General features: G+C 38.3%; 100 protein-coding genes, 10 tRNA genes, 4 rRNA genes, 2 pseudogenes and 2 other annotated features (1 of these 118 running past the window's edge). Of the genes and pseudogenes, 107 read left to right on the top strand and 9 right to left on the bottom strand.

The window, feature by feature from the left end:
• The first annotated feature begins 202 nt into the window (after positions 1-202).
• Positions 203-318: ribosomal RNA gene (gene rrf, locus CS937_RS02175) — 5S ribosomal RNA — on the top strand.
• Between the two features lie 201 nt (positions 319-519).
• Here the strand turns inward: rrf (CS937_RS02175) and CS937_RS02170 are convergent.
• A pseudogene (locus CS937_RS02170) lies at positions 520-1,068 on the bottom strand (NUDIX hydrolase).
• 50 nt (positions 1,069-1,118) lie between these two features.
• Positions 1,119-2,045, bottom strand: a complete 927-nt coding sequence (locus CS937_RS02165; RefSeq protein WP_099156825.1) for a hypothetical protein — start codon at positions 2,043-2,045, stop codon at positions 1,119-1,121.
• 189 nt (positions 2,046-2,234) lie between these two features.
• Between CS937_RS02165 and CS937_RS02160 the strand changes: the two genes are divergently transcribed.
• The 71 genes from CS937_RS02160 to CS937_RS01810 all read left to right on the top strand — a co-directional run bounded on the left by CS937_RS02160 (position 2,235) and on the right by CS937_RS01810 (position 59,655).
• Positions 2,235-2,933 carry an MgtC/SapB family protein gene (locus CS937_RS02160; RefSeq protein WP_099156824.1) on the top strand — a complete coding sequence of 233 codons (699 nt, stop codon included), beginning with the start codon at positions 2,235-2,237 and terminating at the stop codon, positions 2,931-2,933.
• A 253-nt stretch (positions 2,934-3,186) separates the two neighbouring features.
• The gene (locus tag CS937_RS02155; RefSeq protein ID WP_099156823.1) at positions 3,187-3,654 is read left to right on the top strand and encodes a CtsR family transcriptional regulator; all 468 of its coding nucleotides are present in this window, start codon (positions 3,187-3,189) and stop codon (positions 3,652-3,654) included.
• Positions 3,655-3,669: 15 nt separating this feature from the next.
• Positions 3,670-4,206, top strand: a complete 537-nt coding sequence (mcsA, locus tag CS937_RS02150; RefSeq protein ID WP_099156822.1) for a protein-arginine kinase activator protein McsA — start codon at positions 3,670-3,672, stop codon at positions 4,204-4,206.
• Positions 4,203-5,267, top strand: coding sequence for a protein-arginine kinase McsB (gene mcsB / locus CS937_RS02145; protein ID WP_099156821.1), 1,065 nt, complete (start codon positions 4,203-4,205; stop codon positions 5,265-5,267). Before mcsA ends, mcsB begins: the two co-directional genes overlap by 4 nt.
• Before the next feature lie 16 nt (positions 5,268-5,283).
• Positions 5,284-7,710: an ATP-dependent protease ATP-binding subunit ClpC gene (gene clpC, locus CS937_RS02140; RefSeq protein ID WP_099156820.1), complete on the top strand. Its 2,427-nt coding sequence runs from the start codon at positions 5,284-5,286 to the stop codon at positions 7,708-7,710.
• A 281-nt stretch (positions 7,711-7,991) separates the two neighbouring features.
• Entirely contained in the window at positions 7,992-9,365 is a 1,374-nt protein-coding gene (gene radA, locus CS937_RS02135; protein ID WP_099156819.1) for a DNA repair protein RadA, read from the top strand.
• A gap of 187 nt (positions 9,366-9,552) precedes the next feature.
• The gene (locus CS937_RS02130; RefSeq protein WP_099156852.1) at positions 9,553-10,650 is read left to right on the top strand and encodes a PIN/TRAM domain-containing protein; all 1,098 of its coding nucleotides are present in this window, start codon (positions 9,553-9,555) and stop codon (positions 10,648-10,650) included.
• Positions 10,651-10,770: 120 nt separating this feature from the next.
• Positions 10,771-12,240 carry a glutamate--tRNA ligase gene (gene gltX / locus CS937_RS02125; RefSeq protein WP_099156818.1) on the top strand — a complete coding sequence of 490 codons (1,470 nt, stop codon included), beginning with the start codon at positions 10,771-10,773 and terminating at the stop codon, positions 12,238-12,240.
• 43 nt (positions 12,241-12,283) lie between these two features.
• Positions 12,284-12,500 (top strand) — a binding site (T-box leader).
• A gap of 232 nt (positions 12,501-12,732) precedes the next feature.
• The gene (cysE, locus tag CS937_RS02120; RefSeq protein ID WP_099156817.1) at positions 12,733-13,401 is read left to right on the top strand and encodes a serine O-acetyltransferase; all 669 of its coding nucleotides are present in this window, start codon (positions 12,733-12,735) and stop codon (positions 13,399-13,401) included.
• Positions 13,382-14,782, top strand: a complete 1,401-nt coding sequence (gene cysS, locus CS937_RS02115) for a cysteine--tRNA ligase (RefSeq protein WP_099156816.1) — start codon at positions 13,382-13,384, stop codon at positions 14,780-14,782. Before cysE ends, cysS begins: the two co-directional genes overlap by 20 nt.
• 2 nt (positions 14,783-14,784) lie before the next feature.
• The gene (locus tag CS937_RS02110) at positions 14,785-15,183 is read left to right on the top strand and encodes a Mini-ribonuclease 3 (RefSeq protein ID WP_099156815.1); all 399 of its coding nucleotides are present in this window, start codon (positions 14,785-14,787) and stop codon (positions 15,181-15,183) included.
• A gap of 1 nt (position 15,184) precedes the next feature.
• On the top strand, positions 15,185-15,928 hold the full coding sequence (gene rlmB, locus CS937_RS02105) for a 23S rRNA (guanosine(2251)-2'-O)-methyltransferase RlmB (RefSeq protein ID WP_099156814.1): 744 nt from the start codon (positions 15,185-15,187) through the stop codon (positions 15,926-15,928).
• A gap of 3 nt (positions 15,929-15,931) precedes the next feature.
• Positions 15,932-16,441: an NYN domain-containing protein gene (locus tag CS937_RS02100; protein WP_099156813.1), complete on the top strand. Its 510-nt coding sequence runs from the start codon at positions 15,932-15,934 to the stop codon at positions 16,439-16,441.
• A 136-nt stretch (positions 16,442-16,577) separates the two neighbouring features.
• On the top strand, positions 16,578-17,228 hold the full coding sequence (sigH, locus tag CS937_RS02095; RefSeq protein ID WP_099156812.1) for an RNA polymerase sporulation sigma factor SigH: 651 nt from the start codon (positions 16,578-16,580) through the stop codon (positions 17,226-17,228).
• A gap of 148 nt (positions 17,229-17,376) precedes the next feature.
• Entirely contained in the window at positions 17,377-17,526 is a 150-nt protein-coding gene (rpmG, locus tag CS937_RS02090) for a 50S ribosomal protein L33 (protein ID WP_099156811.1), read from the top strand.
• A 33-nt stretch (positions 17,527-17,559) separates the two neighbouring features.
• Entirely contained in the window at positions 17,560-17,736 is a 177-nt protein-coding gene (secE, locus tag CS937_RS02085) for a preprotein translocase subunit SecE (protein WP_176555707.1), read from the top strand.
• Positions 17,737-17,957: 221 nt separating this feature from the next.
• Positions 17,958-18,491 carry a transcription termination/antitermination protein NusG gene (gene nusG / locus CS937_RS02080; RefSeq protein ID WP_099156810.1) on the top strand — a complete coding sequence of 178 codons (534 nt, stop codon included), beginning with the start codon at positions 17,958-17,960 and terminating at the stop codon, positions 18,489-18,491.
• Positions 18,492-18,803: 312 nt separating this feature from the next.
• Positions 18,804-19,229, top strand: a complete 426-nt coding sequence (rplK, locus tag CS937_RS02075) for a 50S ribosomal protein L11 (RefSeq protein WP_141554316.1) — start codon at positions 18,804-18,806, stop codon at positions 19,227-19,229.
• Positions 19,230-19,601: 372 nt separating this feature from the next.
• Positions 19,602-20,294, top strand: coding sequence for a 50S ribosomal protein L1 (gene rplA, locus CS937_RS02070; RefSeq protein ID WP_099156808.1), 693 nt, complete (start codon positions 19,602-19,604; stop codon positions 20,292-20,294).
• A 48-nt stretch (positions 20,295-20,342) separates the two neighbouring features.
• Positions 20,343-20,489, top strand: a sequence feature (ribosomal protein L10 leader region).
• Between the two features lie 129 nt (positions 20,490-20,618).
• Positions 20,619-21,119, top strand: coding sequence for a 50S ribosomal protein L10 (rplJ, locus tag CS937_RS02065; protein ID WP_099156807.1), 501 nt, complete (start codon positions 20,619-20,621; stop codon positions 21,117-21,119).
• A gap of 55 nt (positions 21,120-21,174) precedes the next feature.
• A complete protein-coding gene (rplL, locus tag CS937_RS02060) occupies positions 21,175-21,540 on the top strand; it encodes a 50S ribosomal protein L7/L12 (protein WP_099156806.1) in 366 nt (121 codons plus the stop codon).
• A 102-nt stretch (positions 21,541-21,642) separates the two neighbouring features.
• Complete coding sequence (locus CS937_RS02055) at positions 21,643-22,245, top strand: class I SAM-dependent methyltransferase (protein WP_099156805.1); 603 nt, start codon at positions 21,643-21,645, stop codon at positions 22,243-22,245.
• Between the two features lie 486 nt (positions 22,246-22,731).
• Positions 22,732-26,268: a DNA-directed RNA polymerase subunit beta gene (gene rpoB / locus CS937_RS02050; RefSeq protein WP_099156804.1), complete on the top strand. Its 3,537-nt coding sequence runs from the start codon at positions 22,732-22,734 to the stop codon at positions 26,266-26,268.
• A 121-nt stretch (positions 26,269-26,389) separates the two neighbouring features.
• Positions 26,390-29,992 carry a DNA-directed RNA polymerase subunit beta' gene (rpoC, locus tag CS937_RS02045; RefSeq protein WP_099156803.1) on the top strand — a complete coding sequence of 1,201 codons (3,603 nt, stop codon included), beginning with the start codon at positions 26,390-26,392 and terminating at the stop codon, positions 29,990-29,992.
• 179 nt (positions 29,993-30,171) lie between these two features.
• Positions 30,172-30,426, top strand: coding sequence for a 50S ribosomal protein L7ae-like protein (locus CS937_RS02040; RefSeq protein ID WP_099156802.1), 255 nt, complete (start codon positions 30,172-30,174; stop codon positions 30,424-30,426).
• 142 nt (positions 30,427-30,568) lie between these two features.
• On the top strand, positions 30,569-30,982 hold the full coding sequence (rpsL, locus tag CS937_RS02035; protein ID WP_099156801.1) for a 30S ribosomal protein S12: 414 nt from the start codon (positions 30,569-30,571) through the stop codon (positions 30,980-30,982).
• A gap of 47 nt (positions 30,983-31,029) precedes the next feature.
• Positions 31,030-31,500: a 30S ribosomal protein S7 gene (gene rpsG / locus CS937_RS02030; protein WP_099156800.1), complete on the top strand. Its 471-nt coding sequence runs from the start codon at positions 31,030-31,032 to the stop codon at positions 31,498-31,500.
• A 242-nt stretch (positions 31,501-31,742) separates the two neighbouring features.
• Positions 31,743-33,821 carry an elongation factor G gene (fusA, locus tag CS937_RS02025; protein ID WP_099156799.1) on the top strand — a complete coding sequence of 693 codons (2,079 nt, stop codon included), beginning with the start codon at positions 31,743-31,745 and terminating at the stop codon, positions 33,819-33,821.
• Positions 33,822-33,946: 125 nt separating this feature from the next.
• Positions 33,947-35,137, top strand: a complete 1,191-nt coding sequence (gene tuf, locus CS937_RS02020; protein WP_099156798.1) for an elongation factor Tu — start codon at positions 33,947-33,949, stop codon at positions 35,135-35,137.
• A gap of 678 nt (positions 35,138-35,815) precedes the next feature.
• Positions 35,816-36,124, top strand: coding sequence for a 30S ribosomal protein S10 (gene rpsJ / locus CS937_RS02015; protein ID WP_099156797.1), 309 nt, complete (start codon positions 35,816-35,818; stop codon positions 36,122-36,124).
• A 31-nt stretch (positions 36,125-36,155) separates the two neighbouring features.
• The gene (gene rplC, locus CS937_RS02010) at positions 36,156-36,785 is read left to right on the top strand and encodes a 50S ribosomal protein L3 (protein ID WP_099156796.1); all 630 of its coding nucleotides are present in this window, start codon (positions 36,156-36,158) and stop codon (positions 36,783-36,785) included.
• Between the two features lie 26 nt (positions 36,786-36,811).
• A complete protein-coding gene (gene rplD, locus CS937_RS02005) occupies positions 36,812-37,435 on the top strand; it encodes a 50S ribosomal protein L4 (RefSeq protein ID WP_099156795.1) in 624 nt (207 codons plus the stop codon).
• Positions 37,435-37,722 carry a 50S ribosomal protein L23 gene (gene rplW / locus CS937_RS02000; RefSeq protein WP_099156794.1) on the top strand — a complete coding sequence of 96 codons (288 nt, stop codon included), beginning with the start codon at positions 37,435-37,437 and terminating at the stop codon, positions 37,720-37,722. The genes rplD and rplW overlap by 1 nt, the downstream gene beginning before the upstream one ends.
• A gap of 31 nt (positions 37,723-37,753) precedes the next feature.
• Positions 37,754-38,584, top strand: a complete 831-nt coding sequence (gene rplB, locus CS937_RS01995) for a 50S ribosomal protein L2 (protein ID WP_099156793.1) — start codon at positions 37,754-37,756, stop codon at positions 38,582-38,584.
• A 55-nt stretch (positions 38,585-38,639) separates the two neighbouring features.
• A complete protein-coding gene (rpsS, locus tag CS937_RS01990) occupies positions 38,640-38,918 on the top strand; it encodes a 30S ribosomal protein S19 (protein ID WP_099156792.1) in 279 nt (92 codons plus the stop codon).
• A gap of 18 nt (positions 38,919-38,936) precedes the next feature.
• Positions 38,937-39,278, top strand: a complete 342-nt coding sequence (gene rplV, locus CS937_RS01985) for a 50S ribosomal protein L22 (protein ID WP_099156791.1) — start codon at positions 38,937-38,939, stop codon at positions 39,276-39,278.
• Positions 39,279-39,281: 3 nt separating this feature from the next.
• Positions 39,282-39,923 (top strand): 30S ribosomal protein S3, encoded by a 642-nt coding sequence (gene rpsC, locus CS937_RS01980; protein WP_099156790.1) that lies wholly within the window; start codon positions 39,282-39,284, stop codon positions 39,921-39,923.
• 18 nt (positions 39,924-39,941) lie between these two features.
• Positions 39,942-40,376, top strand: coding sequence for a 50S ribosomal protein L16 (rplP, locus tag CS937_RS01975; RefSeq protein WP_099156789.1), 435 nt, complete (start codon positions 39,942-39,944; stop codon positions 40,374-40,376).
• Entirely contained in the window at positions 40,366-40,566 is a 201-nt protein-coding gene (gene rpmC, locus CS937_RS01970; protein WP_099156788.1) for a 50S ribosomal protein L29, read from the top strand. Before rplP ends, rpmC begins: the two co-directional genes overlap by 11 nt.
• Positions 40,567-40,591: 25 nt before the next feature.
• Positions 40,592-40,855: a 30S ribosomal protein S17 gene (gene rpsQ / locus CS937_RS01965; protein ID WP_088051834.1), complete on the top strand. Its 264-nt coding sequence runs from the start codon at positions 40,592-40,594 to the stop codon at positions 40,853-40,855.
• A 44-nt stretch (positions 40,856-40,899) separates the two neighbouring features.
• Positions 40,900-41,268 (top strand): 50S ribosomal protein L14, encoded by a 369-nt coding sequence (gene rplN / locus CS937_RS01960; protein ID WP_099156787.1) that lies wholly within the window; start codon positions 40,900-40,902, stop codon positions 41,266-41,268.
• Between the two features lie 37 nt (positions 41,269-41,305).
• Positions 41,306-41,617, top strand: a complete 312-nt coding sequence (rplX, locus tag CS937_RS01955; protein ID WP_099156786.1) for a 50S ribosomal protein L24 — start codon at positions 41,306-41,308, stop codon at positions 41,615-41,617.
• Between the two features lie 26 nt (positions 41,618-41,643).
• The gene (gene rplE / locus CS937_RS01950; RefSeq protein ID WP_099156785.1) at positions 41,644-42,183 is read left to right on the top strand and encodes a 50S ribosomal protein L5; all 540 of its coding nucleotides are present in this window, start codon (positions 41,644-41,646) and stop codon (positions 42,181-42,183) included.
• A gap of 30 nt (positions 42,184-42,213) precedes the next feature.
• Positions 42,214-42,399 (top strand): 30S ribosomal protein S14, encoded by a 186-nt coding sequence (rpsN, locus tag CS937_RS01945; protein ID WP_099156784.1) that lies wholly within the window; start codon positions 42,214-42,216, stop codon positions 42,397-42,399.
• 29 nt (positions 42,400-42,428) lie between these two features.
• Positions 42,429-42,827 carry a 30S ribosomal protein S8 gene (rpsH, locus tag CS937_RS01940; RefSeq protein ID WP_099156783.1) on the top strand — a complete coding sequence of 133 codons (399 nt, stop codon included), beginning with the start codon at positions 42,429-42,431 and terminating at the stop codon, positions 42,825-42,827.
• 28 nt (positions 42,828-42,855) lie between these two features.
• Positions 42,856-43,392: a 50S ribosomal protein L6 gene (gene rplF / locus CS937_RS01935; protein ID WP_099156782.1), complete on the top strand. Its 537-nt coding sequence runs from the start codon at positions 42,856-42,858 to the stop codon at positions 43,390-43,392.
• A 32-nt stretch (positions 43,393-43,424) separates the two neighbouring features.
• Positions 43,425-43,787 carry a 50S ribosomal protein L18 gene (rplR, locus tag CS937_RS01930; RefSeq protein ID WP_099156781.1) on the top strand — a complete coding sequence of 121 codons (363 nt, stop codon included), beginning with the start codon at positions 43,425-43,427 and terminating at the stop codon, positions 43,785-43,787.
• Positions 43,788-43,807: 20 nt separating this feature from the next.
• Entirely contained in the window at positions 43,808-44,311 is a 504-nt protein-coding gene (rpsE, locus tag CS937_RS01925) for a 30S ribosomal protein S5 (protein WP_099156780.1), read from the top strand.
• Between the two features lie 13 nt (positions 44,312-44,324).
• Entirely contained in the window at positions 44,325-44,507 is a 183-nt protein-coding gene (gene rpmD, locus CS937_RS01920; protein ID WP_099156779.1) for a 50S ribosomal protein L30, read from the top strand.
• A 29-nt stretch (positions 44,508-44,536) separates the two neighbouring features.
• Entirely contained in the window at positions 44,537-44,977 is a 441-nt protein-coding gene (gene rplO, locus CS937_RS01915) for a 50S ribosomal protein L15 (protein WP_099156778.1), read from the top strand.
• Positions 44,977-46,272, top strand: coding sequence for a preprotein translocase subunit SecY (gene secY / locus CS937_RS01910; protein ID WP_099156777.1), 1,296 nt, complete (start codon positions 44,977-44,979; stop codon positions 46,270-46,272). Before rplO ends, secY begins: the two co-directional genes overlap by 1 nt.
• 32 nt (positions 46,273-46,304) lie before the next feature.
• On the top strand, positions 46,305-46,949 hold the full coding sequence (locus CS937_RS01905) for an adenylate kinase (protein WP_099156776.1): 645 nt from the start codon (positions 46,305-46,307) through the stop codon (positions 46,947-46,949).
• A 192-nt stretch (positions 46,950-47,141) separates the two neighbouring features.
• Complete coding sequence (locus CS937_RS01900; protein WP_099156775.1) at positions 47,142-47,477, top strand: KOW domain-containing RNA-binding protein; 336 nt, start codon at positions 47,142-47,144, stop codon at positions 47,475-47,477.
• Complete coding sequence (gene infA, locus CS937_RS01895) at positions 47,455-47,673, top strand: translation initiation factor IF-1 (protein WP_099156774.1); 219 nt, start codon at positions 47,455-47,457, stop codon at positions 47,671-47,673. Before CS937_RS01900 ends, infA begins: the two co-directional genes overlap by 23 nt.
• Positions 47,674-47,709: 36 nt before the next feature.
• Positions 47,710-47,823 (top strand): 50S ribosomal protein L36, encoded by a 114-nt coding sequence (gene rpmJ, locus CS937_RS01890; protein ID WP_010095733.1) that lies wholly within the window; start codon positions 47,710-47,712, stop codon positions 47,821-47,823.
• Between the two features lie 24 nt (positions 47,824-47,847).
• On the top strand, positions 47,848-48,213 hold the full coding sequence (gene rpsM / locus CS937_RS01885; RefSeq protein ID WP_099156850.1) for a 30S ribosomal protein S13: 366 nt from the start codon (positions 47,848-47,850) through the stop codon (positions 48,211-48,213).
• 22 nt (positions 48,214-48,235) lie between these two features.
• Positions 48,236-48,625, top strand: a complete 390-nt coding sequence (gene rpsK, locus CS937_RS01880) for a 30S ribosomal protein S11 (protein ID WP_099156773.1) — start codon at positions 48,236-48,238, stop codon at positions 48,623-48,625.
• Positions 48,626-48,856: 231 nt separating this feature from the next.
• Complete coding sequence (locus CS937_RS01875; protein WP_099156772.1) at positions 48,857-49,801, top strand: DNA-directed RNA polymerase subunit alpha; 945 nt, start codon at positions 48,857-48,859, stop codon at positions 49,799-49,801.
• A 49-nt stretch (positions 49,802-49,850) separates the two neighbouring features.
• Positions 49,851-50,204 carry a 50S ribosomal protein L17 gene (gene rplQ, locus CS937_RS01870; RefSeq protein ID WP_099156771.1) on the top strand — a complete coding sequence of 118 codons (354 nt, stop codon included), beginning with the start codon at positions 49,851-49,853 and terminating at the stop codon, positions 50,202-50,204.
• A gap of 245 nt (positions 50,205-50,449) precedes the next feature.
• Positions 50,450-50,644 (top strand): hypothetical protein, encoded by a 195-nt coding sequence (locus CS937_RS01865; RefSeq protein WP_099156770.1) that lies wholly within the window; start codon positions 50,450-50,452, stop codon positions 50,642-50,644.
• 127 nt (positions 50,645-50,771) lie between these two features.
• On the top strand, positions 50,772-51,611 hold the full coding sequence (locus CS937_RS01860) for an energy-coupling factor ABC transporter ATP-binding protein (protein WP_099156769.1): 840 nt from the start codon (positions 50,772-50,774) through the stop codon (positions 51,609-51,611).
• Positions 51,587-52,459 (top strand): energy-coupling factor ABC transporter ATP-binding protein, encoded by an 873-nt coding sequence (locus tag CS937_RS01855; RefSeq protein WP_099156768.1) that lies wholly within the window; start codon positions 51,587-51,589, stop codon positions 52,457-52,459. The genes CS937_RS01860 and CS937_RS01855 overlap by 25 nt, the downstream gene beginning before the upstream one ends.
• A complete protein-coding gene (locus tag CS937_RS01850; RefSeq protein ID WP_099156767.1) occupies positions 52,452-53,249 on the top strand; it encodes an energy-coupling factor transporter transmembrane component T family protein in 798 nt (265 codons plus the stop codon). The genes CS937_RS01855 and CS937_RS01850 overlap by 8 nt, the downstream gene beginning before the upstream one ends.
• Before the next feature lie 49 nt (positions 53,250-53,298).
• Positions 53,299-54,051, top strand: a complete 753-nt coding sequence (gene truA / locus CS937_RS01845) for a tRNA pseudouridine(38-40) synthase TruA (protein ID WP_218012831.1) — start codon at positions 53,299-53,301, stop codon at positions 54,049-54,051.
• Between the two features lie 85 nt (positions 54,052-54,136).
• A complete protein-coding gene (locus CS937_RS01840; RefSeq protein WP_099156766.1) occupies positions 54,137-54,478 on the top strand; it encodes a DUF4064 domain-containing protein in 342 nt (113 codons plus the stop codon).
• A 183-nt stretch (positions 54,479-54,661) separates the two neighbouring features.
• Entirely contained in the window at positions 54,662-55,099 is a 438-nt protein-coding gene (gene rplM, locus CS937_RS01835) for a 50S ribosomal protein L13 (RefSeq protein WP_099156765.1), read from the top strand.
• Between the two features lie 19 nt (positions 55,100-55,118).
• Entirely contained in the window at positions 55,119-55,511 is a 393-nt protein-coding gene (rpsI, locus tag CS937_RS01830) for a 30S ribosomal protein S9 (RefSeq protein WP_099156764.1), read from the top strand.
• A 206-nt stretch (positions 55,512-55,717) separates the two neighbouring features.
• On the top strand, positions 55,718-56,392 hold the full coding sequence (locus CS937_RS01825) for a hypothetical protein (protein WP_099156763.1): 675 nt from the start codon (positions 55,718-55,720) through the stop codon (positions 56,390-56,392).
• Complete coding sequence (locus tag CS937_RS01820) at positions 56,389-57,612, top strand: efflux RND transporter periplasmic adaptor subunit (protein WP_099156762.1); 1,224 nt, start codon at positions 56,389-56,391, stop codon at positions 57,610-57,612. Before CS937_RS01825 ends, CS937_RS01820 begins: the two co-directional genes overlap by 4 nt.
• Before the next feature lie 67 nt (positions 57,613-57,679).
• Positions 57,680-58,399, top strand: coding sequence for an N-acetylmuramoyl-L-alanine amidase CwlD (cwlD, locus tag CS937_RS01815; protein WP_099156761.1), 720 nt, complete (start codon positions 57,680-57,682; stop codon positions 58,397-58,399).
• 197 nt (positions 58,400-58,596) lie between these two features.
• Positions 58,597-59,655, top strand: a complete 1,059-nt coding sequence (locus CS937_RS01810; protein WP_099156760.1) for an Mrp/NBP35 family ATP-binding protein — start codon at positions 58,597-58,599, stop codon at positions 59,653-59,655.
• A 41-nt stretch (positions 59,656-59,696) separates the two neighbouring features.
• On the opposite strand, the gene gerD is transcribed toward CS937_RS01810, so the two are convergent.
• Positions 59,697-60,350: a spore germination lipoprotein GerD gene (gene gerD / locus CS937_RS01805; protein ID WP_099156759.1), complete on the bottom strand. Its 654-nt coding sequence runs from the start codon at positions 60,348-60,350 to the stop codon at positions 59,697-59,699.
• A 167-nt stretch (positions 60,351-60,517) separates the two neighbouring features.
• Between gerD and CS937_RS01800 the strand changes: the two genes are divergently transcribed.
• Positions 60,518-61,168: a KinB-signaling pathway activation protein gene (locus CS937_RS01800; protein WP_099156758.1), complete on the top strand. Its 651-nt coding sequence runs from the start codon at positions 60,518-60,520 to the stop codon at positions 61,166-61,168.
• A gap of 68 nt (positions 61,169-61,236) precedes the next feature.
• Here CS937_RS01800 and pdaB read toward each other — a convergent pair whose 3' ends face one another.
• Positions 61,237-61,998: a polysaccharide deacetylase family sporulation protein PdaB gene (gene pdaB / locus CS937_RS01795; RefSeq protein WP_099156757.1), complete on the bottom strand. Its 762-nt coding sequence runs from the start codon at positions 61,996-61,998 to the stop codon at positions 61,237-61,239.
• A gap of 352 nt (positions 61,999-62,350) precedes the next feature.
• On the opposite strand from pdaB, the gene CS937_RS01790 reads away from it, so the two are divergent.
• The 9 genes from CS937_RS01790 to CS937_RS01750 all read left to right on the top strand — a co-directional run bounded on the left by CS937_RS01790 (position 62,351) and on the right by CS937_RS01750 (position 69,098).
• Positions 62,351-62,572 carry a hypothetical protein gene (locus tag CS937_RS01790; RefSeq protein WP_099156756.1) on the top strand — a complete coding sequence of 74 codons (222 nt, stop codon included), beginning with the start codon at positions 62,351-62,353 and terminating at the stop codon, positions 62,570-62,572.
• Between the two features lie 481 nt (positions 62,573-63,053).
• Positions 63,054-64,617: ribosomal RNA gene (locus CS937_RS01785) — 16S ribosomal RNA — on the top strand.
• A gap of 117 nt (positions 64,618-64,734) precedes the next feature.
• Positions 64,735-64,811 (top strand) — tRNA-Ile (locus CS937_RS01780).
• Between the two features lie 13 nt (positions 64,812-64,824).
• Positions 64,825-64,897 (top strand) — tRNA-Ala (locus CS937_RS01775).
• A gap of 198 nt (positions 64,898-65,095) precedes the next feature.
• A 23S ribosomal RNA gene (locus tag CS937_RS01770) occupies positions 65,096-68,015 on the top strand.
• A gap of 73 nt (positions 68,016-68,088) precedes the next feature.
• Positions 68,089-68,204 (top strand): 5S ribosomal RNA (gene rrf / locus CS937_RS01765).
• Together the 16S, 23S and 5S rRNA genes with 4 tRNA genes alongside form the textbook arrangement of a ribosomal RNA operon.
• 127 nt (positions 68,205-68,331) lie before the next feature.
• Positions 68,332-68,406: transfer RNA gene (locus tag CS937_RS01760), tRNA-Asn, on the top strand.
• A gap of 7 nt (positions 68,407-68,413) precedes the next feature.
• Positions 68,414-68,486: transfer RNA gene (locus CS937_RS01755), tRNA-Thr, on the top strand.
• Between the two features lie 261 nt (positions 68,487-68,747).
• Positions 68,748-69,098, top strand: a complete 351-nt coding sequence (locus CS937_RS01750) for a hypothetical protein (RefSeq protein ID WP_099156755.1) — start codon at positions 68,748-68,750, stop codon at positions 69,096-69,098.
• A gap of 426 nt (positions 69,099-69,524) precedes the next feature.
• Here the strand turns inward: CS937_RS01750 and CS937_RS01745 are convergent, their stop codons facing one another.
• On the bottom strand, positions 69,525-70,535 hold the full coding sequence (locus CS937_RS01745) for a phosphotransferase family protein (RefSeq protein ID WP_099156754.1): 1,011 nt from the start codon (positions 70,533-70,535) through the stop codon (positions 69,525-69,527).
• Between the two features lie 101 nt (positions 70,536-70,636).
• Positions 70,637-70,870 carry a TMEM164 family acyltransferase gene (locus tag CS937_RS20035; RefSeq protein ID WP_483887741.1) on the bottom strand — a complete coding sequence of 78 codons (234 nt, stop codon included), beginning with the start codon at positions 70,868-70,870 and terminating at the stop codon, positions 70,637-70,639.
• 183 nt (positions 70,871-71,053) lie between these two features.
• Between CS937_RS20035 and nrdD the strand changes: the two genes are divergently transcribed.
• The 14 genes from nrdD to rocF all read left to right on the top strand — a co-directional run bounded on the left by nrdD (position 71,054) and on the right by rocF (position 81,017).
• Positions 71,054-72,997, top strand: a complete 1,944-nt coding sequence (gene nrdD, locus CS937_RS01740) for an anaerobic ribonucleoside-triphosphate reductase (RefSeq protein ID WP_099156753.1) — start codon at positions 71,054-71,056, stop codon at positions 72,995-72,997.
• A 19-nt stretch (positions 72,998-73,016) separates the two neighbouring features.
• On the top strand, positions 73,017-73,676 hold the full coding sequence (locus CS937_RS01735) for a 4Fe-4S cluster-binding domain-containing protein (RefSeq protein WP_099156752.1): 660 nt from the start codon (positions 73,017-73,019) through the stop codon (positions 73,674-73,676).
• Between the two features lie 664 nt (positions 73,677-74,340).
• A tRNA-Glu gene (locus CS937_RS01730) sits at positions 74,341-74,415 on the top strand.
• A 7-nt stretch (positions 74,416-74,422) separates the two neighbouring features.
• A tRNA-Val gene (locus tag CS937_RS01725) sits at positions 74,423-74,498 on the top strand.
• Position 74,499: 1 nt separating this feature from the next.
• Positions 74,500-74,575: transfer RNA gene (locus tag CS937_RS01720), tRNA-Thr, on the top strand.
• A gap of 44 nt (positions 74,576-74,619) precedes the next feature.
• Positions 74,620-74,704 (top strand) — tRNA-Tyr (locus CS937_RS01715).
• A 9-nt stretch (positions 74,705-74,713) separates the two neighbouring features.
• A tRNA-Gln gene (locus CS937_RS01710) sits at positions 74,714-74,785 on the top strand.
• Between the two features lie 89 nt (positions 74,786-74,874).
• Positions 74,875-74,950 (top strand) — tRNA-Lys (locus tag CS937_RS01705).
• A 198-nt stretch (positions 74,951-75,148) separates the two neighbouring features.
• Positions 75,149-76,432, top strand: coding sequence for a hydroxymethylglutaryl-CoA reductase, degradative (locus tag CS937_RS01700; RefSeq protein WP_099156751.1), 1,284 nt, complete (start codon positions 75,149-75,151; stop codon positions 76,430-76,432).
• Positions 76,429-77,391: a mevalonate kinase gene (gene mvk, locus CS937_RS01695; protein WP_099156750.1), complete on the top strand. Its 963-nt coding sequence runs from the start codon at positions 76,429-76,431 to the stop codon at positions 77,389-77,391. Before CS937_RS01700 ends, mvk begins: the two co-directional genes overlap by 4 nt.
• Positions 77,392-77,430: 39 nt before the next feature.
• Entirely contained in the window at positions 77,431-78,408 is a 978-nt protein-coding gene (gene mvaD, locus CS937_RS01690) for a diphosphomevalonate decarboxylase (RefSeq protein WP_099156749.1), read from the top strand.
• 12 nt (positions 78,409-78,420) lie between these two features.
• Complete coding sequence (locus tag CS937_RS01685) at positions 78,421-79,533, top strand: phosphomevalonate kinase (RefSeq protein WP_099156748.1); 1,113 nt, start codon at positions 78,421-78,423, stop codon at positions 79,531-79,533.
• A 69-nt stretch (positions 79,534-79,602) separates the two neighbouring features.
• Positions 79,603-80,028 carry a FosM family fosfomycin resistance protein gene (gene fosM, locus CS937_RS01680; RefSeq protein ID WP_425445445.1) on the top strand — a complete coding sequence of 142 codons (426 nt, stop codon included), beginning with the start codon at positions 79,603-79,605 and terminating at the stop codon, positions 80,026-80,028.
• Between the two features lie 86 nt (positions 80,029-80,114).
• Positions 80,115-81,017, top strand: coding sequence for an arginase (gene rocF / locus CS937_RS01675; RefSeq protein ID WP_099156746.1), 903 nt, complete (start codon positions 80,115-80,117; stop codon positions 81,015-81,017).
• Between the two features lie 176 nt (positions 81,018-81,193).
• On the opposite strand, the gene CS937_RS01670 is transcribed toward rocF, so the two are convergent.
• Positions 81,194-81,349, bottom strand: coding sequence for an aspartyl-phosphate phosphatase Spo0E family protein (locus CS937_RS01670; protein ID WP_099156745.1), 156 nt, complete (start codon positions 81,347-81,349; stop codon positions 81,194-81,196).
• Positions 81,350-81,497: 148 nt separating this feature from the next.
• Between CS937_RS01670 and sigW the strand changes: the two genes are divergently transcribed.
• The 5 genes from sigW to glmM all read left to right on the top strand — a co-directional run bounded on the left by sigW (position 81,498) and on the right by glmM (position 86,369).
• A complete protein-coding gene (sigW, locus tag CS937_RS01665) occupies positions 81,498-82,061 on the top strand; it encodes an RNA polymerase sigma factor SigW (RefSeq protein WP_099156744.1) in 564 nt (187 codons plus the stop codon).
• A 4-nt stretch (positions 82,062-82,065) separates the two neighbouring features.
• On the top strand, positions 82,066-82,716 hold the full coding sequence (locus CS937_RS01660; protein WP_425445442.1) for a zf-HC2 domain-containing protein: 651 nt from the start codon (positions 82,066-82,068) through the stop codon (positions 82,714-82,716).
• Between the two features lie 142 nt (positions 82,717-82,858).
• Entirely contained in the window at positions 82,859-83,680 is an 822-nt protein-coding gene (gene cdaA / locus CS937_RS01655; protein WP_099156742.1) for a diadenylate cyclase CdaA, read from the top strand.
• Positions 83,673-84,899 (top strand): CdaR family protein, encoded by a 1,227-nt coding sequence (locus CS937_RS01650; protein ID WP_099156741.1) that lies wholly within the window; start codon positions 83,673-83,675, stop codon positions 84,897-84,899. The genes cdaA and CS937_RS01650 overlap by 8 nt, the downstream gene beginning before the upstream one ends.
• Positions 84,900-85,025: 126 nt before the next feature.
• A complete protein-coding gene (gene glmM / locus CS937_RS01645; RefSeq protein WP_099156740.1) occupies positions 85,026-86,369 on the top strand; it encodes a phosphoglucosamine mutase in 1,344 nt (447 codons plus the stop codon).
• A gap of 238 nt (positions 86,370-86,607) precedes the next feature.
• On the opposite strand, the gene CS937_RS01640 is transcribed toward glmM, so the two are convergent.
• Positions 86,608-86,817 carry a hypothetical protein gene (locus tag CS937_RS01640; protein ID WP_099156739.1) on the bottom strand — a complete coding sequence of 70 codons (210 nt, stop codon included), beginning with the start codon at positions 86,815-86,817 and terminating at the stop codon, positions 86,608-86,610.
• Positions 86,818-87,030: 213 nt separating this feature from the next.
• Between CS937_RS01640 and CS937_RS01635 the strand changes: the two genes are divergently transcribed.
• From CS937_RS01635 to CS937_RS01625, 3 genes and pseudogenes are all read left to right on the top strand, one after another.
• Positions 87,031-88,836: a S9 family peptidase gene (locus tag CS937_RS01635; RefSeq protein WP_099156738.1), complete on the top strand. Its 1,806-nt coding sequence runs from the start codon at positions 87,031-87,033 to the stop codon at positions 88,834-88,836.
• A 723-nt stretch (positions 88,837-89,559) separates the two neighbouring features.
• Positions 89,560-91,362, top strand: coding sequence for a glutamine--fructose-6-phosphate transaminase (isomerizing) (gene glmS / locus CS937_RS01630; protein WP_099156737.1), 1,803 nt, complete (start codon positions 89,560-89,562; stop codon positions 91,360-91,362).
• Between the two features lie 441 nt (positions 91,363-91,803).
• Positions 91,804-92,791, top strand: a pseudogene (locus CS937_RS01625) (zinc-dependent alcohol dehydrogenase family protein).
• A 62-nt stretch (positions 92,792-92,853) separates the two neighbouring features.
• On the opposite strand, the gene CS937_RS01620 reads toward CS937_RS01625, so the two are convergent.
• Positions 92,854-93,117, bottom strand: a complete 264-nt coding sequence (locus CS937_RS01620; protein ID WP_099156736.1) for a hypothetical protein — start codon at positions 93,115-93,117, stop codon at positions 92,854-92,856.
• A gap of 313 nt (positions 93,118-93,430) precedes the next feature.
• Between CS937_RS01620 and CS937_RS01615 the strand changes: the two genes are divergently transcribed.
• The 3 genes from CS937_RS01615 to CS937_RS01605 all read left to right on the top strand — a co-directional run.
• Entirely contained in the window at positions 93,431-94,030 is a 600-nt protein-coding gene (locus CS937_RS01615) for a hypothetical protein (RefSeq protein WP_099156735.1), read from the top strand.
• Positions 94,031-94,146: 116 nt separating this feature from the next.
• Positions 94,147-94,542 (top strand): RDD family protein, encoded by a 396-nt coding sequence (locus CS937_RS01610; protein WP_099156848.1) that lies wholly within the window; start codon positions 94,147-94,149, stop codon positions 94,540-94,542.
• 148 nt (positions 94,543-94,690) lie between these two features.
• Positions 94,691-95,159, top strand: partial view of a hypothetical protein gene (locus CS937_RS01605; RefSeq protein WP_099156734.1) — the 5' portion only. The gene runs 116 nt beyond the window's last position; 469 of the gene's 585 nt are visible here — the first part of the coding sequence; it begins with the start codon at positions 94,691-94,693; its stop codon lies off the right edge, out of view.

The following is a 95,159-nucleotide window of genomic DNA, read 5'->3' as shown; positions in this document are numbered from 1 at the left end:
GATGAGGTTGATAGGTCCGAGGTGGAAGCGTGGTGACACGTGGAGCTGACGGATACTAATAGATCGAGGACTTAACTATATATTTTTGATTCGTTGATGGTTAAACTCTTATTTAGTTTTTAGGGTACAAAATTAAAAAACCACTTGCATTTTTGAGTGAAAGTGAATATAATATATCTTGTCCTTAATTTTTAAGTGAATGTCTGGTAGCAATAGCGGAGAGGACACACCTGTTCCCATGCCGAACACAGCAGTTAAGCTCTCCAGCGCCGATGGTAGTTGGGGCTTTGCCCCTGCAAGAGTAGGACGCCGCCAGGCAAAGATAAAAAAGCTAAGATACTTATAGTGTGTCTTAGCTTTTTTTTATAGTTTACAAAAACCAGGAACACCGCACCGAAACTATTTTCTACATACTCCCTTATTTTCATTTTGTCAGGCAAATTTCATAGCAATCCAAAATACTGTAACTCCTACTCCTCTATAGAATATTATTTATTCCATGTTTAATGATTAGTCTAGTTAATCAAAAACAGTATCTCTGTCAGTCTCTCTTAAAAACTCAAAAAGCATATGTATTTGAGAAGTTGTATTTCTTCCAGAAGATAAGGTAGGTAGATTCCCCTCTGGGAAAAAGTTAATTTTTTTGTTTCGATCCCGACACTTGCCGTACCACCAGTTATGTCACAAAGAATAAATAGTTTATAATAGTGATATGGCTGTGATGGATGTGGATGATGATTCATATCTAGTATCGCCAATAATTAACTACATTAAATCCAGACTCCTCTTTGATTTCTTTTATACTATTTTCAGATGGTGATAAACCAATATCGCAAAATCCCCCAGGTAACGACCATTTATTATCAACCCCATTAGAATTTTATTGTCTCGAAACACGGCCCCCCGAACATCAACCTTAGGGGTTTGATAGCCAGTCTCATTAGTAAAAAGATCTACTACGTTTTCCATTTTTAATTCAGTATGTTCAGCTATAATTTCTGCACTGATGTTTCGTAATTCTACATATCGTTCAATATTAAATTGATCTTTTGAAAAAGCCAGTCCCAATTGAGAAAGTTATTGTATTCTTTTTGCCCATTGTAGCCACTTATAACTCATTAAGGCGTAACCCCTTCAATTCTATCAAAACTCTTTAATAAAAGAAGGTTTTTTAAAGTTATGTATCCTTTCCAATCCAACTCAGCTAATTTCCATTCTTCATCATATTGACCAAACCATGACCAATTTGGTTTCCAGCTACCCTCTTCTGTAAAGTTATTAATGACAAAATCCAGGTTATCATCTATTCCATCTTCTACTAATTTATAAAATGGGGACTCTGGTTTAGAGCATACCTGTAATGGTGTAATACCATATTCACTCCATTTACTTTTGTCGAAATTGGTTAGTGCTACCGATTTTTCCAGACGTTTTAATATTTCATTTGCAATTGGAGTAGGTGCAGATTCTAATAATCGCTGATAACAGGCAAAGTCATGCATTTCGATTTGTTCTGGTAGTTTAGTTAATTCATCAAGTGCTAACGTATTTAAAGATCCTAAAAAATCTTTAGGGACTAAACTATTGTAGTAATTAAGATAACCTACAATTTCTGCACTAGGATTTGCCCACGTTTCCTCTACACCACATCGGTTATTCTCTAGCTCAAAGTGCCACCAAGGTGCATGGGCAAATTTATTAACTTCTTCCGGTACTACATGCCATTTCTGTTCCTTTTCATCATAATTAGTTAATAAGTAGTTTATTGCCTGTTTACTAATCACATGTTCTGCATGCAGATTAATTTCTTTTGCATATTGTAGTCCAACCGTGGTAGCTATTGGAGAGGATAAAGGTAACCTGAAATCTGGTTCTATAGCATTCCCAAACCCACCATCATCATTTTGAAAATTGATCAGTGCTTTTGCTACTTGCTCTTGATCACCGGATTCAAAGTAAAACTCAAATAATGTTTTATCAAGATCCCGGGCTTGTGTTTTTATAAAATTTTTTGCCAGGGTAAATTGTTCTGAGGTTAACTTCAATCTATCAGCTCCTAATAATAACTTTATTATGTATTAAGTTCTTCATTAATAGATAAAATCCTTTATCCAACTAATAAAATTTCTACGAAAATCATATATATGTAAGCTATGGGGCTAATTTTTTTGCTATTTATTTTTTCTTTTTTCATGTAAAATGGAGAATTACATAAGGACGAGAGGGTGCGGGAAATGGTGGAATATCTTGACCAACTATTGGGTAATCACTTTATGTTAATTATGGTGCGTGTGCTGATTGCATTAGTGCTATCGGGTGTTATCGGTTTCGAACGGGAGCTGAAAAATCATTCAGCTGGCTTTCGCACACATATATTAGTAGGGATAGGTTCTTGTTTAATGATGTTATTATCGCTGTATGGATTTGAAGCATATATTGATAAGTATGATAATGTCCGTTTTGATCCGACTCGAATTCCTTCATATGTTATTAGTGGAATAGGTTTTCTTGGTGCAGGGACAATTATGGTTTACGGTGGAACTATTCGCGGATTAACAACGGCGGCTTCGATCTGGGCAGTTGCTGGTCTTGGTCTAGTTATCGGTGCAGGTATGTATGCGACAGCAGTATTTACTACATTGGTCATATTATTAAGTCTCATTTTTTTAAATAACTTTGAAAAGCTGTTTACTAAAGGAAGTTCATCAACAATTATTGAAATCGTTGCATCACCGAATTTAAAAATTAATAATATTGTTACCGTATTGGAATCATATGACATAACCCTTAAAAAGGTTGAAATTGTTAAAGTAGAAAATGACTTGAGGAATATTTTTATAAAAATTGATAGGGATATAAAAGTCGACCGTATTATACTATTTGAAGAGATATCAAAGATTGAACACGTAAGAAATATTACGGAAAGAAGCTAACTATCATGATGACCCTTACAGATAATTGTCTGTAAGGGATTTTTTAACATTGTTATTTATATTTACTAGTTGAAGAAATTGGGTTTCAATTTCACCTGCTTTGTCAAAAATAAGTAGAGACAATCTATTTGCATCTTTTTCAATATGTCGTATAATAAAAATAAAGTCAAAGATAGTCAAAGTCAAAATAATACTTAACCAATTTAAAGGAAATTATAGCTGATTTATCGAATAAAAAGGAGGAGGGTGGAATATGAGCAACATTTCAGACATAATCGAACAGCATTTGAAGCAAATACTTCAAAAAGCCGCCCAAGATGCTATTGAGATTAAACGAAGTGAAATTGCTGATCAGTTTCAATGTGTACCATCGCAAATTAATTATGTGATTAATACGCGATTTACTGTGGAAAAGGGATATATAGTAGAGAGTAAACGGGGCGGTGGTGGATACATCCGAATTATTCGTATAAAACACCAGGATAAAGCCGAATTGATTGATGAAATTATTGAAATGATTAATCCTAAAATAACACAGCAAGCAGCTATAGATGTTTTAGAGCGTCTTTTAGAGGAGCAGTTAATCACTGAGCGTGAAGCAAAACTAATTGCAAGTACGATTGGACGTAATACGTTAGCCTTTCAGCTTCCAGTACGAGATGAAATTCGTGCACGTATTTTAACAGCAATGTTAAGTACATTAAAATATTTAAATAAGTAGGAGGGGGAAATAAATATGGAATGTCAAGAATGCCAAAAGCGACCAGCCACACTACATTTTACTCAGGTTATGAATGGTACTAAAAAAGAAGTTCATGTATGCGAGGTGTGTGCAAAGGAAAAGGGCTATATGACGTATCCAGAAGAAGGATATTCCCTTCATAATTTATTAACGGATCTATTTAACTTTGAATCCGCTCCGCTTGGGAATACAAGTGGTGACACATTTATGCCGCCGAAAGAATTGCAATGTCCCCAATGTGAAATGACCTTTACTGAATTTAAACGAGTGGGTAAATTTGGATGTGCAACATGCTATCATACATTTTCTAACAGACTTGATCCGATTTTTCGCCGTGTTCACAGTGGTAATACAAAACATCATGGGAAGCTTCCTAAACGTAAGGGCGGGGACTTACATGCAAAAAAACAAATGGAAAGCTTGAAAACAGAATTAAAACACTTAATTGAAAATGAAGCATTTGAAGAAGCTGCAACTGTTAGAGATAAAATTAAGGATCTAGAAAAACAGATGCGGGGTGAAAATGAATGACTTTACAACAATTTATGAATGAAGCGATTAGTCCATGGATGCGTGAGGATGGACCTGATAGTGATATAGTTTTAAGCAGCAGGATACGATTAGCGCGTAATTTCGCAGAAGCATCATTTCCGCTTATAGCTAACCAGGAAGATCTTGAAGAAATAAAGTCATTTTTTCAATCGGAGTATGAACACAAGTCTTTTCAGGATTACCAGGATTTTTCCTTCGTTCCTATAAGGGATTTATCACCGATTGAAAAGCGAGTTTTAGTTGAAAAACATTTGATTAGTCCACATTTAGCAAAGCATGCAGATTCTGCAGCAACGCTCATTTCGGAAAATGAACAGGTCTCTGTTATGGTAAACGAAGAGGATCATATACGAATTCAACTGTATTTTCCTGGATTGCAATTAGATAAAGCATTAAAAAAGGCTTTTGAGTTTGATGATTGGCTAGAAGAGAAGGTCAATTATGCATTTGATGAAACAAGAGGCTACTTAACTAGCTGCCCAACGAATGTGGGTACTGGGATGCGTGCATCGGTTATGATGCATTTACCAGCACTAGCGATTACTGGGCAACTTAATCGAATGATTCCAGCGATCAACCAATTAGGTCTTGTTGTTCGAGGGATTTATGGTGAGGGTAGTGAAGCGGTTGGTAATGTGTTCCAAATATCCAATCAAATTACCCTAGGAAAATCAGAGGAAGATATCGTAGAAGATTTACAAAGTGTTGTTCAACAATTAATTGAACATGAACGAAAAGCAAGAATTCGATTAGTGGAACAGTCGAGTACACGATTAGAAGATCGTATTTATCGTTCATATGGTGTTTTGGAATATAGTAGAATAATTGAATCAATCGAAGCAGCTAAATGTTTGTCGAATGTTCGTTTAGGAATTGATTTGGGTATTATTAAAAACGTATCCAGACATATACTTAATGAACTAATGATTCTTACACAACCAGGTTTCCTGCAGCAGTATGCAAAGAAAACCTTAACCGCAAATGAACGTGATGTGTTACGGGCTTCACTGATACGCGAACGATTACAATTAGAAAAATAGGTAGGAGGAACGCTATATGATGTTTGGACGTTTTACAGAAAGAGCACAAAAGGTTTTAGCTTTATCCCAAGAAGAAGCGGTCAGACTTGGCCATAACAATATAGGGACCGAGCATATTTTATTAGGTCTTGTTCGTGAAGGAGAAGGAATCGCTGCTAAAGCGTTACAATCGTTAGGGTTAGAAGTTGAAAAGATTCAAGAGGAAGTTGAACAGTTAATTGGTGTTGGAAAACAAGCAATGCAAACAATTCATTATACACCACGTGCAAAGAAAGTAGTGGAATTATCACAGGATGAGGCGAGGAAATTAGGGCACTCTTATGTTGGTACCGAACATATTTTATTAGGCTTAATCCGTGAAGGAGAAGGTGTCGCTGCACGTGTCTTAAGTAATTTAGGAGTGAGTTTAAATAAAGCTAGACAACAAGTTCTCCAGTTGCTAGGTAGTAATGAATCCCAATCTGGTCGTCAAGGTCGTAACCAGTCTACAAGCGCAAATACTCCAACGCTTGATTCGTTAGCAAGAGATTTAACAACAATAGCAAAAGAAGGAAATATTGATCCTGTTATTGGGCGAAGCAAAGAAATTGAACGTGTTATTCAAGTACTTAGTCGCCGAACAAAAAATAATCCTGTATTAATTGGGGAGCCTGGTGTTGGTAAAACGGCTGTTGCTGAAGGGCTTGCTCAACAAATTGTCAACAATGAAGTTCCGGAAACATTACGTGACAAACGAGTAATGACATTAGATATGGGCACGGTTGTTGCTGGAACAAAATACCGGGGTGAATTTGAAGACCGTCTTAAAAAGGTTATGGAGGAAATTCGTCAAGCAGGCAATATTATTCTATTCATTGATGAGCTTCATACATTAATTGGTGCTGGTGGAGCAGAAGGTGCAATTGATGCATCGAATATTTTAAAACCGTCACTTGCTCGCGGCGAACTACAGTGTATTGGTGCTACTACTTTAGATGAATATCGTAAATATATTGAAAAAGATGCGGCATTAGAACGAAGGTTCCAGCCGATTCAAGTAGATGAACCTACTCTTGAAGAAACAATTCAAATTTTAAAAGGACTTCGTGATCGATATGAAGCGCATCACCGTGTAACGATTACTGATGAAGCAGTTGATGCTGCAGCTAATTTGTCAGACCGTTATATAACAGATCGATTTTTACCAGATAAAGCAATTGATTTGATTGATGAAGCAGGATCAAAGGTACGATTACGTTCATATACGGTTCCACCTAATTTAAAAGAATTAGAACAAAAGTTAGAAGAGGTGCGGAAGGAAAAGGATGCAGCGGTACAAAGCCAGGAATTTGAAAAAGCTGCTTCATTACGTGATTCTGAACAACGGTTACGTGAAGAATTGGAAAAAACGAAAAACCAATGGAAAGAGAAGCAAGGACAAGAAAATTCCGAAGTTACCATTGAAGATATTGCTAATGTCGTTTCAACTTGGACCGGTGTACCGGTTTCCAAATTGACGAAGGATGAAACGGAACGCTTGTTAAATATGGAAGAAGTTTTACACAGTCGTGTGATTGGTCAAGGTGAAGCGGTGAAGGCAGTATCAAAAGCCATTCGTCGTGCTCGTGCAGGTCTAAAAGATCCAAAACGACCAATTGGTTCATTTATTTTCTTAGGACCTACAGGCGTTGGGAAAACAGAATTAGCAAGAGCACTAGCTGAGGCAATGTTTGAAGACGAGGATGCAATAATCCGTATTGATATGTCCGAATACATGGAGAAACATTCCACTTCTCGTTTAGTTGGTTCACCTCCTGGATATGTAGGCTATGAAGAGGGCGGACAGCTTACAGAAAAAGTACGTAGGAAGCCATATTCAGTCGTCTTACTTGATGAGGTCGAGAAGGCACATCCAGAAGTATTTAACATTCTTCTACAAGTATTAGAGGATGGACGATTAACAGATTCTAAAGGTAGGGTCGTTGATTTTCGTAATACAGTACTAATTATGACGTCTAATGTTGGTGCAAGCGAACTAAAACGTAACAAATACGTTGGTTTTAACCTTGGCGAAGAAGGTCAAGAATATAGCGACATGAAGTCCAAGGTTATGGAAGAATTGAAGAAAGCATTCCGTCCAGAGTTCTTAAACCGAATTGATGAAACAATTGTGTTCCATTCTCTAGAGAAAAAGCATATGAAGAGTATTGTTGCATTGATGGTACAACAGTTACAACGACGATTAAAAGAGCAGAATATTGAATTCTCATTAACGGATAAAGCTTTAGAAAAAATTGCGAAGGATGGCTTTGACCCAGAATATGGGGCACGACCATTACGTAGATCTATTCAAAAAAATGTAGAAGATTTACTATCTGAAGAATTGTTGAAAGAAACAATTGCAAAAGGCCAAAAAGTAAAAATTGGACTAAACAATAAAGGTGAATTTATTATTTTGGCCTAGATAATGGAGATTTTTTCGTTTTAAATAGTCGAAAAAGCCAGTAGGAAGTACCCTACTGGCTTTTTCTAAATTATAAAGAAGTGGGCGTTCATGATAAATTAGAGTACCGAGTCATCTAAGCGGTACTGTGCTTTTACTCATCTATCTCCACAACAAGGCTGTTCTGTATTTGAATTGTGGCATAGTTATGGAAAAATATTTATAAAATTGATAGATTGTTGTAACTTTGACGTTATGTATTTCGTATATAATATAGGATGTGCTGAAAGGATTGGATTGGATTGGCGAAACGTAAGACTAAGTACGTATGCCAAGAATGTGGCTATGAATCTGCAAAGTGGATGGGCAAATGCCCAGGCTGCAATAATTGGAATACATTAGTAGAAGAAATTGAAGCATCTAGTATGAAAAATAGACAAGGGCTAGGAAGAGATGGAAGAACGATAAGTAAGCCTGAAAAAATAACGGCAATTGAATCACAAAAAGAACCACGTATGACAACTTCTATGAAGGAGTTTAATCGAGTACTTGGTGGAGGAATTGTGCCAGGCTCGCTTGTGTTGATAGGTGGGGACCCAGGGATTGGGAAATCTACGCTGCTTTTGCAAATATCATCTCAACTAGCTAAAAAACAGTTGCCTGTCCTTTACATATCTGGAGAGGAATCAACGCGGCAAACGAAGTTACGTGCCGACCGACTTGATATAAAAACGGACTTGCTATATGTCCTATCAGAAACGAACATGTATGATATTGCGAATCAAATTGAAGATATTAAACCATCCTTAGTCATAATTGATTCGATTCAAACAATTTTTCGCGAGGAAGTAACCAGTGCACCTGGAAGTGTATCACAAGTACGCGAATGTACGAGTGAGTTGATGAAGATCGCAAAAACGAATGGAATTCCAATCTTTATTGTTGGGCATGTAACAAAAGAAGGTGCCATTGCCGGTCCTCGTATGCTTGAGCACATGGTAGATGCAGTGCTTTATTTTGAAGGTGAAAGACATCATACGTATCGTATATTACGCGGCGTTAAAAATCGATTTGGAAGTACAAATGAAATGGGAATCTTTGAAATGAAGGAATCGGGACTTAGGGAAGTATTGAATCCTTCCGAAATATTTCTTGAAGAACGGTCACAAGGTGCTGCAGGATCAACGGTTGTTGCCTCGATGGAAGGGACAAGACCTGTACTCGTAGAAATTCAGGCGTTGATTTCGCCATCAAGTTTTGGAAATCCCCGGAGAATGGCTACAGGTATTGATAATGGTCGTGTTCCATTATTAATGGCAGTTTTGGAAAAACGTGTTGGATTAATGTTACAGAATCAAGATGCATATATTAAAGTTGCAGGTGGAGTGAAACTGGATGAACCTGCTATTGATCTGGCAATCGCAATTAGTATTGCATCTAGTTTTCGGGATCAACCAACAATGCCGGATGATATTTTTGTAGGTGAAGTTGGATTGACAGGAGAAATAAGACGTGTTTCCCGAATTGAGCAGCGTGTTCAAGAAGCGGCAAAACTGGGATTCAAGCGTGTTATTTGTCCGAAGAAAAATTTAGATGGATGGACCATACCTAAATCGATTGAAGTCGTTGGGGTAAATACAGTTCAAGAGGCATTAGAGGTTGGATTATCGAGGTGAATTTTATCAATTCTAGTAATTTTTAAATTGACATGTATATTTTGTTATGATAAAATTTTACATTTATCTAATTGACTGTTATTTGCAGTTATGCTATTCTTTTCGTAATGTAGTAGGCATTTTATTTCGTTTTTACGATTATTTTTCATAAATATAGGAAATACTGAAAGCTAGGAGGTGAGCAGTGGTGCTGAAAAAAATTGTGCATTTATTTTTTGTCATTACAGGAGGTACCATTGGGTATTTGTATATACCGGATATAGTTAAATTGTTAGATTTTACCGATTCAAATTGGATTGCATCCCCATATTTAGGTCTAGTAGTAGGTGCAATTATATTATTTTTATTCTCTTATTTGGTTGCGGATTATATTGTTGGGTTTCTAAAATGGTGTGAAGATGCCCTTATCAAAGCCCCTGTAGGAGATTTGTTCTTTGGTAGTTTAGGATTAATCGTTGGTCTTGTTATCGCATTTTTAATCAATATCCCATTAACAGATATTAAAATTGATTTAGTTTCACAAGTCTTACCGCTATTTTTAACAATATTATTAGGGTATTTCGGTTTCCAGGTTGGTTTTAGACGTAGGGATGAATTAACAAACTTACTAAACTTTAACCGGAAAGAACGCGATAAAAAACGTGTTTTTGATGGGGAAGCAACAGATCAAATTCAGCCAAAAGCCAAGATACTAGATACAAGTGTTATTATTGATGGACGTATAGCTGACATTTGTCAAACAAGTTTTTTAGAAGGAACTATTGTTATTCCGCAATTTGTTCTAGGAGAATTACAGCATATTGCCGATTCGTCAGACGCTTTAAAACGAAACAGAGGGCGTCGAGGCTTAGATGTACTTAATCGTATTCAAAAGGAATTACCAGTAAAGGTTGAGATTTATGAAGGTGATTTTGAGGAAATACAAGAGGTAGATAGTAAGCTAATTAAACTAGCAAAAGTCATCAATGGTATTGTCGTAACAAATGACTTTAATTTGAATAAAGTTTGTGATCTCCAAGGTGTTCACGTGTTAAATATTAACGATTTGGCAAATGCAGTAAAACCGGTTGTTTTGCCAGGAGAAGAATTAATGGTGCAAGTAATTAAGGATGGTAAAGAACAAAATCAAGGTATCGCTTATTTAGATGACGGCACCATGATCGTTGTTGAGGAAGGCAGAGATTATATTGGCAAAACGATAGAAGTACTTATTACTAGTGTTTTACAAACCTCTGCTGGTAGAATGATTTTTGCAAAACCGAAATTACTTGAAAAAGCACTGTAAAAAAGGTATAACTTATAAGGGATATAGAAAAGTGATAACATGCTATGTTATCGCTTTTTCTTAATGATAATGATAAAGTTTTTCATATAGACTAAGCTAATAAAAGGAAGGGGTAATACCATGACAAATCAAGTCCGTGTTCGTTATGCGCCAAGCCCAACAGGTCATTTACATATTGGGAACGCAAGAACTGCATTATTTAATTATTTATATGCGAAACATTTTGATGGGAAATTTATTATTCGAATTGAAGATACCGATGACAAACGAAATGTTGAAGGCGGCGAAGAGAGCCAATTACGCTATTTAAAATGGCTAGGAATTGAATGGGACGAAGGGGCAGATATTGGTGGCGAATATGGGCCGTATCGCCAAATGGAGCGTCTAGATATTTATCAGAAATATGTGGATGAACTCCTTGAACGAGGTTTGGCGTATAAATGCTATATGACAGAAGAAGAGCTTGATGCTGAACGTGAAAAGCAAAAAGCAAAAGGACAAGCTCCAAAGTATTCGGGTGCACATCGCGATCTAACTACTGAGGAAATTGCTGCGTTTGAACAAGAAGGACGTAAACCAAGCATTCGTTTCCGTGTTCCTGAAAACAAAACATATACATTTCCAGATATTGTACGTGGGAACATTACCTTTGAATCTAGTGACTTTGGTGATTGGGTAATTGTGAAAAAGAACGGGATTCCAACTTATAATTTTGCGGTAGCAATTGATGATCATTTGATGAGCATTACGCATATCTTACGTGGTGAAGAGCATATTTCTAACACACCTAAACAAATGATGATCTATGATGCATTTGGCTGGGAACCGCCTAAATTTGGTCACATGACGTTGATTTTAAATGAAGAACGGAAAAAGTTAAGTAAACGTGATCAACACATTTTGCAATTTATCGAGCAATATCATAACTTAGGCTATTTACCAGAGGCGATGTTTAATTTCATTACGTTACTTGGATGGTCACCGGTTGGGGAAGAAGAAATTTTTGATAAACATACACTTATCGATATTTTTGACCCTAACCGTCTGTCCACATCTGCGGCAATTTTTGATCCACAAAAATTAAAATGGATGAACAATGAATATATTAAATCATTGGATTTTGCGACGGTTGTTGATTTAACAATGCCGCACTTGATTGATGCAGGTAAACTGCCTAGTGATATGGATGAGGAAACACGTACATGGGCAGAGAATGTTATCGCGCTTTATAAGGAACAATTACGCTACGGTGCGGAAATTGTGGAGTTGACTGAGTTATTCTTTAATGAACATATTGCGTATGATGAGGATGCTATGGATGTGCTTAACGGAGAACAAGTTCCGGAAGTTTTACAGGTCTTTACAGATAAATTAATTCATCTTGATGAATTTAATAAAGATACGATTAAATCGGAAATTAAAGCAACACAAAAGGAAACGGGCCATCGAGGTAAAAAACTCTTTATGCCAATTCGAGTTGCTACAACTGGACAAATGCATGGTCCAGAATTACCAATGGCTATCGAGCTTTTAGGTAAAGATGTTATTTTAGCTAGGTTGGATAAAGTTTTAAAACAATTAGAAGCTTAATTTGTTCACATTCTAGGCGAAATGTAATATAGTAATAATACAATATTGAACGTCGATAGGGAGAAGTAAAAAACGAATGTCTTAATCAGAGAGAATCACCACCGGCTGCAAGTGATTTTAAGCCATCGTTTTTGAAATGCACCCTTGAGTCCGTTATGGAAGTTAAGTATATAACGGCGGTAATCTACCGTTACTAGAGCATAAGTTGGGAGACAATCTATCTCCAAACAGAGTGGAACCGCGCGATAAGCGTCTCTGTGTAGTTATTACACAGAGACGTTTTTTAGGTTCTTTTCTTAAAATGTTTTTTTACTCTCGCAGTTGAACTAAAATGCGACGTAATTTAAAATCATGTTCGGTGCCATGCGACCGCTGCAGAAAAACACTACGCTTTCCACGGGCTCTGAGCTTTTATAAATGGATAAAGGGTTATCAACCGCATTCTTAGCAAGACCGCAAAAACCAATTACTAAGCAAAGGAGGCTTGTTCTAATGGGACTTTTTAAACGGATGAAGGAAGACATGGACGTTGTATTTGAACAAGATCCAGCAGCACGCACTTATTTTGAAGTATTTTTAACTTATTCTGGTTTACATGCAATATGGTCACATCGTCTCGCCCATGCATTTTATAAACGAAACTTCTTTTTTATCGCACGCGTAATTTCGCAAGTTAGTAGATTTTTTACGGGGATTGAAATACATCCAGGGGCTAAAATAGGTAGAAGGTTTTTTATTGACCATGGAATGGGAGTTGTAATTGGCGAGACATGCGAAATTGGGAATAATGTTACTGTGTTTCAAGGCGTTACCCTTGGTGGAACTGGTAAGGAAAAGGGGAAACGGCACCCTACTATTAAAGATAATGCACTTATTGCAACGGGTGCGAAGGTACTTGGATCCATAACAATTGGGGAGAGTTCAAAGGTCGGTGGTGGTTCTGTTGTCCTGCATGATGTGCCTGATCATTCGACGGTAGTTGGAATACCAGGAAGGGTCGTTGTACAAAATGGTGAAAAGGTACGACGAGATTTAGATCATCATAAAATGCCTGATCCTGTTGCTGATAAATGTGATCACTTACAAGCTGAAATTAACGCATTACGAGAAGAAATAGCAAAGTTGAAAGAAGGGAAGCAAAATGTCGATAAAACTTTATAATACGTTGACACATGAAAAAGAACCGTTTCAGCCAATTGAAGAAGGTAAGGTGAGTATGTATGTTTGTGGGCCCACAGTATACAACTATATTCATATAGGGAATGCTAGACCTGCAATTGTTTTTGATACAGTACGTAGGTATTTAGAATATAAGGGATACCATGTTGACTACGTACTAAATTTTACTGATGTAGATGATAAAATTATTAAGGCTGCTCAAGACTTGGGTGAAGAGATCCCAGAAGTAGCTAATCGGTTTATTGATGCTTATTTAGACGATGTTGATGCATTAGGTGTTAAAAAGGCAACACACAACCCACGCGTTACGGATACAATGGATGACATCATTAATTTTATTGAGACACTAATTGATAAAGGCTATGCTTATGCAGTTGATGGTGATGTTTATTTTAAACCACGCTCATTTGACGGATATGGTAAATTATCTCATCAATCAATCGATGAATTAAGATCTGGTGCACGAATTCAAATTGGTGAGAAAAAATCAGACCCGCTTGACTTTGCCCTTTGGAAAAGTGCTAAGCCCGGGGAAATTGCTTGGGAAACCCCATGGGGAAAAGGGCGTCCGGGATGGCATATCGAATGCTCGGCAATGGTTAAAAAATATCTCGGAGATACAATTGATATTCATGCTGGAGGGCAGGATCTAACGTTTCCACACCATGAAAATGAAATTGCTCAATCAGAAGCAATGACGGGAAAAACATTTGCAAAGTATTGGATGCATAATGGGTATATTAATATCGATAATGAAAAAATGTCCAAATCGCTTGGTAACTTTGTATTAACAAGGGAATTAATCAATCAGCATGACCCACAAGTTATCCGCTTTTTTATGCTAAGTGTGCATTATCGTAATCCAATTAATTTTAGTGAAGAACTTTTAGAAGCGGCAAAAAATAGCCTAGAACGAATTAAGACAGCATATTTCAACCTCGATCATCGGAAAGGAACAAGTGTGAATTTAGACAAAGAGGCTGATCAATGGTTGGAAAAGATAGCGGATTTTAAGAATCGGTTTGAGTTAGAAATGGATGATGACTTTAATACAGCAAACGCAATTTCCGTATTGTTTGATGTAACGAAAGAGGCAAATGTTTATTTGCAGTCAAAACAAACGTCTTCAAAAGTAATAGAAGCTTTTCAGGAGGCAATTACAGCGTTCCTTGAAGTACTGGGGATTAACATAAGGCAAAGCGAAGAATTACTTGATGAGGATATAGAGGTGTTAATTCACGAACGGATTGAGGCAAGAATGAACCGTAACTTTAAGCGAGCAGACGAAATACGTGATGAATTGAAGGAAAAAAATATAATTTTAGAGGATACACCTCAAGGAACACGATGGAAAAGGGGCTAAGCATGGACCTAGATGTAAAGCAACTGAAGAGCTTAGCCTTAGCATATATGGGTGATGTGGTTTACGAGCTGCGAGTAAGGGAGCATTTAATCCAATCTGGTCAAGTAAAGCCGAATCAATTGCACAAGAATGCAGTCGCATTTGTGGCTGCTAAGTCCCAGGCTACGGTAATTTTGCATTGGTTAGATACATCATTTTTAACCGAAGAAGAGGAACGTGTAGTATCTCGAGGGAGAAATGCAAAATCAGGTTCTATTCCAAAAAATACGGATGTACAGACATATCGATACAGCACAGCATTTGAGGCGTTGCTCGGCTATCATTATTTACTTAAAAATAACGAACGATTAGAAGAATTGCTAACAAGAGCAATAGAATTTGTGGAAGGGAGGAAAAGCTAACATGGATCAAGAAATGATTATCGGTAAAAATCCGGTTGTGGAAGCATTGAAGTCTGGTCGTTCCGTTAATAAAGTTCTACTATCCGAACAATTAAACGTTAACACGCAAGGAAAGATTCAGCAATTAGCTAAAGGTGCAGGTACAATTGTACAAAAAGTACCAAGGAATAAACTTGATCATTTAGCCGATGGAAACCATCAAGGTGTTATAGCATATGTAGCATCTTATCAATACGCAACCTTAGACGATTTATATGCTCAAGCTGAGAAGCGGGGTGAAGCTCCTTTTTTTATCATTTTGGACGAGCTAGAGGATCCGCATAATTTGGGATCAATTTTACGTACGGCAGATGCTACTGGTGCACATGGCGTCATTATCCCAAAAAGGCGATCTGTTGGTTTAACACAGGTTGTAGCGAAAACTGCTGCCGGAGCGTTGGAACATATTCCTGTTGCTCGCGTAACAAATATTGCAAATACAATTGATGAATTAAAAGGTAATAATATTTGGGTAGTAGGAACCGAGGCAAATGCAACTGAAGATTATCGATCGTTAGATGGGGCAATCTCGATAGCACTTGTCATTGGTAATGAGGGAAAAGGAATGAGTCGATTAGTAAAAGATAAATGTGACTGGACGGTTAGCCTTCCAATGAAAGGTAAGGTTTCCTCGTTAAATGCATCTGTTGCATGTTCGTTATTGTTGTACGAAGTATTCCGCAAAAGATATCCACTTGGGGAATAGCATATGGTTGTTTTGGTGGTGGATGGCTATAACATAATCGGCGCATGGGAAGAGTTGCAGAAACTAAAAGAAACAGATATGAGCCATGCTAGAGATCGGTTAATTGAATTAATGGCAGAGTATCAAGCGTTTTCTGGATATCGTATTATCGTTGTGTTTGATGCTTACTATGTAAAAGGTATAGCGAGTATACAAGAAGAATTCAAAGTAGAAGTTATATATACGAAAGAGAAGGAAACGGCAGATGAGTGTATCGAAAAGCTTGTGAAAGATATAAAAAATGTAGATACACAAGTATACGTTGCGACGTCTGATTTCGCTGAACAACGAACTATTTTCGGGAGTGGGGCATTACGAAAGTCAGCTAGAGAACTATATATCGAATTAAAGAATATAGAGATAGAAATCGAAGAAAGTATTGATCGTTATAAAAATGTGAAACCACAAGCAAGAATACCGTTACAAAAAAATATTTTAGAAACTTTCGAAAAATGGAGAAGAGGAGACAAATAGGCGTAAAAACGCCTATTTTGTGCGCCGTTTCCTCATTTTTATTCATTATTCGGTCTGTTATCCTATTGACGGTGTGGAAACGGTTACTGTATACTAACTCTATATATTGACTGTGAAAGTCGGGGGGTCATACTTGGTGAGTGTCAAGCAGATAGAGACAGATAATCAAAGCATAGAATTGCTTGATGATGATGCAATCATTGATTTGATCCAGCAAGGAAATAGTCATGCACTTGATTTTTTGATAAATAAATATCGAAATTTCGTTCGAGCAAAAGCGCGCACTTATTTTCTTATCGGTGCTGACAAAGAAGATATTGTGCAGGAAGGAATGATTGGTCTCTATAAAGCGATACGTGACTTTAATGGGGACAAGCTTTCATCATTTAAAGCGTTTGCTGAGCTCTGTATTACCCGACAAATAATTACTGCGATTAAGACAGCTACAAGACAAAAACATATTCCGCTAAATTCCTACGTTTCTTTGGACAAGCCAATTTATGATGAAGAATCAGATCGAACATTGTTAGATGTTATTGCTGGTTCGAAAGCGATTGATCCACAAGAGTTACTTGTAAATAGAGAAAAATTCGATGATATGGAATATAAATTATCCGAATTATTAAGCGAGTTAGAAAAGGAAGTCTTACTTTTATATCTGGATGGAAGGACGTATCAGGAAATCTCTGTTGAGTTAAAAAGGCACGTCAAGTCGATAGATAATGCATTGCAGCGTGTTAAACGGAAGCTGGAACAATTGATAGAAGAAAGCGAATTAAGTTTGTGATGTGGTATATGCTGGCGTTGACACAGGTACACAAGCGTGCTACATTAAAAAGAGGACTGAAGTAGAGACAAATTTACGGATTTGGCTTTAGGTTAAAGATATTATATATTAGTTTTTATAGTAAAGTACCCTATGATGGGGTGAAGTGATGAATAAAAAGATAACATTAGCGTGTGCAGTGTGTTCAAGCAGGAATTATACAACAAACAAAAATGTATCCACACAACCTATACGATTAGAAGTAAGAAAATATTGCAAGACATGTGGGAAACATACGTTGCACCGTGAGACGAAATAAAGCACTCTTCGGGTAGAGTTTGGGGGTACAAGCATGGGTCTGTTTAAATTTTTTAAAAACGTTTCAAGAGAGATGAAAAAGGTAAGTTGGCCAAAAGGCCGTGAATTAACAAGTTATACAGTAACCGTTATTACTACAGTTGTGTTTGTAGCATTATTTTTCACATTGATTGACCTTGGGATTACACAAATATTATATCTCTTTGAATAATAGTGTTATAATTATGCTATAATGAAAATAAACAATTTTTCTTACCAAAAACCCGGATTAGCGGGTTTTTTAATATTGTGTTTTTTTGTAAATGGTGGTTTGGAAAGTTGGTTAGGTGCCAAAGTACCCATTTACTAAAGTTATAGACCCAAAAGTTTTATACTTTTATTTAATTTATTTTTCAAAGGGAGGGAAGGGCAAGTTCGATTTGTCCTGTTCAGATGGAGAAAAACTGGTATGTTGTTCATACGTATTCAGGGTATGAAAACAAGGTGAAAACAAATTTAGAGAAGCGTGTAGAAACAATGGGCATGGAGGATAAGATTTTCCGTGTGATTGTTCCTGAAGATGAAGAAACAGAAATCAAAAATGGAAAAAAGAAAGTATTAAAGAAGAAATTTTTCCCAGGCTACGTACTCGCTGAAATGGTTATGACAGACGATTCTTGGTATGTTGTAAGGAACACGCCCGGGGTTACTGGGTTTGTCGGATCAAGCGGCCATGGATCAAAACCGACGCCATTACTTCCTGATGAAGTAGATACTGTCTTAAAACGTATGGGTATGACAGACAAAGTTACCCAAGTTGATTTCGAGATAAAAGAAAATGTCCGTGTAATAGATGGACCATTCTCAAACTTCACTGGAACAATCGAACATATCGATGTTGATAAACAAAAGATCAAAGTTCACGTGAACATGTTCGGTAGAGAGACTCCAGTAGAACTAGATTTTTCACAAATAGAGAAATTGTAGGAAAAGAGAGACGGCCGTTCATAGAATGGACGTATAAGCGTGGGGGCGTAGGGTGTGTTTGTTTGGTGTTGGAGTCCCCATTGACTATGGCTTTAGTCACTAGTCCGCGCGCAACTAGACAAGCTTGGTAATAGCTACTATTTATAAAGCGCAAAAAAACTAAAATCTAGAATAAAACCTTGCATAATTTAGTTATTCATGCTAAAATTCTTTTGTTAATTATGACCTCAGAAACTAGAGGTGAATGGCTAATATTGAGTGGGAGGGGAAAGCCCCTATTACCACATCACGGACTTTAAGGAGGTGTGTCTCGTGGCTAAAAAAGTAATTAAAATTGTAAAACTACAAATTCCAGCTGGAAAAGCAAATCCAGCACCGCCAGTAGGACCGGCATTAGGTCAAGCAGGAGTTAATATCATGGGATTTTGTAAAGAATTTAATGCTCGTACGCAAGATCAAGCAGGTATGATTATTCCGGTTGAAATCTCGGTATTTGAAGACCGTTCATTTACATTTATTACAAAAACTCCACCTGCTGCAGTATTGTTGAAAAAAGCAGCTGGTATAGAATCTGGTTCAGGTGAACCAAACCGTAATAAAGTCGCAACTGTTAAACGCGATAAGGTAAAAGAAATTGCGGAAACAAAAATGCCTGACCTAAACGCTGCTGATGTAGAAGCAGCGATGCGCATGGTTGAAGGAACTGCACGCAGCATGGGTATTACGATTGAAGACTAATACTCAGGAAGCGGGACGGGCTTGGTTACCTGTGAAAAGCATAAGCAAGGGACTGTAAAGCGTAATCAAGGAGGTTTGACTAAGACCGCGTCTTGTGGCAATGTCGAACTGACCTACATCCTGTAGTCCCCGGACTCGGAGTGTCGCTTGCTTATGTTTTGAGTGGCAAGCCCATGGAGCTTAACTGAGCTCTTAAATACGGTATGGGTTGCGAAAATGGGATTCCATCTCTCGCAACCTTTTTCGTGAACGGGGTTGGTGTTGTAGGGGTTCCCTTAAACACAAATCTCAAGCGCAAGCTTTATAAAAGCCGCGTCGGCTTTTATAAGTGGGAGGTATTACCGCTATAACCACAAATGAGGAGGAAACAAAATGGCTAAAAAAGGTAAAAAGCATCAAGAAGCATTAAAGCTTGTTGATCGTTCAAAATCATATGAATCAAAAGAAGCTATTGCATTATTAAAAGAAGCTTCAAGAGCAAATTTTGATGAAACAGTTGAAGTTGCATTTCGTTTAGGTGTAGATCCTAAAAAAGCAGATCAACAAATTCGTGGAGCAATGGTGTTGCCACATGGTACTGGTAAAACACAACGCGTTTTAGTATTTGCTAAAGGTGACAAAGCGAAAGAGGCAGAAGCTGCTGGAGCAGATTATGTTGGAGATCAAGACATGATCAACAAAATCAACCAAGGATGGTTTGAATTTGATGTGATCGTTGCTACTCCAGACATGATGGCTGAAGTTGGTAAACTTGGACGTGTTTTAGGACCAAAAGGATTAATGCCGAACCCTAAAACTGGAACTGTAACTTTTGAAGTTGAAAAAGCAGTTAAAGAAATCAAAGCTGGTAAAGTAGAATATCGTGTAGATAAACAATCTAATATCCATGTTCCGATTGGAAAAATCTCATTTGATAATGAAAAATTAGTTGAGAATTTTGAAGCTATTACTGAAACTATTGTTAAAGTAAAACCACAAGCTGCAAAAGGAGTTTACATGAAAAACGTATCTGTAACTTCTACAATGGGACCTGGAATCAAAATTGACGTTTCTGCTTACCGTTAATTCGTTATTGACTTTTTAATCGAGATTGGTTATACTAATTCTCGTTGAATAAATAAATATGTTGTACCGTAGACAGTAGGTGCGAGTCATTCGCTTAATACCCTGCCGAGGTGTTTAAGAACAAATAAAATCAAATTGATTCATATTTGTTATAAAAAGCCTCCATGTCTACATGGAGGCTTTTACTTTGTCTTGTTGTCTAGCTTCGGCGTCTTCTTTACCCTCTATGCGACCAGAGAACGTCTCGGCTTAACTTTGTCGAGGGTGACAGGGCGCTTGCGCTTTTCAGCCGGTATAATGAGAATGTTAACAGGAGGTGGAACAATGTCCAAAATTATCGAGAGTAAAAAACAACTAGTTCAAGAAATTGCTGATAAATTCCAATCTAGCCAATCTACTTTATTAGTTGATTATCGTGGCCTTGATGTGGCGGAGGTTACTGAATTACGTAAACAGCTTCGTGAAGCTGGTGTTGAATTCAAGGTATACAAAAACTCTATGGCACGTCGCGCTGCGGATTCACTAGAATTAAGCGAACTAAACGAAACATTAGTTGGTCCAACAGCAATCGCATTCAGTAATGAAGATGTGGTAGCTCCGGCTAAAATTTTGAACAAATTCGCAAAAGATCACGAAGCACTAGAAATCAAAGGCGGCGTGATTGAAGGAAAAATCGCAACGCTTGATCAAATTAAAGAACTTGGTAACCTACCGAACTACGAAGGTATGGTTTCTATGTTGCTTAGCGTGCTTCAAGCACCTGTACGTAACTTTGCATATGCTACAAAAGCTATTGCGGAGCAAAAAGAAGAACAAGGGGCATAAATTAGTGCCTGTCGATTTATAAAAAAATTAACTGAAAAATAGGAGGAACTAAATCATGACTAAAGAGCAAATTATTGACGCTATTAAAGAAATGTCTGTTTTAGATTTAAATGATCTTGTAAAAGCAATTGAAGAAGAATTTGGAGTAACAGCTGCAGCACCAGTTGCAGTAGCAGGTGGAGCTGGCGGCGGAGAAGCTGCTGAAGAAAAAACTGAATTTGATGTAGTACTTGAAAGTGCTGGAGCATCAAAAATCAAAGTTGTAAAAGCTGTACGTGAAATCACTGGCTTAGGTCTTAAAGATGCTAAAGACTTAGTAGATAACGCACCTAAAGCAATCAAAGAAGGCGTTTCTAAAGATGAAGCTGAAGAAGTTAAAGGTAAACTTGAAGAAGCTGGAGCAACTGTAGAAGTTAAGTAATTTTTAAATATGAGCTCGTCGTAATATGCGACGGGCTCTCAATATATTAATTCATCTTCTCTAGGTAAACAATACACAACAATACACAAAGTAGGTGCCCATATGACTGAGCATTACTTTTCACAAAAACCCCAATCTAAAAGTTCACCCAAGACATGGAAATATCAATTAAAAGGAAATTCATATACATTTACTAGTGATTATGGCGTTTTTTCTAAAAACGAAGTAGATTTTGGCTCAAGGTTATTAATTGAAACGTTTAAAGAACCTAATGTGAACGGCGATTTATTAGATCTTGGCTGTGGATACGGTCCTATCGGAATCACATTAGCGAAGAATTATGGAAATCGAAATGTTATTTTAGCAGATGTGAATGAGCGAGCGTTAGGGTTAGCTGAACACAATGCTAAACTTAATCATGTTAAAAATGTATCGTTTGTAAAGAGTGATCGGTTTTCGAATTTAATGAATCATAAGTTTGCTGCTATTTTAACAAATCCGCCTATAAGAGCCGGAAAAAAAGTTGTGCACGCAATGTTTGAGGAAAGTAAACAAGCCTTAGGTGAGCATGGTGAATTGTGGGTTGTCATTCAAAAAAAACAGGGTGCACCGTCAGCGAAAGAAAAATTGTACGATTTGTTTGGAAATGTAGAAGTAGTTGTTCGTGATAAAGGGTATTTTATTTTACGTGCGGTAAATGTTTGACCTAACAAAACTCTTGTGATATTATAATAAAATGCTAACATGGACTTTCTTTGTCAAGAGGAATTTTCATTAAATATAAACGTATAATTCATCGGTATTCGGAGACACTGTTAAAATCTGAACTTTTACCACATTTACCATTTTTATACATGAACGAGGTTTTTACTAAAAAACCTTTTTTGTTTTTTAAAATAGTGTTGTAAGAATATATTTTTGAACCGATGTAAGAAATATAATATCATTTTTGCAATAACTACTAGAATGATATTACCTTTCATTTAAAAATACTTGTAATAATTGTTATATTGCAAGTTTGTTCAGCATGTTTGACGCTGAAGGTATTTTAGCAAGATCTTACTTAAAAAACAAAAAACAACCTGAAATATAAATATATATTCTCAGCGTGTTTTTTATAATATAATAGTCATTTTTCTGGGATTATCAATCTTTATCTATGAAAAATGCTTGATTTGAGGGGTGAAGCTGTTGACAGGTCAACTAGTTCAGTATGGACGGCACCGCCAACGCAGGAGCTATGCGCGTATCAGCGAGGTATTAGAATTACCAAATCTTATCGAAATCCAAACTGCTTCTTACCAATGGTTTTTAGAAGAAGGATTGCGAGAGATGTTTCAGGACATTTCACCGATTGAAGATTTTACAGGGAACTTATCACTAGAGTTTGTTGATTATAGTTTAGGTGAACCTAAATATCCTGTAGATGAATCAAAAGAAAGAGATGTAACGTACAATGCTCCGCTTCGCGTGAAGGTTCGTTTAATCAATAATGAAACTGGAGAAGTAAAAGAGCAGGAAGTATTTATGGGAGATTTCCCATTAATGACTGACACAGGCACATTTGTTATTAATGGTGCAGAACGCGTTATTGTATCGCAGCTCGTTCGTTCACCTAGTGTCTATTATAATGAAAAAATTGATAAAAACGGAAAGCGAGGCATCGCAGCAACTGTAATTCCGAACCGTGGGGCATGGTTGGAGTTTGAAACAGATGCAAAGGATGTTGCTTATGTCCGAATCGATAGAACACGTAAGTTACCAATTACCGTGTTATTACGTGCGCTTGGATTTGGTACGGATCAGGAAATCATTGATCTGATAGGTGAAAATGAATACTTGAAAAATACCCTTGAAAAAGATAACACCGAAACAACTGAAAAAGCATTGTTAGAAATCTATGAACGATTACGTCCGGGGGAACCGCCAACGGTTGATAATGCAAAAAGTTTATTAGTTTCACGTTTCTTTGATCCAAAACGTTATGATCTAGCGCATGTTGGTCGTTATAAAATGAATAAAAAACTTCACATCAAAAATCGTTTGTTCAATCAAGTTTTAGCTGAAACAATAGTTGATCAGGAAACTGGTGAAGTTTTAGCTCAAAAAGGCGACAAACTAGAGCGTAAATTATTAAATAAGATAATTCCTTATCTTGATAAAGAGGAAGACAAACTTGGCGAAAGAATCATGGAGCCACATGATGGTGTGTTGGAAGACCCTATTCGTTTGCAATCAGTTAAAATTGTAGATCCAACTGACCCAAGTGGTGAAAGAGAATTAAACGTTATAGGAAATGCTGGTATTGATAAAGGCGTTAAAAATATAATGCCTGCAGATATATTATCTGCAATTAGCTATTTCTTTAATTTGTTGCACAGAGTTGGAGATACAGACGATATTGATCATTTAGGAAACCGTCGCCTGCGTTCAGTGGGTGAGTTGTTACAAAATCAATTCCGTATTGGATTATCCCGTATGGAGCGTGTTGTACGCGAGAGAATGTCTATTCAAGACACATCAAGTGTAACACCACAGCAATTGATCAATATTCGTCCTGTCATTGCATCGATTAAAGAATTCTTTGGAAGTTCACAGCTTTCTCAGTTTATGGATCAGACAAATCCATTAGCAGAGTTAACACATAAACGTCGGTTATCAGCACTAGGACCCGGTGGATTAACAAGAGAGCGTGCGGGCTTTGAAGTTCGTGATGTTCACTATTCCCACTATGGTCGTATGTGTCCGATCGAGACTCCAGAGGGTCCAAATATCGGTTTAATTAACTCATTATCAAGTTATGCAAAAGTAAACACATTTGGGTTTATTGAAACACCATATCGTCGGGTTGACCCAGATACAGGTAAAGTAACTGCTCAAATTGATTACTTAACTGCAGATGAAGAAGATAACTATGTTGTGGCACAAGCAAATGCTCATTTAGATGATGACGGTACTTTTGTGGATGATGAAGTTATTGCCCGTTTCCGCGGGGAAAACACTGCTGTTCCAAAAGATCGGATCGATTATATGGACGTGTCTCCTAAGCAGGTTGTTTCTGCTGCAACGGCGTGTATTCCGTTCTTGGAAAACGATGACTCAAACCGTGCATTAATGGGTGCAAACATGCAACGTCAAGCGGTACCATTGATGAAACCGGAAGCGCCAATTGTTGGAACAGGGATGGAGTATGTTGACGGTAAAGACTCTGGAGCTGCAATAATCTGCCGAAACGGTGGTATTGTAGAACGCGTAGAAGCTAAAGAAATACATGTTCGTCGTATAGAGGAAGTGGATGGCAAAGAAGTTAAAGGTGACGTAGATCGTTACAAACTTCAGAAATATATCCGTTCTAACCAGGGTACTTGCTATAACCAACGTCCGATTGTAAGCAACGGAGATCGTGTTACAAAGGGTGAAATACTAGCTGATGGTCCTTCAATGGAAGATGGAGAACTTGCTCTTGGTCGTAATGTATTAGTTGGCTTTATGACTTGGGAAGGTTACAACTATGAAGATGCGATTATCATGAGCGAACGTCTTGTGAAAGATGATGTTTATACATCCATTCACATCGAAGAGTATGAATCAGAGGCACGCGATACTAAGCTCGGACCAGAAGAAATCACAAGAGATATTCCAAACGTCGGTGAAGAGGCATTGAAAAACCTTAATGAACAAGGAATTATTCGTGTTGGAGCCGAGGTTTCAGATGGAGATATTTTAGTAGGTAAGGTAACGCCAAAAGGGGTTACGGAATTATCTGCAGAAGAACGATTACTTCATGCCATTTTTGGCGAAAAAGCTCGTGAAGTTCGCGACACATCTTTACGCGTACCGCATGGTGCTGGTGGAATTGTGCTAGATGTTAAGATTTTCAACCGTGAAGATGGTGATGAGTTACCACCAGGCGTTAACCAATTAGTCCGCGCTTATATCGTTCAGAAGCGTAAAATCCATGAAGGAGACAAAATGGCTGGACGTCACGGTAACAAAGGTGTTATTTCTAAAATATTGCCTGAAGAAGACATGCCATTTTTACCGGATGGAACGCCAGTTGATATCATGCTTAACCCATTAGGTGTTCCATCACGTATGAATATCGGACAGGTATTTGAATTACATCTCGGTATGGCAGCAAGAGCACTAGGAATTCATGTAGCAACTCCAGTGTTTGATGGTGCGACAGAGCAAGATGTATGGGATACATTGCAAGAAGCCGGAATGCCTAGGGATGCTAAAACCGTACTTTATGATGGAAGAACAGGTGATCCTTTTGATAACCGTGTCTCTGTCGGGGTTATGTATATGATTAAACTGGCACACATGGTTGATGATAAATTGCATGCTCGTTCAACTGGACCATACTCATTAGTAACGCAACAGCCACTAGGTGGTAAAGCGCAATTTGGTGGACAGCGATTTGGTGAGATGGAGGTATGGGCACTTGAGGCATATGGTGCTGCATATACACTTCAAGAAATATTAACTGTTAAGTCAGATGATGTTGTTGGTCGTGTGAAAACATATGAAGCTATCGTTAAAGGTGACAATGTTCCAGAGCCTGGTGTACCAGAATCGTTTAAGGTACTAATCAAAGAATTACAAAGTCTTGGATTGGATGTTAAAATGCTGTCTGGTGACGATCAAGAAATTGATATGCGTGAAATTGAAGAAGAAGAAACACAAGCAGCAAGCAAGCTGAATTTAGAAGTTGAAGAAAATTAAAAAGCAATGGAGCGGAGTGTTGACCTTTCTTTTCTGAAAGGTCAACTTCTCCAACTTTATCATAAAAATTCGATAACTTATGATTATGGTAAAATCGGACACTAAAAGGGAGGTAGGCCCCTTGCTAGATGTAAATAACTTTGAGTATATGAAAATTGGTTTAGCTTCACCGGAAAAAATTCGCTCTTGGTCATACGGCGAGGTAAAAAAACCAGAAACAATTAACTACCGTACATTAAAGCCTGAGAAAGATGGTCTATTTTGTGAGCGTATTTTCGGACCGCAAAAAGATTGGGAATGTCATTGTGGTAAGTATAAGCGTGTACGTTACAAAGGTGTTGTCTGTGATCGTTGCGGCGTAGAGGTTACAAAAGCGAAGGTTCGCCGTGAACGAATGGGTCATATTGAATTAGCTGCACCGGTCTCGCACATTTGGTACTTCAAAGGTATACCAAGCAGAATGGGACTTGTTTTAGATATGTCCCCACGAGCTTTGGAAGAGGTTATCTATTTTGCGGCATATATTGTAACTGATCCAGGTAACACTCCACTTGAGAAGAAACAATTACTATCTGAAAAAGAATACCGTGCTTATTACGATAAATATGGTAAAACCTTTAAAGCGCAAATGGGTGCTGAGGCAATCCGTAAGCTGCTCCAAGATATTGATCTTGAAAAAGAAGTCGATGCATTAAAAGAAGAACTTAAAACTGCGCAAGGTCAACGTAGAACACGAGCAATTAAACGTTTAGAAGTATTAGAGGCTTTCCGTCACTCTGGTAATGAACCATCATGGATGGTTTTGGATGTATTACCAGTAATACCACCTGAAATCAGACCAATGGTCCAACTTGATGGAGGACGTTTTGCTACTTCTGATTTGAATGATTTATATCGTCGTGTTATTAATCGTAATAATCGCTTAAAACGCTTATTGGATCTTGGTGCACCAAGTATTATTGTGCAAAATGAAAAAAGAATGCTCCAAGAAGCAGTTGATGCATTAATTGATAACGGTCGTCGTGGACGCCCAGTTACAGGCCCTGGTAATAGACCTTTAAAATCGTTATCTCATATGTTAAAAGGGAAACAAGGTCGTTTCCGTCAAAACTTATTGGGTAAACGTGTTGACTATTCTGGTCGTTCTGTAATCGTAGTTGGTCCGCACTTGAAAATGTACCAATGTGGATTACCAAAAGAGATGGCTTTAGAGTTATTTAAACCATTTATTATGAAAGAGTTAGTCGAAAGAGGATTGGCTCACAATATAAAATCAGCTAAACGTAAAATTGAACGAGTGCATCCTGAAGTGTGGGATGTTTTAGAAGAAGTAATCCGGGAGCACCCTGTATTACTTAACCGTGCGCCAACATTGCACCGTCTTGGAATTCAGGCATTTGAACCAACATTAGTTGAGGGTCGTGCCATTCGCCTACATCCACTAGTATGTACAGCTTACAACGCTGACTTTGACGGTGACCAAATGGCGGTACACGTTCCGTTGTCTGCAGAAGCTCAGGCAGAGGCACGCATTCTAATGCTTGCTGCACAGAATATTTTAAACCCTAAAGATGGTAAGCCAGTTGTTACGCCATCACAGGATATGGTATTAGGGAACTATTACTTAACACTTGAGCGTGAAGATGCAATTGGGGAAGGAAGTGTCTTCAAAGATGTCAATGAAGCTTTACTTTCTTATCAAAACGGATATGTACATTTGCATACACGCATTGCTGTTCAAGCATCAAGCGTTAATAATAAAACCTTTACAGAGGAACAACGTAATCAACTACTGATTACAACAGTTGGTAAATTGATTTTTAATGAAATCTTGCCAGAATCTTTCCCGTATATTAATGAACCAACTAAAACTAATTTGGAAGTTCGTACTCCAGAAAACTGTTTTGTTGAAAAGGGAACAAACATTAGAGAAGAGATCGAGTCGCGAGAAATCATTAAACCGTTTAAAAAAGGCTTCTTAGGCGATATTATCGCTGAAGTGTTTAAACGTTTTAAAATAAGTGAAACATCTAAAATGCTTGACCGAATGAAAGACCTTGGTTTTAGCTACTCAACAAAAGCGGGTATGACCGTTGGGGTTTCGGATATTGTTGTATTAGCAGAAAAGAAAACAATTCTCGAAGAAGCTCAAACCAAAGTTGATAAAGTCTCAAAACAATTCCGACGTGGTTTGATAACTGAAGAAGAACGTTATGATAGGGTTATTGCAATTTGGTCACAAGCTAAAGATACGATTCAGGATAAATTGATGCATTCACTAGATAACCGTAACCCAATATTCATGATGAGTGATTCTGGTGCAAGGGGTAATGCGTCTAACTTTACACAGTTAGCAGGTATGCGTGGTCTAATGGCTAACCCTGCTGGACGTATTATTGAGTTACCGATCAAATCAAGTTTCCGTGAAGGATTAACCGTACTGGAATACTTTATCTCAACGCATGGCGCACGTAAAGGTTTGGCTGATACAGCACTGAAAACAGCTGACTCAGGTTACTTGACGCGTCGTCTAGTAGACGTGGCACAGGATGTTATTGTCCGTGAAACAGACTGTGGAACAGACCGAGGATTAACTGTTTCATCATTAATGGATGGTACTGAAATGATTGAACCTTTATATGATCGTTTAGTTGGTCGTACATTGTTTGAGACAATTCGTCATCCTGAAACAAATGAGGTTATTATTGAGAGTGATGCAGTAATTTCTGAGGATCAAGCAAAACAAATTGTTGATGCTGGAATTGAAAATGTAACCATTCGATCTGTCTTCACATGTAATACAAAACATGGTGTATGCAAAAAATGTTACGGACGCAATCTTGCAACTGGTGATGAGGTAGAAGTTGGTGAAGCTGTTGGTATAATTGCTGCACAATCTATCGGTGAACCAGGTACACAGTTAACAATGCGTACATTCCATACAGGAGGAGTTGCTGGAGACGATATTACACAAGGTTTACCGCGTATCCAAGAATTATTTGAAGCGCGTAATCCAAAAGGGCAGGCCGTAATTTCTGAAATTCTTGGTACAGTTCATGAGATTAAAGAAGTTAAAGACAAACAAGAAATTGTTGTTCAAGGTGAAGTCGAACAACGCGCATATGCAGTTCCGTATAACGCTCGCCTTAAAGTATCACTGGGTGATTCTGTAATTGCAGGTCAAGAGCTTACAGAGGGTTCTGTTGATCCAAAAGATCTATTGCGTGTTCAAGGAGTCGACGGTGTACAATCATACATTCTTCGTGAAGTACAACGTGTATACCGTATGCAAGGGGTAGAAATTGGTGATAAGCACGTAGAAGTAATGGTACGCCAAATGCTTCGAAAAATTCGTGTCATGGATTCTGGGGATACAAATGTACTTCCAGGTTCATTACTTGAGATTCATCAGTTTAAAGATGCTAACCATACTGTCTTACACAATGGCGAGCAACCTGCTATCGGTAAGCCAGTTCTACTCGGGATTACAAAAGCATCGCTTGAAACAGATTCATTCTTATCGGCGGCATCTTTCCAAGAAACAACACGTGTTTTAACAGATGCTGCAATCAAAGGTAAACGCGATGAACTCTTAGGACTGAAAGAAAATGTTATTATCGGTAAACTTGTTCCTGCAGGGACAGGAATGCAACGATATCGTAAAATTGAAACAGACCTAGATGAACCACAAGAAGAAGTACAAGAAACAGAAACTGTACAATAAGTTATAAGCGCCTTGATCTTAAAGGATCAGGTGCTTGCACTAACTTTTTGAATTACTACTTAAAGAACAAGTGCTGAATTAATCAGGAAGCATTAAAAATTAGTTGACAATGAAATGTGATTTTGATACTATATTCAAGGTGCTTCCCGATTATACTTGTTGCTTTGGAGGATACATTGATGTCTTATGAAAAAGTAACTCAGGTTAAATCACGATTATTAATCGGAACAAAGCAAACACTTAAAGCTATGAAAAATGGTGAAATAAGTGAAGTTTTTATTGCAGATGATGCAAACCAACAGATGACACAAAAGGTAGTAAATCTAGCTAAACAGTTGGATATTCCTTGTGAGCGTGTAGATTCCATGAAGAAACTAGGCGCAGCTTGTGGTATAGATGTCGGGGCGTCTACTGTAGCAATAAAACGTTCATGAGTTTTGGCGGGACTTACTCGCGAAAGCTTTGTTTTTTGCAAAAAGATGAACCACCTGGATATGTGGTATTACAAATAAACAATAATAGGTGGTCGAAAATGTTTGTTTTTAACATTACCAACTAGAAGGGAGGAAAACAATAATGCCTACTATTAATCAGCTAGTGCGTAAAGGCCGTGTGAGCAAAACAAGAAAATCTGACTCACCAGCACTTAACAAAGGGTACAATAGCTTTAAAAAATCTTTGACAGATCAGTCTTCTCCACAAAAACGTGGTGTATGTACTCGTGTTGGTACGTTAACACCGAAGAAACCGAACTCGGCGCTTCGTAAATATGCACGTGTGCGTTTATCTAATAACATTGAGGTAACTGCATACATTCCAGGAATTGGACACAACCTACAAGAGCATAGTGTAGTACTAATTCGTGGAGGTCGTGTAAAAGACTTACCAGGGGTACGTTATCACATTGTACGTGGTGCATTAGATACTGCAGGTGTTGAAGGACGTGCACAAGGACGTTCTAAATACGGTACAAAACGACCAAAGAAATAATTTCTTGAATTTTATAGCATCATAGACTTAGGAAAGGAGGGGGACATATGCCACGTAAAGGACCAGTACCTAAACGCGATGTCTTACCAGATCCACTTTATAATTCAAAATTAGTGACTCGTTTAATCAACCAAATTATGATTGACGGTAAAAGAGGTAAAGCACAAAAAATTCTTTATAATGCATTCAATCTAGTTGCTGAACGTAGCGGTCAAAACGCTAAAGAAGTTTTCGAACAAGCAATGAAGAATGTAATGCCAGTACTAGAAGTTCGCGCACGCCGTGTTGGTGGATCAAACTACCAAGTGCCGATGGAAGTTCGCCCAGAACGCCGTCAAGCATTAGGCCTACGCTACATTGTTAACTATTCACGTTTACGCGGAGAGAAAACAATGGAAGAACGCTTAGCAAATGAAATTCTAGATGCTTCTAACAATACAGGGGCAGCTGTTAAAAAACGCGAGGAAATGCACAAAATGGCAGAAGCAAACAAAGCATTTGCTCACTACCGCTGGTAATATAAAAAGCGGAAGTGCCCGGTTAGCGACTTATGGGCTAGACTGAGCCGTAGGAGATAAAGGAAACACGGTGAGCGTAAGCGAACCGATGTTGACTTATCGTACGGAGGTGAGGGAAGCACATTAGGCGTTGGAGTTAGACATGACTGTTTAGGTTGCCCAGTTATTTATAGCATTCAAATTTGATAATTTATTGGTAATATAAAACCAACTAAAGCTTTTTACAGGAAGGAGAAGAATACATGGCGAGAGAGTTCTCCTTGGAAAAGACGCGCAATATTGGTATTATGGCTCACATCGATGCAGGTAAAACCACAACGACAGAGCGTATTCTTTTCTATACAGGACGTATTCATAAAATTGGTGAAACGCATGAAGGTGCTTCACAAATGGACTGGATGGAGCAGGAACAAGAACGCGGAATCACCATTACTTCTGCGGCAACAACTGCTCAGTGGAAAGGCTACCGTATCAACATTATCGATACACCCGGACACGTAGACTTCACAGTTGAGGTTGAACGTTCATTGCGTGTACTTGATGGTGCGGTTACAGTTCTTGATGCACAATCTGGTGTAGAACCACAAACAGAAACTGTATGGCGTCAAGCAACAACATATGGGGTTCCCCGTATCGTATTCATTAATAAAATGGATAAGATTGGTGCGGATTTCTTGTATTCTACAAAAACCTTGAGTGATCGTTTAGGTGCAAATGCGCATCCTGTTCAGCTTCCAATCGGTGCTGAAGATGACTTTGAAGGTATTATTGACCTTATTACAATGCAAGCATATTATTATGAGGATGATTTAGGAACACGTGCTGAAGCTCGTGAAATTCCGGCTGATTACAAAGATAAAGCAGAGGAATGGCGCGCTAACTTAGTTGAAGCTGTTTCTGAATTAGATGAAGAGCTTATGATGAAGTTCTTAGAAGGAGAAGAGATCTCCAATGATGAACTTAAAAAAGCTATTCGTACCGCAACATTAAATGTTGAATTTTATCCTGTATTTGTTGGGTCAGCATTTAAAAACAAAGGTGTTCAATTGATGCTTGATGGAGTAATTGACTATCTTCCTGCACCAACTGATGTACCTCCAATTGAAGGTATTGTACCTGGGACAGAAGAAGAAGTTACTCGTCCATCAGATGATAAAGCGCCTTTCTCAGCTCTAGCATTTAAGGTAATGACAGATCCATATGTTGGTAAGTTAACATTCTTCCGCGTATATTCTGGTACTTTAGATTCTGGATCATATGTTAAAAACTCTGTGAAAGATAAGCGTGAACGTGTAGGGCGTATCCTGCAAATGCATGCTAATTCACGTGAAGAGATTTCAACAGTATACTCTGGAGAGATTGCTGCAGCTGTAGGTTTGAAGGATACTTCAACAGGGGATACACTATGTGATGAAAAAGATCTTGTTGTCTTAGAGTCTATGGAATTCCCTGAGCCGGTTATCGGTGTTGCTATTGAACCTAAAACAAAAGCCGACCAAGATAAAATGGCGATTGCGCTAGGAAAATTAGCAGAGGAAGATCCTACATTCAAAACTGAAACAAACGTTGAAACTGGTCAAACGATCATTTCTGGTATGGGTGAACTTCACCTTGATATCATTGTTGACCGTTTGAAACGTGAATTTAAAGTAGAAGCAAATGTTGGTGCGCCTCAAGTTGCGTATCGTGAAACATTCCGAGGATCAGCTGAAGTCGAAGGTAAATTCGTACGTCAGTCTGGTGGTCGTGGACAGTACGGACACGTTTGGGTTAAATTTGAACCAAATGAAGAAGGTGCTGGCTTTGAATTTGAAAACAAAATTGTTGGTGGTGTTGTACCACGTGAATACATTCCATCTGTTGAACATGGTATTAAAGAAGCAACAGAAAGTGGTGTGTTAGCTGGTTACCCATTAATTGATATTAAAGCTACACTTTATGATGGTAGCTACCATGATGTTGACTCGAATGAGATGGCATTTAAAATCGCAGGTTCTATGGCATTAAAAGCTGCGAAGAACAAATGTCAACCAGTTCTTCTTGAACCAATTGAAAGAGTTGAAATTGTAATTCCAGAAGAATATATGGGAGACATCATGGGAGATGTAACATCCCGTCGCGGACGTGTTGAAGGAATGGAAGCACGCGGACCTGCACAGGTTATTAAAGCATTCGTTCCACTTTCTGAAATGTTCGGTTATGCAACAGCATTACGTTCTAACACACAAGGACGCGGACAATTCACAATGCATTTTGATCACTATGAAGAAGTACCAAAAAGTATTTCTGAAGAAATTATTAAAAAAAATGCTGGTGAATAATTGATTTTTTGTTTATTCTAAAGTATAACTTTTATTGTAGGCTAAGAAATAACAATATATTGTTATTTCTTGGCTCTAAAAATACTTAAAAAAATACTTTCATTTATTTAAAGGAGGAAATATAAATGGCTAAAGAAAAGTTTGATCGCTCAAAAAGTCACGTAAACATTGGAACAATTGGACACGTTGACCATGGTAAAACTACTTTAACTGCTGCAATTACAACTACATTGCACAAAAAATCTGGTAAAGGTACTGCAATGGCATATGACCAAATTGACGGTGCTCCAGAAGAAAAAGAACGTGGAATTACAATCGCAACATCTCACGTAGAGTATGAAACTGATACTCGTCACTATGCACACGTTGACTGCCCAGGTCACGCTGACTATGTTAAAAACATGATCACTGGTGCTGCACAAATGGACGGAGCTATCTTAGTAGTATCTGCTGCAGATGGTCCAATGCCACAAACTCGTGAACACATCTTACTATCTCGTAACGTTGGGGTACCTTCAATTGTAGTATTCCTTAACAAATGTGACATGGTAGACGATGAAGAATTATTAGAATTAGTAGAAATGGAAGTTCGTGATCTATTAACTGAATATGACTTCCCTGGTGATGATGTACCAGTAATCAAAGGTTCTGCACTTAAAGCTCTTGAGGGCGATGCAGATTATGAAGCTAAAATTTTCGAATTGATGGATGCAGTTGACGAATATGTTCCAACTCCAGAACGCGATACTGACAAACCATTCATGATGCCTGTTGAGGATGTTTTCTCAATCACTGGTCGTGGTACTGTTGCTACAGGTCGTGTTGAGCGCGGTGAAGTACGCGTTGGTGATGAAGTTGAAATCATTGGTCTTAACGAAGCTGCTTCTAAAACAACTGTAACTGGTGTTGAAATGTTCCGTAAGCTTCTTGACTATGCTGAAGCTGGTGATAACATTGGTGCACTTCTTCGTGGGGTTGCTCGTGAAGACATCAACCGTGGTCAAGTACTAGCGAAGCCTGGTTCAATTACACCACATACAAACTTCAAAGCTGAAGTTTATGTGTTATCAAAAGAAGAAGGTGGACGTCATACTCCATTCTTTGCAAATTATCGTCCGCAGTTCTACTTCCGTACAACTGACGTAACTGGCGTAATTTCATTGCCAGAAGGTGTAGAGATGGTTATGCCTGGCGATAACATTGAAATGAACATCGAATTGATTTCACCAATTGCTATTGAAGATGGTACACGTTTCTCAATCCGTGAAGGCGGACGTACTGTTGGATCTGGTGTTGTTACATCAATCGACAAATAATAAGACTTATATAAAAACAGGTAGCGTGACGACGCTGCCTGTTTTTTTGTATTGAGGTCTAAAAAGATTGTTGAATTGGCGTAGCTTAAAAACGAACGCTATTTCTAAAAGATTGTTTTTGTCACAAAAAGCATAAAATGCGACGTAAATTTTTGATTGGGCTACCGTTCCGGAAATACTGCGCTTTCCGCGGGCGACGCTTCAGTCTCCTCGGAAGGACCCCACTTCCTGCGGGAGATGAGGCATCGGTGAGACCCCGGAGCGAGTCAGCGTGAGGAGGCTCATCAGCTGACCTAAGGATCGCGGAGTGTATACAGGCTGTGGTATCCAGGAACAACAATATTTACGTTGCATTTTACTGAAAATACGAGGTTAAAAAGCACACGACTACGAAAAGGGCAAAACGAAAATTCAAGTAAAACTTTCCCAACAAAAATATCCTTGCATCCCTTGCATTCATTAGTAAAAGTAAGTATAATACATAAATGTGCAACAAGAGCATTACTTGTTAAAAAAGGTTGCAATGGCTGCATTTTTTCTATATAATAAGAATGTTGGTCGAAAAAGGCGATGAAGTGAAAGGTTGTTGATACACCCGGCCCCTTTGCCATGGCGGGTGATCAAGAAATTTTCATGGAGAATGTCTATTTATAAAATGGGCGAAAAGGAGGGAAAATGATGGCAAAAGAGAAGATTAGAATCCGTTTAAAAGCGTACGATCACCGCATTTTAGATCAATCCGCTGAAAAAATTGTAGATACTGCGAAACGTTCAGGTGCTAAAGTTTCTGGACCGATTCCATTACCTACTGAAAAATCTGTTTATACAGTATTACGTGCGGTGCATAAGTACAAAGACTCACGCGAGCAATTTGAGATGCGTACTCACAAACGGTTAATCGATATCGTTGATCCAACACCACAAACAGTTGATTCGTTAATGCGTCTTGACTTACCATCTGGTGTGGATATTGAAATCAAACTATAATAATTATGGAATACAATAGGAGGTGTAACGGATGACGAAAGGAATCTTAGGTCGCAAAATCGGCATGACTCAGCTTTTTTCTGAAACTGGAGAACTAATTCCTGTAACAGTTATTCAAGCCGAAGACAACGTAGTATTGCAGAAAAGAACATTAGAAAATGATGGCTATGAAGCAATTCAAATCGGTTTTGCTGATGAAAAAGGATCACGTACAAACAAAGCGAAAAAAGGTCATGCTGAAAAAGCAAACACAACCCCTAAGCGCTACGTTCGTGAAATCCGTAACGCGAATCTTGATGAATATGAAGTAGGTCAAGCAATTAGCGTTGATGTTTTTCAAACAGGGGATATAATCGATGTAACAGGTACATCTAAAGGGAAAGGTTTCCAAGGGGCTATTAAACGCCACAATTTCCAACGTGGACCAATGTCTCATGGTTCTCATTACCATAGATCGCCAGGTTCATTAGGTGCAGTTGACCCGATGCGCGTATTTAAAGGGAGAAAACTTCCAGGACAAATGGGTGGAAAACAAATTACTATTCAAAATTTAGAAGTAGTAAACGTAGATACAGAACGTAATCTTCTTCTAATAAAAGGTAATGTCCCTGGTGCGAAAAAATCATACGTGAAAATCACGAGTGCCATAAAGTCTAACTAATCACATACATGAAGGGAGGATATGTCATGACTAAAGTAGCACTTTTTAATCAAAGCGGTTCACAAGTCGGAGATGTTGAATTGAACGATTCCGTATTTGGTATTGAGCCGAACACACATGTATTACACGAAGCAGTAGTAATGCAACGCGCTTCATTGCGTCAAGGTACACATGATGTGAAAAATCGCTCTGAAGTTCGCGGTGGTGGTCGTAAACCATGGCGTCAAAAAGGTACAGGTCGCGCACGTCAAGGTTCAATCCGCTCTCCGCAATGGGTAGGTGGTGGAACTGTATTCGGTCCGACTCCACGTAGCTATAGCTACAAACTACCAAAGAAAGTACGTCGTTTAGCACTAAGATCTGCATTAGCATCTAAAGTGAAAGAAGACAATCTAGTGGTTCTAGAGAGCATTGCAATCGATGCTCCTAAAACAAAAGAAGTTGTTAAAATGCTAGATGCACTTAATGTGGATACAAAAGTATTAATCGTTACTGCTGAAAAGGACGAAACAGTAATCCGTTCAGCTAATAATCTTCAAACAGTAAAAGTACTTACTGTAGAAGAAGTAAATGTATTAGACTTGCTTACGCATGACAAGCTGATCCTAACGAAGGAAGCAGCTGAAAAAGCAGGGGAGGTGCTTGCATAATGAAAGATCCACGTGATATTATTAAGCGCCCTGTCATCACAGAACATTCTGCTGACTTAATGGCAGAGAAAAAATATACTTTTGAAGTAAATCCAAAAGCAAACAAAACAGAGATTAAAGATGCTGTTGAATTGGTTTTTGATGTCAAAGTGTTAAAAGTAAATACAATGAATCTTAAAGGTAAATTCAAGCGAATGGGACGTTATGGTGGATACCGCTCAGATCGCAAAAAAGCTATCGTACAGCTTTCAGAGGATAGTAAAGAACTAGATTTCTTTGAAGGTTAAGAACAAACCTAAGTGAAGGAGGGAAAACAAGATGGCGATTAAAAAGTATAAACCAACCAGTAATGGTAGACGCGGAATGACTTCTTCTGATTTTGCAGAAATCACTACTGATAAACCAGAAAAATCCCTACTTAGCCCGTTGTACAAACGTGGTGGACGTAATAACCAAGGGAAATTAACTGTTCGTCATCAAGGCGGCGGTCACAAGCGTCAATATCGTATTATCGACTTTAAACGCGATAAAGATGGAATACGCGGACGCGTTGCTACGATCGAATATGATCCAAATCGCTCTGCCAATATAGCATTAATTAACTATGTTGATGGAGAAAAAAGATATATTTTAGCTCCAAAAGGACTTAAAATAGGTCAGGAAATTGAATCTGGCGCAGAAGCAGATATTAAACTAGGAAACGCTCTTCCGCTTCAAAACATCCCTGTTGGTACAATTATTCACAACATCGAATTGAAGCCTGGACGCGGTGGTCAACTAGCAAGATCTGCTGGAGCAGAAGCACAGGTTCTAGGACGTGAAGATAAGTATACTCTAGTACGTTTAGCGTCTGGGGAAGTACGTTTAGTTCTTTCAACTTGCCGTGCTACAGTAGGTCAAGTAGGAAATATTGAACATGAGCTTATCAATGTAGGTAAAGCAGGACGTTCTCGTTGGATGGGTAAACGCCCAACTGTACGTGGTTCTGTTATGAACCCTAATGATCACCCACACGGTGGTGGTGAAGGACGCGCTCCAATCGGACGTAAATCACCAATGTCTCCATGGGGCAAACCGACACTTGGCTATAAAACTCGTAAACGTAACAAACCTACAGATAAATTTATCGTTCGTAAACGTAAAAAATAACGGATAATGGGCGGGTAAACCGACCCGTCTCTCAATTACGAAAGGAGGTTTATCCATGGGTCGTAGTTTAAAAAAAGGACCTTTTGCAGATGACCATCTATTGAAAAAGATCGAAGTATTAAATGAAGGTGACAAGAAACAAGTTGTAAAAACTTGGTCTCGTCGTTCAACAATATTCCCGACATTTATTGGTCATACAATTGCTGTGTATGATGGACGTAAACACGTGCCAGTTTATATCACAGAAGATATGGTCGGACATAAATTAGGTGAATTCGCGCCAAGCCGTACGTATAAAGGGCATGCAGGCGATGACAAGAAAACAAAACGCTAATGAGAGGAGGCACTTTACATGCAAGCTAAAGCCGTTGCGAAATCAGTTCGTATTGCTCCTCGTAAAGTCCGTTTAGTTGTAGATTTAATTCGAGGAAAAAATGTTGGCGAAGCAGTTGCAATTTTACGCCATACACAACGTGGTGCTTCTCCAGTCGTAGAAAAAGTTCTAAATTCTGCAATTGCAAATGCAGAGCATAACTACGAAATGGATGCAGATAACTTAGTTGTATCTGAAGCATTTGTAAACGAAGGTGCTACATTGAAACGTTTCCGTCCACGTGCACAAGGACGCGCAAGTAAAATTAATAAACGCACAAGCCACATTACTGTGGTTGTAACAGAAAAGAAGGAGGGATAGTCAGTGGGTCAAAAAGTGAATCCAACAGGTCTTCGCGTCGGCATCATTAAAGACTGGGAGTCTAAATGGTATGCTGGCAAAGACTATGCAGACTTACTACATGAAGATATTAAAATCAGAGAATATCTTGAGAACCGCCTGCGTATTGCTGCTGTTTCTTCTATCGAAATCGAACGTGCAGCAAACCGCGTAAACATTACAATTCATACTGGAAAACCAGGTATGGTAATTGGTAAAGGCGGATCTGAAGTAGAAGCTCTACGTAAATCATTAAATAGCTTAACTGGAAAACGAGTACACATTAACATTGTTGAAATTAAGAAAGTAGATCTTAATGCGACATTGGTTGCTGAAAATATTGCTCGTCAGTTAGAAAATCGTATCTCTTTCCGTCGTGCTCAAAAACAAGCAATTCAACGTGCAATGCGCGGTGGAGCAAAAGGAATTAAAACACAAGTATCTGGACGTCTTGGTGGCGCAGATATCGCTCGTGCGGAACATTACAGCGAAGGAACAGTACCACTACACACTTTGCGTGCTGATATTGATTATGGCACAGCAGAAGCAGACACTACCTATGGTAAATTAGGTGTTAAAGTGTGGATCTATCGTGGAGAAGTCCTTCCAACAAAAACTAACAAATAAGGAAGGGGGCAATGCATTATGTTAATGCCTAAACGTGTAAAATATCGTAGACAACATCGTGGTAAAATGAGAGGCCAAGCTAAAGGCGGCACTAAAGTATCTTTTGGTGAATATGGCTTACAAGCAGTTGAAGCATCTTGGATTACAAGCCGTCAAATTGAGGCTGCTCGTATTGCAATGACTCGTTACATGAAACGTGGCGGTAAAGTTTGGATCAAGATCTTTCCTGACAAACCATACACTGCAAAACCCCTAGAGGTTCGAATGGGTTCTGGTAAAGGGGCTCCTGAAGGCTGGGTTGCAGTAGTGAAACCAGGAAAAATAATGTTTGAAATCGCTGGTGTATCAGAAGAGGTAGCACGTGAAGCGTTGCGACTTGCTTCTCACAAATTGCCGATTAAAACAAAATTCGTAAAACGTGAAGAAATTGGTGGTGAAATCAATGAAGGCTAATGAAATCAGAGAACTAACCACTGCCGAAATTGAACAAAAAGTTAAATCTTTAAAAGAAGAATTATTTAATTTACGCTTTCAATTAGCGACCGGTCAATTAGAGAACACTGCACGCATTCGCGCGGTTCGTAAATCAATTGCTCGTTTAAAAACTGTAGCTCGTCAAAGAGAACTCAGCGTAAATAACTGAAACTAGAGGGGAGGTTAGCCTCAAAATGACTGAACGTAATAATCGTAAAGTATACACAGGCCGTGTTGTTTCTGACAAAATGGATAAAACAATTACTGTTTTAGTTGAAACTTATAAGTTCCATAAATTATACGGTAAGCGTGTTAAGTACTCTAAAAAATTCAAAACTCATGATGAAAATAACCAAGCAAAAACTGGTGATATCGTTCGCATCATGGAAACTCGTCCGCTTTCAGCTACAAAACGTTTTCGTCTAGTTGAAGTTGTTGAAGAAGCGGTAATTATATAATTTAAAGTTCGCTCGGAAGGTATCCGAAGGGAGGTCTCAAGCGTATGATTCAACAAGAAACACGTTTAAAAGTTGCAGATAACTCTGGTGCTCGTGAAGTATTGGCTATTAAAGTATTGGGTGGATCTGGACGTAAAACAGCAAATATTGGAGATGTAATTGTTTGTACTGTCAAACAAGCAACACCAGGTGGCGTTGTCAAAAAAGGCGAGGTCGTAAAAGCTGTTATCGTTCGTACTAAATCTGGTATGCGTCGTAAAGATGGGTCATATATTCGTTTTGATGAAAATGCTGCCGTAATCATTCGTGATGATAAAAGTCCAAGAGGTACACGTATCTTCGGACCAGTCGCTCGTGAATTGCGTGATGCAAAATTCATGAAAATCGTATCTCTAGCTCCAGAAGTTTTATAATGTGTAAGAAAAGCCTTGTCAAGGAGGTGCGTCAAGCATGCATGTAAAAAAAGGTGATAAAGTAAAAGTAATTTCCGGTAAAGACCGCGGTAAACAAGGCACTATTTTAGAAGCATATCCTAAAAAGGATCGTGTACTAGTAGAAGGAATTAACATGATCAAGAAACACGCTAAACCTTCTCAAGATAATCCACAAGGTGGAATTCTTAATCAAGAAGCGCCAATTCATGTTTCTAACGTAATGCCAATTGATCCTAAATCCGGAGAGCCAACTCGTGTTGGATATGAAGTACGTGACGGAAAGAAAGTCCGCATCGCTAAAAAATCCGGTGAAGCAATAGATAAATAATTTAGCGACGAAAGGAGGGCGACATGATGAATCAACTTAAACAAAAATATCAAGATGATGTTTTACCATCTTTAATGAATAAATTTAATTATGAATCTGTAATGCAAGTGCCAACAGTTGAAAAGATTGTTATCAACATGGGTGTTGGTGATGCAGTTCAAAATTCAAAAGCATTAGATAGTGCAGTTGAAGAATTAACACTAATTTCTGGGCAAAAGCCTATGGTGACACGCGCCAAAAAATCTATCGCTGGATTTCGTTTACGTGAGGGAATGCCAATCGGAGCTAAAGTTACACTTCGTGGTGAACGCATGTATGAATTCCTACAAAAGTTAATCGCGGTTTCACTTCCACGTGTTCGTGATTTTCGTGGGATTTCGAAAAAAGCATTTGATGGTCGTGGTAACTATACTTTAGGTGTTAAAGAACAATTAATTTTCCCAGAGATTAACTATGACAAAGTAAATAAAGTGCGTGGTATGGATATTGTTATCGTAACAACATCAAATACTGACGAAGAAGCGCGTGAATTGTTGGCTCAGCTAGGCATGCCTTTCCAAAAATAAGCTAATGAGCTAATACAAGGAGGGAAAATTGTGGCTAAAAAATCAATGATTGCAAAACAACAACGCCCACAAAAGTATAAAGTACAAGAATATACACGTTGTGAACGCTGTGGTCGTCCACATTCTGTAATTCGTAAATTTAAACTATGCCGTATTTGTTTCCGCGAACTTGCCTATAAAGGTCAAATTCCTGGTGTCAAAAAAGCAAGCTGGTAAACCCCGATTCGGGAAGGAGGTAATGAGTAATGGTTATGACAGATCCAATCGCAGATATGCTAACTCGTATTCGTAATGCTAACATGGTGCGCCATGAAAAGTTAGAACTTCCAGCATCTAAAATGAAAAAAGAAATCGCTGATATCTTAAAACGTGAAGGTTTCGTACGTGATTATGAATTCATTGAAGATAGCAAACAAGGGATCTTACGTATTTTCCTTAAGTACGGTGCAAATAACGAACGAGTAATTACAGGTATCAAACGTATAAGTAAACCAGGACTACGTGTTTATGCAAAAGCTGACGAGGTACCACGTGTACTTAATGGCTTAGGTATTGCTATCGTCTCAACATCAAAAGGTGTGTTCTCTGATAAAGAAGCGCGTTCTCAAGCTGTTGGTGGCGAAGTTCTAGCGTATGTTTGGTAATTAACATTTTGATGAGGAGGTGCATGGAATGTCTCGTATAGGACTTAAGCCAATTCAAATTCCAGACGGTGTTGAAGTTAAACTAAACAATAACACTGTTACTGTAAAAGGCCCAAAAGGCGAATTAACTAGAGATTTTCATCAAGATATGAAAATTGTTATAGAAGATAACGTGATTACAATTGAACGTCCGAGTGATCATAAAGAGCATCGCGCACTACATGGTACAACTCGCAGCCTTATTTCAAATATGGTTGAAGGTGTTCATAAAGGATTTGAAAAAAGCCTTGAAATTATTGGTGTCGGATATCGTGCACAAAAACAAGGTGATAAAGTTGTGATTAACGCTGGTTATTCACATCCAGTTGAAATCGATCCTATTGAAGGAATCGAGATTGATGTTCCTAAAAATACACAATTAATCGTAAAAGGTATCAATAAAGAAGCGGTTGGAGCAGTTGCTGCTAACATTAGAGCAATCCGTCCACCTGAGCCGTATAAAGGCAAAGGAATTCGCTATGAAGGTGAATATGTTCGCCGCAAAGAAGGTAAAACTGCTAAGTAAGGTTAGTTAGGGAGCAGAAAGGAGTGACCTAGATGATCACAAAGCCTGACAAAAACGTAGTACGCAAAAAAAGACACGTGCGAGTTCGTAAAAACCTTTTTGGTACAGAACAACGCCCACGTCTAAACGTCTACCGTTCAAATAAACACATTTATGTACAATTAATTGACGATATTAAAGGTGTTACATTAGCAAGTGCTTCTACGAAAGATAATGAATTAAAAGTTGAAGCTACTGGTAATGTAGACGCAGCAAAACAAGTCGGAGAATTGATCGCTAAACGTGCCCAAGATAAAGGTTACAAATCGATAGTGTTTGATCGCGGAGGCTACCTTTATCATGGACGTGTAAAAGCATTGGCAGATGCTGCTCGCGAAGCAGGTCTTGAATTTTAATCGATAAAGGAGGGACACACATGCAAAAAAGTATTGATCCGAACAAATTAGATCTTGAAGAACGTGTTGTTACGATCAACCGTGTTGCAAAAGTAGTTAAAGGTGGACGTCGTTTCCGCTTTGCAGCATTGGTAGTCGTTGGAGACAAAAATGGTCATGTAGGCTTTGGTACTGGTAAAGCACAAGAGGTACCAGATGCAATTAAAAAAGCTGTTGACGATGCAAAGAAAAACTTGATCGAAGTACCAATCGTAGGTACAACAATTCCACATGAAATTCATGGAAGATTTGGTTCTGGTAATGTATTAATGAAACCAGCTGCAGAAGGTACTGGAGTTATCTCTGGTGGACCGGTTCGTGCTATTCTAGAACTTGCAGGTGTTGGTGACATTTTGACTAAATCACTAGGTGCAAACACACCTATCAACATGATTCGTGCAACTTTAAATGGTTTAACAAACTTAAAACGCGCAGAAGACGTAGCTAAATTACGCGGAAAGTCTGTAGAAGAACTGTTAGGATAAGGAGGGAAATACTATGTCTAAAAAATTAGAAATCACCCTCAAGCGCAGTGTTATTGGCAGAGCAGAGGTTCAAAAACAAACTGTTCAAGCGTTAGGACTTAAAAAAATTCATCAATCCGTAGTTCGAGAAGATACACCATCCGTTCGTGGAATGGTTAATAGAGTATCCCATCTCGTAGCGGTTAAAGAAGTTTAATTACACATTAGCGTAAGGGAGGTGCTCGCATGAAACTTCATGAATTGAAGGCATCAGAAGGAACTCGCAAAAATAGAAACCGTGTAGGTCGTGGAATGTCATCTGGCAACGGAAAAACTTCCGGCAGAGGACATAAAGGTCAAAAAGCACGTTCAGGCGGCGGTACACGTCCAGGGTTTGAAGGTGGCCAAATGCCATTGTTCCAACGTCTACCTAAGCGTGGATTCACAAATATCCATCGTAAAGAATTTGCTATTGTAAACCTTGATGCATTAAATCGTTTTGAAGACGGCACAGAAATTACACCTGAGCTATTACTTGAAGAAGGTGTCGTAAGCAAACTTAAAGCTGGTATTAAAGTACTGGGTAAGGGTGCTATCGAAAAGAAACTTACAGTAAAAGCTCATAAATTCTCTGCTTCAGCTGTGGAAGCAATCGAAGCAGCGGGCGGTAAAACAGAGGTGATCTAATGTTCCGTACAATCTCCAATTTTATGCGCGTGGGTGATATCAGACGGAAAATCATCTTTACATTATTGATGTTGGTTGTATTCCGTCTTGGTACATTCATTCCAGTGCCATTTACTGAAAAAGAAGCAATTGAATCTATTATGAAACAAGGAAATGTATTTGGGTTTCTAAACACATTTGGTGGTGGGGCATTGAAAAACTTCTCCATTCTTGCAATGGGGATTATGCCTTATATCACCGCTTCAATTATAATGCAATTACTTCAAATGGATGTTGTACCAAAGTTCGCTGAATGGAAGAAGCAAGGTGAAATGGGTCGTAAAAAGTTAGCTCAGATCACTCGTTATGGCACAGTTGTTCTTGCATTTATTCAAGCGATAGCAATGTCAATAGGATTTAACGCGATGGCTGGAGGTTTATTAATAGCTGATCCAAGCATATTAAAATTTATCATCATTGCAATTGTCTTAACGAGTGGAACAACATTTTTGATGTGGCTAGGTGAACAAATTACAGCAAACGGAGTAGGAAATGGTATTTCTATTTTAATCTTTGCTGGTATCGTAGCCGCTGTCCCAAATGGTGTGAAACAATTATATATACAGTATTTTGATAATCCCGGTGATGAGTTATTTATTAACATTGTCATCGTTGCACTGATTGTATTGGTTGTTATTGCAGTAACTGTTGGTGTTATTTTCATCCAACAAGCATTGCGTAAAATTCCAATTCAATATGCAAAAAAACTTGTTAACCGTTCTCCGGTTGGTGGACACTCTACGCATTTACCACTTAAAGTAAATGCTGCAGGGGTAATTCCGGTAATTTTTGCGATTGCATTTATTATTGCACCGAGAACTGTTGCTGGTTTCTTTGAAGGTAATGATATAGCTGCAACAATCGTGAATATTTTTGATTACACACAACCAATTGGTATGGTAATCTATGTGGCATTAATCATTGCTTTCACTTATTTCTATACATTTGTTCAAGTTAACCCTGAACAAATGGCGGAAAACCTGCAAAAACAAGGTGGATATATCCCGGGCATTCGACCTGGAAAAAATACAGAAACATATCTTACACGCGTAATGTATCGTCTTACATTTGTAGGATCGATTTTCTTGGCGGCAGTTTCTGTTCTACCTATTATCTTAGGTAGTCTTGCAAATCTACCTACCGCAGTACAAATCGGCGGTACGAGTTTACTAATCGTTGTTGGTGTAGCACTACAAACGATGAAGCAGTTAGAAAGCCAGTTAGTTAAGCGACACTACAAAGGTTTTATTAAGTAAACGAGGTACCAACGAGAGCGAGGGGAAAATTGTTGAATTTGATTTTAATGGGTCTTCCTGGTGCTGGTAAGGGTACGCAGGCAGAAAAAATTGTTGAAAAATATAACATCCCTCATATCTCAACTGGAGATATGTTCCGTTTAGCTATAAAAGAAGGAACAGAGCTTGGCAAAAAGGCAAAAGAATTTATGGACCAGGGTGCACTTGTTCCTGATGAAGTGACAATTGGTATTGTTGACGAACGATTACGCAAAGATGATTGCCAAAATGGATTCCTACTAGATGGTTTCCCAAGAACAATCGCACAGGCGGAAGCGTTACAAACACTTTTGAAAAACATGGATGAAGACATTGACTATGTACTGCATGTAGATGTTCCAAAAGAAAACTTACTAGAACGTCTTACAGGACGTAGAATATGTCCGACATGTGGAGCTACCTATCATGTCATGTATAATCCCCCTAAGAAAGAGGGAATATGTGATAGAGATGGTTCAAGCTTAATTCAACGTGAGGATGATAAAGCAGAAACGGTTAAGACACGTTTAGACGTCAATGTTAAACAAACAAAACCGTTACTGGATTTTTATCAAGAAAAAGGGTATCTTGTAACAATTAATGGGGATCAAGATATTAATAAAGTGTTTCAGGATATTCAAGCTGAATTAGAAAAATAAGCATATAACTGTATGAATTATACAGGATGGATGCATTTCTATCTGTTAAAAGGTATAATATAGTCTCGAGAGAAAATACAATACTATCTGGAATATGATAGTAAAGTGGCACATGGTGTTAACTCATTATAATTTACAATCTTTGTTATTAATGAAGTAATTAAACTATAGCCTAAGTGAAGGTGATCTTTGTTGAGCGAAGATGATTCGATTCCGCTAATAGGTCAAGTTGTTCGTATTATGCAAGGACGTGAAGCGGGCCAATATGCGGTAGTCATAAAAATGATTGACGATCGGTATGTCCTGCTAGCAGATGGGGAAAAACGTAAATATGATCGACCAAAGAAAAAGAATCTACATCATATTGAAATTATGGATTATATTTCTCCGGAAGTCCAAAACAGCCTTCTAGAAACTGGTCGTGTCACAAATGGTAAATTACGATTTGCCATAGCTAAATTTGTCAATGAAGTTGTGACTGATTTGAAGAAGGGAGATCAACACGATGGCGAAAGACGATGTAATTGAAGTGGAAGGTACCGTTAATGAGACATTGCCAAATGCAATGTTTAAAGTAGAGCTTGAAAATGGGCACACGGTATTAGCTCATGTATCTGGAAAAATCCGTATGCATTTTATTCGTATTTTACCAGGTGATAAAGTGACGGTAGAACTTTCCCCGTATGATTTAACCAGAGGACGAATTACGTACCGTTATAAATAAACTGAGTGAGCTCCGATATAAAAGGAGGTAAAGATGATGAAAGTAAGAGCATCTGTAAAACCTATATGCGAAAAATGTAAAGTTATTAAGCGTAAAGGTAAAGTAATGGTGATTTGTGAAAATCCTAAACACAAGCAAAAACAAGGCTAATAAACAAGGAGGTGCATGGAGCAAATGGCACGTATTGCAGGTATAGATATTCCACGTGATAAACGTGTAGTAATCTCATTAACTTATATTTATGGTATTGGGAAAAACACTGCACAAGCTATCCTTAAAGAAGCAGGCGTTTCAGAAGACACTCGTGTACGCGATCTTACTGAAGATGAATTAGGTAAAATTCGTAAAGTAATGGACGAATATACAACAGAAGGTGATCTTCGCCGTGAAGTATCACTTAACATTAAACGTTTAATTGAAATTGGATCTTACAGAGGGATTCGTCACCGCCGTGGGTTACCAGTTCGTGGGCAAAAAACAAAAAACAATTCACGTACTCGTAAAGGTCCGCGTCGTACAATGGCAAACAAGAAAAAATAACGTGAAGGAGGTAAGTTAACAAATGGCTCGTAAAACAAATACGCGAAAGCGTCGTGTGAAAAAGAATATTGAATCGGGTATAGCTCATATCCGTTCTACGTTCAATAACACAATTGTAACGATTACAGATGTTCAAGGTAATGTTATTGGCTGGAGCTCAGCTGGTGCACTTGGATTTAAAGGTTCTCGTAAATCAACACCGTTCGCTGCACAATTAGCAGCTGAAACAGCAGCTAAATCAGCAACTGAAAATGGTATGAAAACACTAGAAGTAACTGTTAAAGGACCTGGTGCTGGACGTGAAGCAGCTATCCGTTCTCTTCAAGCAGCAGGCTTAGAAGTTACAGCTATTCGTGACGTAACACCAGTTCCTCACAATGGTTGTCGCCCACCAAAACGTCGTCGTGTATAATTGTACCGTATATAATTTGTCACCCTGTCAATAATGGGTTATGATAGCTAAAAGTGTAAGGAGATTAAAAAAGTGCATCTTTTTTAATCACTCTATAACATTCGGCATCTAGATAGACAAAGTACGAAAGAAATACAGGTAGTGCAGAAACGCCAACTGCCTATTTGGGGAATTTCGGTTAGACCGGTTTGTCTAACCGGGGTTTCGACGTTTTTAAGGAGGGTTTTATGAATGATTGAAATTGAAAAACCAAAAATAGAAACGGTAGAGATCAGCGATGATGCCAAATTTGGGAAATTCGTCGTCGAACCGCTTGAACGTGGATATGGTACTACTCTAGGAAACTCCTTGCGTCGTATCCTATTATCCTCACTTCCAGGTGCTGCTGTTACTTCTGTTCAAATTGATGGAGCGTTACATGAGTTTTCAACAATCGATGGAGTTGTTGAAGATGTAACAACTGTCGTTCTGAACTTGAAGAAACTAGCTCTAAAAATTTACTCCGATGAAGAGAAAACACTAGAGATTGATGTGCAAGGAGAAGGTAAAGTTACGGCTGCAGATTTAACATATGATAGTGATGTGGAAGTACTAAATCCTGATCTACCGATTGCTACTATTAGTGGTAAAGGAAGCTTGTACATGAAAATAACTGCAGAGCGTGGTCGAGGCTATCGTCCAGCAGAAGCAAACAAGCGTGAGGATCAGCCAATTGGTGTTATTCCAATTGATTCTATTTTTACACCAGTATCACGTGTAACGTATCAAGTCGAGAACACTCGTGTGGGGCAAGTTACCAACTACGATAAATTAACATTGGATGTATGGACAGATGGAAGCATTCGTCCTGAAGAAGCTGTTTCTTTAGGTGCCAAAATCTACACGGAGCATCTTAATATTTTTGTAGGTTTAACAGACGAAGCACAGAATGCAGAAATAATGGTAGAAAAAGAAGAAGATCAAAAAGAAAAAGTAATGGAAATGACAATTGAAGAGCTTGATTTATCTGTTAGATCTTACAATTGTTTGAAACGTGCTGGAATTAATACAGTTCAGGAGCTTTCAAATAAATCTGAAGAAGATATGATGAAAGTACGTAATCTAGGTCGTAAATCTCTTGAAGAAGTTAAAGTTAAACTTGAGGATCTTGGCTTAGGGTTGCGTAACGACGACTGATCGATAATACAGACACCTTTAGACTTTCAGGAAAAGGGAGGGATAGTCCATGGCTAGAAAATTAGGTCGTACAACAGACGCTCGTATGGCACTACTTCGCAACCTTGCATCTGATTTAATTATACATGAACGTGTTGAAACAACAGAAGCAAAAGCGAAAGAATTAAAATCTGTAGTAGAAAAAATGATTACGCTTGGAAAACGTGGTGATCTGCATGCACGTCGTCAAGCAGCAGCTTATCTTTACAACCAAGAAGCAAGTGAAGACGAAAGCGTTATTCAAAAACTTTTTAATGACGTTGCTGCACGCTACGAAGATCGTCAAGGCGGATATACTCGCGTTCTTAAGCTAGGAGCTCGTCGCGGTGATGGAGCAGAAATGGCAATTATCGAACTAGTTTAATGAAGCATATACGGGTTAAGGGCAGGACTGAATCTCTTCTGAGAGGTGAATCCAAGCCCTTTTTTTGTAGTAATAAAAAATGTAGCGGGCGTTAACAGCGAGGGGGCATAGTCAAGGGACCGCAGAGCACATGGTCCTGGCGCTCGGAGTGTCAATTGACTATGGCAGTACTCGCTGCTAGCCCAACGCACAACTGGCTTGGTTGAAAGGCGTAGACGACCGGGAAGAGTAGGACGCATAAGCAAGTGGCAGAATATCAGCTGGAGAGTGAAAACATCGGCAAGAGAGCAGAAATATCGGCAGGAGACGTAGAAATATCAGCCGGAGAAGCAGAAATATCGGCAGGAGAAGCAGAACATCGTCCGGAGAGCAGAAACATCGGCAGGAGAACCGGAACATCGTTTGTTGAGGAAAACATCAATATTGCCGATTGGATTTGATTTTATTAACTAGAATTTAGTTAAATGTTCCCAGTATTATCAACTGATTAAGCAATATATCGATCGCACTAGTATTATATCAACCCACACCCAGGCCATGGAGCCGAGTTAGAGGAGGTAGAGCATAATGAGAAGGAAATTTATTGAGTTTAGAAATGTATCATTTCGATATGGAGATGAGGAGCCTTGGGTGTTAAAGAATTGCTCGTTTGAAATCTATGAAAATGAGTGGATTGCTGTTATCGGTCATAATGGTTCAGGCAAGTCCACAATAGCAAAACTCATGAATGGATTGTTATTTCCACAAGAAGGCGAAATTATTATTAATGGACAAAAGGTGAATGAAGAAACTATTTGGGATATCCGAAAAGATGTTGGAATGGTTTTTCAAAATCCGGACAACCAGTTTGTTGGTACAACTGTACAAGATGATGTGGCATTTGGTATGGAAAACCGTGGATTTCCACGTGAAGAAATGGTCCAGCGTATTGAACAAAATTTAACTGCTGTTGGTATGCAGGATTATCGGCTGACGGAACCACATAGATTGTCTGGAGGACAAAAGCAACGAGTTGCAATTGCAAGTGTATTAGCTATTTCTCCACAGGTTCTTATACTGGATGAGGCTACTGCAATGCTTGATCCAAAAGGTCGTATGGAAATTATGCGGACGGTGTCTAAAGTACAAGAGGAGCATCAGATTTCTTTAATTACAATTACGCATGATCTTCAAGAGGTTGTCCAAGCTGAACGTGTACTTGTTATGAACAAGGGAGAAATCTGGGATGAAGCAACACCAAGAGAGATTTTTGCCAAAAAGGATGCATTACGCGAAATAGGTCTGGATGTACCATTTGTTGCTACATTAACTGATGAACTGAAACAGGCGGGTATTTCCATTACGAATGAACCCTTAAATCAAGAGGAATTGCTGGAGGACTTATGGACATTACATTCAAGAACGTAAGCTATATATATCAACGTAACACCCCGTTTGCGCACAAAGCAATTGAAGATTTATCGTTTCATATACCATCGGGTTCATTTGTAGCTATTATTGGTCATACTGGATCTGGGAAATCAACGCTCATCCAGCACTTGAATGGTTTGGTGTCTCCAAGCTCCGGTGAAGTGACGATTGGTGAATACCGGCTTACAGATGAAGAGAAACCTAAAAGGATGAAAGAACTAAGAAGTCGCGTTGGTGTGGTTTTTCAGTATCCAGAACACCAATTGTTTGAAGAAACAGTAGAAAAAGACATTGCATTTGGTCCGCAAAACTTCGATATACCGAAAGCAGACATCAATAAACGAATAAAAGAGGTAGTACCTAAAGTAGGTCTTCAAGAAGAACTCCTCAAAAGGTCCCCATTTGAATTAAGTGGCGGACAGATGCGACGTGTGGCGATTGCTGGGGTTTTAGCGATTAAGCCAGATGTTCTTGTCTTAGACGAGCCAACTGCAGGACTTGATCCACGTGGACAAAAAGAAATGATGGATATGTTTTATACGATGCATAAAGAAGAAGGCTTAACGACTGTTCTTGTGACACATAGTATGGAAGATGCCGTTAAATACGCTGACCACGTTATTATTTTAAATAATGGTACAAAATATATGGAGGGTAAGCCGGAAGATGTTTTAACGCAACAGGAGGCTTTAAATAAGGTACAGTTGGATGTCCCTGAGGCAGTGCAATTTTTACAATCGTTTGAAAAGCGGTTTGGTGTAACAATTCCGTTTACACGTCAATCAACTAAGGAAATTGCTCAATCGATTCAGCGATATATAAAGGAGGCTGGATCACGTGAGTAGCTCTCTTATTATTGGACAATACGTTCCAGGGAATTCAATTGTTCATCGATTAGATCCTAGAACGAAAATTACAGTGATATTTTTCTTTGTCTTTATTGTATTTTTTGCAAATTCTGTTCTAAGTTATACGACGTTAACGGTCTTTGCTTTGGTAACTGTAATCATTACTAAGATACCTATTCGCTTCATTATGAAAGGTTTAACACCTGTATGGTTTCTAATTATCTTTACGTTTATCTTGCACTTAATTGTGACAAAAGAAGGAACTGTTTTATTCGATATTTTTGGATTTAATATTTATACAGGTGCACTTATACAAGGTTTTGCTATTTCAATGCGGTTTTTCTTACTAATTCTTGTTACATCGTTATTAACGTTAACAACAACGCCGATCGAAATAACAGACGCGATAGAGGAAATGCTGCATCCTTTGAAAAAAATTAAGTTTCCTGTTCATGAACTCGCATTAATGATGTCGATATCGTTACGTTTTATTCCAACGCTTCTGCAAGAGACAGAAAAAATATCACGGGCACAGGCATCACGAGGGGTTGATTTCAAAACTGGCCCATTAAAAGAACGGATTAAAGCGGTTGTTCCTTTATTGGTACCACTTTTTGTAAGTGCGTTTAAACGTGCTGAAGAATTGGCCATGGCTATGGAAGCCCGTGGTTATCAAGGGGGAGAAGGACGGACAAAATTACGCGAATTAAAAATAGAAAAAATCGACATTGCCGTATATATACTATTTACGTTAGTCATTGCTATCGTATTATATACACGTAGTTAATAAGTGGGACAGGGGGTCAGTCCCATTGTCCCATAGAAAGGCTGGATGAATGATGGGTAAGATTAAATGTGTAATAAGTTATGATGGTACAAATTTTTCGGGGTTCCAAATCCAGCCTAAAAAACGTACCGTGCATGGCGAATTAGAAAAAGCATTACTGAAAATTCATAAAGGTTTACACGTTCGAATTCATCCTTCAGGGCGAACGGATTCGGGGGTACATGCTAAAGGACAGACAATTCATTTTGAAACACCTTTTCAAATACCGTTAGACAATTGGAAAAGAGCGCTTAACACACTTTTGCCTGATGACTTATATGTAAATGCTGTAGAAGAAGTATCAGAATCGTTTCACGCTCGTTATGATGTGATTGAAAAGGAATATCGCTATTATGTATGGAATGAAAAAGAAACAGACGTGTTCAAGCGAAATTATGCCTATCAATTTCGATACCCGCTAGATGTAACAGCGATGCAGCAGGCATGCAGTTATTTAGAAGGAACGCATGATTTTACCACATATTCTTCTGCAAAGGCGACTACGAAGGGAAGTAAGGTACGAACACTCTACCAGGCAACATGTGAGAAAAATGGCAGTGAAATTGAATTTATTTTTCGAGGAAGCGGCTTTTTATACAATATGGTTCGTATTATTGTAGGTGCGATGCTAGATGTTGGTCAAGGGCGACGTAGTCCAGTTGATATAGCAGTACTACTAGATAAAAAGGATCGTAGGCTTCTAGGAGAGACTGTACCACCTCAAGGGCTTTATTTATGGGGAGTTAAATATGAGTCGATGTAAGAAATTGACTAACTTTGGCTAATTGATTTTTTTCATCAAAATATATGTTACTATTTAAAAAATAGAACATAATGAGGTGTAAAAGGTGAAACGAGCTAATGAAGAAGTTAAATTGTTACCTCGAGATGCGGAATTCACACTTGGTCTCATTGGAGGTATTTTAGGACTTCTCTGTTCTCTTCTATACATTTATTTTACCTTTTCATTGGCTGACAAGTGGGTAGTTGATTTTTTCATACCGGGACTTACGCGAGTAATTGCTTCGCTTGTAGCAATATGGATGGCTTTTAAAGTTCAATATGAAGCAAAAAAAGCTGGAGCAATATTTATTGTTTGTGGAATATGGCTGCTGTTACTCGCAAATGTTACAAAGCCAGCAGGAATTATTTTAATAATTACTGGATTTATGTGTTTATATAGAAAGTAGAAATATTTCCTGTGAAATAATGCATTATTAATTTCTACTTGGACTTGACATTACACCCCTATTTGGTATATTATGATCTATGGCATTTTATTTCTAAAACCGCGATTAGCCCCGGAACTAATTGTGTTGAAGATATAGGAATAACGAATTAAAACGAATTATGAAATTTGGAGGGAAACCAACATGCGCACAACTTTCATGGCGAATGAAAACAATATTGAACGCAAATGGCTCGTTGTGGATGCTGAAGGAAAGCGACTAGGTCGTTTAGCAAGTGAAGTTGCTGCAATCCTTCGTGGTAAGCATAAACCGACTTATACGCCACACGCTGATACAGGTGATAATGTAATCATTATCAACGCTGAAAAAATAGAATTAACAGGTAACAAAATAAATGACAAAATATACTATCGTCATACAAACTACGCAGGTGGATTGAAAGAACGTAATGCAAACGAAATGCGTACAAAATACCCTGAGCAAATGCTCGAGATTGCTGTAAAAGGTATGCTTCCTAAAGGTTCTCTTGGCCGTAAAATGGGTAAAAAATTGCACGTTTACAGAGGTTCTGAACACAACCATCAAGCACAAAAACCAGAAGTTTACGAGCTTCGTGGATAATTAAAAGGAGGTAAATCAATTGGCACAAGTACAATACTACGGCACAGGTCGTCGTAAAAGTTCAACTGCACGTGTACGCTTAGTTCCTGGAACTGGCCGTGTGGTAATCAACGATCGTGAAGCTAAAGACTATTTTCCATATGAAACACAACTATTAATTTTGAATCAGCCTCTTGCGGCTACTGAAACAGAAGGCACATATGATGTGTTGGTAAACGTTCATGGTGGAGGATTTACTGGCCAAGCTGGTGCTATCCGCCACGGTATCGCTCGTGCACTTCTACAAGCGGATCCAGAATATCGCGGTTCTCTAAAACGCGAAGGATACCTAACTCGTGACGCTCGTATGAAAGAACGTAAAAAATACGGTCTTAAAGGCGCTCGTCGTGCACCACAGTTCTCAAAACGTTAGGATATTACGTTACAAAAGCTCTTTTTCCTTTATTGGAAAGAGGGCTTTTTTGTTTGGAGAATTTTAAACTAGTCTATCCAAAATAAGGTAAAATTACCTATTGTTTTACAAATATACAAAAATAATAGAATTTTATCGAATATTACGTTAAAATTAACTCATCATTACAAAATTAAGAAGAGTTTACATAGAAAAGGATGTAGCTAATGACCTATTACATTAACTTAATTAAAATGCTCTTCAACATGGACGATCATTTATATCGTATACAAAAGGCTGAAAAGCTAAATAACATTTGGAAGGTAAGTGCATTGCTGATATTATTTGGTGCGCTTATTTATGCTTGGACAGCATACTTAGGATTAGGAACAGACATTATTTCGGGAAATGCGACAACATTAAGTGAAACAGAATACGAACAGAGTAAATGGTGGTTTGTTGTTGGAAGAATGGTATTTGCAATTCTGCTCATTATATTATTGTTGTTTATCCCGTCACTTATCTATTACCTTATAACGGGCATACCTTATCGCAAATTAATGATTATGCAGCAGCTTGTTATTCTAGTAATGCTTGCTGATCGAGTAATATGGATCCCGCTTATGGTTTGGTGGGGCTTGGATTGGTATGTTTCACCGTTGTCATTAGGTGTAATTACATCTTATTTCACAGATATTTCTTGGGTTATTTACTTTTTCGGAGCAATTTCACTTTTTCAATTATGGATTATTTGGTTCCAGGTAAAATACTTAGGCCACCTATCTACCGTTAAAAAGAATTGGCTTTGGGTTAGTGTGATATTTTTACATATTGTTTATTGGATTCTAGTATCTGGATTAGCTTTTGTTGATGTTTATTTGATAAGTGGGTGGTTTGAATGAAGCGTAGAAGAGTCATCATGTCTTGTATCGTTCTATTCATAGCTGTAAACGTCGTATTGATAGCGTTTGACAAAGATGGGAAGGTTGATAGGAAATCATACGTAAAAGATTGGTCAGAGACGTTTAAGGCAGATATGTTTGTAAAAATGGACAAGGATGGAGTTCTTGCCTCAGTAAAAGAAAACAACGTCTATTTTGATAAGGAGCTTGGAACCTTTCAAGAATTTTTAGTTGAAGAAGGTACACAAGTAAACGTTGGAGACGAACTTTTTACATATCGAGCTAATAATTATTATGAAACAAGACAAAATTTAGAAAGTGAACAAGAACAAATCAATGGAGAATTGGATGCAATTGAAATGGCTATCTCAACCATGTCAACGTTTCAGGTGCCACAAATAAATTTACATATTAATGATGATGAAGGGAAACAAATTGGTGAAACAACGCTACCTTCAGTCGAATCTGAGTATATGAAAAAGCAATACCTTGCAGAAAAGGAGAAAGAATTAGCACAAAAAACTGCACAGCTTGAAAGTGTTCAATCACAGTTAACCGAGCTTGAAGCAAGCGGTGAAATCATAACAGTTAAAAGTGCTTATGCAGGTAAGGTATCCATGCTTTCACAAATGTTAAGTGATCCAATTATCACCATTCAGGATGCACAACTACATGCAATAGGTGAGTTGGCTGAAGAGGAGCGGCTAAAGATTGAGCAAGGGATGGCTGTTGAGATAACAGTAAAAGAAAATCAAACATTCTTTCAAGGATCCATTAATAAGGTTGATGAATTACCTAAAGAAGTAGAAATAAATGGTCCAAGTGTCTATCCATTCAATGTAACTTTTTCGCCGGATTCCGAAATTGAAAATTTGCTTCCTGGCTTTCATACAAACTTAGCAATCACCATAAAAAAATCACTTGATGCTACGGTGGCTATGGAGGAAGCTTTATTTGGTAATCACTTATGGACGATGACAGATGAAGGGAAGTTGCATAAACAAGAAGTGGAAACCGGTATTAAAATGAATAACAAGAGCGAAATAACAAAAGGAGTGAAACCGGGAGAGTTGGTGGCGGAAGCTTCAAATGATCAATTCCGTTCTGAGGCAACATTCATTACACCTTTAAAATTGGAACATATTCAGTGGAATAAAATTTTTGATTCTAAGGATAAAAATCGAATAGAAAATATCGTTACAGGAATTTTATCAAGATAAATAGCTTGTCATAAACCTACACCTCGTCCCATAAAATGAAAGCAGAACATAATAAGGGGCGAATGCAATGGGGCGTGTCAGAAAAAAAATATATTGGGTGATTGGGTTAATTGTTTTAGCAATACTTGTGCAATATCCTATTCAAAAAAGTGAAAGTACATGGAAAACGTGGTCGACGCCACTTTCGGGTAAAACTATTGTCATCGATCCTGGCCATGGTGGTCCTGATGGTGGAGCGGTTGGTAGTGATGAAACACTGGAAAAGGATATTGCATTAAAGGTAGCCAAAAAGCTTCGAAATTATTTGCAACAGGCGGGTGCATTAGTTTACTTGACGAGAGAAAAGGACACGGATTTAGCGGAAAAGGATACGAAGGGATTGGCGCGCAGAAAAGCAGAAGATATTCGTAAACGTCTTGCTTTTATTGATGAGAAACAGGCTGATTTTTTTGTGACGATTCACCTGAACGCTCTTCCATCGACCCGTTGGAGTGGTGCGCAAACTTTTTACTATCCGAAATTTGAAGAAAGTAAGCACTTGGCGAAAATGATTCAAGCGGAAGTTATCCGTAATTTAGAAAACACCACACGACAGGCGTTAGCAATTAATGGTATTTATCTCTTAAAGCATGCAGAAGTCCCAGGTGCACTTGTTGAAATCGGTTTTTTATCAAATAAACATGAACGTGAATTGCTGAAACAGGACGAATATCAGCACAAAATGGCAGGTAGTATTTACGAAGGCATATTACGTTATGCAACGGATGATAAGGAAGAAGAGAAATAAGTTCCTTTAGCCACGTCAGTATAGACTTTGGACACTTTAACATGGGTATTCATCACTTCTTTTATTTTTGAAGTTGCCTATGATTCAAATCACTTAGATTTTGTGTGATTTGTGTTATACTAGCGTTGGATATATTAAAGGTGGAATTAGCCTATGATGCCTGTTCCATTAATGCTAGGAAAGGGATGGTGAATTACGTGTTAACAAAAGAAGATGTCGTACAATTGCTTAACTCGGTTAAAGATCCGTTTTTACATAGAACGTTAGCAGAAACTAACGGTGTAAAAGAAGTTACAATAAAGGAAGAGAAGAAGCATGTTAGTGTGAAAGTAGGTATTGGTAAAACAAATACCGCTGAGCAAATGCAGTTACAACAAGAAATTGTTGGTATCTTAAAGAAAAATGGTGCAACCACTGTCGGCTTGCGCTTCGAACAATTATCTGATGAAATCATTCAAAAATTTCAACCTGCTGCCGAACAGGAACAAGAAGCATCTTTAATGGGTGGAAATTCCAAGACGAAATTTATCGCTGTTGCTAGTGGTAAAGGTGGTGTTGGGAAGTCTACTGTTACTGTTAACTTAGCTATGTCATTAATGCGGCTTGGTAAAAAAGTCGGGATCATCGATGCTGATATATACGGATTCAGTATCCCGGATATGATGGGAGTCGAAGAACGACCTATCGTCCGTGGAGAAAAAATTATTCCAGTTGAACGGTTTGGTGTAAAAGTAATTTCAATGGGCTTTTTTGTTGAAGATAATTCTCCAATTATTTGGCGTGGACCAATGCTTGGTAAAATGCTAACTAGCTTTTTTAAAGAAGTAGAGTGGGGTGAGTTAGACTATTTACTTCTTGACTTACCACCAGGTACTGGAGATATAGCAATGGATGTTCATGAAATGCTTCCATCCTGTAAGGAAGTTATCGTAACAACGCCACATCCAACGGCTGCATTCGTAGCTGCTCGTGCTGGTCAAATGGCATTGAAAACAAACCATAAGATATTGGGTGTTGTGGAAAACATGGCTTATTTTGAAAGTAAAAAAACTGGGGAAAAAGAACATGTATTTGGACAAGGTGGCGGCAAAAAGCTTGCTGAAGTATTAAAAACACAAGTTCTTGGGCAATTACCTTTACAACAACCATATGATGATGAAGATGTGTTTGCTCCTTCCGTGTATCAAGAGGATCATCCACTTGGGAAGGAATACCATAAGATAGCGGCTAAAATTGTAGCTAAAGTTGAGGAATAAAAGAGAGGTGGCTATTGTCACCTCTTTTACTTCTTAAGAGCTTAGCTACCACCAGCACCACCGGCACTACCACTTCCTCCTTGTCCTTGTCCACCTTGTCCTTGCTCGCCGCCACCTTGTTCTTCTGATTTTCCTCCTTCTTTTTGTTTACCTTGTTCTTCTGCTGCTTTTAACAATATATCGGTGATTTTAGCTTGAAATAATGGTGTTTCCAATGTTTGTTTTATTGTGTCCTCTAAATGGGAGCGGAACTTTTGGCCTTTTATAACTTCAAGTATTTGGTCGGAGATTTCGGGGTTTTGCAATAAGTCGAGCATTTGTTTTTGGAAATCTGAGTCATTCATTAATTCCTTCATCAGTTTTTTTTGCTCATCTGACATTGACTTCGCAAATGTCTTAACAAATTCTGGATCACTAAATAGCTTTTTCCACATTTCTTTCCCTTTATCAGAAGCTAGAACTTCATTTAAGGACTTCTTAACAACATCTGCTTGAATGACAAGCTGTTGTTTCATTTTCTCATCAGACAATATTTCTGTAAGTGCTTTTTTTCCATCTTCTGTTTGTAATATATCAACAACCATTTTTTTCGTTGTGTCATAATCTGCTTTTTCACCAGCTGCGCTTTGACCATTACACGCGCTAAGTGCCAGTAATGATAAACTAACCAATGAAATGAAAATTAAACGAAGCATCTGAAATCCTCCTTCCTTTACATGTTTAATATGAGAGAAAAAAGACAAAAATATGCACTTCATTAAGGAAAAAAGGACTTGTTCGTGGTAGAATACCATTGAATGTAATTTACGCTGAAGATACTTTTTATTGGAATACATAGCTTTAATGGCAGGAGGAATTTAGATTGAACAGTCGTAAGTGGGTAAGGTTGTTTTTAACAACTTTAGCAATTGGAGGTGTAGCTGGAATTATTACCAGTTTTTTTGTAAAAACTGCTTCCTATACAAAATGGTTAAATCCATTTGACTTTATGGAATTATTAGGCTTGCTTGTATTTTTTATGGGGTTAGGTTTTGTATTTAGTTTAGTAAGTCAAACAGGCTTTTTTGCTTATTTGTTTATTAATCAGTTTGGTTTAGGATTGTTTCGTACATTTTGGCCAACGGTACAAGTATTATTAATCGTCTTTGTTGTGTTTGATTTGGTATATTTTCCTTATAATGCAGCAGATGGAGAAGGACCACTTATTTTGTACATTGTCATGGCAGCTGCAATATTAATCTACGGTTGGATCATTGCAAAAATAAAAGCGAATCAAACGAACCAACGTGCATTCATACCAGCATTATTTTTAATGGTTGTTATGACGGCAGTAGAATGGGTTCCTGGTCTACGTACAAGTGGTACTGATTATGCATGGTTGATGATTGTTCCTTTGTTGGCTTGTAATACGTATCAATTGCTTGTTCTACATCGTATTACAAAGACAGATACCGAAAAAGCGCCTAAGGGAAATAAAAAAATAAACCCTACAAATGCGGGTCAAAGTAAATAATATACTGTTTTATACCCTGATGAAGGTAATTTTTAATGCCATCATGGGGGTATTTTTAATCCTGCCTATTATTCAATTAATTCTGAGTTGGCGTGTGCCTGATTAATTAATTCAGACATGGAAACAAAATGAAACCCTTTATTTTTTAATCCAGGTAAAATGGTTTTTAATGCGTTTGCTGTCTGTTTTACAGAATCAGATGCATGTAAAAGTATAATGTCTCCATTGGACGCTCTTTTCATTACGGTATCTATAATCTTATTTGTTCCCGGGTTCTTCCAATCGTTCGGGTTTACATTCCAATGAATAACTTTGAATCCCATTTCTTCAGCTAATTTAATTATTTCTTTGTTAAAATGTCCGCTTGGTGGACGTAAAAGATTGATATCTTTAAGACCAAGCTTCTCAAATGCCTCTCTTGCTTTTAGTAAATCTTTTTTTACTTGTTCGATATCTTGCTCGATATAGCTTTTATATCGATATCCCAGCATACCAAGTTCGTGTTCCGATTTGGTTATTTTTTCTATGATTTCGGGGTGTCTCTCTGCCCATTCACCACTAACGAAAAAGGTAGCTTGTACATGATCTTGTTCAAGTCGTTTTAAAATATCAAAGACCCTTTCCTCGCCCCAGCTGATATTAAATGTTAAAGCTATATTAGTCTCATTCGCATTTCCCTTTGATAATGCAACAGGTTCCTCCTCTGATGAAAAGACGGAAAATGCACCATCTTGCTCAAACCAAAAAAATGTGGCAGTAAATAAAGCGACTAGTACAATAACCAACCATCGCTTCCACTTATCAAATCGCCATACATAAAAATGTTCCATAGTCCACCTCCTGTTTGTCCTATATATATTTAGTTTATGAATGAATAGACGTAATATGAACAAGCTTGGGATAAAAACGATGGAAGTGGATAGGATAAAAATAGACTTTGAAAAAATTATCAAAAAGAGGATAAAAAGGAAGAAAAAAGAGAAAAAGTGTTCTTAGCTACAAGTTTCTTAAAGTTCGTGTATTATATATTTAGTTGCGAATTCGATGGCAACCGACAAAATTCGATAGTTGTTACGAATCAACTGTGATATAAGCGTATATAAAATGAATTCTATAATAGATAAAAATCTGGGAATAATGTGAGTCTAACTGATTAGCTGAAGAAGGTATGAGGTGAAAGTAATGTTAGGATTATTAATTAATGATATAGAACAAAAAGAAATGGAATATTTAGTGAGACGCGAATTAGAGGAATTATTAATGGATTTGGAAGATCACCGAATTGATCACATGGTAAAACGGGCAATGCGAGAAAGGTATCGAATCTTATTTCGATTATTCCGTCGTGTTGCAGATGAAAAAGAATGTTTAAAGTACATGCCGAAACAAACAAAAAATCAATAATATGGAATTTGGGAAATCTCGGTAATTATTATACAGGAGTCGTTGTTGAACTTCTATGGAATACCACAGCGAGCAATTTCTGTGGTATTTTAATGCGTAAAATTAAAGAAAATATTTCTTAGAATATTTTTTGCTGTATTTTGTTGAATTCATGTAAATTATATGCTATATTAATTTCTGTTGTCACAAACATTAATAAAGTTTTGGTTACATAAAAAGATTTTATTTCTTTTAAAAAACTGTTGACAATTATTTTTGACCATGATAGACTATATCTTGTCGCTAAAAACGACGAAAGAAAAAATTGATCTTTGAAAACTGAACAAAACAACCAGTATGTCAAGAAAAACATGAATTGTTTTTCGAATAAAACAGGTTAAAAGATAACGATAGATTTTATCTGTTTGTATCTTTTAAACTCTGATTTCAATTTTAGCTAAGACTAATAATAAGATTGACGTAAGTCATCTTATTTCAAACTTTTTTGGAGAGTTTGATCTTGGCTCAGGACGAACGCTGGCGGCGTGCCTAATACATGCAAGTCGAGCGCGGGAAGCAAACTCTGCCCTTCGGGGCGTGCGTTTGTGGAACGAGCGGCGGACGGGTGAGTAACACGTGGGCAACCTGCCTGTAAGACTGGGATAACCCCGGGAAACCGGGGCTAATACCGGATAACACTTTTCATCACATGGTGAGAAGTTGAAAGGCGGCACTAGCTGTCACTTACAGATGGGCCCGCGGCGCATTAGCTAGTTGGTGGGGTAATGGCCTACCAAGGCAACGATGCGTAGCCGACCTGAGAGGGTGATCGGCCACACTGGGACTGAGACACGGCCCAGACTCCTACGGGAGGCAGCAGTAGGGAATCTTCCGCAATGGACGAAAGTCTGACGGAGCAACGCCGCGTGAGTGATGAAGGTTTTCGGATCGTAAAACTCTGTTGTTAGGGAAGAACAAGTACCGTTCAAATAGGGCGGTACCTTGACGGTACCTAACCAGAAAGCCCCGGCTAACTACGTGCCAGCAGCCGCGGTAATACGTAGGGGGCAAGCGTTGTCCGGAATTATTGGGCGTAAAGCGCGCGCAGGCGGTCTTTTAAGTCTGATGTGAAAGCCCACGGCTTAACCGTGGAGGGTCATTGGAAACTGGAGGACTTGAGTACAGAAGAGGAGAGTGGAATTCCACGTGTAGCGGTGAAATGCGTAGAGATGTGGAGGAACACCAGTGGCGAAGGCGACTCTCTGGTCTGTAACTGACGCTGAGGCGCGAAAGCGTGGGGAGCGAACAGGATTAGATACCCTGGTAGTCCACGCCGTAAACGATGAGTGCTAGGTGTTAGGGGGTTTCCGCCCCTTAGTGCTGAAGTTAACGCATTAAGCACTCCGCCTGGGGAGTACGGCCGCAAGGCTGAAACTCAAAAGAATTGACGGGGGCCCGCACAAGCGGTGGAGCATGTGGTTTAATTCGAAGCAACGCGAAGAACCTTACCAGGTCTTGACATCCTCTGAACATGGTAGAGATATCGTTTTCCCTTCGGGGACAGAGTGACAGGTGGTGCATGGTTGTCGTCAGCTCGTGTCGTGAGATGTTGGGTTAAGTCCCGCAACGAGCGCAACCCTTGATCTTAGTTGCCAGCATTAAGTTGGGCACTCTAAGGTGACTGCCGGTGACAAACCGGAGGAAGGTGGGGATGACGTCAAATCATCATGCCCCTTATGACCTGGGCTACACACGTGCTACAATGGATGGAACAAAGGGCAGCGAAGCCGCGAGGTGAAGCAAATCCCATAAAACCATTCTCAGTTCGGATTGTAGGCTGCAACTCGCCTACATGAAGCCGGAATCGCTAGTAATCGCGGATCAGCATGCCGCGGTGAATACGTTCCCGGGCCTTGTACACACCGCCCGTCACACCACGAGAGTTGGCAACACCCGAAGTCGGTGAGGTAACCTTTTGGAGCCAGCCGCCGAAGGTGGGGCCAATGATTGGGGTGAAGTCGTAACAAGGTAGCCGTATCGGAAGGTGCGGCTGGATCACCTCCTTTCTAAGGAATATAACGGAACGCTGAAGGGTTTCACTTACGTGAACGCTTCGGTAAGGACATACATGGTTGTTTGGTTCAGTTTTGAGAGATTGATTTCTCATTCATATTAGCATAGATGGGCCTGTAGCTCAGCTGGTTAGAGCGCACGCCTGATAAGCGTGAGGTCGGTGGTTCGAGTCCACTCAGGCCCACCATCTATAATAACGTGGGGCCTTAGCTCAGCTGGGAGAGCGCCTGCCTTGCACGCAGGAGGTCAGCGGTTCGATCCCGCTAGGCTCCATTTTTGTACCTTGAAAACTAAATAAGAGTAAGACATTCAACGACATCAAAGTAAAAGGCGTAAGCGACTGTTTAGTGGCACACGCATAAGAAAGGGACCGTAAAGCACTGGTTTTGTGCTTGGAGTGTCCATTGCTTATGACGGGAGCCGCTAGGAGCTGAAGCTAGATTAAATGTAAGTTCTTAATTCTTAAACAATAGTTAAGTGAATAAGGGCGCACGGTGAATGCCTTGGCACTAGGAGCCGATGAAGGACGGGACTAACACCGATATGCCTCGGGGAGTCGTAAGTAGACTTCGATCCGAGGATTTCCGAATGGGGGAACCCACTGTTCGTAATGGAGCAGTATCTATATCTGAATACATAGGATATGGGAGGCAGACCCGGGGAACTGAAACATCTCAGTACCCGGAGGAAGAGAAAGCAAACGCGATTTCCCAAGTAGCGGCGAGCGAAACGGAATTAGCCCAAACCAGAAAGCTTGCTTTCTGGGGTTGTAGGACACTCCATTGGAGTTACAAAGGAATTCTTTAGATGAATCGATCTGGAACGATCAGCCGAAGCGGGTAAGAGCCCTGTAATCGAAAAGGAGTTCTCTCCGGAGTGTATCCTGAGTACGGCGGAACACGAGAAATTCCGTCGGAATCTGGGAGGACCATCTCCCAAGGCTAAATACTCCCTAGTGACCGATAGTGAACCAGTACCGTGAGGGAAAGGTGAAAAGCACCCCGGGAGGGGAGTGAAAGAGAACCTGAAACCGTGCGCTTACAAGTAGTCGAAGCCCGTTAATGGGTGACGGCGTACCTTTTGTAGAATGGACCGGCGAGTTACGATCGTATGCAAGGTTAAGTAGAAGATACGGAGCCGCAGCGAAAGCGAGTCTGAATAGGGCGAATGAGTATGCGGTCGTAGACCCGAAACCGTGTGATCTACCCATGTCCAGGGTGAAGGTCAGGTAACACTGACTGGAGGCCCGAACCCACGTATGTTGAAAAATGCGGGGATGAGGTGTGGGTAGGGGTGAAATGCCAATCGAACACGGAGATAGCTGGTTCTCTCCGAAATAGCTTTAGGGCTAGCCTCAAGAATAGAGTACTGGAGGTAGAGCACTGATTGGACTAGGGGCCCTCACCGGGTTACCGAATTCAGTCAAACTCCGAATGCCAGCTACTTAGACTTGGGAGTCAGACTATGGGTGATAAGGTTCATAGTCGAAAGGGAAACAGCCCAGACCGCCAGCTAAGGTCCCAAAGTATACGTTAAGTGGAAAAGGATGTGGAGTTGCCCAGACAACCAGGATGTTGGCTTAGAAGCAGCCATCATTTAAAGAGTGCGTAATAGCTCACTGGTCGAGTGACTCTGCGCCGAAAATATACCGGGGCTAAACGTATCACCGAAGCTGCGGATTGTTCTTACGAACAATGGTAGGAGAGCGTTCTAAGTGCAGCGAAGTCAGACCGTGAGGACTGGTGGAGCGCTTAGAAGTGAGAATGCCGGTATGAGTAGCGAAAAAAGAGTGAGAATCTCTTTCACCGAATGCCTAAGGTTTCCTGAGGAAGGCTCGTCCTCTCAGGGTTAGTCGGGACCTAAGCCGAGGCCGAAAGGCGTAGGCGATGGACAACAGGTAGATATTCCTGTACCACCTCATGAGCGTTTGAACGATGGGGGGACGCAGTAGGATAAGGAAAGCGCACTGATGGATAGGTGCGCCCAAGCAGTAAGGGAGTTGGATTGGCAAATCCGTCCAACAATTCTGAGCTGTTACGGGGAGGGAACTAGAGTACCGAAGTTCCTGATTCCACACTGCCAAGAAAAGCCTCTAGTGAGTTCATAGGTGCCCGTACCGCAAACCGACACAGGTAGGCGAGGAGAGAATCCTAAGGTGAGCGGGAGAACTCTCGTTAAGGAACTCGGCAAAATGACCCCGTAACTTCGGGAGAAGGGGTGCTTCTTTTATGGAGAAGCCGCAGTGAATAGGCCCAAGCGACTGTTTAGCAAAAACACAGGTCTCTGCGAAGCCGAAAGGCGAAGTATAGGGGCTGACACCTGCCCGGTGCTGGAAGGTTAAGGGGAAGCGTTAGCACTTCGTGCGAAGCGTAGAACCGAAGCCCCAGTAAACGGCGGCCGTAACTATAACGGTCCTAAGGTAGCGAAATTCCTTGTCGGGTAAGTTCCGACCCGCACGAAAGGTGCAACGACTTGGGCACTGTCTCAACGAGAGACCCGGTGAAATTATACTATGCGTGAAGATGCGCATTACCCGCGACAGGACGGAAAGACCCCGTGGAGCTTTACTGTAGCCTGATATTGAATGTTGGTACAGCTTGTACAGGATAGGTGGGAGCCATTGAACCCGGAGCGCTAGCTTCGGTGGAGGCATCCGTGGGATACCACCCTGGCTGTATTGACCTTCTAACCCAGGACCGTAATCCGGTTCGGAGACAGTGTCAGGCGGGCAGTTTGACTGGGGCGGTCGCCTCCCAAAAGGTAACGGAGGCGCCCAAAGGTTCCCTCAGAATGGTTGGAAATCATTCGCAGAGTGTAAAGGCACAAGGGAGCTTGACTGCGAGACCTACAAGTCGAGCAGGGACGAAAGTCGGGCTTAGTGATCCGGTGGTTCCGCATGGAAGGGCCATCGCTCAACGGATAAAAGCTACCCCGGGGATAACAGGCTTATCTCCCCCAAGAGTTCACATCGACGGGGAGGTTTGGCACCTCGATGTCGGCTCATCGCATCCTGGGGCTGTAGTCGGTCCCAAGGGTTGGGCTGTTCGCCCATTAAAGCGGTACGCGAGCTGGGTTCAGAACGTCGTGAGACAGTTCGGTCCCTATCCGTCGTGGGCGCCTGGAAGTCTGAGAGGAGCTGTCCTTAGTACGAGAGGACCGGGATGGACACACCGCTGGTGTACCAGTTGTTCCGCCAGGAGCATAGCTGGGTAGCTACGTGTGGTAAGGATAAGTGCTGAAAGCATCTAAGCATGAAGCCCCCCTCAAGATGAGACTTCCCATCACTTCGAGTGAGTAAGATCCCTCAGAGACGATGAGGTTGATAGGTCCGAGGTGGAAGCGTGGTGACACGTGGAGCTGACGGATACTAATAGATCGAGGACTTAACTATATATTTTTGATTCGTTGATGATGAAACTCTTATTTAGTTTTTAGGGTACAAAATGTATTACTATAAAGATATGTCTGGTAGCAATAGCGGAGAGGACACACCTGTTCCCATGCCGAACACAGTAGTTAAGCTCTCCAGCGCCGATGGTAGTTGGGGCTTTGCCCTTGCAAGAGTAGGACGCCGCCAGGCAATTTTTATATCTTTTTTGTTATATATTGATTTAATTTGTACATAATATATTTAGTACACAACTATACAATGTCATCATTTTTTCTTCAAAACAGTTTATGAAAATGATATAATAATTTTACATTGTTCCACAGTAGCTCAGTGGTAGAGCAATCGGCTGTTAACCGATCGGTCGTAGGTTCGAATCCTACCTGTGGAGCCATTTTAATGCTTCCATAGCTCAGCCGGTAGAGCACTTCCATGGTAAGGAAGGGGTCAGCGGTTCAAGTCCGCTTGGAAGCTTATACTATAAGCGTTGATATTAAAGGCTTTTACTCAATTTTGGGTAAAAGCCTTTAATCATTTATTGAAGGTTTTGCCGACAAATAAATGGCTTATCTGCAAATGTGATGAAATGAAACGTTTCTATAAAGAAAAGAACACAATATATCTATTTCTTTCCTAGTTAATGCAACTCATGCCGAGGATGCTGCAGGTACTGCTGAATCAGACGCGAAATCCTATGCAGATACACAAGGTGAAGGTGTTTATCAGGATTCTACATTGTACACAGACCAACAAAAGCAAAATTTAAAAGAAAACATTGAGAATGGGCAAGTTATTGTTCCAGCTTCTTCTTTGGAAGGTGCTATTCAACTGGCAACTAACTTATTAAAGAATGCGACCTCAACTATTTATACAGATAACAGCGGTAATTTCTATTTTGTAGACGGTGATTACGTTGTGCGGATAACGTTAGAAGGTATTGGTATCTCAACAAATGGCATAAATGGACCGTTTACCAACACCTTAACAGGTCAAGGTCTGAACGTGAACGCTTCGGCTATTTTTACCGGGGCTCTGAATGCTGACAAAGTAACAATAGCAAACGGAGTTGTAACCATAAATAAATAGCGAAGGTGTAAACGTTAAAGACGGTGCTTTTACGTTGGAGGATTCGATATCGGGAATAAAGTCAATTGTGCGTGAAAATAATAATCTTTTATTCGACCATTCCTTCGAGTTCTTGCAACCGACAGGCGCAAGCGATCCTATCGGTGATTATGCGGGGCTGTTTAGTGTAGATACTAGTTCTCTACATGACTATGTGTGTGCTTAGAACAATTCCAACCCTGCTGATAAACATTAGTAGAAAAGGAAATTGAATACCAAGTAAAAGAGGATGTCCATGCGCCAATGATCCTAACGCTAGAGGGCATGACAACAACTTGTGTTTCTGATTCAAAAAAAGTTAGCTGGGGATCAGAACCTTATGGATCAAGGGTATCCTCGCCATCACGGTACAGGCATTATGTTTCTTATTGAAATCAATTTCTAAGTTTACAAAAACCTCTTTTGTACAGAATCATACATCTCCCACTCTTCCATCATATTCAGAATCAGTTCTTTTATATCACGAATCCTTACCTCTCCACATTCTTTTTTATCCATCAAGCTGCACAAAGCTATAAGGTCTAGTAATTTAGCTTTTTGAAGCCATTTGTCTGGTAATGTGCCACCACTATTTTGATAGCTCGAGATAAACGAAGATAGAAAGTGAGTATGGTGTACATCTTCGTATCTCAACATATTACCTATATCCATTAAAGGAGAACCACTAAAAGCATACTCCCAATCCAGTAGCCCGGTAATATTTATGTTATTATGGCTGTTTTTAGCTAAAATATTTAATGGGTTAAAATCACCATGTACAAGTGAGTTTTGTTTACCAAGGTTGTCAATTAAATAGGCATGTTTTTTGGCAAAGTGAAAAATCCTATTGCTTAAATTTGAACCCAGTCGTGTTTTAGCACGTCCTTTTATACTACTTTCTTCTATGTACATTAAAAACTTATTCGCATCTAGTTTCACGAAATCTTGTATATTTAAGTGCTTATCAAAGAAACCTGAAGATGGAAATGTGATTCTATGTACTTTTGCCAATAAATCTCCTGCTTCTTTTGCTGCATTTGAAATTACGTCTTTATTTCTCTTATTAAGTATTTCAGAAAGCTGATTCCCATGAACCCAGCTTAATAAAATAAATGGGTAATCTATTATAGTACAAGAAGAATCAGAATAAAGCGGCTGAGGTACTGGAATTTTATCCTCTAGAATAGTTAATATGTCTCTTTCAATGTTCATGCTAATATTATTTTCCTTATTATATATTCGTAAGACAAATTTTTCATTAGTGTCTGTTGTAATTTTTAAGTTGGAATTATTTAGCCCTCCACTTAATGCTTGGATTCGATTGATTTGCTTTGCTTTTAAGAATGGGTTTAACATATTTTTAACTGTATCTTTGTCTGGGGTTATCAATTTGTATGTGCGCTCCCAACCAGCTTTCATCTGAATACCTCCTAAGCTATTTTATTCGAATTCTATATTTGATAAAAATAACGTTTGCCAATATTTTAACATGGAAAAATACTTTGTCCGAAAAACGATCCTTAATTTTGCTTAAACATTTTATATATACCTAACAAAATGATGAATACGATAAACGCTAACATACAGAGATTAGTATAATACCATATACCTGTTACAACCAGAAAAATACTAGACCATGAGATTACAATATGATGAATAAAAAATTTCCAATAACGAAAGTGTGGGTAATCATAAGGTAACTCTGGTGTTATTAATGCCATAAATGCAGGAATAATACCTATAAAAAATGTAATTTGAATTAATTGACTCTAAAAGAAATACGGATTTTGGCTCTAGGGTTACAGCATCAAACCTTTTCCTAAGATAAAATCAATATATAGTGATCTATATCACTTCTAATAACTATATGTTGTGTTATGATGATAAAGGAATGACATGAGATACATAACTAAAAAGTCTAAAGGAGAGGTTTGTAAATGTTCCAAAACACGATTGATATTATTAACCAATTCATTTCGCTTCAAGAAAACAAGCAAACAGATTATCTCAAGCATGAGAATAGTAATTATGTTTATTCCTTACCACTCTTAAGACATAATTTAACGAATCACGCAGAGGAAGAATTTCTTTTTAATCATATTCTTCCAACAAAAATAAAAGAGTTATATGATGAAGGAATTGTCTATGTGCACGATAAGCAGCTTGCGCCATATTGTGTATCTATTAGCTGTATGGACATTGCTACTAAAGGTATTCCATCACTGGCAAAAAATATGATTTCTTCCAAACCAACTAAGCGGATTTCAACTTTATTACGGCACTTTAGTAATGTTGTTACATTAGTATCACAACAGGTCTCAGGTGCAGTCATGCTAGCACAACTATCAACCATTGCAGCTTCATATTTGTATGATGAAGAAAGTCGTGGCATTACATACACTGATGAAGAACTCGTAGAACTGTTTCAAAGTCTTATCTGGGAACTCAATATGCCACTTAGATCTGGGGCACAAAGTAGCTTTTCTAATATTACATTAGAGTTCGGGAAACCATCTGAAGAAATAAAAGATCAATATATCATCATTGGCGGTGAAGGACGAAATATACAGTATAAGGATATACCAGCAACATACTTTGACCGTATAAACCAAGCTATTATTGATGTGATGAAAAGTGGGACTGGTAGTGATGGGATTCCTTTTACTTTCCCATTATTAACAGTGCAAATTGATGATTATTTTAATTATCAAAACCCATTATTTATCGAGCTATTGGATAAAATGTATCATTGGGGTGGCGTGTATTTTGAGAACTTTAAAACAAAGCCATTTGACAATCCATATTACAAAACATTAAATCCGCTAATTCAAGCAAAAGATCCTGAAGTAAGTAGAAGCCTCTGTTGCAGGTTACAAATCAACTTAGAGACACTATCCAAGGCTGGCGGTGGTGTTTTTGGATCATCAACAGGTTCCACAGGTGCTGTACAAGTGCTCAATTTAAACATGAATAGAGTGCTTATGGAATTTGGACATGACATTGATATTGTAAAAGTGAAGATACGTGAATATATGGAAATAATGCAGGAAGCTCACATGGAAAAGAGAAAGTGGATTGAACAAAACAAGGAATTATATCCGACTTTCTTCGCCTTTAATAAAGATCTTAAAAACTATTTTAATGTGTTTGCCCTTACTGGTATGAATGAAGGCCTCATAAATTTGGGGTATAGGGATGGAATTAAGAGTATAGATGGTAAAATGATTGCTCATGAGATTATGCAATACATGACAGAGATTGTAAATGAATTTATTGTGAGAGATAAAGTAGCATGTGGAATTGAGTATGCCCCAGCTGAAAATGCTGCTATCAAACTTGCACGCCATGACCTTAAATGGGCAAAGACAAATAACCGAGAAATTTTTTTACAAGGTGAAGGAGAAAATCCATACTTGACCAGTGGCTGTATGACACCATTTTCTGAAGAGGATTTCCTAGAACAATTGGAAAACAGTGCTGAATTCCAAGGCTACGCTACGTCAGGCAGTGTATTACATCATTTTCTTGAAGCTAAAGTAAAGCCAGAAGCCTTAGCAAAATACTTGGATAAAATATTTGATAAACCGATTAATTATATTACATTGACACCAACTATTACGTCTTGTATGAGTTGTGGTCAGAAAGTTATTGCTGAAGATGCAAAGAATATTCATCATTGCCCTGTCTGTAAATCAGAAGACATTGCAACGTTCAGCAGGGTTATTGGTTATTTAAAAATGATCTCTAGAAATAATATACATGTTGATGATAAAGGATATTATGAAGGGAAATATAACTTTTGGTCGAAGGCGAGAAGACGTGATTGGACGATTAGAAAACGATTAAAAGAAGATATGTTAGAGGAGGTTGTTCACCGCTAATTAGCGGTGCATACACCACATGAAATTATACAATAACTTTATTCGCACATTTACTGATCTGCCTAATCATACGACATTATTGATTCATTCATTGTCAGGCTGTCCCCTCCATTGTTTTGGCTGTCACAATTATGATGAGATTATTGCCAACACACCAAAATTATATAAGACCACAGATGATTTATATGATTATTTGAAGAAAAGTGGCTTTTTATTTGATGCCGTAATGTTCAGCGGTGGTGAATTTCTGATTAATCCATTAAATGAAGTGTGTGACCTATTGCAACAAGTGAGAGTACTTTTTGATGGGAAAATAATTGTAACAACTAGCGGAGTTTATTACCAAAAATTGCGAACATTATATGAGGAAGACCTCGTTGATGGAGTCCATATCGACATGAAGTTGCCATACCATGTGTTGGATGTAATAGAAGATGCACAGATATATAAAGATGTTATGGGAATTGCACCGAGTAAAAAACTTGTTGTTCAATTAATCACTAGTGTTGATGCAGTTATTGAACATAACTCAATCTTAGATCAAGTTAGAACTGTTCGATATCCATTGCTGGATGAGGCGTTTTTTACAGAGATAAGGCATTTTGTAGAGGAAAGAAAAGCCTATCATGGGAGCATTGTGCCTTATTTCCTGAATGAATTCATTTATCCTAGAAGTTGATAGTAAACACATCAGTCTCGTGAATCATCCATATACATACGATGATTGCGAGACTTTTAACATGGGTAACGTCAGAAAAACGATCGTAGGGTAGTAAATTCGCATTTTCTGAAAATAATTATTACAATAACGGAAATGAAATAATGACAACTAATATGCTCAATCTACCAGCCACAGATGAGAGATCGTTTTGTGCTTCTTACAAGACGAAAGGATCTAAACGATTTCGATAATCAAATAAAGTTGCAAGTATGGACTGATAGGTTCCCGTTATTTGGTCAAGCAAATCTATGGTCTTACTTTTCCACACTGACTAAGGCAATGGAGGAGGGTTCTTTTTAACGCTCTTTCCATACTATTTTCCCATTACCCAAATAACTAGCTAACATGATTATGTGACTTAATTGAAATGCCTGAAAGGATTCCTCACCAATTTTTCCTAACCAATTATCCATGTTACTCCGCCCCTCTATAAAACTGTATGATGATCTAAAACAAAAGCTTTTAGATCAGAGATAAATGTACATTTTCTAGAAGTAATGTTTTGAAAATAAAAATATTTATATAACCCTTTACAAAGGTGTTAAATCTGTATATAATAAAATTCGTTGGTTTTTGACAAGATGTTTTAAAATGTTTTAAATTCGACAACTAGCCATTTCATGGCCCGTTGGTCAAGCGGTTAAGACACCGCCCTTTCACGGCGGTAACACGGGTTCGAATCCCGTACGGGTCACCAACTTAATGGAGGATTAGCTCAGCTGGGAGAGCACCTGCCTTACAAGCAGGGGGTCGCAGGTTCGAGCCCTGCATCCTCCACCATGCCGGCCTAGCTCAATTGGTAGAGCAACTGACTTGTAATCAGTAGGTTGGGGGTTCAAGTCCTCTGGCCGGCACCATTTTTTCCATGTATAAAATAGAAAAAGTAAGATAAAATAAATGCGGAGGGGTAGCGAAGTGGCTAAACGCGGCGGACTGTAAATCCGCTCCCTCAGGGTTCGGCAGTTCGAATCTGCCCCCCTCCACCATATAATTGTTGGGCTATAGCCAAGCGGTAAGGCAGCGGGTTTTGATCCCGTCATTCCCAGGTTCGAATCCTGGTAGCCCAGCCTTTTTTTATTTTAAGAAGTAATTATATTTAATACCCACATATAAATAATCCAAGTTACATAATAACTTTGAATCAGTCATCAATTTTGAGCCATTAGCTCAGTCGGTAGAGCATCTGACTTTTAATCAGAGGGTCGAAGGTTCGAATCCTTCATGGCTCACCATTTATATTAAAAGAATTCTAGCATAGATACAAAATCCATAGTATAATTAGGAAAACAAGGTCGTTATGATAATCAACAACCTTGTTTATTTGCATTTTATGCTGATATTCTACATAATAGATACAGTAATTTTTTTATAAAAATGGTCCTTTTTTAAATAAAACTCAATCAATATTGAAACGCTAAAGGATGATAAGTATGAAAACTTCTAGAATCCCTGGTTTTTATAATATGACCGTCGATGAACGTAGAGATTTAATAGCAACAATTCATTCGATCGATGATAACATTAAGCATAATTTTAAAGAACCTTTACCACTGGCTACAGCTGACAATATGATTGAAAATGTTATTGGAACTTTTCCATTACCTTTTGGTTTAGGGTTGAACTTTTTAATTAATGGGAAAGAATATGTAGTACCGATGGCGATTGAAGAACCATCAGTTGTTGCGTCGGCAAGTTATATTGCAAAAATTGTTAGGGATGCTGGGGGCTTCACTACAGAATCAACAGGGAGAACAATGATAGGCCAAATACAGGTTGTAGGTTGTTCAAACATGGAAGCTGCTAAGAACGCTTTACTAAATGAAAAAGAAGCTTTATTAAATGATGCTAATGCATCCTATCCTAGCCTTGTTGCTAGGGGTGGTGGTGCCGAGGATCTAGAAGTTCGTATTATAAATGAAAATTCAGAGTCAAAATACAGTCAAATGCTTGTTGTTCACGTATATATAAATACATGTGATGCAATGGGTGCAAATATAATTAATACAATGGTAGAATCGTTAGCACCAACAGTAGAGCAATTGACCAATGGTAAGGTATATTTACGCATTCTTTCAAACTATGCTGATCGCTGTCTAGCTCGTGCTAAGTGTGTGATTCCTTCAAAATTGTTAGCGACTGGTGACTTTACAGGTGAAGAAGTACGTGATGGAGTTGTTCACGCTTATGAGTTTGCTGCTTCAGACCCATATCGTGCGGTTACGCATAACAAGGGGATTATGAATGGGATTGACCCGATTGTTATCGCAACTGGAAATGATTGGCGGGCAGTAGAAGCAGGTGCACATGCATATGCGGCACGTCATGGACAATACAGCTCTATGACAACGTGGACTGTTGATGCAGATGGAAATTTAGTGGGTGAACTTGAATTACCTATGTCTGTTGGAACTGTAGGTGGTTCCATTCGTGTTCATCCAATGGCGCAACTATCCCATAAATTATTAGATGTAGAGTCTGCGGAAGAATTGGCACAAATAATTGTTGCTGTTGGACTCGCGCAAAACTTAGGTGCGTTAAAAGCACTTGTGACCGATGGTATTCAAAAGGGGCATATGGCCTTACATTCTCGGTCTGTTGCAATGGCAGCAGGAGCTACTGGGGAGATGATTGATATTATTGCTGAACAATTAATAAAAGAAAAACAAATCCGTGTTGGAAAAGCTAAAGAATTGGTGGCAGAATATATAAAATGAGTGCAGAAAAGGCAACAACGTCAGAACAAACAGCTATAGGTATAGCTCATAGTAAATTGATTTTAATAGGGGAACATGCAGTTGTACACGGACAACCTGCAATCGCAATCCCTTTTCCATTAGTGGGAGTAGAATCGGTAATAGATAATGTTCCGGGTGCAGTAAAAATTGATAGTACTTTTTATCATGGACCACTTGAATTAGCTCCTGAATCGTTAGAGGGAATTGTAAACTGTATTAGGGCGGCTCTTAGAGAACTAAATTTACCGTGCAAGGATTTATTAATTCGTATTAAATCATCAATACCACCTGGCAAAGGTCTTGGATCTAGTGCTTCGGTGGCTATTGCTGTGATTAGATCATTGTATGCTTATGCCGACCAGCAATTGTCGGAAGAGGAATTATTAAAGCTTGCTAATGTCTCGGAAACGTATGCACACGGAGCCCCAAGTGGGATTGATACATTAACGATTACTTCTGGTTCTCCTGTATGGTATGAGAAGGAGCGCCCGTTTTATTTTATTCAGCCCAAGACTGATTTTCATTTTGTTGTAGCGGACTCTGGAAGGATGGGGGATACAAGGTTAGCGGTTGAATCTGTTGCAGAACTGTTTAAATCAGCTCCTAAAAAAATCCAAGCAAGTCTTAACAAGATTGGTGAAATTACACATCAAGCTAGAAGAGCGCTTGAAAAAGCTAGTAAACATCTTTTAGGAAAGACATTAAATGAAGCGCAAAAAGAATTAGAAGCGCTTGGAGTTAGTGATGCTGGACTAAACAGACTAATATACCTTGCTAGAAGAGAAGGTGCATTAGGTGCGAAGCTTACAGGTGGCGGAAACGGTGGCTGTATCATAGCTCTAGCAAGAAATGAAGAACATTCCCGCCAGCTTTCAGAAAAATTGAGAAAGTTTGGTGCACATGCAGTGTGGCCGTTCGTTTTAAGAAAGCAAAATTAAGTCACAAGCAATTATGCTGTTTTGAAAAGGGGATACGTAATGAAGGCAACTGCTAAGGCACATACAAATATTGCCTTAATCAAATATTGGGGAAAGCGTGACGAATCATTGATATTGCCAATGAATAATAGTCTTTCATTGACCTTAGACGGATTCTACACAACCACTACTGTTACATTTAAAGAAAAGCTTTCCGAGGATATTTTTTATTTAAATGATCACCTTATAACTGGTGAACAATATAATCGAGTTACTAAATTTCTTGATATAATCAGGAGCTACGCACAAAGGTCCAACCTTTATGCTGAAGTTTCTTCCATTAATCACGTTCCAACAGCAGCTGGATTTGCTTCTTCTGCTTCTGGGTTCGCTGCACTAGCAGCAGCTGCTACTCGTGCTCTTAATATGCAAATCAGTGAGCAAGAGCTTTCAAAAATCACAAGAAGAGGATCGGGATCTGCATGCCGTTCTATTTATGGTGGTTTTGTTGAATGGGAGCAAGGAATGAAAGACGATGGCTCTGACTCCTATGCAGTCCAGCTTGTAAGTAATGACCACTGGGATGTACGAGTTGCAGCAGTAGTGCTATCTGCAACCGAGAAAAAGGTTTCCAGTCGAGAAGGTATGAAACGTACGGTTGATACTTCACCTTTTTACACTAGTTGGGTTAACAGTATTCCGAATGATCTTACACAAATAAAACAAGCGATACAAGATCGTGATTTTGAAAAAGTGGGACAAATTGCTGAAGCGAATTGTCTTAAAATGCATGCCACCACATTAGGGGCAAATCCACCGTTTACTTATTGGCATGATACAACAATGTCTGTAATGCAAGAAGTACGAGCAATGAGGGACCGTGGAGTTCCTGCGTTTTTCACGATTGATGCCGGTCCTAATGTGAAAGTACTTTATTTACCAGAACATGAAACTACTGTACAAAAAACTCTCCGTGAAATCCATGGTGTGAATGATGTAATTGTTAGTCGTTCGGGTCAAGGAATAACCTATCTATAGGGGTTGAAGTAATTGCAAAATTCATCACTGACTATTCAAGTACCTGGTAAATTAATGATTGCAGGGGAATTTGCCGTTCTTGAACCTCTTCATCAATTAGTTGTTATGGCGGTTGATCGTTTTGTATATGCAACACTATCACAAAATGCTGATAATCGTCTTTCTTTGTTGGACTTTCAGTTAACTGATCTTGAATGGAATTATAACGATAATAGAATCACTATTGTAACCGAAGATAAACGGGTTCGTTTTGTTGAAGATGCTATGACAATCGCACTTAACTATTTAAAAGAGAGCGGAATTACACCTAGCAAATTTAATCTTTCCATTAAAAGTGAGCTTGATGATGAATCCGGGATTAAATACGGGTTAGGGTCAAGTGCAGCAGTTGTGACATCGGTTATTACTGCTATCTTGAAAAAATTTCTACAGAAAGAACCATCTGTTGAGTTAATTTTTAAGCTTTCTTCTATTTCTCATGTTAAAACACAAGGAAATGGCTCAGGAGCTGATATTGCTGCGTCATCTTACGGTGGGTGGTTACGTTATACGTCATTTCAAGCTGAATGGCTAGCGGAACATTATCAGCAAGCAGAATCACTTACTGATTTGCTACAAAAAGACTGGCCATATTTTTCTGTGAAGCCTATTAAGTTTCCGAAAGATGTCTATATGTGTATAGGGTGGACTGGTAGCCCTGCTTCAACAGCGAATCTAGTAACTGAAATTCGTCAACTTCATAAAACTAATGCTTCTTTATATGATCAATTCTTACAGGATAGTGCAGAAGCGGTCCGTACATTTTTACAAGGCTTTGAGACAGAAGATACCGATCTTCTATTAAAAGGAACGAAGCTTAACAGAAACGCGCTTGCAACACTAGGTAAAAATGCTGGCGTTGACGTAGAGACTCCATTATTAAAAAGGTTATGTGACCTAGCTGAACGACAGGGTGGTGCTGGAAAGCCATCAGGAGCTGGTGGCGGTGATTGTGGAATCGCATTCGTTCCAACTAAAGAAAAGGCCGAACAATTAATGGAAGCATGGCAGGAAGCGGGTATAAAGCCGCTAACAATTAGGCCAAACCTGCATGGTGCTAAGAGAGTTGATAAAAATACAAAATAACAGGTATTATCTTATTAAAGATGATATCTGTTTTTTTATAACGCAATATAAGAAGGTGATAAAATGAGCATTGTTAAAGGAATCAACCATTTGTTATTTTCGGTATCGAACTTGGAAGAATCTATTGAATTTTATCAAAACGTGTTTGAAGCAAAATTACTAGTAAAAGGACGAACAACCGCGTATTTTGATGTTAATGGAATTTGGCTCGCGTTAAACGAAGAAAAGGATATTCCGAGAAGTGAGATTAAGGAATCCTATACACATCTGGCTTTTTCAATCGAAGAAACGGATTTTGATACCGTTTATGAAAAGTTGCAAAATCTAAACGTGCATATTCTATCTGGTCGTGAACGTGATAAACGGGATAAAAAATCTATTTATTTTATAGATCCTGATGGACATAAATTTGAGTTTCACACAGGAACATTGCAGGATAGATTAGATTATTATTGGGAGGAAAAGACACATATGCAATTTTTTGACGAAACATAACTTTTTGTATATATATACATAGAAATGTCGAGTTGAGTCATCCGCTATTTTTTGGCTAAAATAACAATAGAGGAGGGCTATATACTATGAATAAGAATATGTCTATTATTGGTGTACCAATGGACTTAGGCCAAAGCAGGCGTGGGGTTGATATGGGTCCAAGTGCAATACGCTATGCTGGTGTCGTAGAAAAATTAGAGCGCTTACAATACGATATTAATGATTTAGGTGATATTCCTATCAATCGTCCTGATAGTAAGAATGATAAGCGAGAAGGTAATTTACGTAACTTACCACAAGTAACAGAGGGAAATCAGAAGCTTGCAGAAATGGTTGATCAGGAAATTGAGAAGAATCGTTTTCCATTAGTATTAGGCGGAGACCACAGTATTGCTATCGGAAGCTTGGCGGGAATATCTAAGCATTATGAAAATCTGGGTGTAATTTGGTATGATGCGCACGGTGATCTTAATTCCAGTGAAACTTCTCCGTCAGGAAATATTCATGGTATGCCGCTTGCAGTTAGTTTAGGTATCGGGCATGAAAAATTAACGAATATGTTAGGTTATCAACCAAAAATAAAACCCGAGAATATTGTGATTGTCGGAGCTCGTTCGCTTGATCCGGGGGAAAGAGAATTGATTGAAGCAAGAGGAATAAAAGTATATACGATGCATGAAGTTGATCGTATGGGAATGACAAAGGTTATGTCTGAAACGATTGATTACTTAAAGGAACGTACAGATGGCGTTCATCTTAGTCTTGATCTTGATGGGTTAGATCCTTCTGAAGCGCCTGGTGTAGGAACTCCAGTACTTGGTGGAATGACGTATCGTGAAAGCCATCTTGCAATGGAAATGCTTGCAGAATCAGATATTCTCACATCTGCAGAGTTTGTTGAAGTAAATCCAATCTTAGATGACAAAAATAAAACTGCAACAGTAGCAGTAGGTTTAATGGGTTCATTATTTGGTGAGAAACTGAAATAAAAAGAATAGAACAAGGACATTGAATTTCATTAATGAAATTCAATGTCCTTTTCTTTATAGCTTGCTTAGATTATATTTAGTGACTTTGGCGCGAGAGCAGAAACATTATCCGCAGATGAAAAATATCGACCTCAGATAAATGTGGTAAATTCCATATTCTATTAGGTTACATTATGCTAAGCACTTACTTCTCCGTAATATTCATTCAAAAGCTCATCCAACTGTTTACTAGATTGCACGACCACTTCTGCAGTTAAGTCCTGAGAACAACTTAAAGTGATCATTTCCTCACGACATTGCTCTATTTTTTCTAATAATGTAGAATTATTCACAAAAATGTTCTCCTTTCTAGTATACTTATCTTATAAAATACCCATATATTAGAAATACAAAACAAATTATTTTTTAAAAAATAAGTGAAACTTTTTTGCAGCACTATTCGTAACATAAATACCGCAATTGTTAGCGGAGGTACTTAGCATGGAATTTATGATTAAAGAGAAAATTAAACAGGTAAAAAAAGGGGATCAAGCAGCATTTGAAGATGTGGTTGCCTTTTATCAGAATAAAATTTACCAGCATTGTTTCCGAATGCTTGGTAATGCACACGAGGCGGAGGATATAGCACAAGAAGCTTTCATTCGGGCGTATGTTAATATCCATTCGTATGATGATCAGAGAAAATTCTCTACATGGCTATATCGGATCGCCACTAATTTGACAATCGATCGGATACGAAAACGAAAACCAGATTATTATCTCGATGCTGAGATAAAAGGTGCAGATGGTCTGGATATGTACTCACAACTTGAGACGGATAACCCATTGCCGGAAGAGGAAGTAGAAAGTTTAGAATTAAAGAGCTATATTCATCATGAAATTTCCGAGTTACCACCTAAATATCGGACAATAATCATTTTAAGATATTTAGAAGATTTCTCACTAAAAGAAATTAGTGACATATTGGATATTCCACTTGGAACAGTAAAAACTCGGATTCATCGAGGACGAGAAGCATTACGGAAAAAGCTTCGTCACGTGTAAAGGAGTGAATGTCTTGAACTGTAAAAAAGAAGCGGTCGAGCTTATGCATAAATATTTAGATGGAGACTTAACTAAAGTGGAAGAATCAAGTCTCGTTCAACATCTGGAAACCTGTGAGGATTGTCAAAAGCACTTTCATGAATTAAAACGGACCATTACATGGATTCAAAGTACGGAGCAAATAGTAGCTCCGCCTAATTTCACACAAAGCGTTATGGATAAATTACCTAAAGAAAAGAAACGCATTAGTTATATGCGCTGGTTTAAAGCCCATCCTGTAATTACCGCAGCTGCAATATTTTTTATATTTATGTTTAGTGGAGTATTTTCAGCTTATACCCATGACAGCCAGTTAATTGTGTCAAAACAAGAAGACTTAATTATTAAAGGGGATACCGTTATTGTCCCTGAAGGTGTAACCGTTGAAGGTGATTTAGTAGTTAAGAACGGTAATTTAAGAATAGATGGAACGGTAGATGGTAATGTTACATTAATTCATGGAAAACTTCTTGATAACTCAATTGAGGGAGAAGGTCTCATGGCTTCGGTTGGTGAAGTAAACGGAAAGATTGAACAAGTTGATCAGGTGTTTGAGTGGATGTGGTATCATTTACGGAACATGTTTGAAAGCATTTTTTCTTTAGGTACAGTGTAAAAACAACATACAGATTTTTTGACCTAGGTGTACCTAGGTTTTTTCTTTTAATCCCCCATAAAGTTTGAGAAAATATGGTATAATATATACTGTTATTATACGTAGATTGGAAGAAACTTTATGGACAGAAGGAAGTGTGAACATGCTTGATGGGGGATTTGACTTTTTAGACCTACTTAGAATTGGCGTTGATATTGCTCTCGTCTGGTATGTTTTATATAAATTAATCATGCTAATTAGAGGTACGAAAGCAATACAGCTTCTAAAAGGGATTATTGTTGTATTGGCGGTATGGCTATTAAGTATTGTATTTAACCTACAAACTATTCAGTGGATTACAAGTAGAGCGATAACGTGGGGAATACTTATAACTGTAATATTATTTCAGCCTGAACTTAGAAGGGCCTTGGAAACGCTTGGACGAGGAAATATTTTTTCTAGAAATACGAAGTCAGAAGAGGAAATTTTAGAACAAAGGGTAGAAGCTATCGTACATGCAGCGAACTATATGGCAAAGCGTCGTATTGGAGCACTAATTACTATTGAACGTGAAACTGGTTTAGGTGACTATGCTGAAACTGGTATTCAAATAAATGGTAGTTTAACACATCAATTACTTACGAATATATTTACTCCAAATACGCCTTTACATGATGGCGCTGTTATTATGCGTGGTGATGAAATTATTGCGGCAGCTTGTTACTTACCGTTATCAGAAAGCCCATTTATCTCAAAAGAATTAGGAACAAGACACAGAGCAGCAATGGGGATAAGTGAGGTAACAGACGCAATTACGATTGTGGTATCGGAGGAAACAGGGAATATATCCTGTACGAAAAATGGTGAGTTACATAGAGATTTGGAGACAGAAAACTTAAGAGATTTCTTACGAGTGAATTTGTCTTTATCATTAAAGGCCCCTGAAGGAAAGTCATGGATGAGAAGGGGGAGAAAAAATGGATAATTGGTTTAAAAGTAAATGGTTTGTCAGAGCTGTTTCTTTAGCCTTTGCGATTGTACTTTTCATTTTTGTAAATGGAACAATAGATGATCCGGATAATGATAAACGCTTCGAATTTCCAGGTAACTCAAATGATCTGCAGACTGTCAAAGATGTTCCAGTAGATATTCGTATTGATAAGAATTTTGTTGTAAGTGGTGTTCCTGAATTTGTAGATGTTTCATTTGAAGGTTCTGAGAGTACTTTAGCAACAACAGTAAAACAAAGAAATTTTGATATATATGTCGATTTACAAGGTCTTGGTGACGGAGAGCATTCCGTTGAAATTCAATATGATGGCGTGCCAGAGGAGTTACAGGTTTATATTGAACCAAAGACAATTGACGTTGTGATTGAGGAACGCGCTTCAAAAGAGTTTACAGTTAATGTTGATTATATAAATATGGATAAGCTGCCTGCAGGCTATGAGATTGGAGAAGCGGAAGTGAATCCATCAACGGTTACAATAACTAGTTCGAAAAGTGTTGTCGAACAGATAGCCATTGTGAAAGTGTTTGTCGATGTGGCAAATCTAACTGAATCAATTGATAATAGAGAGGTTCCTGTGAACGTCTATGATAGTCAGGGAAATGAATTAAATGTAAATGTAGAACCTCAAAATGTCGAAGTATCTGCAGAGGTGGACAACCCAAGTAAGACGGTGCCAGTTCATGTTTCTACGACGGGAGAACTACCTGAAGGTTATTCGCTAACAACAATTTCCCCTGAAATAAAGGAAGTTGAAGTTTTTGCGACAAGTGAAACTTTAGCGGGAATAAAAGATATTCCTACAGAGGATATTGATTTGTCGAAAATTACTGAGTCAGGAACATTGGATGTGGGTTTAGCATTACCAGATGGTGTAACAGTTCCTGATATGGAAACAATTAAAGTTTCTGTTGAACTTGAGCAAACAAAGACAATAGAAGATATCCCGTTAGAAGTGCAAAATTCTAATGATGGACAAGAAGTATCGTTTGTTCAACCTGAAAGTCCAAGCATGAACATAACTGCTGTTGGGAATCAACAGGATGTAAGCAAGTTATCAACTGATGATTTTGCTTTATCAGTAAATGTTGAAGGTTTGGAAAGCGGTGAACATACCATTCCAGTCACAATAAAAGGACCAGAAAACATTACGTATGAAGGTGAATTTAAAGAGGTCACGGTTAGGATTGTATAATTGAATAATGGGGTAGGGAAGTTAACTTACAAATCATATGGTCAGGGAAGACTTTTTGATTGTTCATACAACATTGCTCTCACTTTGTAAGAGTTTGGTTAAATGGGAAAAAAGGAGAGGTACAACATGGGTAAATATTTTGGAACAGACGGTGTTAGAGGAGTTGCAAATAAGGAACTAACACCTGAATTAGCATTTAAGTTAGGTCGCTTTGGTGGCTATGTTTTAACAAAGGAAACTGAAAAACCAAAAGTATTAATTGGTCGAGATACACGTATTTCTGGTCATATGTTAGAAGGGGCACTTCTTGCAGGACTATTATCAATTGGTGCTGAGGTTATGCGCTTGGGTGTTATCTCTACTCCAGGAGTTGCTTACTTAACAAAAGCGACAAAAGCTGAAGCAGGGGTTATGATTTCTGCTTCACATAATCCTGTGGAAGATAACGGGATTAAATTCTTTGGACCAGATGGTTTTAAACTTACGGATGCACAAGAAGAAGAAATTGAGCAGTTGATGGATGGAGTGGACAATCTGCCACGTCCAGCTGGTGCAGAACTTGGACAAGTTAATGATTACTTCGAAGGTGGACAAAAATACATATCCTTCTTAAAAGATTCTGTTGATAATGATTTTGATGGCTTAAAAATTGCCCTGGACTGTGCACATGGGGCAACATCAAGCTTAGCTCAACATTTATTTGCTGATTTAGAAGCGGATATTTATACAATTGGTTCATCTCCAGATGGCTTAAATATCAATGATGGTGTAGGATCAACACATCCAGAAACATTACAAGCCTTTGTTGTGGAAAAGGATGCTGATATTGGACTTGCATTTGATGGTGACGGAGACCGTTTAATTGCTGTTGATGAAAAAGGAAATATTGTTGACGGTGATCAAATCATGTATATTTGTGCAAAGTATATGAATGAAAAAGGTTTCTTGCGTCACAATACCGTAGTATCAACCGTTATGAGTAATATCGGCTTCTATAAAGCTTTAGAAGCAAATGGGATGCGTAGTGATAAAACTGCTGTAGGAGACCGTTATGTGATGGAAGAAATGCGTAATGGCGGATATAACCTTGGCGGAGAACAATCTGGTCATATTATTTTCCTTGATTATAATACGACTGGAGACGGCATGTTATCAGCACTACAATTAGTAAATGTAATGAAAGAAACAGGAAAACCATTATCTGAGCTTGCGGGGGAAATGGAGATTTATCCGCAAGTATTGAAAAACGTACGGGTTACGGATAAACAAAAAGCATTATCTAGCCCAGAAATTCAAGCAGCAATTGCTGAAGTTGAAAAAGAAATGGCTGGACAAGGTCGAGTTCTTGTTCGACCATCTGGAACAGAGCCGTTAGTACGTGTAATGGTTGAAGCAGAAACGAAAGAGGACTGTGAACGCTACGTGGACCAGGTTGTCAAGGTAATTGACGATTTATTAGGGATGAAGTAACTAAATAATAAAAACTGCTCTTATCATGCGTAAGGGCAGTTTTTTTGTTCGTAGCGTTATAGTACTCCTGTCATATTTATTTCCGAGGAAATATTTTATCAAATGATGGGGAATAATGGCGATTCAGGAAATATGGTTAGCGTTGCTTGATTTGCGAGGGGAAATTAGTAAGCTAAATTAAAATGTGCCATGAAGTGTAACATACAAACTTCTGGCACATTTTTTTGGAATTGTTAGTCTAAGAATTATTGAATACTTGTGAGATTTCTTTTTCAGCTATAACTTCATTAGCAGATTCTAATTTTTTGTGTTCATCAACAGAATCGCCTGCGAAATTATCCTCAGACTGAAAAGGGTGATTGGTATTTACGCCATTATGAACATTTATTTCTCCATCTATATTCGATTGTGTTGGGATTGGAAATTTCTTTTTAGGTTGGTATTTCATTATTATCACCTCATAACTAGTCTGTGTTCAGGAACTTTTTTTATCCTATCTAACACCACACGGAATGAATTTCTATTTTATGTGATGTATTACCTGTTTTTGTAAATCAATCTATCATATAGTCGTAAAATAGGTTATAATTAATTTGTCTTATAATATTAATAATTCTAACATCTTGGAACCCACTTACAAAATTATTCTAGGGGGAATACGATGATACAATTTCCAAAACCAACTGTAGAGCAATTTTTTAGAACGTATGCTATTACGAATTTTGCAGTAAGTAAGGATGAGAAACGATTAGTATTTAGTTCTAACTTGAACGGAAAAATGAACCTTTGGGCAATGGATCTACCTGACAGATATCCATATTTGTTTGCTCATCATGATCAGTCATGTAGTTTTATAAAATTTGATACAGAAAATCGTTTTGTTTTAGCGGGATTTGACAATGATGGAGATGAAAATCATCATATTTATGCAATCCCTTCTGATGGGGGACTTCCGCAGGCGTTAATCACTGGGGAAGTAAATGAGAAATATTTCTTTTCCCATTTAAGTGATGATGGTGAGCGGATTTATTACATGACGTCTGAGGAAAATCCATCCTTTTTAAATGCGCGGGTACGTAATTTGAAGGATGGTTCTGACAAACTTTTGAATACGGGAAAAGTATCCCCAACGGAATTAGCTGCGGTATCAGATAATGAAGATGTGTTTGTGTATTTGCGTGCGTCTGCTAATACATACGTAACGGGAGTTGTAAAAAAGAATGGTGAAGAGCATAGTCTGACGCCTGATCCGAAAAAGGTTCATGTAACATTTGATCCTGTTTTTGTAGATGATACAACTATTTATTTTGTAACCGATTATGAAAGTGAATATAGTTATGTAGCAAAATTTGATCTAAATACAAAACAATTTTCATCAGAACTAATGATTGATCAAGAAAGCGTACAGTCTTTAAAATATAATAAAAAACAAAATGTGCTTTACCTTGTTACAGAAGATGGTGTGAGTGATAGACTTTATCGTTATGATCTGTCAAATGGTGAATTAGAGAGTTTAACTCTACCAGTTGATGTAGTTAGTCAGATTCAAGTAACTCAGTCAGGCTCATTGTATGTTTTAGGTATCAGCACAACTGTTCCTCATAACATTTACCATTCAGAAGGCGGCGAAAAGTGGGAGAGTTTAACAAACAATACGGTGTTAGGTGTATCCAGTGAGGACATGGTTGAACCAGATGTTGTTTCTTATAAATCGTTTGATGGAATGGAAATTGAAGCATTATTATTTAAAGCTAAACCTGAAAATGATAATGGACATACAATCTTTTGGCCACATGGTGGACCACAAGCCGCAGAAAGAAAAATTTTCCGTTCGATGTTTCAATGTTTTATTAATCGGGGTTACAGCGTCTTTGCGCCGAACTTCCGTGGAAGCACAGGATATGGATCATCATTTGTAAAATTAGTTGAACAAGATTGGGGAGAAGGACCTCGACTGGATTGTGTTGCTGGAATCGAATGGCTATTTGCTAATAATCTCGTTGAACGTGACAAATTATTCTTAGTTGGTGGTAGCTATGGTGGTTACATGACATTGCTATTACATGGACGACACTCCGAATATTTCAAGGCGTGTGTGGATATTTTTGGACCATCTGATTTATTTACATTTGTTAACTCAGTCCCACCGCATTGGAAGCCAATAATGGATCGTTGGCTGGGTGACCCAGAACGAGATAAAGAACGGTTTATTAAGGATTCACCAGTAACATATCTGGAAGGTATGTCTAAACCAATGCTTGTTATCCAGGGGGCAAAGGACCCAAGAGTTGTAAAAAAAGAATCAGATCAAATCGTTGCTAAATTACAGGAAAATGGTCGTGAAGTGGAATATCTCGTATTAGAAGATGAGGGACATGGATTTTCAAAGAAAGAGAATGAAATTAATGTCTATGCCAGGATGCTGGACTTTTTAGCGAAGTACCAGGATAAAGAACAGTATGTATAATTATCAGAGCAGTAGGTGAGACCCGTATTTTATGGGTTTCTCCTATTTTTATGTATCTGAGTTTTGGTTGGATGAGTAGAGAACAGGGTGATAGTATTTGAAAAGTTAGTTGGTAAAATAAGTTAATACGATCCGATTACATACAATTACGATCTAAAATTATGAAATACGGTCCGATTACACATTAATACGATCCAAAACAGAGCTATTACAATCCATTTCACTTGAAATACGATCCACACCCTTAGTATGGCCTCTCTTAAAAAGCAATACGAACAAATAATTAAGTAATTGCATATATTAAATAATACCACCCCAAAAAAAGATTGACCAACTTAATTATTATCGGTTAAAATAAAAAGAACGCTTTTTGAAATTGTTTCATCTTATACAGAATGAGGTAAATCAAGAAGGGTGGACACTTTAGTCAAATATAGAAAGGTGGATAGATGTTACAGCGTACGAAAAGCGCCTGAACTATTTTTCTGTACGGTAAGAGAATAGTTGACGAGGTGGAGGCTAATCGATTTTTCGGCGGATTCCTCCCGATTGCACATCTCAATCGATACGCTTTTTTCTACAAAGCAATGAGGCAACTCGTTGTACAATTGGAAAAGCAAGATGACAGATAAACAATCACGAGAAAGGGGCAACAAAACGCCCCGTCAAAAATACAACTGAAGGTCGTTTGTTGCCCCTTAAATACGAGGAGGAAACAACGATATGTGTGGAATTGTAGGATATATCGGACAAAACGATACAAAAGAAATTTTACTAAATGGACTAGAAAAATTAGAATATCGCGGCTATGACTCAGCTGGAATTGCGATGTTAAATGATAATGGAATGAACCTTTTCAAAGTAAAAGGACGCATCGCAGCGCTAAGAGAAAGAGTAGATAACAGTATTTCTGCAACAATGGGAATCGGGCATACGCGCTGGGCGACACATGGCGTACCAAGCGAAGAGAACGCACACCCGCATCAAAGCACGTCTGGAAGATTTACTCTTGTTCATAATGGTGTTATTGAAAATTACCAAGACCTAAAAAATGAGTATTTGAGTGATGTAACTTTCGCTAGTGAAACGGATACAGAAGTAGTCGTTCAACTAATTGAAAAGCTTTTTGAAAACCATCAAGATACTGCAGAAGCATTTCGTCAAGCAATGGGTCTATTAAAAGGGTCATATGCGATTGGAATGATTGATTCAGAAGACCAAGACACACTATATGTAGCAAAAAATAAAAGCCCATTATTAGTGGGTTTAGGTGAAGGATTCAATGTTGTTGCAAGTGACGCAATGGCAACATTGAAAGTGACCGATCAATATCTTGAGATTTTTGATCAAGAAATCGTTCTTGTGAATCGTAGCTTTGTAGAAGTTCAAAAACTTAATGGGACTGTCGTTGATCGCAAACCTTTTACAGCACAAATTGATGCGAGTGACATTGAAAAAGGAACGTATCCGCACTTTATGCTTAAGGAAATCGACGAGCAACCATTTGTAATGCGTAAAATTATTCAAGAATACCAAAATGAAAATAACCAAATTAAACTTGATCAAGATGTCCGTGATGCAATGAAGGCATGTGACCGTGTATATGTTATTGCATGTGGCACTAGCTACCATGCTGGTTTAGTTGGTAAAGAATTTATTGAGAAATTAGCACAAGTTCCAGTTGAAGTCCATGTAGCAAGTGAATTTTCATATAATATGCCACTTCTATCGGAAAGACCATTGTTTGTGTTCATTTCACAAAGTGGTGAAACAGCTGATAGTCGTGCAGTTTTAGTAAAAATTAAAGAAATGGGATATCCAGCACTAACGATTACTAATGTGCCAGGATCCACCCTTTCTCGTGAAGCAAATTATACGTTAAATCTTTATGCAGGACCAGAAATCGCTGTAGCATCAACAAAAGCATATACTGCACAAATTGCCGTATTAGCTATTTTAGCAGTAGATACAGCACAAGCAAAAGGTCTTGAACTTGACTTTGATCCGTTGCAAGAGCTTGCGATTGTTGCGAACGCTATGGAGATTTTAACGGGTCAAAAAGAAGCAATTGAAGATCTAGCGAAGAATTATTTAGAAACAACACGTAATGCCTTTTTCATTGGAAGAAGCAGTGATTATTACGTTTGTCTAGAGGGTGCATTAAAGCTTAAAGAAATTTCTTATATTCAAGCAGAAGGTTTTGCTGGTGGGGAATTGAAACACGGCACAATTGCACTTATTGAAGAAGGCACACCAGTTATTACGTTAGCAACACAAGCGGATGTAAACTATGCGATCCGTAGCAATGTGCAAGAAGTAGTAGCACGTGGAGCAAATGCAATGGTTATTAGCATGAAGGGTCTAGAACAGGATAGTGATGCATTTGTTCTCCCGCATGTACACGAATTACTAACACCATTAGCAAGCGTCGTTCCATTACAATTATTGGCATATTATGCAGCTTTGCATCGAGACTGTGATGTTGATAAACCGCGTAATTTAGCAAAGAGTGTTACGGTAGAGTAAAGTTTGATACAAAAAATTCTTTATTTGTGTCTCAACAACTCAATGGTGCTCTCGACAACTCAGTCGTGTCCTAGTTTTTCTCATTACAAAAGAATGTAAAAAAGGAGCTTGAAGTTCAAGCTCCTTTTGTTTAGTAAAAATAAAAATGTTGTGTCTAAAAATAACAGATAATAAAAATATTGTGAATCAATTAAAATCAGGTAATAAAACTGAAGAAGTTGAAGATTTCTTAAAGAGGATAGGTGTTATTAAAAAAGTATAGTTGCGGTCTTCTATCTACAGTTTTTCGCAATCGGGCAGGATTGCAGAACAAATGTGAAATGGTGTACTTAAATTAAATGGTGCGTATCTACAATAAGTAGATACGCTTTTTTACTAACTAACAGATTAGTTATAATTGATACAACTGAAAAAAATAATTTTCATTAAGGAGACGTTAGTTTGAATGCAAAATGTATTAAATTCTATGAGTTTGGCAGACCTCAAGATGTGTTAAGAATTGAAAATAAACCTGTCGAAGTGCCAAAAGGTAATGAGGTTCTTGTTCGAATGCTAGTCCGTCCTATAAATCCTTCTGACCTAATACCAATAAGAGGCTCCTATTCTCATAGGATTTCCTTACCAAATATTCCTGGTTATGAAGGAGTTGGAGTTGTGGAAGATGTAGGTCCATTAGCTTCAAGAAAACTTATTGGTAAACGTGTTTTGCCTCTGCGCGGGGAAGGTACTTGGCAAGAGTTTGTTAAGACTACAGAAGACTTTACGGTTCCTATACTTGATTCTATTGATGATTTTACTGCCTCCCAAATGTATATCAATCCCATTACAGCGTGGGTGGTTTGTACAGAGATTTTAAAATTAAACCGGGGTGATGTGCTATTAGTAAATGCGTGTGGTTCGGCTATTGGACATATTTTAACTCAATTATCGAAGGTTTTAGGTTTTCGATTAATTGCAGTGACTAGAAACAATAATTATACAGAAGGTTTACTAAATCTTGGTGCTTCTTATGTAATAGATACTTCTAAACTCTCGGTTTATGAAACAGTTATGGAGTTAACAAATGGATTGGGTGCAGATGCTGCAATTGATTCTATTGGGGGTTCAGACGGGAATCAACTGGCTTATTGTCTACATCCTAATGGGTTCTTTTTAACAATTGGTCTCTTATCAGGAGTACAAGTTAGTTGGTCGGAGATTATAAATAAAGCAAAAGTAAATGCTAATATGTTTCATTTACGGAATTGGAACAAAAATATTTCAGTAGATAAATGGCAAGAAACTTTTAATCGTTTGATAAAATTGATAAATGACAAAAAGTTAAGTTTGATGAACGTCTCACTTTAACTTATCCAATGTAAAAAACGCCGTTGACTATGTTGACTCCTCTAAAATCACAAAAGGGAAAGTATTCTTAACAAGCTATTAAGTAAAGTCTCTTCAACTGAATGGGCAGGTTAACGGAAAGCAGAACTTGTTAAAATTGTTAATTTAATAAGAAACCAATGGATTGATTAAATAATACGTTATAACATGATTATCAATAAATTGGATTATAGGCTCATGATAATACCCAGTAGATTTAAAGATGACAGCTGGGGATTGTCTAGCAGCTTGGTCTACTTCTTGATAAAACAGATAAAAAGCACGATGCCCCTGTAGATCGTGAGAAAATTTAAAGGTTTGCTTGTAGCTTGTTTCCTTTTTGAACCTGATTTTCACCTTTAGCGATATCCTAGCCATAACAGGATCCATATGAATCACTACTCCTTTTAGTAGATTTGCCGGTACGCCCTTCATCACTTGTAGTTTCATAGCTTTGCTTTAAATACGAGATCGAGTTCCAATTAGCCTCAAACATGTTTCTGCAAGGTGGGGGGACAGTATCACGGACGAGATCGGTGTCCCACAGGCCATATTGTGGAAGAACAAGGTTTATTAAAATCAGAGTATACTGAAACCATTATTCTGTTATTTACGTATGACTAATTACAAAGATAAATGAGTAATATGGAAATGTTAAAACGACCAGGTAACACAAAATTTATACAGGATTGGGGGCATAAAGGTGAAGAAAGCTAGAATATCTATCGTTGTATTTTTATTAGTCGCTTTTTCGGTAGGAATGTCTGCTTGTGAAAATGCGTCCAGTGACAATGCTGCTATATCTAATGATCAGTCACAAAACGATCAAACATCTAAAGACAAAGATGAATCTGAACGAGCATTCGAGGATTCAGCAATTGAGCTTAGCAAAGAGTTTATTAAAAAGTTATATAATGTTGACGACCCAAGTGTCGATGTAAAGAAGATGAGCATCGAAGAATTCGGTGATTTCCAAAACAATTTTTCGCCTTATTTCACGAAAACGGAATTTGAAAATTTAAGAAACAACAGGTTTTTTACAATACCACAAGAAGCAGCAAACAAACTGAACAATAAAATTATTGTACAAAACATTAAATTTGAAAAATATGAACAAGACCAATCAGAAAGTAAATCACTCGAATTTAATCATTCTTTTAATTTGATATTTACTGATCCAAAAGAAAAAGAGGTAGATAAAGTAAAAATAAAAGGCCAAATGACTATTGTAAATACTGAGAATGGATTAAAGATTGACCGTTATTATGATGGTAAAACCCTCATGGATATACTGCATCGTTAAAATGTAACGGGTGCGGTGTCGAAAAAGGCTTCCATCTGAATAGTCCACATAAATGAATAACATTCGTAGATGGACCGTCAATATTTAGAAATTATGAGAGGATAGATTTGATTTATATGGAGGTTACTAATCCAGCAGGTTTTCAAAACAGATTTTTGGCGACAGGAATTATTTCACAATTACTATATGGGGTATTCTATGATAGTGAGAACTATCATTCTATTGATTATATAAGACTTATCTATGGCCTAATATTACCTGTTGTCTGGTATGGATACACACTAGGAAGAAGAATGGCAGGGAACCGTATTGTGAGGATCGATGGCAGAAAAGTTGATATAGGTACAATGATATTAAGAAATATAGTAGCAGGGATTTTCTATATTCTTACATTAGGAATAGGATTAATCGTAAGTGCTTTTATGATAGGGGGAAGAGAAGATAAGCGTGCGATTCATGACTTTATCGCGCAGACATATGTGACAACAGATCCACCATCAAAAACTCAATAATAAAAATTTTTCGAGGTATTATTCTTTAAAAGACTGGGTGGAAGAAAAAACCTCAGCCGTATTAGATTGGCATTATATTTTGATGACTGTACCCGGTAATGTTTTTATATAAGCCATACGCCGTAAAATTGCGAAGAGGGTGATAGAAATGAATCAAGAAGAAGTCCTGTTTAAGCAAAGCAGAGTTATATCAACGTCTATTCTTCTATGTATAGTTGGTTTTCTTATGAGCTTTGTTCCAGACGTGAGCTGGCCATTATTAGGCTTTAATTTACTTCTCGCAACTATTTGTGCGGTAGTTTTTGTTATTTTATGGAGAACTCATCGCCAACATAGTAAACGCTATTTCTCATTAGTGACGTATGTCATGCTTAATGCGATAGTTATCTATGCTTCTATTCCTTTTTTTAGAGTGATTTCTGGAAGCAGCATTATTTTTTGGCTAGCTATGATTGTTGAAATAGTCATGTTAGTCGTACCTTATTTCTATTCTGAGAATATAGCATTTGGCGTGACAAATCCTAGTAAATCAAAGATTGGTAAAGTTTATATAATATATGCCCCCTTAGTTATTGTATTGGGAGGTATTATATATAAAGCTGCTTTGTTAACTCAAA

Origin of the sequence: Virgibacillus ndiopensis, assembly GCF_900187325.1 — a bacterium.
GTDB classification, from domain to species: domain Bacteria; phylum Bacillota; class Bacilli; order Bacillales; family Amphibacillaceae; genus Virgibacillus_E; species Virgibacillus_E ndiopensis.
This window is presented reverse-complemented; position numbering and strand designations above follow the sequence as displayed.

Excerpts from the sequence above, each read along its gene's own strand:
- CS937_RS02160 (WP_099156824.1), top strand. The coding sequence starts at position 2,235 with ATGGTGGAATATCTTGACCAACTATTGGGTAATCACTTTATGTTAATT.
- CS937_RS02155 (WP_099156823.1), top strand. The coding sequence starts at position 3,187 with ATGAGCAACATTTCAGACATAATCGAACAGCATTTGAAGCAAATACTT.
- mcsA (WP_099156822.1), top strand. The coding sequence starts at position 3,670 with ATGGAATGTCAAGAATGCCAAAAGCGACCAGCCACACTACATTTTACT.
- mcsB (WP_099156821.1), top strand. The coding sequence starts at position 4,203 with ATGACTTTACAACAATTTATGAATGAAGCGATTAGTCCATGGATGCGT.
- clpC (WP_099156820.1), top strand. The coding sequence starts at position 5,284 with ATGATGTTTGGACGTTTTACAGAAAGAGCACAAAAGGTTTTAGCTTTA.
- gltX (WP_099156818.1), top strand. The coding sequence starts at position 10,771 with ATGACAAATCAAGTCCGTGTTCGTTATGCGCCAAGCCCAACAGGTCAT.
- cysE (WP_099156817.1), top strand. The coding sequence starts at position 12,733 with ATGGGACTTTTTAAACGGATGAAGGAAGACATGGACGTTGTATTTGAA.
- cysS (WP_099156816.1), top strand. The coding sequence starts at position 13,382 with ATGTCGATAAAACTTTATAATACGTTGACACATGAAAAAGAACCGTTT.
- CS937_RS02110 (WP_099156815.1), top strand. The coding sequence starts at position 14,785 with ATGGACCTAGATGTAAAGCAACTGAAGAGCTTAGCCTTAGCATATATG.
- rlmB (WP_099156814.1), top strand. The coding sequence starts at position 15,185 with ATGGATCAAGAAATGATTATCGGTAAAAATCCGGTTGTGGAAGCATTG.
- CS937_RS02100 (WP_099156813.1), top strand. The coding sequence starts at position 15,932 with ATGGTTGTTTTGGTGGTGGATGGCTATAACATAATCGGCGCATGGGAA.
- rpmG (WP_099156811.1), top strand. The coding sequence starts at position 17,377 with ATGAATAAAAAGATAACATTAGCGTGTGCAGTGTGTTCAAGCAGGAAT.
- secE (WP_176555707.1), top strand. The coding sequence starts at position 17,560 with ATGGGTCTGTTTAAATTTTTTAAAAACGTTTCAAGAGAGATGAAAAAG.
- nusG (WP_099156810.1), top strand. The coding sequence starts at position 17,958 with ATGGAGAAAAACTGGTATGTTGTTCATACGTATTCAGGGTATGAAAAC.
- rplA (WP_099156808.1), top strand. The coding sequence starts at position 19,602 with ATGGCTAAAAAAGGTAAAAAGCATCAAGAAGCATTAAAGCTTGTTGAT.
- rplJ (WP_099156807.1), top strand. The coding sequence starts at position 20,619 with ATGTCCAAAATTATCGAGAGTAAAAAACAACTAGTTCAAGAAATTGCT.
- rplL (WP_099156806.1), top strand. The coding sequence starts at position 21,175 with ATGACTAAAGAGCAAATTATTGACGCTATTAAAGAAATGTCTGTTTTA.
- CS937_RS02055 (WP_099156805.1), top strand. The coding sequence starts at position 21,643 with ATGACTGAGCATTACTTTTCACAAAAACCCCAATCTAAAAGTTCACCC.
- CS937_RS02040 (WP_099156802.1), top strand. The coding sequence starts at position 30,172 with ATGTCTTATGAAAAAGTAACTCAGGTTAAATCACGATTATTAATCGGA.
- rpsL (WP_099156801.1), top strand. The coding sequence starts at position 30,569 with ATGCCTACTATTAATCAGCTAGTGCGTAAAGGCCGTGTGAGCAAAACA.
- rpsG (WP_099156800.1), top strand. The coding sequence starts at position 31,030 with ATGCCACGTAAAGGACCAGTACCTAAACGCGATGTCTTACCAGATCCA.
- fusA (WP_099156799.1), top strand. The coding sequence starts at position 31,743 with ATGGCGAGAGAGTTCTCCTTGGAAAAGACGCGCAATATTGGTATTATG.
- tuf (WP_099156798.1), top strand. The coding sequence starts at position 33,947 with ATGGCTAAAGAAAAGTTTGATCGCTCAAAAAGTCACGTAAACATTGGA.
- rpsJ (WP_099156797.1), top strand. The coding sequence starts at position 35,816 with ATGGCAAAAGAGAAGATTAGAATCCGTTTAAAAGCGTACGATCACCGC.
- rplC (WP_099156796.1), top strand. The coding sequence starts at position 36,156 with ATGACGAAAGGAATCTTAGGTCGCAAAATCGGCATGACTCAGCTTTTT.
- rplD (WP_099156795.1), top strand. The coding sequence starts at position 36,812 with ATGACTAAAGTAGCACTTTTTAATCAAAGCGGTTCACAAGTCGGAGAT.
- rplW (WP_099156794.1), top strand. The coding sequence starts at position 37,435 with ATGAAAGATCCACGTGATATTATTAAGCGCCCTGTCATCACAGAACAT.
- rplB (WP_099156793.1), top strand. The coding sequence starts at position 37,754 with ATGGCGATTAAAAAGTATAAACCAACCAGTAATGGTAGACGCGGAATG.
- rpsS (WP_099156792.1), top strand. The coding sequence starts at position 38,640 with ATGGGTCGTAGTTTAAAAAAAGGACCTTTTGCAGATGACCATCTATTG.
- rplV (WP_099156791.1), top strand. The coding sequence starts at position 38,937 with ATGCAAGCTAAAGCCGTTGCGAAATCAGTTCGTATTGCTCCTCGTAAA.
- rplP (WP_099156789.1), top strand. The coding sequence starts at position 39,942 with ATGTTAATGCCTAAACGTGTAAAATATCGTAGACAACATCGTGGTAAA.
- rpmC (WP_099156788.1), top strand. The coding sequence starts at position 40,366 with ATGAAGGCTAATGAAATCAGAGAACTAACCACTGCCGAAATTGAACAA.
- rpsQ (WP_088051834.1), top strand. The coding sequence starts at position 40,592 with ATGACTGAACGTAATAATCGTAAAGTATACACAGGCCGTGTTGTTTCT.
- rplN (WP_099156787.1), top strand. The coding sequence starts at position 40,900 with ATGATTCAACAAGAAACACGTTTAAAAGTTGCAGATAACTCTGGTGCT.
- rplX (WP_099156786.1), top strand. The coding sequence starts at position 41,306 with ATGCATGTAAAAAAAGGTGATAAAGTAAAAGTAATTTCCGGTAAAGAC.
- rplE (WP_099156785.1), top strand. The coding sequence starts at position 41,644 with ATGAATCAACTTAAACAAAAATATCAAGATGATGTTTTACCATCTTTA.
- rpsH (WP_099156783.1), top strand. The coding sequence starts at position 42,429 with ATGGTTATGACAGATCCAATCGCAGATATGCTAACTCGTATTCGTAAT.
- rplF (WP_099156782.1), top strand. The coding sequence starts at position 42,856 with ATGTCTCGTATAGGACTTAAGCCAATTCAAATTCCAGACGGTGTTGAA.
- rplR (WP_099156781.1), top strand. The coding sequence starts at position 43,425 with ATGATCACAAAGCCTGACAAAAACGTAGTACGCAAAAAAAGACACGTG.
- rpsE (WP_099156780.1), top strand. The coding sequence starts at position 43,808 with ATGCAAAAAAGTATTGATCCGAACAAATTAGATCTTGAAGAACGTGTT.
- rpmD (WP_099156779.1), top strand. The coding sequence starts at position 44,325 with ATGTCTAAAAAATTAGAAATCACCCTCAAGCGCAGTGTTATTGGCAGA.
- rplO (WP_099156778.1), top strand. The coding sequence starts at position 44,537 with ATGAAACTTCATGAATTGAAGGCATCAGAAGGAACTCGCAAAAATAGA.
- secY (WP_099156777.1), top strand. The coding sequence starts at position 44,977 with ATGTTCCGTACAATCTCCAATTTTATGCGCGTGGGTGATATCAGACGG.
- infA (WP_099156774.1), top strand. The coding sequence starts at position 47,455 with ATGGCGAAAGACGATGTAATTGAAGTGGAAGGTACCGTTAATGAGACA.
- rpmJ (WP_010095733.1), top strand. The coding sequence starts at position 47,710 with ATGAAAGTAAGAGCATCTGTAAAACCTATATGCGAAAAATGTAAAGTT.
- rpsM (WP_099156850.1), top strand. The coding sequence starts at position 47,848 with ATGGCACGTATTGCAGGTATAGATATTCCACGTGATAAACGTGTAGTA.
- rpsK (WP_099156773.1), top strand. The coding sequence starts at position 48,236 with ATGGCTCGTAAAACAAATACGCGAAAGCGTCGTGTGAAAAAGAATATT.
- CS937_RS01875 (WP_099156772.1), top strand. The coding sequence starts at position 48,857 with ATGATTGAAATTGAAAAACCAAAAATAGAAACGGTAGAGATCAGCGAT.
- rplQ (WP_099156771.1), top strand. The coding sequence starts at position 49,851 with ATGGCTAGAAAATTAGGTCGTACAACAGACGCTCGTATGGCACTACTT.
- CS937_RS01860 (WP_099156769.1), top strand. The coding sequence starts at position 50,772 with ATGAGAAGGAAATTTATTGAGTTTAGAAATGTATCATTTCGATATGGA.
- CS937_RS01855 (WP_099156768.1), top strand. The coding sequence starts at position 51,587 with ATGGACATTACATTCAAGAACGTAAGCTATATATATCAACGTAACACC.
- truA (WP_218012831.1), top strand. The coding sequence starts at position 53,299 with ATGATGGGTAAGATTAAATGTGTAATAAGTTATGATGGTACAAATTTT.
- rplM (WP_099156765.1), top strand. The coding sequence starts at position 54,662 with ATGCGCACAACTTTCATGGCGAATGAAAACAATATTGAACGCAAATGG.
- CS937_RS01825 (WP_099156763.1), top strand. The coding sequence starts at position 55,718 with ATGACCTATTACATTAACTTAATTAAAATGCTCTTCAACATGGACGAT.
- CS937_RS01820 (WP_099156762.1), top strand. The coding sequence starts at position 56,389 with ATGAAGCGTAGAAGAGTCATCATGTCTTGTATCGTTCTATTCATAGCT.
- cwlD (WP_099156761.1), top strand. The coding sequence starts at position 57,680 with ATGGGGCGTGTCAGAAAAAAAATATATTGGGTGATTGGGTTAATTGTT.
- gerD (WP_099156759.1), bottom strand. The coding sequence starts at position 60,350 with ATGCTTCGTTTAATTTTCATTTCATTGGTTAGTTTATCATTACTGGCA.
- pdaB (WP_099156757.1), bottom strand. The coding sequence starts at position 61,998 with ATGGAACATTTTTATGTATGGCGATTTGATAAGTGGAAGCGATGGTTG.
- CS937_RS01790 (WP_099156756.1), top strand. The coding sequence starts at position 62,351 with ATGTTAGGATTATTAATTAATGATATAGAACAAAAAGAAATGGAATAT.
- CS937_RS01745 (WP_099156754.1), bottom strand. The coding sequence starts at position 70,535 with ATGAAAGCTGGTTGGGAGCGCACATACAAATTGATAACCCCAGACAAA.
- nrdD (WP_099156753.1), top strand. The coding sequence starts at position 71,054 with ATGTTCCAAAACACGATTGATATTATTAACCAATTCATTTCGCTTCAA.
- CS937_RS01735 (WP_099156752.1), top strand. The coding sequence starts at position 73,017 with ATGAAATTATACAATAACTTTATTCGCACATTTACTGATCTGCCTAAT.
- CS937_RS01700 (WP_099156751.1), top strand. The coding sequence starts at position 75,149 with ATGAAAACTTCTAGAATCCCTGGTTTTTATAATATGACCGTCGATGAA.
- mvk (WP_099156750.1), top strand. The coding sequence starts at position 76,429 with ATGAGTGCAGAAAAGGCAACAACGTCAGAACAAACAGCTATAGGTATA.
- mvaD (WP_099156749.1), top strand. The coding sequence starts at position 77,431 with ATGAAGGCAACTGCTAAGGCACATACAAATATTGCCTTAATCAAATAT.
- rocF (WP_099156746.1), top strand. The coding sequence starts at position 80,115 with ATGAATAAGAATATGTCTATTATTGGTGTACCAATGGACTTAGGCCAA.
- sigW (WP_099156744.1), top strand. The coding sequence starts at position 81,498 with ATGGAATTTATGATTAAAGAGAAAATTAAACAGGTAAAAAAAGGGGAT.
- cdaA (WP_099156742.1), top strand. The coding sequence starts at position 82,859 with ATGCTTGATGGGGGATTTGACTTTTTAGACCTACTTAGAATTGGCGTT.
- CS937_RS01650 (WP_099156741.1), top strand. The coding sequence starts at position 83,673 with ATGGATAATTGGTTTAAAAGTAAATGGTTTGTCAGAGCTGTTTCTTTA.
- glmM (WP_099156740.1), top strand. The coding sequence starts at position 85,026 with ATGGGTAAATATTTTGGAACAGACGGTGTTAGAGGAGTTGCAAATAAG.
- CS937_RS01640 (WP_099156739.1), bottom strand. The coding sequence starts at position 86,817 with ATGAAATACCAACCTAAAAAGAAATTTCCAATCCCAACACAATCGAAT.
- CS937_RS01635 (WP_099156738.1), top strand. The coding sequence starts at position 87,031 with ATGATACAATTTCCAAAACCAACTGTAGAGCAATTTTTTAGAACGTAT.
- glmS (WP_099156737.1), top strand. The coding sequence starts at position 89,560 with ATGTGTGGAATTGTAGGATATATCGGACAAAACGATACAAAAGAAATT.
- CS937_RS01620 (WP_099156736.1), bottom strand. The coding sequence starts at position 93,117 with ATGGATCCTGTTATGGCTAGGATATCGCTAAAGGTGAAAATCAGGTTC.
- CS937_RS01610 (WP_099156848.1), top strand. The coding sequence starts at position 94,147 with ATGGAGGTTACTAATCCAGCAGGTTTTCAAAACAGATTTTTGGCGACA.